General features: G+C 65.0%; 112 protein-coding genes, 1 tRNA gene and 4 pseudogenes (2 of these 117 running past the window's edge). 64 read left to right on the top strand and 53 right to left on the bottom strand.

Translation table 11 applies throughout. The annotated features are described in order from the left end of the window. Positions 1–584 carry the 5' portion of a hypothetical protein gene (locus LV476_RS01145; protein WP_250072456.1) on the bottom strand. 139 nt of this gene lie to the left of the window's left edge, so 584 of the gene's 723 nt are visible here — the first part of the coding sequence; the start codon lies at positions 582–584; its stop codon lies off the left edge, out of view. Between the two features lie 176 nt (positions 585–760). Between LV476_RS01145 and LV476_RS01140 the strand changes: the two genes are divergently transcribed. The 10 genes and pseudogenes from LV476_RS01140 to LV476_RS01095 all read left to right on the top strand — a co-directional run. Beyond that, a tRNA-Val gene (locus tag LV476_RS01140) sits at positions 761–837 on the top strand. A 143-nt stretch (positions 838–980) separates the two neighbouring features. After that, positions 981–1,412: a DUF3429 domain-containing protein gene (locus tag LV476_RS01135; RefSeq protein WP_250072455.1), complete on the top strand. Its 432-nt coding sequence runs from the start codon at positions 981–983 to the stop codon at positions 1,410–1,412. 202 nt (positions 1,413–1,614) lie between these two features. Then, complete coding sequence (gene thrS, locus LV476_RS01130) at positions 1,615–3,522, top strand: threonine--tRNA ligase (RefSeq protein ID WP_250072453.1); 1,908 nt, start codon at positions 1,615–1,617, stop codon at positions 3,520–3,522. A gap of 108 nt (positions 3,523–3,630) precedes the next feature. Continuing rightward, positions 3,631–4,194 (top strand): translation initiation factor IF-3, encoded by a 564-nt coding sequence (infC, locus tag LV476_RS01125; protein WP_250072451.1) that lies wholly within the window; start codon positions 3,631–3,633, stop codon positions 4,192–4,194. 219 nt (positions 4,195–4,413) lie between these two features. Beyond that, a complete protein-coding gene (rpmI, locus tag LV476_RS01120; protein WP_058575634.1) occupies positions 4,414–4,614 on the top strand; it encodes a 50S ribosomal protein L35 in 201 nt (66 codons plus the stop codon). An 11-nt stretch (positions 4,615–4,625) separates the two neighbouring features. Then, the gene (gene rplT, locus LV476_RS01115; protein ID WP_058575633.1) at positions 4,626–4,985 is read left to right on the top strand and encodes a 50S ribosomal protein L20; all 360 of its coding nucleotides are present in this window, start codon (positions 4,626–4,628) and stop codon (positions 4,983–4,985) included. A 215-nt stretch (positions 4,986–5,200) separates the two neighbouring features. Continuing rightward, on the top strand, positions 5,201–6,211 hold the full coding sequence (gene pheS / locus LV476_RS01110) for a phenylalanine--tRNA ligase subunit alpha (protein WP_250076191.1): 1,011 nt from the start codon (positions 5,201–5,203) through the stop codon (positions 6,209–6,211). A 109-nt stretch (positions 6,212–6,320) separates the two neighbouring features. Then, a complete protein-coding gene (gene pheT, locus LV476_RS01105) occupies positions 6,321–8,696 on the top strand; it encodes a phenylalanine--tRNA ligase subunit beta (RefSeq protein ID WP_250072449.1) in 2,376 nt (791 codons plus the stop codon). Positions 8,697–8,719: 23 nt separating this feature from the next. Next, complete coding sequence (locus LV476_RS01100; protein WP_058575631.1) at positions 8,720–9,022, top strand: integration host factor subunit alpha; 303 nt, start codon at positions 8,720–8,722, stop codon at positions 9,020–9,022. Then, positions 9,000–9,264 (top strand): annotated as a pseudogene (locus LV476_RS01095) (MerR family transcriptional regulator); the annotation flags it as partial. The gene LV476_RS01100 and the pseudogene LV476_RS01095, both read left to right, overlap by 23 nt. A 278-nt stretch (positions 9,265–9,542) precedes the next feature. Here LV476_RS01095 and LV476_RS01090 read toward each other — a convergent pair. Next, on the bottom strand, positions 9,543–10,343 hold the full coding sequence (locus tag LV476_RS01090) for a GNAT family N-acetyltransferase (RefSeq protein WP_250072447.1): 801 nt from the start codon (positions 10,341–10,343) through the stop codon (positions 9,543–9,545). 111 nt (positions 10,344–10,454) lie between these two features. Then, positions 10,455–12,467: a thioredoxin domain-containing protein gene (locus LV476_RS01085; RefSeq protein WP_250072445.1), complete on the bottom strand. Its 2,013-nt coding sequence runs from the start codon at positions 12,465–12,467 to the stop codon at positions 10,455–10,457. Positions 12,468–12,560: 93 nt separating this feature from the next. Between LV476_RS01085 and lgt the strand changes: the two genes are divergently transcribed. The 4 genes from lgt to LV476_RS01065 all read left to right on the top strand — a co-directional run bounded on the left by lgt (position 12,561) and on the right by LV476_RS01065 (position 15,348). Then, positions 12,561–13,382 carry a prolipoprotein diacylglyceryl transferase gene (gene lgt, locus LV476_RS01080; RefSeq protein ID WP_250072444.1) on the top strand — a complete coding sequence of 274 codons (822 nt, stop codon included), beginning with the start codon at positions 12,561–12,563 and terminating at the stop codon, positions 13,380–13,382. Beyond that, positions 13,379–14,173, top strand: coding sequence for a thymidylate synthase (locus LV476_RS01075; protein WP_250072442.1), 795 nt, complete (start codon positions 13,379–13,381; stop codon positions 14,171–14,173). The genes lgt and LV476_RS01075 overlap by 4 nt, the downstream gene beginning before the upstream one ends. 111 nt (positions 14,174–14,284) lie before the next feature. After that, a complete protein-coding gene (gene folA, locus LV476_RS01070) occupies positions 14,285–14,788 on the top strand; it encodes a type 3 dihydrofolate reductase (protein WP_250072440.1) in 504 nt (167 codons plus the stop codon). 101 nt (positions 14,789–14,889) lie between these two features. Then, positions 14,890–15,348, top strand: a complete 459-nt coding sequence (locus LV476_RS01065) for a hypothetical protein (protein WP_250072438.1) — start codon at positions 14,890–14,892, stop codon at positions 15,346–15,348. 106 nt (positions 15,349–15,454) lie between these two features. Here LV476_RS01065 and LV476_RS01060 read toward each other — a convergent pair whose 3' ends face one another. Next, positions 15,455–16,372, bottom strand: a complete 918-nt coding sequence (locus LV476_RS01060; protein ID WP_284047388.1) for a LysR family transcriptional regulator — start codon at positions 16,370–16,372, stop codon at positions 15,455–15,457. Between the two features lie 154 nt (positions 16,373–16,526). Here LV476_RS01060 and LV476_RS01055 point away from each other — a divergent pair, with 154 nt between their 5' ends. The 20 genes and pseudogenes from LV476_RS01055 to LV476_RS00955 all read left to right on the top strand — a co-directional run bounded on the left by LV476_RS01055 (position 16,527) and on the right by LV476_RS00955 (position 36,154). Continuing rightward, a complete protein-coding gene (locus LV476_RS01055) occupies positions 16,527–17,945 on the top strand; it encodes a form I ribulose bisphosphate carboxylase large subunit (RefSeq protein WP_250072436.1) in 1,419 nt (472 codons plus the stop codon). 41 nt (positions 17,946–17,986) lie between these two features. After that, entirely contained in the window at positions 17,987–18,319 is a 333-nt protein-coding gene (locus tag LV476_RS01050) for a ribulose bisphosphate carboxylase small subunit (RefSeq protein WP_250072434.1), read from the top strand. A 375-nt stretch (positions 18,320–18,694) separates the two neighbouring features. Next, entirely contained in the window at positions 18,695–21,157 is a 2,463-nt protein-coding gene (locus tag LV476_RS11155; RefSeq protein WP_284047387.1) for a CsoS2 family carboxysome shell protein, read from the top strand. A gap of 20 nt (positions 21,158–21,177) precedes the next feature. Next, a complete protein-coding gene (locus tag LV476_RS01035; protein WP_250072432.1) occupies positions 21,178–22,737 on the top strand; it encodes a carboxysome shell carbonic anhydrase in 1,560 nt (519 codons plus the stop codon). Further along, positions 22,734–22,985 carry a carboxysome peptide A gene (locus LV476_RS01030; RefSeq protein ID WP_058575620.1) on the top strand — a complete coding sequence of 84 codons (252 nt, stop codon included), beginning with the start codon at positions 22,734–22,736 and terminating at the stop codon, positions 22,983–22,985. Before LV476_RS01035 ends, LV476_RS01030 begins: the two co-directional genes overlap by 4 nt. A gap of 1 nt (position 22,986) precedes the next feature. After that, positions 22,987–23,226: pseudogene (locus tag LV476_RS01025) on the top strand (carboxysome peptide B); the annotation flags it as partial. Positions 23,227–23,280: 54 nt separating this feature from the next. Beyond that, complete coding sequence (locus LV476_RS01020) at positions 23,281–23,577, top strand: BMC domain-containing protein (protein WP_058575618.1); 297 nt, start codon at positions 23,281–23,283, stop codon at positions 23,575–23,577. A gap of 69 nt (positions 23,578–23,646) precedes the next feature. Continuing rightward, positions 23,647–23,943 (top strand): BMC domain-containing protein, encoded by a 297-nt coding sequence (locus tag LV476_RS01015; RefSeq protein WP_058575618.1) that lies wholly within the window; start codon positions 23,647–23,649, stop codon positions 23,941–23,943. A 137-nt stretch (positions 23,944–24,080) separates the two neighbouring features. Continuing rightward, entirely contained in the window at positions 24,081–24,410 is a 330-nt protein-coding gene (locus LV476_RS01010) for a BMC domain-containing protein (protein WP_250072430.1), read from the top strand. Positions 24,411–24,455: 45 nt separating this feature from the next. Then, positions 24,456–24,860: a ferritin-like domain-containing protein gene (locus LV476_RS01005; RefSeq protein WP_250072428.1), complete on the top strand. Its 405-nt coding sequence runs from the start codon at positions 24,456–24,458 to the stop codon at positions 24,858–24,860. A gap of 28 nt (positions 24,861–24,888) precedes the next feature. Continuing rightward, positions 24,889–25,167: a 4a-hydroxytetrahydrobiopterin dehydratase gene (locus tag LV476_RS01000; RefSeq protein WP_250072426.1), complete on the top strand. Its 279-nt coding sequence runs from the start codon at positions 24,889–24,891 to the stop codon at positions 25,165–25,167. Positions 25,168–25,174: 7 nt separating this feature from the next. Next, positions 25,175–25,813, top strand: coding sequence for a ParA family partition ATPase (gene parA, locus LV476_RS00995; RefSeq protein WP_284047386.1), 639 nt, complete (start codon positions 25,175–25,177; stop codon positions 25,811–25,813). Continuing rightward, entirely contained in the window at positions 25,810–26,133 is a 324-nt protein-coding gene (locus LV476_RS00990) for a hypothetical protein (RefSeq protein ID WP_250076347.1), read from the top strand. The genes parA and LV476_RS00990 overlap by 4 nt, the downstream gene beginning before the upstream one ends. A gap of 72 nt (positions 26,134–26,205) precedes the next feature. Continuing rightward, positions 26,206–28,557 (top strand): nitric oxide reductase activation protein NorD, encoded by a 2,352-nt coding sequence (locus tag LV476_RS00985; RefSeq protein WP_250072425.1) that lies wholly within the window; start codon positions 26,206–26,208, stop codon positions 28,555–28,557. A gap of 152 nt (positions 28,558–28,709) precedes the next feature. Continuing rightward, positions 28,710–30,392 (top strand): NADH-quinone oxidoreductase subunit 5 family protein, encoded by a 1,683-nt coding sequence (locus tag LV476_RS00980; RefSeq protein WP_250072423.1) that lies wholly within the window; start codon positions 28,710–28,712, stop codon positions 30,390–30,392. 1 nt (position 30,393) lies between these two features. After that, complete coding sequence (locus LV476_RS00975) at positions 30,394–31,140, top strand: hypothetical protein (RefSeq protein ID WP_250072421.1); 747 nt, start codon at positions 30,394–30,396, stop codon at positions 31,138–31,140. Positions 31,141–31,144: 4 nt separating this feature from the next. Beyond that, complete coding sequence (locus tag LV476_RS00970; RefSeq protein ID WP_250072419.1) at positions 31,145–34,288, top strand: DUF2309 domain-containing protein; 3,144 nt, start codon at positions 31,145–31,147, stop codon at positions 34,286–34,288. Further along, on the top strand, positions 34,285–34,611 hold the full coding sequence (locus tag LV476_RS00965; RefSeq protein WP_058575608.1) for a P-II family nitrogen regulator: 327 nt from the start codon (positions 34,285–34,287) through the stop codon (positions 34,609–34,611). Before LV476_RS00970 ends, LV476_RS00965 begins: the two co-directional genes overlap by 4 nt. A 78-nt stretch (positions 34,612–34,689) precedes the next feature. After that, positions 34,690–35,529, top strand: a complete 840-nt coding sequence (locus LV476_RS00960; RefSeq protein WP_250072417.1) for a CbbQ/NirQ/NorQ/GpvN family protein — start codon at positions 34,690–34,692, stop codon at positions 35,527–35,529. 259 nt (positions 35,530–35,788) lie between these two features. Beyond that, on the top strand, positions 35,789–36,154 hold the full coding sequence (locus LV476_RS00955; RefSeq protein WP_250072415.1) for a hypothetical protein: 366 nt from the start codon (positions 35,789–35,791) through the stop codon (positions 36,152–36,154). Positions 36,155–36,208: 54 nt separating this feature from the next. On the opposite strand, the gene LV476_RS00950 is transcribed toward LV476_RS00955, so the two are convergent. After that, positions 36,209–36,574: a GNAT family N-acetyltransferase gene (locus tag LV476_RS00950; RefSeq protein ID WP_250072413.1), complete on the bottom strand. Its 366-nt coding sequence runs from the start codon at positions 36,572–36,574 to the stop codon at positions 36,209–36,211. Next, on the bottom strand, positions 36,571–36,789 hold the full coding sequence (locus LV476_RS00945) for a hypothetical protein (protein WP_250072411.1): 219 nt from the start codon (positions 36,787–36,789) through the stop codon (positions 36,571–36,573). The genes LV476_RS00950 and LV476_RS00945 overlap by 4 nt, the downstream gene beginning before the upstream one ends. 125 nt (positions 36,790–36,914) lie before the next feature. Between LV476_RS00945 and LV476_RS00940 the strand changes: the two are divergent. After that, a pseudogene (locus LV476_RS00940) lies at positions 36,915–37,079 on the top strand (CbbQ/NirQ/NorQ domain-containing protein); the annotation flags it as partial. 78 nt (positions 37,080–37,157) lie between these two features. Here the strand turns inward: LV476_RS00940 and LV476_RS00935 are convergent. From LV476_RS00935 to LV476_RS00925, 4 genes and pseudogenes are all read right to left on the bottom strand, one after another. Then, complete coding sequence (locus tag LV476_RS00935) at positions 37,158–37,454, bottom strand: hypothetical protein (protein WP_250072409.1); 297 nt, start codon at positions 37,452–37,454, stop codon at positions 37,158–37,160. Positions 37,455–37,494: 40 nt separating this feature from the next. After that, positions 37,495–37,821 (bottom strand): annotated as a pseudogene (locus LV476_RS11290) (class I SAM-dependent methyltransferase); the annotation flags it as partial. Positions 37,822–37,845: 24 nt separating this feature from the next. Continuing rightward, complete coding sequence (locus LV476_RS00930) at positions 37,846–38,853, bottom strand: carbon-nitrogen hydrolase family protein (protein WP_250072407.1); 1,008 nt, start codon at positions 38,851–38,853, stop codon at positions 37,846–37,848. Positions 38,854–39,031: 178 nt separating this feature from the next. Beyond that, complete coding sequence (locus LV476_RS00925; protein ID WP_434062828.1) at positions 39,032–40,396, bottom strand: DEAD/DEAH box helicase; 1,365 nt, start codon at positions 40,394–40,396, stop codon at positions 39,032–39,034. Between the two features lie 294 nt (positions 40,397–40,690). Here LV476_RS00925 and LV476_RS00920 point away from each other — a divergent pair, with 294 nt between their 5' ends. Then, entirely contained in the window at positions 40,691–41,272 is a 582-nt protein-coding gene (locus tag LV476_RS00920) for a DUF2058 family protein (protein ID WP_250072397.1), read from the top strand. A 174-nt stretch (positions 41,273–41,446) separates the two neighbouring features. Next, positions 41,447–42,508 (top strand): DUF748 domain-containing protein, encoded by a 1,062-nt coding sequence (locus LV476_RS00915; protein ID WP_250072395.1) that lies wholly within the window; start codon positions 41,447–41,449, stop codon positions 42,506–42,508. 28 nt (positions 42,509–42,536) lie between these two features. Here LV476_RS00915 and rssA read toward each other — a convergent pair whose 3' ends face one another. Further along, positions 42,537–43,487 carry a patatin-like phospholipase RssA gene (gene rssA, locus LV476_RS00910; RefSeq protein WP_250072392.1) on the bottom strand — a complete coding sequence of 317 codons (951 nt, stop codon included), beginning with the start codon at positions 43,485–43,487 and terminating at the stop codon, positions 42,537–42,539. Positions 43,488–43,607: 120 nt separating this feature from the next. Then, on the bottom strand, positions 43,608–44,114 hold the full coding sequence (locus LV476_RS00905) for a DUF4174 domain-containing protein (protein WP_250072391.1): 507 nt from the start codon (positions 44,112–44,114) through the stop codon (positions 43,608–43,610). A 180-nt stretch (positions 44,115–44,294) separates the two neighbouring features. Between LV476_RS00905 and LV476_RS00900 the strand changes: the two genes are divergently transcribed. Together LV476_RS00900 and LV476_RS00895 are read left to right on the top strand one after the other, a co-directional pair. After that, complete coding sequence (locus tag LV476_RS00900) at positions 44,295–45,518, top strand: ATP-grasp domain-containing protein (protein ID WP_250072390.1); 1,224 nt, start codon at positions 44,295–44,297, stop codon at positions 45,516–45,518. Between the two features lie 303 nt (positions 45,519–45,821). Continuing rightward, positions 45,822–47,861 (top strand): hypothetical protein, encoded by a 2,040-nt coding sequence (locus LV476_RS00895; RefSeq protein WP_250072389.1) that lies wholly within the window; start codon positions 45,822–45,824, stop codon positions 47,859–47,861. Between the two features lie 31 nt (positions 47,862–47,892). On the opposite strand, the gene LV476_RS00890 is transcribed toward LV476_RS00895, so the two are convergent. The 3 genes from LV476_RS00890 to LV476_RS00880 form a co-directional block, all read right to left on the bottom strand. Next, positions 47,893–48,144, bottom strand: coding sequence for a DUF7218 family protein (locus tag LV476_RS00890; RefSeq protein WP_250072387.1), 252 nt, complete (start codon positions 48,142–48,144; stop codon positions 47,893–47,895). 87 nt (positions 48,145–48,231) lie between these two features. Further along, positions 48,232–49,170, bottom strand: coding sequence for a cation diffusion facilitator family transporter (locus tag LV476_RS00885; protein WP_250072385.1), 939 nt, complete (start codon positions 49,168–49,170; stop codon positions 48,232–48,234). Next, positions 49,167–49,973, bottom strand: coding sequence for a substrate-binding periplasmic protein (locus tag LV476_RS00880; protein ID WP_250072383.1), 807 nt, complete (start codon positions 49,971–49,973; stop codon positions 49,167–49,169). The genes LV476_RS00885 and LV476_RS00880 overlap by 4 nt, the downstream gene beginning before the upstream one ends. A 178-nt stretch (positions 49,974–50,151) precedes the next feature. On the opposite strand from LV476_RS00880, the gene LV476_RS00875 reads away from it, so the two are divergent. Further along, positions 50,152–50,595: a hemerythrin domain-containing protein gene (locus LV476_RS00875; RefSeq protein ID WP_250072380.1), complete on the top strand. Its 444-nt coding sequence runs from the start codon at positions 50,152–50,154 to the stop codon at positions 50,593–50,595. A 98-nt stretch (positions 50,596–50,693) separates the two neighbouring features. On the opposite strand, the gene LV476_RS00870 is transcribed toward LV476_RS00875, so the two are convergent. The 7 genes from LV476_RS00870 to LV476_RS00840 all read right to left on the bottom strand — a co-directional run bounded on the left by LV476_RS00870 (position 50,694) and on the right by LV476_RS00840 (position 58,831). Then, the gene (locus tag LV476_RS00870; RefSeq protein ID WP_250076187.1) at positions 50,694–51,863 is read right to left on the bottom strand and encodes a nucleotide sugar dehydrogenase; all 1,170 of its coding nucleotides are present in this window, start codon (positions 51,861–51,863) and stop codon (positions 50,694–50,696) included. Positions 51,864–51,889: 26 nt separating this feature from the next. Beyond that, entirely contained in the window at positions 51,890–52,999 is a 1,110-nt protein-coding gene (locus LV476_RS00865) for a glycosyl transferase family 90 (RefSeq protein WP_250072379.1), read from the bottom strand. Between the two features lie 832 nt (positions 53,000–53,831). After that, on the bottom strand, positions 53,832–54,626 hold the full coding sequence (locus LV476_RS00860) for a class I SAM-dependent methyltransferase (protein ID WP_250072377.1): 795 nt from the start codon (positions 54,624–54,626) through the stop codon (positions 53,832–53,834). A gap of 13 nt (positions 54,627–54,639) precedes the next feature. Continuing rightward, positions 54,640–55,986 carry an amino-acid N-acetyltransferase gene (gene argA, locus LV476_RS00855; RefSeq protein WP_250072376.1) on the bottom strand — a complete coding sequence of 449 codons (1,347 nt, stop codon included), beginning with the start codon at positions 55,984–55,986 and terminating at the stop codon, positions 54,640–54,642. Between the two features lie 124 nt (positions 55,987–56,110). Continuing rightward, positions 56,111–56,497, bottom strand: coding sequence for a cupin domain-containing protein (locus tag LV476_RS00850; RefSeq protein ID WP_250072368.1), 387 nt, complete (start codon positions 56,495–56,497; stop codon positions 56,111–56,113). 178 nt (positions 56,498–56,675) lie between these two features. Next, positions 56,676–57,599 (bottom strand): ornithine carbamoyltransferase, encoded by a 924-nt coding sequence (gene argF / locus LV476_RS00845; RefSeq protein WP_250072366.1) that lies wholly within the window; start codon positions 57,597–57,599, stop codon positions 56,676–56,678. Positions 57,600–57,652: 53 nt separating this feature from the next. Next, a complete protein-coding gene (locus tag LV476_RS00840; RefSeq protein WP_250072364.1) occupies positions 57,653–58,831 on the bottom strand; it encodes an aspartate aminotransferase family protein in 1,179 nt (392 codons plus the stop codon). A 267-nt stretch (positions 58,832–59,098) separates the two neighbouring features. Here LV476_RS00840 and LV476_RS00835 point away from each other — a divergent pair, with 267 nt between their 5' ends. From LV476_RS00835 to LV476_RS00820, 4 genes are all read left to right on the top strand, one after another. Beyond that, a complete protein-coding gene (locus LV476_RS00835; protein WP_250072362.1) occupies positions 59,099–60,448 on the top strand; it encodes a TRZ/ATZ family hydrolase in 1,350 nt (449 codons plus the stop codon). Positions 60,449–60,477: 29 nt separating this feature from the next. After that, on the top strand, positions 60,478–61,269 hold the full coding sequence (ubiG, locus tag LV476_RS00830) for a bifunctional 2-polyprenyl-6-hydroxyphenol methylase/3-demethylubiquinol 3-O-methyltransferase UbiG (RefSeq protein ID WP_250072360.1): 792 nt from the start codon (positions 60,478–60,480) through the stop codon (positions 61,267–61,269). A gap of 205 nt (positions 61,270–61,474) precedes the next feature. Next, positions 61,475–62,155: an HAD hydrolase-like protein gene (locus LV476_RS00825; protein WP_250072359.1), complete on the top strand. Its 681-nt coding sequence runs from the start codon at positions 61,475–61,477 to the stop codon at positions 62,153–62,155. A 1-nt stretch (position 62,156) separates the two neighbouring features. Continuing rightward, on the top strand, positions 62,157–62,738 hold the full coding sequence (locus LV476_RS00820) for a hypothetical protein (RefSeq protein WP_250072356.1): 582 nt from the start codon (positions 62,157–62,159) through the stop codon (positions 62,736–62,738). Between the two features lie 19 nt (positions 62,739–62,757). On the opposite strand, the gene LV476_RS00815 is transcribed toward LV476_RS00820, so the two are convergent. Then, positions 62,758–63,939 carry a methyl-accepting chemotaxis protein gene (locus LV476_RS00815; RefSeq protein WP_250072355.1) on the bottom strand — a complete coding sequence of 394 codons (1,182 nt, stop codon included), beginning with the start codon at positions 63,937–63,939 and terminating at the stop codon, positions 62,758–62,760. Between the two features lie 132 nt (positions 63,940–64,071). Here LV476_RS00815 and LV476_RS00810 point away from each other — a divergent pair, with 132 nt between their 5' ends. Next, entirely contained in the window at positions 64,072–64,947 is an 876-nt protein-coding gene (locus tag LV476_RS00810; protein ID WP_250072354.1) for a phytoene/squalene synthase family protein, read from the top strand. A gap of 25 nt (positions 64,948–64,972) precedes the next feature. Beyond that, the gene (locus LV476_RS00805; RefSeq protein ID WP_250072353.1) at positions 64,973–65,731 is read left to right on the top strand and encodes an SDR family NAD(P)-dependent oxidoreductase; all 759 of its coding nucleotides are present in this window, start codon (positions 64,973–64,975) and stop codon (positions 65,729–65,731) included. Here LV476_RS00805 and LV476_RS00800 read toward each other — a convergent pair. From LV476_RS00800 to epmB, 5 genes are all read right to left on the bottom strand, one after another. Further along, positions 65,728–66,909: a class I SAM-dependent methyltransferase gene (locus LV476_RS00800; RefSeq protein ID WP_250072352.1), complete on the bottom strand. Its 1,182-nt coding sequence runs from the start codon at positions 66,907–66,909 to the stop codon at positions 65,728–65,730. The two genes, LV476_RS00805 and LV476_RS00800, sit on opposite strands and share 4 nt — an antisense overlap. Beyond that, on the bottom strand, positions 66,906–67,328 hold the full coding sequence (gene folB, locus LV476_RS00795) for a dihydroneopterin aldolase (protein ID WP_250072351.1): 423 nt from the start codon (positions 67,326–67,328) through the stop codon (positions 66,906–66,908). The genes LV476_RS00800 and folB overlap by 4 nt, the downstream gene beginning before the upstream one ends. A 128-nt stretch (positions 67,329–67,456) precedes the next feature. Further along, complete coding sequence (locus LV476_RS00790; protein WP_250072342.1) at positions 67,457–69,547, bottom strand: EAL domain-containing response regulator; 2,091 nt, start codon at positions 69,545–69,547, stop codon at positions 67,457–67,459. After that, positions 69,544–71,172 (bottom strand): hypothetical protein, encoded by a 1,629-nt coding sequence (locus LV476_RS00785; protein ID WP_250072340.1) that lies wholly within the window; start codon positions 71,170–71,172, stop codon positions 69,544–69,546. Before LV476_RS00785 ends, LV476_RS00790 begins: the two co-directional genes overlap by 4 nt. Before the next feature lie 160 nt (positions 71,173–71,332). Then, positions 71,333–72,259: an EF-P beta-lysylation protein EpmB gene (gene epmB, locus LV476_RS00780; protein WP_250072338.1), complete on the bottom strand. Its 927-nt coding sequence runs from the start codon at positions 72,257–72,259 to the stop codon at positions 71,333–71,335. Positions 72,260–72,292: 33 nt separating this feature from the next. On the opposite strand from epmB, the gene efp reads away from it, so the two are divergent. Together efp and LV476_RS00770 are read left to right on the top strand one after the other, a co-directional pair. After that, on the top strand, positions 72,293–72,862 hold the full coding sequence (efp, locus tag LV476_RS00775; RefSeq protein ID WP_250072334.1) for an elongation factor P: 570 nt from the start codon (positions 72,293–72,295) through the stop codon (positions 72,860–72,862). Positions 72,863–72,898: 36 nt separating this feature from the next. Beyond that, positions 72,899–73,876, top strand: a complete 978-nt coding sequence (locus LV476_RS00770) for an amino acid--tRNA ligase-related protein (protein WP_349665989.1) — start codon at positions 72,899–72,901, stop codon at positions 73,874–73,876. A 22-nt stretch (positions 73,877–73,898) separates the two neighbouring features. Here the strand turns inward: LV476_RS00770 and asd are convergent, their stop codons facing one another. Further along, positions 73,899–74,789, bottom strand: coding sequence for an archaetidylserine decarboxylase (gene asd, locus LV476_RS00765; protein WP_250072327.1), 891 nt, complete (start codon positions 74,787–74,789; stop codon positions 73,899–73,901). 105 nt (positions 74,790–74,894) lie between these two features. On the opposite strand from asd, the gene prmB reads away from it, so the two are divergent. From prmB to LV476_RS00740, 5 genes are all read left to right on the top strand, one after another. After that, positions 74,895–75,857: a 50S ribosomal protein L3 N(5)-glutamine methyltransferase gene (prmB, locus tag LV476_RS00760; RefSeq protein WP_250072326.1), complete on the top strand. Its 963-nt coding sequence runs from the start codon at positions 74,895–74,897 to the stop codon at positions 75,855–75,857. 205 nt (positions 75,858–76,062) lie between these two features. Next, entirely contained in the window at positions 76,063–77,340 is a 1,278-nt protein-coding gene (locus tag LV476_RS00755; RefSeq protein WP_250072325.1) for an NAD(P)/FAD-dependent oxidoreductase, read from the top strand. 369 nt (positions 77,341–77,709) lie between these two features. Beyond that, on the top strand, positions 77,710–78,912 hold the full coding sequence (locus LV476_RS00750) for a cupin domain-containing protein (RefSeq protein WP_250072324.1): 1,203 nt from the start codon (positions 77,710–77,712) through the stop codon (positions 78,910–78,912). A gap of 10 nt (positions 78,913–78,922) precedes the next feature. Continuing rightward, positions 78,923–79,702 carry a 2-dehydropantoate 2-reductase gene (locus LV476_RS00745; RefSeq protein ID WP_250072322.1) on the top strand — a complete coding sequence of 260 codons (780 nt, stop codon included), beginning with the start codon at positions 78,923–78,925 and terminating at the stop codon, positions 79,700–79,702. Between the two features lie 318 nt (positions 79,703–80,020). Continuing rightward, positions 80,021–80,308, top strand: a complete 288-nt coding sequence (locus LV476_RS00740) for a GIY-YIG nuclease family protein (protein WP_250072320.1) — start codon at positions 80,021–80,023, stop codon at positions 80,306–80,308. A 278-nt stretch (positions 80,309–80,586) separates the two neighbouring features. On the opposite strand, the gene LV476_RS00735 is transcribed toward LV476_RS00740, so the two are convergent. Genes LV476_RS00735 through LV476_RS00715 form a run of 5 tightly spaced genes read right to left on the bottom strand, consistent with a single transcriptional unit; the run spans position 80,587 to position 84,776 of the window. Further along, positions 80,587–80,910 (bottom strand): flagellar protein FliT, encoded by a 324-nt coding sequence (locus LV476_RS00735; RefSeq protein ID WP_250072312.1) that lies wholly within the window; start codon positions 80,908–80,910, stop codon positions 80,587–80,589. Further along, on the bottom strand, positions 80,888–81,319 hold the full coding sequence (fliS, locus tag LV476_RS00730) for a flagellar export chaperone FliS (protein ID WP_250072310.1): 432 nt from the start codon (positions 81,317–81,319) through the stop codon (positions 80,888–80,890). Before fliS ends, LV476_RS00735 begins: the two co-directional genes overlap by 23 nt. Positions 81,320–81,350: 31 nt before the next feature. Further along, complete coding sequence (gene fliD / locus LV476_RS00725; RefSeq protein WP_250072302.1) at positions 81,351–82,772, bottom strand: flagellar filament capping protein FliD; 1,422 nt, start codon at positions 82,770–82,772, stop codon at positions 81,351–81,353. Between the two features lie 48 nt (positions 82,773–82,820). Continuing rightward, a complete protein-coding gene (locus tag LV476_RS00720) occupies positions 82,821–83,219 on the bottom strand; it encodes a flagellar protein FlaG (protein WP_250072301.1) in 399 nt (132 codons plus the stop codon). A gap of 60 nt (positions 83,220–83,279) precedes the next feature. After that, entirely contained in the window at positions 83,280–84,776 is a 1,497-nt protein-coding gene (locus LV476_RS00715; RefSeq protein WP_284047381.1) for a flagellin, read from the bottom strand. Between the two features lie 1,300 nt (positions 84,777–86,076). Here LV476_RS00715 and glgP point away from each other — a divergent pair. Next, on the top strand, positions 86,077–88,599 hold the full coding sequence (glgP, locus tag LV476_RS00710) for an alpha-glucan family phosphorylase (RefSeq protein ID WP_250072299.1): 2,523 nt from the start codon (positions 86,077–86,079) through the stop codon (positions 88,597–88,599). Positions 88,600–88,644: 45 nt separating this feature from the next. On the opposite strand, the gene LV476_RS00705 is transcribed toward glgP, so the two are convergent. After that, complete coding sequence (locus LV476_RS00705; RefSeq protein WP_434062827.1) at positions 88,645–89,265, bottom strand: endonuclease III domain-containing protein; 621 nt, start codon at positions 89,263–89,265, stop codon at positions 88,645–88,647. 235 nt (positions 89,266–89,500) lie between these two features. Here LV476_RS00705 and msrA point away from each other — a divergent pair, with 235 nt between their 5' ends. From msrA to LV476_RS00690, 3 genes are read left to right on the top strand one after another with little or no spacing between them, the layout of a single operon-like run. Further along, a complete protein-coding gene (msrA, locus tag LV476_RS00700; RefSeq protein WP_250072297.1) occupies positions 89,501–89,968 on the top strand; it encodes a peptide-methionine (S)-S-oxide reductase MsrA in 468 nt (155 codons plus the stop codon). A 41-nt stretch (positions 89,969–90,009) separates the two neighbouring features. Continuing rightward, a complete protein-coding gene (locus LV476_RS00695) occupies positions 90,010–90,192 on the top strand; it encodes a PLDc N-terminal domain-containing protein (protein ID WP_250072296.1) in 183 nt (60 codons plus the stop codon). 3 nt (positions 90,193–90,195) lie between these two features. Further along, a complete protein-coding gene (locus tag LV476_RS00690) occupies positions 90,196–90,555 on the top strand; it encodes a DUF488 domain-containing protein (RefSeq protein ID WP_250072295.1) in 360 nt (119 codons plus the stop codon). A gap of 226 nt (positions 90,556–90,781) precedes the next feature. Here the strand turns inward: LV476_RS00690 and LV476_RS00685 are convergent, their stop codons facing one another. The 3 genes from LV476_RS00685 to LV476_RS00675 form a co-directional block, all read right to left on the bottom strand. Next, on the bottom strand, positions 90,782–91,618 hold the full coding sequence (locus LV476_RS00685; RefSeq protein WP_284047380.1) for an ABC transporter permease: 837 nt from the start codon (positions 91,616–91,618) through the stop codon (positions 90,782–90,784). Next, positions 91,615–92,565, bottom strand: a complete 951-nt coding sequence (locus tag LV476_RS00680) for an ABC transporter ATP-binding protein (RefSeq protein WP_250072294.1) — start codon at positions 92,563–92,565, stop codon at positions 91,615–91,617. Before LV476_RS00680 ends, LV476_RS00685 begins: the two co-directional genes overlap by 4 nt. A 65-nt stretch (positions 92,566–92,630) precedes the next feature. Beyond that, entirely contained in the window at positions 92,631–93,239 is a 609-nt protein-coding gene (locus LV476_RS00675) for a trimeric intracellular cation channel family protein (RefSeq protein ID WP_250072293.1), read from the bottom strand. Positions 93,240–93,432: 193 nt separating this feature from the next. Between LV476_RS00675 and hemN the strand changes: the two genes are divergently transcribed. Further along, entirely contained in the window at positions 93,433–94,818 is a 1,386-nt protein-coding gene (gene hemN, locus LV476_RS00670; protein WP_250072292.1) for an oxygen-independent coproporphyrinogen III oxidase, read from the top strand. Between the two features lie 7 nt (positions 94,819–94,825). On the opposite strand, the gene LV476_RS00665 is transcribed toward hemN, so the two are convergent. Then, entirely contained in the window at positions 94,826–96,004 is a 1,179-nt protein-coding gene (locus LV476_RS00665; RefSeq protein WP_250072291.1) for an NnrS family protein, read from the bottom strand. Continuing rightward, positions 96,001–96,399, bottom strand: a complete 399-nt coding sequence (locus LV476_RS00660) for a hemerythrin domain-containing protein (RefSeq protein WP_250072289.1) — start codon at positions 96,397–96,399, stop codon at positions 96,001–96,003. The genes LV476_RS00665 and LV476_RS00660 overlap by 4 nt, the downstream gene beginning before the upstream one ends. A 99-nt stretch (positions 96,400–96,498) precedes the next feature. On the opposite strand from LV476_RS00660, the gene LV476_RS00655 reads away from it, so the two are divergent. The 4 genes from LV476_RS00655 to LV476_RS00640 all read left to right on the top strand — a co-directional run bounded on the left by LV476_RS00655 (position 96,499) and on the right by LV476_RS00640 (position 99,457). Next, positions 96,499–97,008 carry an RrF2 family transcriptional regulator gene (locus tag LV476_RS00655; RefSeq protein WP_250072288.1) on the top strand — a complete coding sequence of 170 codons (510 nt, stop codon included), beginning with the start codon at positions 96,499–96,501 and terminating at the stop codon, positions 97,006–97,008. A 138-nt stretch (positions 97,009–97,146) separates the two neighbouring features. Beyond that, positions 97,147–97,620: a diaminobutyrate acetyltransferase gene (ectA, locus tag LV476_RS00650; protein ID WP_250072287.1), complete on the top strand. Its 474-nt coding sequence runs from the start codon at positions 97,147–97,149 to the stop codon at positions 97,618–97,620. Between the two features lie 93 nt (positions 97,621–97,713). Further along, entirely contained in the window at positions 97,714–98,988 is a 1,275-nt protein-coding gene (gene ectB, locus LV476_RS00645) for a diaminobutyrate--2-oxoglutarate transaminase (RefSeq protein ID WP_250072286.1), read from the top strand. A 58-nt stretch (positions 98,989–99,046) separates the two neighbouring features. After that, the gene (locus tag LV476_RS00640) at positions 99,047–99,457 is read left to right on the top strand and encodes an ectoine synthase (protein ID WP_250072285.1); all 411 of its coding nucleotides are present in this window, start codon (positions 99,047–99,049) and stop codon (positions 99,455–99,457) included. Positions 99,458–99,543: 86 nt separating this feature from the next. Here LV476_RS00640 and LV476_RS00635 read toward each other — a convergent pair whose 3' ends face one another. The 3 genes from LV476_RS00635 to LV476_RS00625 form a co-directional block, all read right to left on the bottom strand. Continuing rightward, positions 99,544–99,885 (bottom strand): DUF2853 family protein, encoded by a 342-nt coding sequence (locus LV476_RS00635; RefSeq protein WP_250072284.1) that lies wholly within the window; start codon positions 99,883–99,885, stop codon positions 99,544–99,546. 90 nt (positions 99,886–99,975) lie between these two features. Further along, complete coding sequence (locus LV476_RS00630) at positions 99,976–100,422, bottom strand: hypothetical protein (protein ID WP_250072283.1); 447 nt, start codon at positions 100,420–100,422, stop codon at positions 99,976–99,978. 173 nt (positions 100,423–100,595) lie between these two features. Further along, positions 100,596–103,076, bottom strand: a complete 2,481-nt coding sequence (locus tag LV476_RS00625; protein WP_250072282.1) for a DNA internalization-related competence protein ComEC/Rec2 — start codon at positions 103,074–103,076, stop codon at positions 100,596–100,598. A 109-nt stretch (positions 103,077–103,185) separates the two neighbouring features. Between LV476_RS00625 and gloB the strand changes: the two genes are divergently transcribed. Beyond that, the gene (gene gloB, locus LV476_RS00620; RefSeq protein ID WP_250072281.1) at positions 103,186–103,983 is read left to right on the top strand and encodes a hydroxyacylglutathione hydrolase; all 798 of its coding nucleotides are present in this window, start codon (positions 103,186–103,188) and stop codon (positions 103,981–103,983) included. Positions 103,984–104,017: 34 nt separating this feature from the next. Next, entirely contained in the window at positions 104,018–105,559 is a 1,542-nt protein-coding gene (locus LV476_RS00615; protein WP_250072279.1) for a lytic transglycosylase, read from the top strand. A 63-nt stretch (positions 105,560–105,622) separates the two neighbouring features. On the opposite strand, the gene LV476_RS00610 is transcribed toward LV476_RS00615, so the two are convergent. The 10 genes from LV476_RS00610 to fabG all read right to left on the bottom strand — a co-directional run. Next, complete coding sequence (locus tag LV476_RS00610; RefSeq protein WP_250072277.1) at positions 105,623–106,441, bottom strand: TatD family hydrolase; 819 nt, start codon at positions 106,439–106,441, stop codon at positions 105,623–105,625. A gap of 56 nt (positions 106,442–106,497) precedes the next feature. After that, positions 106,498–106,851 carry a PilZ domain-containing protein gene (locus LV476_RS00605; RefSeq protein WP_250072275.1) on the bottom strand — a complete coding sequence of 118 codons (354 nt, stop codon included), beginning with the start codon at positions 106,849–106,851 and terminating at the stop codon, positions 106,498–106,500. Between the two features lie 116 nt (positions 106,852–106,967). Next, on the bottom strand, positions 106,968–108,020 hold the full coding sequence (locus LV476_RS00600; RefSeq protein WP_250072267.1) for a hypothetical protein: 1,053 nt from the start codon (positions 108,018–108,020) through the stop codon (positions 106,968–106,970). Next, on the bottom strand, positions 108,010–108,645 hold the full coding sequence (gene tmk / locus LV476_RS00595) for a dTMP kinase (RefSeq protein WP_250072266.1): 636 nt from the start codon (positions 108,643–108,645) through the stop codon (positions 108,010–108,012). Before tmk ends, LV476_RS00600 begins: the two co-directional genes overlap by 11 nt. Further along, complete coding sequence (gene mltG / locus LV476_RS00590) at positions 108,645–109,625, bottom strand: endolytic transglycosylase MltG (RefSeq protein WP_250072265.1); 981 nt, start codon at positions 109,623–109,625, stop codon at positions 108,645–108,647. Before mltG ends, tmk begins: the two co-directional genes overlap by 1 nt. Positions 109,626–109,725: 100 nt before the next feature. Further along, positions 109,726–110,601: an aminotransferase class IV gene (locus LV476_RS00585; protein ID WP_250072264.1), complete on the bottom strand. Its 876-nt coding sequence runs from the start codon at positions 110,599–110,601 to the stop codon at positions 109,726–109,728. Continuing rightward, on the bottom strand, positions 110,598–112,013 hold the full coding sequence (locus LV476_RS00580; protein WP_250072263.1) for a chorismate-binding protein: 1,416 nt from the start codon (positions 112,011–112,013) through the stop codon (positions 110,598–110,600). Before LV476_RS00580 ends, LV476_RS00585 begins: the two co-directional genes overlap by 4 nt. Before the next feature lie 53 nt (positions 112,014–112,066). Further along, on the bottom strand, positions 112,067–113,314 hold the full coding sequence (gene fabF, locus LV476_RS00575) for a beta-ketoacyl-ACP synthase II (protein WP_250072262.1): 1,248 nt from the start codon (positions 113,312–113,314) through the stop codon (positions 112,067–112,069). A 139-nt stretch (positions 113,315–113,453) separates the two neighbouring features. Continuing rightward, positions 113,454–113,693: an acyl carrier protein gene (gene acpP / locus LV476_RS00570; RefSeq protein WP_058575544.1), complete on the bottom strand. Its 240-nt coding sequence runs from the start codon at positions 113,691–113,693 to the stop codon at positions 113,454–113,456. A 162-nt stretch (positions 113,694–113,855) separates the two neighbouring features. Continuing rightward, positions 113,856–114,406, bottom strand: partial view of a 3-oxoacyl-ACP reductase FabG gene (fabG, locus tag LV476_RS00565; RefSeq protein WP_250072260.1) — the 3' portion only. Its footprint extends 208 nt past the window's final position; only the last 551 of its 759 coding nucleotides appear in the window; its start codon lies beyond the right edge, outside the window — the gene reads right to left on this strand; it ends in the stop codon at positions 113,856–113,858.

Here is a 114,406-nt window from a genome sequence, read left to right as displayed (position 1 = left end):
GCTGTATGCAGGGTGCCCTGCCACGCCGGTTGCGACTCGGAGTAGCTCGCACACGAGTTGTTGATGCAGACGATCTGATAGTCGGTGTTGGAAAAGCAGGGAACGCGGGTGGTATACGGGCGCAACAACTCATAACCGGGCTTGAACATGGGGTTGTATTCGGCCACGAACTCCTTGGGTGAGATGCCCAGATCAAACGCGCATTTGGCGTAGTCAGCGATCTCCAGCTCGGAATCGATTTCCGAAGGCTCGTAGCCGAGCATCAGCAAGGACTCATCCGGCCCGCCATCGAGATGCGGCCGTGTTGTTTCCTGTTGATCGAAGCGTGCGGCCGAACGATATGCCAGCGTGTTGCCGGTGGCGGATTCGTGAATCGCGGCCATTTCGCGCTTGAGGTCCACCATCAATTGTCGAAACGCAACGGAATCGACCTCGTGGCCAACATTGACTACACAGAAGCCCGGCTCGTCGAAATTGACGCGACACGTGCGGCGATAGATCTCAGCAGCGATCGACCTGACGTCCAACGACACCGAACGCATGCAAATCGAAGAGCGTGGCCAGGTTCTTGGTTCATTGTTCATACCTTGTGTCGATCTGAACTTTCCTTTGGCGAGGGACATGACGCGCGAGCGTAGCGCAGACACCCAGGCCCTTCAGACAGCACACTTCTGAACCGGCAACTAGGTGCACGCGGAGAACACCAAATCGCGCTTGACAGCCCGCCGCGACCCGGTAGAATGCGCATCCGTTCGACGACAGGCGCGTAGCTCAGTTGGTTAGAGCACCACCTTGACATGGTGGGGGTCGTTGGTTCGAATCCAATCGCGCCTACCAACACTGAAAGCCCGGCAGCATTAGGCTCGCCGGGCTTTTTCGTGCCCGGGTTCGGGCATGCATTTCTACGCCTTGCTCGACGCAGCTGCCACTGGCACGGTCTAGGCTTCAGTGGCGTATTACGGATGCTTCGAGGAGGCGCCATGGTCCGATCCCGTGAACAGACCGCTGCTTTCCACGCCCGTCTGGCCGGTTACGCCGGACTGGCTCCCCTCGTTGTCCCGCTACTGGTGATGTGGTGGCAGCCGAGCGCGGCCGAGCCGGCCATCACGGTTCAGCACACCTACGCGGCACTGATCCTGAGCTTTCTCGGCGGGATCTACTGGGGTATTGCACTGGCGAAGCAGACCGGTGCCTGGATCTGGCTGAGCGCGCTGCCGTCGCTGTGGGCCTGGCCGGCACTGCTCATGGGGCCGTTTTCCGCGACGTGGATGCTGATGATGGGCTTCGCGCTGATGCTCCTGCTGGACTGGGAAGCCCGCCAACGCGGCTGGATCCGTCGGTGGTTCTACCAGCTGCGCCTGACCCTGAGTGCCGTGGCGATCGTCTCCCTGCTGCTTGGCCTGGTCGGTTGAGCCCATCCGAAGGCACCATCTGAAACCGGCTGGCGGCCCTCCCCGGCCGTGTATCGCTCTGGTATGATTCCGGCCCTCAAATACCGTTAGCCGGGTGCGTCTCGACGGTCGATGCTGTCCGCACCCTTCTATCCACGCGGATGCAAACGCGGGCTTTGGTAGGGCCCGCCACTGGCATCCCAAGTGCTTCTCAGGAGGGCACATGCCGACTATCACGCTACCCGACGACAGTCAGCGCACGTTCGACCACCCGGTCTCGCTCGCGGAGATCGCCTCCGACATCGGCCCGGGCCTGGCCAAGGCGGCCGTGGCCGGCAAGATCGACGGCAAGCTGGTCGATCTGTCGCGCACCGTCGAGGACGACGCCGAGATCGCGATCGTCACGGCGAAGGACCAGGAGGGCGTCGAGATCATCCGCCACTCCACTGCGCACCTGATGGCGCAGGCGGTCAAGCAGCTGTTCCCCGAGGCACAGGTCACCATCGGCCCGGTCATCGACCAGGGCTTCTACTACGACTTCGCCTTCAATCGTCCCTTCAACGACGAGGACCTGGAGAAGATCGAGACCCGCATGCGCGAGCTGGCCAGCGAGGGCGACGAGCTCGAGCGCCGCGTGATCGAGCGCGACGACGCGGTGCGCTTCTTCAAGGACCTGGGCGAGGACTACAAGGTCGAGATCATCAAGGACATCCCGGGCGAGGAGCAGCTGACGCTCTACACCCAGGGTGACTTCACCGATCTCTGCCGCGGCCCGCACGTGCCGCACACCAACAAGCTCAAGGCCTTCAAGCTCCTCAAGGTGGCCGGTGCCTACTGGCGCGGCGACTCGGATAACGAGATGCTCACCCGCGTCTACGGCACCGCGTTCGCCAGCGAGAAGGAGCTCAAGCGCTACCTGAAGCAGCGCGAGGAGGCCGAGAAGCGCGATCACCGTCGTCTCGGCAAGCAGCTCGATCTGTTCCACTTCCAGGACGAGGCGCCGGGTCTGGTGTTCTGGCACCCGCGCGGCTGGGCGATCTGGCAGGTGGTCGAGTCGTACATGCGCGACATGTACCGCCGCTCGGGCTACGCGGAGATCAAGTGCCCGCAGATCCTGGACGTGTCCCTGTGGAAGAAGTCCGGCCACTGGGACAACTACCAGGAGAACATGTTCTTCACCGAGTCGGAGAAGCGGACCTACGCGGTCAAGCCGATGAACTGCCCGGGCCACGTCCAGGTGTTCAACCACGGCCTGCACTCGTACCGTGACCTGCCGATCCGCTACGGCGAGTTCGGCTCCTGCCACCGCAACGAGCCGTCGGGCGCACTGCACGGCATCCTGCGCGTGCGCGGCTTCACCCAGGACGACGGTCACATCTTCTGCACCGAGAAGCAGATCGAGTCCGAGGTGCGCGCCTTCCACGGTCAGGCACTCGAGGTCTACGACACCTTCGGTTTCTCGGACGTGCAGGTGAAGATCGCCACCCGTCCGGACAAGCGCATGGGCGCGGACGAGGTCTGGGACGAGGCCGAGGAAGCGCTGCGCGGTGCCCTGCGGGCGGCGAACGTCGAGTGGGAGGAGCTGCCGGGCGAAGGTGCCTTCTACGGACCGAAGATCGAGTACCACCTGAGTGACGCCATCGGCCGGACCTGGCAGCTGGGCACCATCCAGGTCGACTTCATGATGCCCGAGCGCCTGGGCGCGACCTACGTCGACGAGCACAGCGAGCGCAAGCACCCGGTCATGCTGCACCGGGCGATTGTCGGCTCGATGGAGCGCTTCATCGGCATCCTGATCGAGCACCACGCCGGCCAGATGCCGCTGTGGCTCGCCCCGGTCCAGGCCGTGACCATGGGCATCACCGACAAGCACGCCGAGTACGTCGGCCAGGTCGCCGAGCGCCTCAAGGCCGCCGGCCTGCGCGCGGAAGCCGACCTGCGTAACGAGAAGGTCGGCTTCAAGATCCGCGAGCACACCCTCGAGCGCGTGCCGTACCTGCTGGTCGCCGGTGATCGCGAGATCGACGCCGACTCGGTGTCCGTCCGTACTCGTTCGGGCGAGGACCTCGGCTCGATCAAGGTCGACGAGTTGATCGAACGGCTCAAGGGCGAGATTGCCGAGCACAAGTAAGCCCGGCCAAGCGGGTCGCGGTTGGCAACCACCGCGGCTTATATGCTAATTTTCCGCCAAACCTCCCCGAGCAGACCGCTCTGGGGTACTATTCCCGTTCAAACCTGATTGGAGGGTACGAACATCGCTCAACAACGCGGAAAGGGTCCAGCCAAAAGTGACGACCCTAGGATCAACGACCAGATCACTATTCGGGAAGTCCGGCTCGTCGACGAAAACGGCGAGCAGGTAGGAATCGTCGACACCGACGAGGCGAAGGATCGCGCTGCCAATGCCGGCATGGACCTCGTCGAGGTCTCGCCGACGGCCAAGCCGCCGGTCTGCAAGATCATGGACTTCGGCAAGTTCAAGTATCAGCAGAGCAAGAAGGCGGCCGAGGCACGCAAGAAGCAGAAGCAGATCGAGGTCAAGGAAGTGAAATTCCGTCCGGGGACGGAAGATCACGACTACCAGGTCAAGCTGCGCAATGCCCAGCGCTTCCTGAAAGCCGGCGACAAGGTGAAGGTCACCCTGCGCTTCCGCGGTCGAGAGATGGCCCACCGGGATCTGGGTGCCGAACTGCTCGAACGCATTTCGGAGGATCTGGACGAACTGGCCACCGTGGAGCAGCGCCCGCGCATGGAAGGCCGTCAGGCCACCATGGTGATGGCGCCACGCCCCGCCAAGACCTGATTCCCGGCCTTGTGCCGGCAGCCAGACATGACCCGCCCTAGCCGGCGGGTCTTTTCGTTGCCAGGCGAGAGCAGATCCGGTATCCTTATGCGCCGTTTTGCCGCCCCGGCATTCCCGCTCGCGGGAAGACCAAGGCAGGCAACGGAGAAGTCGCCCGCGCACGTTAAACACTCCGACGTGGCCGGGTATTCAAAAAACTAGCCAGAACTGGAGTCGATCATGCCCAAGATCAAGACCAATCGCGGGGCTGCCAAGCGGTTCAAGATCACCGCCGGTGGCGTCAAGCGTCGTCAGTCGCACCTGCGTCACATCCTCACCAAGAAGTCGTCCAAGCGGAAGCGTCAGCTGGGTTCGCCGGCCTACGTCCACGAAGCGGACGTTCAGCTCGTCGATCGCATGATGCCCTACGGCAAGAAGTGAGGAGATAGAACATGGCACGAGTCAAGCGTGGCGTAACCGCCCATGCCAAGCACAAGAAGGTCCTTAACAAGGCCAAGGGTTACTACGGTGCCCGTTCGCGTACCTACCGCTCCGCCAAGCAGGCGGTCATCAAGGCGGGTCAGTACGCCTACCGTGACCGTCGCGCGAAGAAGCGCGTCTTCCGCGGCCTGTGGATCGCCCGTATCAACGCCGAAGCGCGCAACAACGGCCTGTCCTACAGCCGGATGATCGACGGCCTGAACAAGGCCAACGTCGAGGTCGACCGCAAGGTCCTCGCCGACATCGCGGTGCACGACAAGCCGGGCTTTGCCGCCCTGGCCGAGAAGGCGAAGGCCGCCCTGGCCGGCTGATTTCGATCAGTCCCGGAACGGGGCGGTCGAGCGCCGCCCTCTTCCCAGCTCTTCTCGAAGGCGCCCCATGGCGCCTTTTTTCGTTGAAGGCATTGATTTTATTGGGTTTTACGCCACAATAACGCTCTTTGCCGGGCGCCCGTTCACACACGGATTCCCGGCAAAGGGTCAACGGTACCGAACGGATAAGGAGCACGTAGGCGGTGAGCAACTCCCTGGACGCCCTGGAGCACGACGCACTCGCTCGCATCGAGGCGGCCGACAGCCTCGACGCGCTGGAAGCCCTGCGGGTGGAATACACCGGCAAGAAGGGCTCGATCACGGCCCAGATGAAGACCCTCGGCCAGCTCGACCCCGAGGAGCGCAAGACGCAGGGTGCGGCCATCAACGCGGTCAAGGACCGGGTGATCGGCGCGCTCAAGGGCCGTCGCGAAACGCTGCAGGCCGAGGCACTCAAGGCCAAGCTCAAGGCCGAGACCATCGACGTCACCCTGCCCGGCCGTCGTCGCCCGCCCGGTGCCAAGCACCCGGTGACCCAGATCACAGAGCGCGTCTCCGCCATCTTCCAGGCGATGGGCTTCCGCGTCGCCGAAGGCCCGGAGATCGAGGACGACTGGCACAACTTCACCGCCCTGAACATCCCCGAGAGCCACCCGGCCCGGGCGATGCACGACACCTTCTATTTCGATGCCAACCACCTGCTGCGCACCCACACCTCGCCGGTGCAGATCCGCGCCATGCAGGAGACCAAGCCGCCGCTGAAGGTAATCGCTCCCGGCCGCGTCTACCGCTGCGACTCGGATATGACGCACTCGCCGATGTTCCACCAGATCGAGGTGCTCTACCTCGACGAGAACGTCCGCTTCACCGACCTGCGCGCCACGCTGGAAACCTTCCTCGCCGCCCTGTTCGAGCGTGAGGACCTGCCGATCCGCCTGCGCCCGTCGTTCTTCCCCTTCACCGAGCCGTCCGCCGAGGTCGACATCCAGTGCGTTCATTGCGGTGGCGACGGCTGCCGCGTGTGCAAGAAGACCGGCTGGATCGAGGTACTGGGCGCCGGGATGGTCCACCCCAACGTGCTGCGCTCGGTGGGCCACGACCCGGCCGAGGTGAGCGGTTTTGCCATCGGCATGGGCGTCGAGCGCCTGGCGATGCTGCGCTACGGGGTCGACGACCTGCGTGCGTTCTTCGAGAACGACCTGCGCTTCCTGCAGCAGTTCCAGTAACCCGATTCCCGTTCGGCCGCCCGCGGGGCGACCGAACACGAAATGATTTGTGTGCCCGGCCGCCAGCAAGGACGGCCGACCGGACCAAGGCCCGAGGACCTGACACGCGATGCTTTTTTCCGAGAACTGGCTGAGAACCTGGATTGACCCGCAGGCCGACACCGAGGAACTGGCCCACCGCCTGACCATGGCCGGCCTCGAGGTCGACGCCATCGAGCCGGCCGCCCCGGCCTTCGACAACGTGGTCGTCGGTGAGGTGAAGACCGTGCGCCCGCACCCGGACGCCGACAAGCTGCGCGTCACCGAGGTCTTCGACGGCGAGACCACCTGGCAGGTCGTCTGCGGCGCGCCCAACGTCCGCGAGGGCCTCAAGGCGCCGCTCGCCCGCGTCGGCGCCACCCTGCCGAACGGCATGAAGATCAAGAAGGCCAAGCTGCGCGGCGAGCCTTCCCACGGCATGCTCTGCGGCGGGGACGAGATCGGTCTCGCCAGCGTTCGTGACGGGCTGCTGGAACTGCCGGACGATGCGCCGGTGGGCCGTGACCTGCGCGAGTGGCTGGACCTCGACGACGCCGTGATCGAGCTCGGCATCACCCCCAACCGCGGCGACGTGCTTTCGATCGCGGGCCTGGCGCAGGAATGCAGCGCACTGTTCGACGCCTCGCTGGCCGCCCCCGAGACCCGTGCCCCGGCAGCTTCGATCGACACCACTCGCACGGCGGCGATCGAAGCCACCGACGCCTGCCCGACCTACCTCACCCAGGTGATCGAGGACGTCCCGGCCCGCGGCGACACCGACATGCTGATCGCCGAGCGCCTACGCCGCGCCGGCGTTTCCACCGTCGAGCCGATCGTCGACCTGTTGAACTACGTCATGCTCGAGACCGGCCAGCCGATGCACGCCTTCGACGCCGACCAGCTCGACGGCGACATCCGCGTGCGCTGGGCCAGGGCCGGCGAGAAAATGGTGGGTCTGAACGAGCAGGAACTGACGCTCAAGGACGACTGCCTGGTGGTCGCCGACGCCACCAACCCGATCGCGCTGGCCGGCATCATCGGCAGCCAGCCCTCGGGCGTTTCCGGCGAGACCCGCCGCATCGTGCTCGAGTCGGCCCACTTCACCCCCGAGGCCGTCGCCGGCCGTGCCCGCCGCTTCGGCCTGACCACCGATGCGGCCTTCCGCTTCGAGCGGGGCGTCGACCCGAGCCTGCCCCGGCAGGCGATCGACCGCGCCGCCCAACTGATCACCGAACTGCTCGGCGGCCAGGCCGGGCCGGTGGTCGAGGCGACCGGCGGCCGCGAGCTGCCCGCCCCGGCCGCGATCACCCTGGACATGGACTGGGCCGAGCGCCGCCTGGGTCTGCCGGTGGCCACCGACCGTGCCGCCGACCTGCTGACCCGACTGGGCTGCCAGGTGACCGCCGACGGTGACGTGCTCACCGTCGTGCCGCCGACGCGCCGCTTCGATCTCGCCATTCCCGAGGACCTGCTCGAGGAGCTGGCGCGCCTGATCGGTTACGACAACTTCCGCGCGCCGATCACCCGAATGACCCCGGAGATCGGCCTGCCGGCGGCCACCGAAAACACCACCACGCGCATTGGCGACCTGATGGCGGACCGTGGCTACTTCGAGGCGATCACCTACAGCTTCGTCGACCGCGATCTCGATGCCGTGATCACCCCCGACAGCCCGCCGATCAAGCTGGCCAACCCGATCGCCTCGCAGATGGCGGTCATGCGCCAGAGCCTGTGGCCGGGCCTGCTCGAGGCCGTCGCCCACAACCAGAAACGCCAGCAGCCGGCCATCCGCCTGTTCGAGACCGGCCACCGCTTCGCCGGGTCGACTGCCGACGCTGCACGCGAGACCGGCGAACTGGCCTTCGTCGTCGCCGGCCATGCCGCCCCCGAGCAATGGGGTCAGGCGACCCGCACGGTCGACTTCTACGACATCAAGGGCGATCTCGAGGACTTGATCGAAGGGCTCGGCCTGAGTGAGGCACTGGCCTTCCGGTCATGCGAGCATCCGGCACTGCACCCCGGTCAGTCCGCCGAGATCCTGATCAACGATGCCGCGGTCGGCGAGATCGGTGCACTGCACCCGGACACGCTCAAGGCCTTCGACCTCAAGGGCCCGGTATTCGCCGCACGCCTGTCGCTCGCCGGAATCGACGAGCGGCCGTTGCCGCAAAGCGCGCCGCTGTCGAAGTTCCCGCGCATTCGCCGGGACCTGGCACTGGTCACCCCGACCGCGCTGGCGTTCAGCGAGCTGGAGGCGGCCATCCGCTCAGCAGGCGGTAATTTCCTGCGCGACATTGAGCCGTTCGACCGCTATGTCGGCGAGGGCGTGGCCGAGGGCCATCAGTCGCTTGCGGTGAAGCTCGTGTTCCAAAATGACGAGCGGACGCTCACTGACGACGAAATTACCGATACAATCAACCACATACTCGAACACCTCCGCCAGCACGACGTCGAGCTGCGCGGTTGACTTGAACCCGGGAACCGATTTACATGGCTCTTACGAAAGCGGATCTGGTAGAAACGCTGCACAACGAACTTGGCCTCAACAAGCGCGAGGCCAAGGACTTCGTCGACCTGTTCTTCGAGGAAATGCGACAGGTGCTGGAATCGGGCGAGGACATCAAGCTCTCAGGCTTCGGCAACTTCCAGTTGCGGGACAAGAACGAGCGCCCCGGACGCAACCCGCGTACCGGGGAGATGATCCCGGTCACTGCCCGCCGGGTGGTGACCTTCCGCGCCGGCCAAAAACTCAAGTCGCTGGTGGAAGCCTATGAAGGCCCAGAGCAAGACTGAATTCACGTTCCCGCCCATCCCCAGCAAGCGGTATTTCACCATCGGGGAAGTGGGCCAGCTGTGTGACGTGAAGTCGCACGTGCTGCGCTACTGGGAGCAGGAATTCGAGTCGCTCAAGCCGATCAAGCGTCGTGGCAACCGTCGCTACTACCAGCGCCACGACATCGAGCTGATCCGTCTGATCCGCACGCTGCTCTACGAGCAGGGCTTCACGATCGCCGGCGCCCGCCAGCAGCTCGCCGCCCTGCCCAAGGCCTCCTCGCGCGAGTCCTCCAGTGCGCTCGAAGCGGTGCGCGACATGCGCGAGCGCATCAGCCAGAGCGGCGGCAACCTGCTGCAGCTCGACCCCCATGCCGAGGCCAAGGTCGAGGCTCATCCCGATGCCGAACCGGCCACGCCCTCCGACACGACCGTTCCGGCCGTGCACGAACTCGACCTGCGCGAGATTCGGCTCGGGCTCGAGACGCTGGCAAGCGAACTCGCCCCCTACTGCCGCGAGACCTCGCCCGAGGCCTAGCCCTCAGGCCGCGATATGGGCCCGACGCGGCTCCGCCTCGCGACGACGCTCGACGAAATGGCGTAGATAGCGCGACTGCAGATCCCCGCTTTCCAGCAGGATGAACAGATCCGCGCAACCAAAATCCGGATCCCAGCACGGTTCTCCACCGATCCTCGCCCCCAGCCGCATATACGCCTTCAACAACGGTGGCAAAGCGCCCGATCCGGCGTTGCCATCGTCCGGGACGGCCGGCAGGGGACAGCGCGGACGAACCCGCCGCTCGACCGGTGCCAGATGCCGCTGACGCAGTGCCTCGGTGATCGCCCGCGCGGCGACTCCGCCATCATCCATCGGGATCGACGCACAGCCGATCAGAAAGCCGAAGCGATTGTCGGCCATGAAACGCGCCAGTCCCGCCCACAGCGCGGCAATGGTGCCGCCGCGGCGCCAGGCCGGATCGACGCAGGTCCGACCGATCTCCATGACTCGCCCCGACAGACGTCGAATGGCCGCCAGATCGAATTCCTGCTCGGAATAGAAACCGCCAGTCAGGCGTGCCTGGGTATCGGTGAGCACCCGCGTGCAGGCGACCACCGCACCGGTGGCCCTGTCGCGGACCAGCATGTGGTGGCAGTGGGAATCGAATCGGTCGCGCTCCAGGCCACCGTGACCGGGCGGAATGCTCGCGCCCATTTCCTCGACGAACACCCGGTAGCGCAGGCGATAGCAGGCCTCGCGCTCGGCCGGCGTGGTCGCGACAACCACGTCGAGCCCACCCGTCTCCTTCGGCCGGCCGTGCCGGCGTGCCTCGTGTTGCTGCATGTCTCGTCTCTCCTGGCGTCCACTCTGAAGTGCCTGCTTTGCCGAGGAGACTAGGGAGACGAGTTGGCAGTCTTGTGACCGATGTGTGGCATTTCCGTGACGGGATGACAGTCAGTCGAACTGGGCGATCAGACGGGCGGGGTCCGATTCGGGGGGCAGGCAGGCCGTGCCGCGACAGATATAGGCCAGGCCGCCCTCGCCCTTCGGCAACGGCTTGTCGGCCGGCAGATCGTCGTTTCCCAGAGCCAGCACGGCAATGCCGCGACCGCGCAGGTCATCGATAGCCGCCTGCCATGAGCTCATGTCGTGCGCCTTGATCACGACCAGCGTCGCCGGCTGGTGGAAACGCCGCAGCGCGGCGAGCAGGCGCGGATGGACCTGAGGGGCGCGGTCGAGCGACCCGCCCGCCGCCTTGAATATGCCCTCGGCCATGTCGAGCCAGTCGGTGCGCCCCAGGGCATAACCCAGTCGGGCAAGCGTATCGGCGAGGATGGCGTTGCCTGACGGTTGGGCATCGTCGGTGAACACCACAAGACTGCCCACCGGCGCCCCGTGACCGTCGTGGCTCAAGCGGAAGGCACCGGTCTCGTCACCGAAGCGCTCCCGAACGACCTCGACAATCGCCTCGATCATATCCAGCCGTTCGGTATCCGGCGAGCGGAAGAAGGCCTCGCTCTGTGCCTCCAACACTGCGGCGTAGTCGTCCAGGAACGCCGGCACCGACTCGCGTTCGCCGAGCCGCCCGGTGGGCAAGTCCGCCACTGCCACATCAACCGGGATCAGACGGTCGAGCAGGTTCATCCCCATCGCGGCCCAGTCTTCCCGGCCCAGTCGGGCCCCGGCGCGCATCAGCCCCGTGGCGAGCAGCGCGTTGAGTCCCAGCAGTGACTTGTCATCGCGCTTGGGCTGCGCCCGGCGGGCGCGACGCTCGAGCAGCGCGGCACGAACCGCCTCGTCGATGGGCTGGATATCGGCTACCCGGTCGGCGCGCCGGACAGCGGCCAGGTGCCAGCGCCCCTCGAAGTTGGCCGGGCGGTCGAGGCCGTAATCGCTGGTGAAGGCATCGATCATCTCCGTATCGACACCCGCTTGTTCCAGAACGCCCCTCGCCTCGTCGGGCGTCCAGAGGTAGGTTGCGCCCTCCTCGCCCTGGGTGTCGGCATCGAGGCTCGCCGCAAAAGTGCCATCCGGCAGCTGCATTCGGTGCAGGAAATGAGTGATCGACCGATCAAGCAGCCGCTCGATCACGGCACGCCGGCCATCGTCGCGGCCCAGGGTGGCGAAGCGCGCCAGCGTCGCCGGCAGTTGGGCGTTGTCGACCAGCATCTTCTCGAAGTGCGGGATGGTCCAATCGGCATCAACGCAATAACGGAAGATGCCGCCGCCGAGGTGATCGAACAGTCCTCCGTCAAGCAACGCAGCAACGGCATGGTCCAACCGACCGCTGCCGTCCCCGCCATGCGAGGCCGCCTCGTCGAGCATAAAATCGAGCAGCGGCAGCTGCGGAAACTTCGGCGCGCCGCCCAACCCGCCATGCTCGTCATCCAGCGCTCCCTCGAGCCGTGCCCGTGCCGCGTCGGCGATCGAGACCGGTGGCACCGACTCGCTTCCCGGCGGCGCGGACGTGAGTGCTTGATGCACGGCCGCGCCCTGCTGCCGGGTCTGGTCGCCCTTCTCCCGGTAGGCGCTGTGGACCCGCCCGAGCAGGTCGGCAAACCCCGGCATGCCGAAGCGCGGCTCAGCCGGGAAATAGGTGCCGATGAAGAACGGGCTCAGGTCATCGGGGTTGAGGAAGGCGGTCAGCGGCCAGCCACCGCCACGCTGGTTCAAGAGCGCGTGGGCCGTCTGGAAGGTCTTGTCCAGATCCGGCCGCTCCTCGCGGTCGACCTTGATATTGACGAAGTAGCGGTTCATCACCGCGGCGATGTCGGGATCGGAGAAGCTCTCGCGCGCCATCACGTGGCACCAATGACAGGCGGCGTAGCCGATCGACAGCAGGATCGGGCGATCCTGCTCGCGGGCGAGCTCCAGCGTCTCCGGGCTCCACTCGCGCCACTCGACCGGGTTGTCGGCGTGCGCCTGGAGATAGGGACTGGTGGCGTTCTGCATGCGAGGGTTGGTCATCGAGACTCACTCCCGTGGGGGAATGGATGATCGGCGATCAGTCGCCCGATACTGGTAGACTCGGGTCCGTTTAACAACTGCGCGGACAACCCAATGGACTACCCCGCCATCGATCCCATCGCCCTGCAGATCGGCCCACTGGCCATCCACTGGTACGGCCTGATGTACCTGTTCGGATTCGCCGGCGCCTGGGCGCTGGCCCGCCTGCGAGCCCGCCGCCCCGACTGGCCGATCAGCCCGATACAGGTCGACGACCTGCTCTTCTACAGTGCCCTGGGCGTGATCCTGGGCGGGCGCATCGGCTACATGCTGTTCTACCAACCGGGCATGCTGATCGACTCGCCATTGAGCCTGTTCGCGATCTGGGACGGCGGCATGAGCTTCCATGGCGGGCTGCTCGGGGTGCTGGTATCGATGGCGCTGTACGCCCGCGCCCAGGGGCTGGCGTTCTTCACCGTCACCGACTTCATTGCCCCGCTGGTACCGATCGGTCTGTTCTTCGGCCGGATCGGCAACTTCATCAACGCCGAGCTGTGGGGCAGTCCCACCACCCTGCCCTGGGGCATGGTCTTCCCGGGCGCCGGTCCCGAACCGCGCCATCCCTCGATGCTCTACGAGGCGGCGCTCGAGGGACTGGTGCTGTTCATCCTCTTGTGGCTGTTCTCCATGAAGCCGCGCCCGCGCATGGCCGTCTCCGGGCTGTTCCTGCTCGGCTACGGCGTATTCCGCTTCGGCGTCGAATTCGTCCGCGAGCCGGATGCCCATATCGGCTACCTGGCCGGCGGCTGGGTCACCATGGGCCACGTCCTGTCCGCGCCCATGATCATCGCCGGGATCGCCCTGCTGGCATGGGCTTATCGCCGCGGTATCATGGACCGCCCCGCTCACAACCAACCGACCGCGAGTTCCGAATGAAGGCCTATCTCGACCTGATGCAGCGCGTCCTCGACCACGGCGTGGACCGCGACGATCGCACCGGCACCGGCACGCGCAGCGTCTTCGGCCACCAGATGCGTTTCGACCTCTCGGAGGGCTTCCCGGCACTGACCACCAAGAAGCTGCACCTGCGCTCGATCATCCACGAGTTGCTGTGGTTCATCAGCGGCGACACCAACGTGCGCTACCTGCAGGACAACGGCGTACGCATCTGGAACGAGTGGGCGGACGAGAACGGCGACCTCGGCCCGGTCTATGGCGCGCAGTGGCGTTCCTGGCCGACCCGCGACGGCGGCACCATCGATCAGCTGGGCCAGGTAATCGAGCAGATCAAGACGAACCCCCAGTCGCGCCGGCTGATCGTCACGGCCTGGAACCCGGCCGACGTGCCCGAGATGGCCCTGCCGCCCTGCCATCTCTTGTTCCAGTTCTACGTGGCCAACGGCAAGCTCTCCTGCCAGCTCTACCAGCGCAGCGCGGACATCTTCCTCGGCGTGCCGTTCAACATCGCGAGCTACGCCCTGCTGACCATGATGGTCGCGCAGGTCTGCGATCTCGAGCCCGGCGAGTTCGTCCACACGCTCGGTGACGCGCACCTCTACCACAACCACCTCGAGCAGGCTCAGCTGCAGCTGACCCGCGAACCGCGCGCCCTGCCGACGATGCGCATCAACCCCGAGCGGCGCACGATCGACGAGTTCGTTTTCGACGACTTCGAGCTGGTCGACTACGACCCGCACCCGCACATCAAAGCGAAGGTCGCGGTCTAACGACAACCGACCCGCCGAAGGGCGAAATCAGGTGAACCGGCACGGGGTTTCGGCTAGACTGCGGGGTTGATCCGAAGCCACTTTCAACCGTGCCGTCAGGCAGGAATCCCCATGCGCGTGAGTCTCATCGCCGCGATGGCCCGCAACCAGGTCATCGGTCGCAACAACCAGCTTCCCTGGCGACTGCCGGCCGATCTCAAGCACTTCAAGCAGCTGACGATGGGCAAGCCCCTGATCATGGGGCGCAAAACCTACGAGTCGATCGGCAAGCCGCTGCCGGGGCGGACCAACATCGTCGTGACCCGTGACGAAGGCTTTTCGGCCGAGGGCGTGATCGTGGTGCATTCGCTCAACGCCGCCCTGGCCGAGGCCGAATCACACCTCGACGAGAGCAACGAGGCGATGGTGATGGGTGGAGCGAACATCTATTACCAGTATCTGCCCCGTGCCGACCGCATGTACCTGACGCTGGTGGAAGTGGAAGTGGCCGGCGATGCGCACTTCCCGGTCTACGTGCCCGACGAGTGGGAGCTGACGGAAGTCACCCGCCACGAGCCGGACAACAAGAATCCCTACGGCTACCAGTTTCTCGTTTTCGACCGTATCCCGAACTGACGGGCCGGCCGGACTGCACTACCATCAGGGACGAAGGGTGGCGTGAATCGACAACGGTTCCGCCTGTCGCATCAGGCCGGCATAGAACCCAGGAGTCCGTGATGACCCAGCCGTCTCTCGACCTGCGTGACGAATTCGACTACCAGCCCGAGCTCATCGCCCGACTCGTGGACGTCTACGACATTGCCCTTCGCTTTCGCTGGCTGTACGCCAGCGGCATCGCCCTGGCGGGCGCCTTCTTCATGCTGCAGTGGTCCTTGCTGGCCAATACCGCGACCTATGGCCACCCCTGGGTCGGCGTGCCGCTAATCGCCATGGCGGTCTGGCTGGCACTCGCCCCGGCGGCAACGATTGCCAAGTGGGTCTCCCTGCCGGCGCACTTCAGTAACGACTACCTCTCCTTCCGCGACCTGCACTGGGTGCGGCTGATGACCGAACGCCATCCGGTGCTCGCCACCACCGCCGAGCCCTTCCTCAAGGCGCGCGAGCCGGTGCCGGTCGGCGCCTTGCGCCACTTCTGGGCGCCGCTGGTGCGAGAGGAGGAACGCCAGCAACGCTAGCACAGGCGCCCTCCGCACTCGCCAACAATGAAAGGCCCGCTGTTTCAGCGGGCTTTTTGCCGTTGGGACCGAAAAATATGCGGGCCCATCCTCGGACAATGATTAATCACTCCTCGGCCGGCTGACGCACCTGCTGTTTAGCCTGTTCGAGCACGTAGTCGTGGAAACTGCGCATGACCGGCGTATCCCGTTTGCCCTGACGCTGGACCATGTACCAGTGACGGATGATCGGTAGCCCCTCGACGTCGAGGACCACAAGACGGCCGGTCTCCAGCTCCAGCTCGAGCGTGTGCTGGGAGACGATACCGACACCTAGTCCGGCCTCGATCGCCTGCTTGATCGCCTCGTTCGAGCGCATCTCCAGGCCGGGTTTGACCGCGAGACCATGCTCCTCGAAAAAACGCTCGATCGCCGCACGCGTGCCGGATGCCGACTCCCGCTGCACGAAGCGGTGCTGCGCGAGCTCCTCGAGGGCAATCTCCTCGCGTTCGGCCAGCGGGTGATCCGGCGCGGCGATGGCCACCAGCGGGTTCTCGAGGAACGCCTCGGACACCAGGTCCGCGTCAGTCGGCGGCTCGCCCATGATCACGATGTCGGTCTCGTTGTCTGCCAGCTGGCGTAACAGCCGTTCGCGGTTGGTGACATCGAGACTGATCGACACACCCGGATAACGCTTGGAGAAGTCGGCAAGCAGGCGGGCAACGAAGTAGTTGGCGGTACTCGCCACGCTCACCCGCAGATGACCGCGGTGTACCCCCTTCATTCCCTCCAGCACCTCCTCGGCTTCGGTGATCACTTCGAGGATGCGTTGGGCGTAGCCATACAGCTCGCGGCCAGCATCCGTGAGGTACAGCTTGCGCCCCGTCTGTTCGAACAGCGGCAGATCGACATTGTCCTCGAGCTGACGAATCTGCATTGACACGGCAGGTTGAGTAAGATGCAGTTTCTCCGCTGCCTTGGTGTAGTTGAGAAGCTCGGCTGCGGCGCTGAACACGCGGAGCTGATGCAATGTGAATCGAATCATCGACTAATCCATAAGGCTTTCTTTATGGTGAACATCACTTATTTTGAATTGCTTTGATGGTCGGTGGACGTATAGTATCGGCCGAGACGAGACGGGGCCTAACCCCAGGTCGATTCCAAACCCAATGCCAACCTTACCCTTCCGGAGGATCGCTATGGCGAATAAATACAGCGCGGGCGTAAAAGATTACCGCGAAACCTATTGGATGCCGGAGTACACGCCGCTGGACACTGACCTGCTGGCGTGCTTCAAGATCACCCCGCAGCCGGGCATCGATCGCGAAGAGGCAGCCGCTGCCGTTGCAGCCGAGTCCTCCACCGGCACTTGGACCACGGTCTGGACTGACCTCCTCACCGACATGGACTTCTACAAGGGGCGCGCGTACCGCATCGAGGACGTGCCGGGCGACGACAGCGCGTTCTACGCGTTCATCGCTTACCCGATCGACCTGTTCGAGGAAGGCTCCGTTGTAAACGTCTTCACCTCGCTGGTCGGCAACGTGTTCGGCTTCAAGGCCATCCGTGGTCTGCGCCTGGAAGACGTTCGCTTCCCGCTGGCATACATCAAGACCTGTGGCGGTCCCCCGCACGGTATCCAGGTCGAGCGTGACAAGCTGTCCAAGTACGGCCGTCCGATGCTGGGCTGCACCATCAAGCCGAAGCTGGGTCTGTCCGCCAAGAACTACGGCCGTGCCGTTTACGAGTGCCTCCGTGGCGGTCTCGACTTCACCAAGGACGACGAGAACATCAACTCTCAGCCGTTCATGCGTTGGCGTGACCGCTTCCTGTTCGTCCAGGAGGCAACCGAGACCGCACAGGCTCAGACCGGCGAGCGCAAGGGTCACTACCTAAACGTTACCGCTCCGACCCCGGAAGAGATGTACAAGCGTGCCGAGTTCGCCAAGGAGATTGGCGCACCGATCATCATGCACGACTACATCACCGGCGGCTTCACCGCTAACACCGGTCTGGCCAAGTGGTGTCAGGAAAACGGCGTTCTGCTGCACATCCACCGCGCGATGCACGCAGTAATCGACCGTAGCCCGACTCACGGCATCCACTTCCGCGTACTGACCAAGATCCTGCGTCTGTCCGGCGGTGACCACCTGCACACCGGTACCGTCGTGGGCAAGCTGGAAGGCGACCGCGCCTCCACCCTCGGCTGGATCGACCTGCTGCGTGAATCCTTCATCCCGGAAGACCGCTCCCGCGGCATCTTCTTCGATCAGGACTGGGGCTCCATGCCGGGCGTCTTCGCCGTCGCATCCGGTGGTATCCACGTCTGGCACATGCCGGCACTCGTCAACATCTTTGGCGACGACTCCGTCCTGCAGTTCGGCGGTGGCACGCTGGGTCACCCGTGGGGCAACGCCGCTGGCGCCGCTGCCAACCGTGTCGCTCTGGAAGCCTGTGTCGAGGCCCGCAACCAGGGTCGTGACGTAGAGCGCGAAGGCAAGGAGATCCTGACTCAGGCCGCACAGCACAGCCCTGAGCTGAAGATCGCCATGGAAACCTGGAAAGAGATCAAGTTCGAGTTCGACACCGTCGACAAGCTCGACAACCAGAACCGCTAATCCAGGCCTTCTTAACCAGAACCAGACATAGGTAAGAAACCATGAATCAAATGCAGGACTACAAGACGACGGTCAAGTACGAGACTTTCTCCTACCTGCCGTCCATGACCCCGGACCAAATCCGCGCTCAGATCGAGTACGCGCTGTCGCAGGGCTGGGCCCCGAGCGTCGAGCACGTCGAGCCGGAAAACATGATGAACCACTACTGGTACATGTGGAAGCTGCCGTTCTTCGGTGAAGACAACGTCGAGAACGTTCTCACCGAGATCGAAGAGTGCCACCGCAAGTACCCGGGCCATCACGTCCGTCTGGTTGCCTACGACAACTTTACCCAGAGCCAGGGTACGGCCTTCGTGGTTTACCGCGCAGGCTAATAGTCGAGGCCCCGGCGCGTCTCCGGACGCGCCAGGCAATCCCATACACGAGGTACAACAGGCATGCCTGTACAATCTGGAAACAATGCAGCCAGAAATCGTGCAGCAGCTCGCGCCCGACAGGAAGCGGCTCGACGTGGCGACACGTCTGTCTCTTCCGCAGGGGGCAGCCTTGCCGGTCTGACCGGCAAGGAACTTGCCCGCGCACGTCGTGCGCAGTTGTCCGCACACGGCAAAAACGCCAGCACCTCGGCCTGGAAATCGTCGGCATCCGCCGCTCGTCAGAACCCCGCTGCATCGCGGTCCTCTGGCAGCAACGGTGCCGCCGGCTCGCAATCCCAAGCATCGGCGTCTTCCGACGAATCCGTTGACCAGATGTGCTCGCTCGCCGAGTCCGATCCGGGTCAGTTCGGTTCCGAGGCGGATCTGGTGCGTTCCGTCTGCCGTTCGCGTCGCCAGGCCATGGCGAAGTACGGCAAGTCGGCGCTCCCGCCGAAGCCCGCCTCTCAGGGCGGCCCGGGTCGTAACCAGATGCCGTTTGCTGACGAGGCTCGAGCCCAGCAGCAACCGGCGGAGGTTCGCAACGACGCCCAGGCCAGCACTGAGGACGAGGCTTCGTTCGAGTCGCTCTGCACGGTCGCCAAGAAGCGGCCGGCCCGTCTCGGCAAGCAGGCCAATTCCGTTCGCCAAATTTGTCAGGCCCGTCGTGAGGCCATGGCAAACAAAGGCAAGCGGGCCCTGCCGGCCAAGCCGGCGTCCCAGGGCGGCCCGGGGCGTGTGGGTTACCAGGTCCCTGGTTATCTGGACACGAGTGCCAGCGGACGCGAAGCGGCCATGCGCCATCGCGAAATGCTGTGCCACTACGGTCGGGGCAGCGCCCCTTCCTGCCGTCCCGTCGGACGTCGCAAGCCGAGCTCGACCGAAGAGGCGTCCGCGCCAAAAAAGGTGGAGACCGGTCACACGATTTCCGGCCATGAGGTGAAGGGCACCCAGGTGGAGCGCTCCAAGCGCGTTTCGGGTAACGAATCCGGCAGCTGCCGGGTGATCTCGGGCACCGAGTACATCGGCAACGAGCAATACGAGCAGTTCTGCTCCACCCGCCCGCAGCCGAACGAGCCGAAGGTTCGCACGACGACGACCGCCCGCGGTCATGGCGTCAGCGGCACCGCCGTAGGTCGAGCCGCCCAGGTAACCGGTGACGAGCGCGGGACTTGCGAGTCCGTGACCGGCACCGAGTACCTGAGCAGCGAAGACCTGCAGTCCTTCTGCGGCACGAAGGCCCGCCCGACCCACGCCAACAAGGTCGTGGAAGGTCGGACCGAGAAGCAGATGCGTGTGACCGGTAGCGACGAGTATCGTCCGGTTCGGGCCACTGGTGGCGAGGCGGGTGCAGCCCGTCCGATCACCGGCTCCGAGTATGCCGATGCCGGCGTGGCACGGATGACCATCAACGGCGCACCGAAAAAGGTTGCGGAGACGCACACCTACACCGGTCGCACCGTTTCCGGCACTGCCGTTGGTCGCTCCAGCCACGTCACGGGTGACGAGCCTGGCACCTGCCGCAATGTCTCCGGTACCCAGTACCTGAGCTTCGAGCAGTACGAATCGTTCTGCAACACGCGGCCCGAGCCGGGTTACGAGAAGGTCGGCGTTGACCAGTCGCGGCACGGTGAGCGGATCACGGGCAATCTCGTGGATCGCAGCGAGCGCGTGACTGGTAACGAGCCGGGTTCCTGCTCCCGTGTCACGGGTTCTCAGTACGGCGAACCGCGTCTTTGCGGTGGCGGCGTCGACAAGGTCCAGTCCATGCACACCCTCGGTGGGCACGGTCTGACCGGTCAGCGCGTCGACCATCACCCAAAGATGTCCGGTGACGAGCAAGGGGGGTGCATGCCCGTCACCGGTACCGAGTATTACGGCGCTGAACACTACGGCTCGTACTGCTCGGCTTCGCCCGCACCCCGTGCTGAGAAGGTCGAGGAGTCGCTGACTTGCGAGGGGCAGACCGTCGGCGGTACGCCGATGGACCGCACCCAGCACGTGACCGGTAACGAATACGGTTACGAGCACTACGTCAGCGGCACCCCGTATGCGAACGCGATGCACACCGGCTGTGCGGCACCGACCAGCCATCCGATGGCTGCGCCGACGCAACCGAGTGCACGCTACGTGCCCCAGGCGGCACCGGCACCGGCCCAGGAACCGATCACGGCTCCGCAGGGCTTCAGTGTCGAACCGCCGGCACGCGCCGCTCGCGGCCGCATCACGGGCAGCTCGTTCGACCAAGGTGGTCGTATCACCGGCCCGAGCAACATGGCCATGGGACTGATCACCGGTACGCCGGAGTTCCGTCACCCTGAGCCGAGCGCCGCGCATCCGCGGATGGGTTCGGTCATGCCGACGCCGACGCCTGCACAGGCACCGGCTCCGGCACCCGCACCTGCCCCGGTTCAACCGGCGCCGACTCAGAACGCCCCGGCAGAGCCGGTCGAGGCCGCCGAGCCGCAACCGGCGACCCCGGCTGCGTCTCCGGCCGAGGCCGAGCTGCAGTGCGCTCCCGAGCCGCAGGTAAGCGAGCGCATCACCGGCGAAGGTGGCGAGCGTTGCCGGATTACCGGTGACGACTGGTCGCGCAACGGCAAGGTCTCGGGTACCGAAGGCCAGTGGGCACAGTCCCGCAACCCGTCCCTCCGGGGGCAGGCTCGCGGCGCCGTGCGCAACGCCTGGGTCAACCGTGAAGTGCCGCGTCCGGACGTTCCGTCGTCCAAGATTACCGGCAGCAGCGGTAACGACATGAACGGCTCGACCATCACCTACTCCGGTGGTGCCAGGGGCTAAGTGGACGAATGAGTGGCGTGATGACACAGCAACCGTTTCGACGCAGCAGTCTGGGTGCGCCCCGTCTGGGTCAGCGTCGGGCCCCTTTCGGGCTCGGTGCACCCAAGGGTCGTCGCAGCCCGCTGGGTTCGCCCCAGGTGGCGCACCCAGCCTGCCCGTCGCTTCCGGAACGCGGCTGTCATCACCCGCTTACCGACCATGAAGGCAACCGGCAACTGGCGTACTGCGAGGACTCCGTCACGGAGCGGTTCGATCGCATCGTCCCGTTCCTGAAGGATGTCGCCGCCCTGCCCCGTGACGGGCAGCTGGGCGACCGCATCCAGGAGATGGCCCAAGACCGGCTCGGCCACGGCTTCGATCAAGCCCTGGTCACCGACAGCTGGATCAACGGGCCGGACCTGCGGGGTCTGTTCGCAAGTGCCACCTTTGAAGCGCTCAACGCGGCCGCAAGGCAGTTTGGGCGCAAACTGGAAGACCAAAAGAACGACGCGCTGTCCACGAGCAATTTCTTTCTCGACTGCGGTTTCCACGCGGTCGACATCAGTCCTTGCTCGGACGGGCGGCTCAAGGGCCTCATGCCGTTTATCATGCGGCTGCCGGCCTGGTCGTTCACCTATCGCAAGGCGTATGCCGGCGCACTGTTCGACGTGGAGGAAGACCTCCAGCTGTGGAGCGAAGTCGAACTCCGCCGGTTTCGCGAGGGCGTACCGAGTCGCGCTGACGAGGGTACCCGCTATCTCAAGATCGCGGTCTACCACGGCAGCTCCTCGGACCCCAATCATGAAGGCTGCGCCGCGCATGGCAGCGACGAGCGCAAGGCAGCCGAAGCCGCACTGGATCGGCTGCAGGCCTTCCGCCAGGCAGTGGAGAACACCTACTGCTGTGGCGCGAGTACCGACATCCTCCTGGTGGGTGTCGACACGGACACGGACGCCATTCGCGTCCACGTCCCGGATGCCAACGGCGACCTGAGCGTGCATCGCTACGTCGACAACGCCTACCTGTACCAGGAGACGTTGAATCTCGACCGGGAAGCCGCACGTCGGGCCGTGTACGATGCGATCCGCTCGGTGAACGAGACGGACGACTGGGGACGCAGCACCGGTGGCGAACCGCATGACGGCATGCGACGTTTCATCGCCACCCTGCTGGTCAACAACCTGTCACAGATCGATTACGTGACAGAGCGGCATCAGGGCCGCTACCCGGCCGAGAGCATCGGCCATGCCGAGCGCTATATCAGCGTCGGCGACGGCTTCGAGGAAGTGCAGATGCGCAACATCGCGTATTACGCGCACCTGCACACCGTCGAAGAGAACACGAACGACCTGGACGTCGGGATCAAGATTTTCCGCAAGCTCAACGTGAGCCACGGACTGCCGATCCCGATTGCCATCCACTTCCGTTACGACGGACGGGTTCCGGGTGGACGAGACCGGGCGGTTGCGCGGGCGCAGCGTGTCTGCAACGCGATCCGCGAGCGCCATCACGCGCTGGACGAGCAGAACATGCTGTTCTTCCAGCTGACCGTGCAGGACCGTCCGTCCGGCAGCGAAATTGAAGAGGTTTCACAAGCATGAAGATCATGCGGGTCGAAAAGACCTTGGTCTCCACCAACCGGATCGGTGAGCTGGGCCACCGCCCGCTGCTCGTGGTGACGGACAAGCCGGGCGGCACGCCGCAGGTCGCGGTCGACGCCATCGGCTGCATCCCGGGGGACTGGGTCATCTGCGTCGGCTCATCGGCGGCACGGGAAGCGGCGGGCAGCAAGTCCTACCCGTCCGACCTGACCATCGTGGGCATCATCGACCAATGGTCCGCTGAGTGACATGGAGATCATGCAGGTACGTTCCGATCTCGTGGCCACGCGCCGCGTGCCGGGACTGAAACACACATCCTTGAGGGTGCTCGTCGATCAGTCGGGCAAGCTCAATGTCGCCGCCGACCCTGTCGGGGCGCCAGAAGGGAAATGGGTCGTCACCGTCAGCGGTTCTGCCGCCCGGTTGGCGCTCCCGGATCCCACGATCCAGACCGATCTAACGATCATCGGGATCATTGATAACTGGGATCCAAACTGAAATTAGGGTTTCTGTTTTAACAAGTCGTTCGAGAGGAGAAACGAGATGGCTGATGTATCCGGTATCGCACTGGGAATGATTGAGACGCGCGGCCTGGTGCCGGCAATCGAGGCGGCTGACGCCATGACCAAGGCTGCCGAGGTTCGCCTGGTTGGTCGTCAGTTCGTCGGTGGCGGCTACGTGACCGTTCTGGTCCGTGGCGAGACCGGCGCTGTTAACGCTGCCGTTCGCGCTGGCGCCGACGCCTGTGAGCGTGTTGGTGACGGCCTGGTCGCTGCGCACATCATCGCGCGTGTCCATTCCGAAGTAGAAAACATCCTGCCGAAAGCCCCGGAAGCCTAAGGCGGATTCACGTAGCGTCGGCGACCTGACGTCGCCGGCCGATTCAACTACAGCTTGGGAGTAACTCAAATGGCTGATGTATCCGGTATCGCACTGGGAATGATTGAAACGCGCGGCCTCGTGCCGGCAATCGAAGCGGCTGACGCCATGACCAAGGCCGCCGAGGTTCGCCTGGTTGGTCGTCAGTTCGTCGGCGGTGGCTACGTGACCGTTCTGGTCCGTGGTGAGACCGGCGCTGTTAACGCTGCTGTTCGCGCTGGCGCTGACGCCTGTGAGCGCGTAGGCGACGGCCTGGTGGCTGCGCACATCATCGCGCGTGTCCACTCCGAGGTAGAGAACATTCTGCCGAAAGCCCCGGAAGCTTAATTCCGGGCACTTGCAAGCAGGACTGTCTGACCGTGTCCACGGGCACGGTCTGCCTGCTGCCCTATTCTTTTTCAGGAGCCGTTTAGACGTAAGTGCTGACGGCTCTTGTTGGATTGACTGACCTGAGGGTGCACGACATGGCTTCCACCACTGGTATCGCACTGGGTATGATCGAGACCCGCGGCCTCGTGCCGGCCATCGAGGCCGCCGACGCCATGACCAAGGCCTCCGAAGTGAGCCTGATCGGCCGCTCCTTCGTCGGCGGCGGCTACGTGACCGTGCTGGTCCGTGGCGAGACCGGCGCCGTCAACGCGGCAGTCCGCGCTGGCGCCGATGCCTGCGAGCGAGTCGGTGACGGCCTGGTCGCGGCGCACATCATTGCCCGCGTGCACGGTGAGGTCGAGTCGATCCTGCCGGAGGATCCGTCCCAAAGCGAATCCTCCTGGTGCGTCCCGTCTATCGGCTGACGCGAGGCTGATACCCGCTGAGAGGGATTGGCAATGAGCATGCGGATGAATTCGCGTGTGATCGGGCTGCTCGGACGCGCCCTGCAACTGGAAATGGAATCCGCCCAGCAGCACCTGACCCGGGCGAGTCTCGCCTCGCTCTGGGGTGACCAGGCACTGGCCGACCACCTCACCCGCCTGTCGGACGAGGAAATGGGACACGCCGACCTGCTGACCCGGCAGATGCTGCTCTTGGGCTACGCACCGCCGGGCCTGTCGCTCGCCCCGGTTCGACCCGGGCGCAACCCGGACGAGATCCTGGCACTGAGCCGGGCCAACGAATGGGAGACGGTGCGATTCTACGAGGAGTCCGCCAACTGGTTCCGGCGCTTCCAGCCGGACGAGACCGGCGCCCTCTTCGCCCACCTTCTCGAGCAGGAGCTGGGCCACGTCCGTCAGCTCGGCGGCTAGGCAACACGAGTTCTCAGGGAGAACGCACATGTCCGACACGACCGACATCAAGTTGGACGGCTGGCAGACACAGAAACGCCCGCCGATGCTCATTCGACGCTTCGAGTTCGAGGACTACGACCAGACGCGCGACTTCCTCGACCGCCTCGCCGAGGCATCCGAGGAAATGGGCTACCATCCCAGCCTGCAGTTCGACCGCACCACGGTGAGCGTGAACGTCTCGCCGCTGGAGGAAACGCTGGGAGACCTCGAGGTCAACTTCGCGCGCAAGGCCGACGAGTTGGCCGGTCAAACCCAGGAGGGGTAACGATCCAATGTCCGCACACGTCATCGCACTGGCCAATCTCAAGGGCGGCTGTGGCAAGACCACGCTTTCCATCAACCTTGCCTCGGGCCTGGCCAGGCGGGCGGAAGTCGGACTGATCGACGCCGATCCGCAGGGCGCCCTGCGGCACTGGTCCGGCTGGGGCGAGGCCAAATCCGGCCTGCCGCGCCTGTTCGATGACCACGACAATGCGCATCGGAATCTCGAGCACGCCCGGGAGCACTGCGACTACGTGATCGTGGACTGCCCGCCGTCGCTCGACATGAACGTGACGATCGAGCTCCTCGAGCACAGTCACCAGGTGCTGATCCCGGTTCTCCCCTCCCCGCTCGACCTGTGGGCGAGCGCCGACACCGTCGAGGCGGTGACCAAAGCGCGGGAGAAAGGCAACACCGAACTTTCGGCTTATCTGTTGCTCAATCAGACCGAACCACGCAGCGCCATGACCCGAGCCATGCAGAACGCCATCTCGGGGCTTGGCTTGCCCGTACTTCCCTCGGCCGTCCGTCGCCGTGCCGCGTTCCGCACAGCGGTGGTGGAGGGAGTGAGCGTCTACCAGCTCGGCGGCCGCGGCCGTGCGGCGGTAGACGAAATCGAGAACATCATTGACGAGGTTACGCCATCATGAGCAAGTTGGAAGACAAGCTGAGCGCCAGCGTGAAGTCCGAGTCCCAGCAGAAGCCGGCCGAAGCAAGCACGGAAAACAAGACCGCCGCCAAGCCGGCCGAGAGCAAGGCCTCGACCTCGGCGGCCAAGCCCGCGACCAAGCCGGCAGCCAAGTCCACGGCCAAGCGCAGCACCACCACTCGCCGCGCACCGGCCAAGAAGCCCGCCGCCAAGAAGCCGGCAGCCAAGCCGACCACCACGGCCAAGAAGCCGGCTCAGAAGACGGAAAACGCAGGTCTCGGCAAGCAGCCGCTGCACCCGCGCCGCGTCTGGCCGGACTGAGTGTCTCCCCGGGCCGGTCCCCCACCGGCCCTTTCCGCTTCCCATGTCACCCGCAGAACAGCGACCAACCCGATGAGCAGTGCACGGCTAGAAGACCAGGAACGCCTGGACGAGCTGGGTGAAAAGGCGCGTGAGATCCTCGAGATCAACTGGGTGGACGCCACCCGGGTGTTCTCGCCGCGCGCGCTGGACGCCTATCTCGAGGGCGCGATCAGCCTGCAATCGCTCGGCCGTGGCGAGGAGCTGGTGCTCGCCTACATCGAGGCCACACCGCAGGTGGCAAGGGAATTGGGGACCGATACCGCCTTCGAGCTGCTCTCGATGGCGATCAAGATGTTCTCCAAGACCAGTGGCGCGGTCCTCGTCCTGTTGTTCTCGACCGCCCCGGTGGCCGCGAACCGACTGGGTGAGGCCTCGCTGTTCCACCAGTACATCTCGTTGGTCAACTACATCCTGGCGCAGGCGCCCCGTGCCCTGCGCCCCATGCTCGGTCAACTCGACCACCTGCTCGAGGTGCTGACCCTCGGCGGCCTGCGCCGCTGGGCCACCTGGGGCATCAATGCACACCGCAACGACTTCGACGCACTGGAGGCCTACTTCAGCCTCTCCAGCCCCGAAGCCGAGGCCGTGTTGCAGAAAGAGCGCCGCGGCACCCTGTTCGTCGACGTGCAGCGCCGCCTGGTGATGTACCTGCGGGCATTATGGGCGCGCAACTTCCTGCTGCGTCCCACCTCCGGTGACTTCGAAAGCCGCGAGGGCTACCGGCCGTTCATCGAGGGCCCGTTCATCAACCTGCCCGATGCCTTCGACGACTACGTCGACCGCGACGATTCCTCCGTGGACGGCGTCAATCTCTACCGTGCCTCGGCCGCCCACGCCGCGGCGCACATGATCTACTCGGGTTTCGACGCCGAGTCGGAAGATGCCTCCAAGCTCCAGCAGAGCTTCATCGGCCTGATGGAAGACGCGCGCGTCGAAATCCTCGCCGGCCAGGACTTCCCCGGTCTCGAGCCGCTGTGGGCGCGCATCAGCCGGATCGCGGTGAACCGCCACGAGGAGACCGACCCCGACCGGGTCGGCCCGCTGCTCGACCGTATCGCGCTGGCCCTGCTCGATCCCGACTACGTCGATAACCATCCGCTGGTCGTCGAGGCCCGCGAGGCCCTGATGACGATTCAGGAAGACCTCGAGAACTACGAGCGCGTCCGCACCGCCGGCCTGGCACTCGCGGAGCGCGCCGAGGCACTGGGCCTGAGCTTCAGCCCCAGCCAGGACGTGCCGAGCATCCCCTACCGCGACGACAACCGCTTTCTGTTCGAGAAGCCGGAATCGGCGATGGAAATCCAGCGCGAGGGCAGCACCGACGACAAGCGTCGCTACGTCTCGCTGATGGAAATGCTCAACGAGCTCGACGTCGAATACATCTCGGCCGAAGACGCCGACGAGGTCTGGGTGCTGGGCACCGAGCTCTACGACAACCACGGCCGCAAGTACTCGGACATCTTCGCCGAGGACCGCACGCTCTCGCCGGTGCACTACCCCGAATGGGACTACATGACCCAGCTCGAGCGTCCGCTGTGGACCACGATCAACGAGAAGCGGCCCCAGGACGGCGATCCGGAGGAAATCGACGCGATTCTCGATCGGCACAAGCCGCTGGTGCGCCGCCTCAAGTACTTGATCGAGGGCATCCAGCCGCAGGGCGTGGTCCGCGAGAAGAAGGTCGAGGACGGCGACCAGATCGACCTCAACGCGGCGGTCAACGCGATGATCGACATCCGCATGGGCGAGACGCCGGACCCGCGCATCAACATCCGCACCCGGCTGCAGGTCCGCGACCTGTCAGTAATGCTGCTGATCGACCTGTCCGAGTCGACCAACGACATCATCGGCCGCGGCGACGAGGAGACCACGGTGCTCGACCTCTCGAGGGAGGCCGCTGCCCTGCTCGCCGACGCCATCCATCGCGTCGGCGACCCGTTCGCCATCCACGGCTTCGATTCCAACGGCCGGCACGATGTCGAGTACTACCGCTTCAAGGACTTCGGCGAACCGTACACGGACAAGGCCAAGGCGCGCCTCGCCGGCATGACCGGCCAGCTGTCGACCCGCATGGGTGCGGCACTGCGCCACGCCGGCTCGCAGCTATACCGCCGGCCCAGTCAGCGCAAGCTGGTACTGCTGCTGACCGACGGCGAGCCCTCGGACAACGACGTGCGCGATCCGCAGTACCTGCGCCACGACACCAAGAAGGCGGTCGAGGAGCTCCACCGCCAGGGCATCGAGACGTTCTGCGTCACGCTCGACCCGAATGCGGACCAGTACGTCTCGCGCGTGTTCGGTCCGAAGAACTACATGGTCCTCGACCACGTCTCACGGTTGCCGGAGAAGCTCCCGGCGCTGTATCTGTCGATGACGCGCTGATTCGGCGGGCGGGTCACACCGCCCCGCCGACGGGCGCAGCGTGGCAACTGCAGGAGGCCCGATAAGGCTCGCGCAGGCCCGATGATCGACAGGCGAAAACGAGATTTTTTTGCAGCGAGCTGGCCCCGGCCGGCGAAAGATGGAGTAAGGACATGGTCAAACTGCAATGGCTGATCCCGTTATTGCCGGTGATATCCGCCCTGCTGGTGCATTTGCTGGCCGGCCGGATCGGCAAGCGGGTCGCCCAGTTGAGCGTGGGCATGGGGGTCGTCACCTTCCTCGTTGCCCTCTGGCAGATCGTGGTCTATATCGCGAGCGACCAGGGCCCGAGCTGGTTGGGCATCGGCGCGAGCTGGGGCAGTGTCTACCTCGACCCGCTCAGCGCGATCATGGCGCTGGTGGTCGCGGGCTTCAGCCTGATCGTGCACATCTACTCCGTGCGCTACATGGCTGAAGAGCCGGGCTACGCGCGCTTCTTCATGCTGCTCGACCTGATGACGGCGTCGATCCTGCTGTTCGTCACGGCAGGCGACCTGATCACGCTGCTGATCGCCTGGCACCTCGTCAGCGTGATGATGTACTTCCTGCTCGGCCAGAACACCGAATCGCGGCCGGGCGAGCGCTACGCCTTCTGGACCTTCCTCACCTACCGCATCGGCGACCTGCCGCTGGTCCTGGCGGCCGTGCTGCTGTTCCAGGCCTATGGGGCACTGGACTTCCCGACGCTCTTTGATCGCCTGATGGCCGACCCCCACACTGAGGTACTCGGCATGCCGGCGGCGATCACGGCGGCCGGGCTGATCGCCGTCTCGGCCTTCGCCAAGTCCGCCCAGTTCCCGCTGCACACCTGGCTGCCCTACACCATGGACGGCCCGACGCCGGTCTCGGCACTGATGCACGCGGGCATCGTCAACGCCGGCGGCATCATCATCAACCGCTTCGCTCCGGCGTTCGTCAACGCCGACGGCGTGCTGCACCTGCTGTTCGTGGTCGGCCTGCTCACCGCGGTGATCGGCTCGGTGCTGATGCTCACCCAGAACGACATCAAGAAGTCACTCGGCTACTCCACCATGGGCCAGATGGGCTTCATGATCATGGAGTGCGGCGTAGGGGCTTTCTCGCTGGCCGTGTTCCACCTGATCGCCCACGGCATGTTCAAGGCGACCATGTTCCTCAGCTCGGGTGACCTGATCGGCGATGCGCGTCGTCACGACGACGTACCGCAGAACCCGCTGTACACCTTCCTGGTCGACCGCAAGACCGGCAAGCCGACGCGCCTACCGTGGCTGGCCATCGGGCTGGTCACCTTGATCGTGCCGCTGGTGATCCTGCTGCTGGCGCACTGGGCGGTCTCGCCGGACTTCTTCCAGAAACAGGGCGCGATCGTGCTGCTGTTCTTCGGCTGGATCACCGGCGTGCAGGTGCTGTTCGCCACCCACCGCCTGGATGCGACCAACCCGGTGCGCATGATGCTGATGATCCTGCTGTCGTTCGCCCTGATCGTGATCGGCTACAGCATCATCGGTCACACCTTCGAGACCTTCCTGTACCCGGATGCGGCCTTCCGCGAGGCGCTCTATCACGCCGCGGGCCTCGATGCGGTCACCTTCGACGGCCTAGTGATCCTGCTGGGGCTGATCGTGCTGGTCGGCTGGATCGGCAGCTATCTCGCCAGCCGCGAGGAATCGCTGTTCGGCAACCGCTTCACCGAACTGCGACTGACGCTCTACTCCCTGATCTCGCGCGAGCTGTACATCGCCGACCTGTACGAGCGTCTGAGCCAGGCCCTGCTCGAGGGCTCCAAGCGCATCAATGTCTGGATGAGGTGGCGCTGATATGAACACGCTGTTGCTGTTGCTGGCAGGCTTCTTCCTGCCCCTGTTCCCCCTGAGCATGGCCTTCAACTGGCTGCTCGGACGGTTCAGCCACCCCGTCATCCGCGTGGCGCTCATCCTCGTCTGGCCGCAGATCGGCGTGCTGCTGGTGCTGGCCGCCGGCGTGCCGCTGAGCGGGAGCGTCTTCCTCTGGTGGGGCCTGATTACCGCAGTCTTCTACGCCTGGCGACTGCTGACGGTGCGCGAGCTGGGCCAGTGGGCGGCCATGCTGGCCACCTCGGCCTTCGCGCTGACCTGGGTGATGGCCGCCAACGGCGCGTGGGTGGTTGACCTGCACGCCTCCGTGATCGGCTTCGCCGTGGCCCCGGCCCTGCTGGTCGTGGTCGCCATGCTGCTTGAACGTCGCCTGGGTGCCGCCTACTCCGGCTTGGTCACCGGCATGGCGCGCGACATCCCGCGGCTGGCTGGCCTGATCACGGTGGTGTTGCTGGCCGCGATGGCGCTGCCGATCTCCCCCGGCTTCTTCGTCATGCTCACCATGCTGTTCGGCAGCGACCCGGCGCCCGTGATCGTGGCGCTGCTGACCTGGCTCTTGTGGAGCTGGGCCGGTACCCGGCTGCTGCGGGACACGGTGTTCGGTCCGCGTAACGACAAGAACATCGCCGACCTGCCCGTCGCCCAGGCATGGGCCTTCGCCGGCGTGATCGTCGCCGCGGTCGTGTTGAACCTGATCTGGACAGGAGTCTGACGCCATGAGCCGACTGACGCTGGGCCACCGCCTAAAAATCCGTTCCATGGTTCACATGGCCGCCGAACCGATCCCGTTCTTCTGGCCGATGCGGACCTTCATCCACCACAATCCGCTGCATGGTCTCGAGCACATGCCGTTCGAGGAAGGCGTGCGCCAGGGCGAGCGGCTATTCCACGGCCGGGCGTTCCTGCCGCGCAAGGACTACCAGCGTTATCACGCCGAGGGCAAGGTCGACGACGCCACCCTCGGTGACGACATCCAGCGCTTCCTGGCCGAGCGCGAGGCCATCGGCGACCTCGATCTCCACGGCATGCTGCAGACGCTGCTGTGCAATACGCCGGAGACCGTCGGCGAGCGGCTCGACCTAGCGGATGCCGAAGACATCAAGTGCGCGATCGACGGCGAGGCGACGCCCTGCGGCGAGACGACCGCCGACATCGACGCGCTCCAGGAACGCCTCGCGGCACAGTTCCCGCCCGAGCGGCCGCTTTACGAGTCCATCGACCTGCTGTTCGGCACCGAGATCGGCACCACGCTCGACGAGCTGGTGATCAAGAGCTGCCTGGACTTCTTCGACGAAGGCCAGTCGACCCTGCAGATGCCGGGCCGGGAGCATGGTTTCTTCACTGCATGGAGCGCGCTGGCCAAGCGCAACCTCCGCCTGTTCCTGCGCGGCCTGCACATCAAGAAGATCCTCGCGCAGGACACCTCCGCCGAGGGCGTTATCGCCTACGTCCTCGGGGAACTGGGCATCGAGGAGTCCCACTGGGACGGCCTGATCACCCGCGAGCTGACCCGCCTGCACGGCTGGGCCGGCTTCATCCGCTGGCGCTCGTCGGCCAGTCGCTACCACTGGTCGCAGACCTACCCGGCCGACCTGATCGACTTCCTGGCCATCCGGCTGGTGCTGGGGCTGGCGCTGATCCGCGAGCACGCCCGTCGCAAGCGCCTGCCCGCCACCTACCCGGATCTGGCGGCCTATCTCGAGCAGCACACCGCCGAGTGCTACCTGCGCCAGGCCTACCACGGCGGCACCGTCCGGCCGGAGTGGGCCCATCGTGTCGACGACGCCCTGGCGCACAAGCACCCTGGCCACATCAACCGCCTGCTGCCCGAGTACCTGCACGACGAGCGGATCGCCGAGGCACGCCGGCAGGCCGACCGCCTGCTGTCGCTGGCCGAGGCCGCCGGGCAGACCGAGGCGCTCAAGGCGCTGGATGCCGACCAGATCGACACCCTGCTCGCCCTGCTCGACGAGTTCGAGGATGGCGAGGGCATGATGTGGCTGCGCGCCATGGAGGCGGTCTACCGCAAATCGGTCCTCAACGAGATCAAGCTGCTGCCGCCGGCCAAGCGCGAAAAGCGTCCGTTCGCCCAGGCGCTGTTCTGCATCGACGTGCGCTCCGAGCGCATCCGTCGCCAGCTCGAGCACGTCGGCGACTACCAGACCTTCGGCATTGCCGGCTTCTTCGGCGTGCCGGTCAGCTTCATCGGCCTGGGCAAGGGCACCGAGCTGGATCTCTGTCCGGTGCAGATCACACCCAAGAACGTGGTGCTGGAAGTCCCCACCGGCGCGACGCAGATCGAGACCGACTTCTACTCCTCGGCCAGCCACGTGCTGCACGACGTGAAGAGCTCGGTGCTCTCGCCGTACTTCACCGTCGAGGCGATCGGCCTGCTGTTCGGCTTCGACATGATCGGCAAGACCGTCGCGCCGCGCGTCTACGACCGCTGGCGCAACCGCATCGAGCCCAAGGGCGCCTCGACCCGTCTGCTGATCGACAAGCTCTCGCGCGAGCAGGCCGACTCGATCGTCCGCTCGCTGCAGCGGGTGACGATCGTGCAGGCCATCGGCCAGCAGCTCGGCATCGACCGAGACGCGATCACCGACTCGATGATCCGCGAGCTGCGCGAGATCGCGATGGGCAACAAGGAGGGCACCTCCGAGTTCGCCCGCCAGTTCGCCCTGAGCCCGGCGGCCGAGGCCGAGTTCATCGAGACGCTGCGCGACGAGTACCGCATCAACCCGTCGTTCGTCTCCATGCAGATGGAGCGGCTGGGCAAGATCGGCTTCTCCACCGACGAGCAGGTCTATTTCGTCGGCCAGGCGCTGCGGATGATGGGGATGAACGAGAACTTCTCGCGCTTCGTCATCCTCGCCGGTCACGCCAGCCAGTCGGACAACAACCCCTACGAGTCCGCACTCGACTGCGGTGCCTGCGGCGGCGGCCACGGGCTGGTCTCGGCGCGCGTGCTCGCGCAGATGGCGAACAAGTCCGAGGTGCGCCGCCGCCTCGCCGAACAGGACATCCACATCCCGGATGACACCTGGTTCGTCCCGGCGCAGCACAACACCACCTCGGACGAGATCGCCCTGCACGATCTGGATCTCCTGCCGACCAGCCACCTGGTCTACATGGAACGACTGCGCAACGGCCTGCGTGCCGCGAGCCGACTCTGTGCCGCCGAGCGCCTGCCGACGCTGGAGGAGAACGTCGACCCGGACCTCGACACCACCACCGCGTTCCGTCACATCCAGCGCAACACCAGCGACTGGACCCAGGTACGCCCCGAGTGGGGTCTGGCGCGCAACGCGGCGGTGGTCGTCGGTGGCCGCCATCTGACCGAGGACATGGACCTCGACGGCCGCAGCTTCCTGCTGTCGTACGACTACAAGCTCGACCCCAAGGGCCGCCTGCTCGATACCATCCTCTCCGGTCCGTTGATCATCGGCGAGTGGATCAACCTCGAGCACTACTTCTCCGCCGTCGACAACGAAGGCTTCGGCAGCGGTTCCAAGGCCTATCACAACGTCGCCGGGCGCTTCGGCGTGATGAGCGGCAACCTGTCCGACATCCGCACCGGGCTGCCCTCGCAGACGGTGCTCAAGGACGGTCGCCCCTACCACGAGCCGCTGCGCTTGCTGGTGATCGTCGAGGCGCCGGTACCGCACGTGCTCGCCGCCGCCGGGCGCGTGCCCAAGGCGCTGAGCCTGATCGTCAACGGCTGGGTCAACGTGGTGGTCGCCGACCCCGAATCCGGCCATCTGCATTACTTCGACCGCGGTGACTGGATCGATCTGGGGCCGGCGCCCCAGCGCGCCAAGCAACTGGAATCCAACGACGCAGAGGAGAGCCCTGCATGAGCAATCTCAAACTCAACCCGCTGAAGAAGCTCGAGATCATCATCGAGGGCGAGCACCAGGAATTCGCCACCGACCTCCTCGACCGTGCCGACGTCAAGGGTTACACCATCGTGGGTAACCTGTCCGGCAAGGGCAGCCAGGGCTTCCACGAAGGCCACCTGATGTTCAACGAGGACGAGGTGCTGATCATGATCATCGCCGCCGTCCCCGAAGAACTGGTCGAGCCGCTGCTCGAAGGTTTCGCCCCGTTCTTCGACAAACACAGCGGCGTGGTCTTCGTCTCCGACATCCAGGTCAGCCGTCTGGTTAAGTTCAAGGGCTGATCGCGGTAGGATTGCGTCCCAACGGAACATTGCAATCGGGGCGCCACCCGATACCCCCTACAGAATCGAGAGTGCAACATGTTGTTTGATCAGAGCCCCCAGCAAGGGACCAACAGTGCGGATGCGGACCAGTACCGCATCCAGACCGAGCCCTACTACCGCCCGGTCCACGACGAGGTCGACCTCTACGAGGCCGCCTACAAGGCCCGCATGCCGATGATGCTCAAGGGCCCCACCGGCTCGGGCAAGACCCGCTTCATCGAGTACATGGCCTGGAAGCTGCAGCGTCCGCTGATCAGCGTGGCCTGTAACGAGGACATGACCGCCTCGGATCTCGTCGGCCGCTACCTGCTCGACAAGGACGGTACGCGCTGGCAGGACGGCCCGCTGACCACCGCCGCCCGCATGGGCGCGATCTGCTACCTCGATGAAGTGGTCGAGGCGCGCCAGGACACCACGGTCGTCATCCACCCGCTGACCGACCACCGTCGCGTTCTGCCGCTGGAGAAGAAGGGCGAACTGGTCGAGGCACACCCCGACTTCCAGATCGTCATCTCCTACAACCCGGGCTACCAGAACCTGATGAAAGATCTGAAGCAGTCGACCAAGCAGCGTTTCGGCGCACTCGACTTCGACTATCCGGACCCGGATACCGAGACCGAGATCCTCGTCCACGAGACGGGCGTCGACCGCGACACGGCCGGCAAGCTGGTCGAGATCGCCCAGCGCGCGCGCAACCTCAAGGGCCACGGCCTCGACGAGGGCGTCTCCACCCGTCTGCTGGTCTACGCGGGCAACCTGATCTCGAAGGGCATCGACCCGCGCGCCGCCTGCTCCATGACCCTGGTCCGTCCGATCACCGACGACCCAGACATGCGCGACACCCTCGACTCGGCAGTCAGCGCGTTCTTCTCGTAACGAGAAACGCCAACCCGAACGACAAACGCCCAGCCAATTGGCTGGGCGTTTTGCTTTTGGGGCCGATGTTTACCGGCACCGGGTCGGCCTGTGCCGTCCGCTACCCGCTCTAGAGTCGTGAAAATCCCCGAGCGCACATCTACATTCCCATATGCGAGATGTGGATCTCGTGGCATAAAACCCGCCTGTCGGCCTGGAGGCTGCCATGGAGACTATCGAGTCTTTCGAAAGGGGGGTGGCCGTTCGTCGAGAACGCAGGTTGCTGGCTGCTGACATCTACAACAACGCACGGCTACTGTTCGCTCACGCGAACAGGAACTGTCTGTTCATACCCATCTGCCGGGCCCAGTATCTGGCAGTCATGGACGAAAACGAGATCATCTTTGTCGACGACCTCGGCGAACGACGTATCGAACTGGCCTGGCGCCAACTGCGCCCTCAGGCGCGCCATTCACTCTTCGATCCGGTCCCGTACATCCTCGAGATCTACCTACCTCGCGGTCTACGGACCGTCCAGTACCTGCAGAGCGACTTCGCCGCGGCCCTGTACCAACTCCAGCAGCGCAAGAAGCGCACCCAGGGTGCCGGCAAGGCCGAAGTCAGGACGCTGCGCCAGCGGCAGTAACGTACCGCGGCTCATGGCCGTTCCAGCACGACGTCGGCCGCAGCCGTAGCAGTATCAGCGGACCCGCTTCGTCAGCAGCACAATGTCACCGGTGTACGGGTGGCTCGGATGCGGAACCACGCGACGCCTCGCCTGCTCCGCATAACCAAGCCGGCGATAAAGACGCAGCGCGCCCTCGTTCTGCTCGAACACCTCGATGCTCGCGAGATAACAGCCGGCCTCGACCGCCCAACCATCGACGATGCCCATCAGATGCGTCCCCACGCCCATGCCACGGAAGTCCGGATAGGTCGCCAGCATGTTGATATAGAAGCTCGACGGCACGCACTGCTCGAGCTCGATCAGCGGGCGGATGAACTCGGGCATGTCATCAAGGCTCTCCGCGTGTTCGGCATCCGGCAGCCGGTAGGCGAGGATCATGCCGGCGACACGATCATCGATGATGGCAAGGCGCGGGCATTGCGGTAGGAGAAGTTCTCGGTCTCCGAGCAGGCATTGCGCGTACCCACCTCCAGGATCTCCTCCCCGGGGCTCACCGACTGCTGCCAGAAATACGCCGGTATGCCCTCGCCCGCCATCAGGGCGAGCTCGGCCACCGCCCGGCAATCAGCCCTAGTCGCGCTGCGTATCTTCATGGATGTCGCCCCCTCGGGCACCATCCGGCCCTGCTGCGACTATAGGCAACTCTGGACGCGTTTCCCGTCGTTGGCGCCATCGTCAACGTCACCCCGACGGGGTTCGATCAGGCACGTTTCGTTGACTCGACGACAACGTCTCCGCCGGTCTTCTGGTCTACGTTCGCAGCCCGATCGCCAAGGGCGTCGACCCGCGCGCCGCCTACTCCATGACCCTGCTCCGTCCGATCACCGACGACCCGGACATGCGCGACACCCTCGACTCGGCAGTCAGCGCGTTCTTCTCGTAACGAGAAAGGCCCGCCGGACCGACAAACGCCCAGCCAATCGGCTGGGCGTTTTGCTTTGTGCCGGGCAATAGCGTCAGCTCAGGCCGGGCGCTCGTACACCGCGAAGAAATGCGGCACCGGCGGGTCCTGGTGGTCGTCGTAGGCATCGAACTCGCGCTCGACCAGCCCCGCACGGCGATAGCCGTCGATCTCGTCGCGGTCCAGCGGAACCGGGAACGCCAGCGAATGGTCGTCCGGCTCCCGGCTGCGGCATGACACCAGCACCACGCCGCCCGGCGCGGCCAGCTCGGCGATCGCCTCGATCGACTGGCTGCGCTGAGGCTCGGCGAGGATCTGGGTGGTATTGCACTCGTACACCAGATCGAAGCCCCTCACCCAGGCAGGCTCCGGGTCGAAGAGATCCCCCCACCCGGTAATCCACCGGGCTGTCCGGGAAGCGCTGCCAACACATCTCGACGGCCGTGGGCGAGATATCGAATGCCGTGACGGCATAGCCGGCCTGTGCCAGCCGTTCCGCGTCGTCCCCGAGCCCGCAGCCCACCGTGACGGCCCGCTTGCCCGCCGCAGCGGCCTGCTCCTCCAGCCAGGCGACTAGCATCGGATTGGGCGCGAGGTCGTCCCAGTAGATGCCGTTAACGTCGCCCTCGGCCCCTCGATAGAACTCCTCGAACCAGCCGTTCGGGACGCCCTGCTCCGCGTAGGACTCGGACAGGCGGATGGTCTTGTCTTTGGTGAATTTCATTGCTCACGAATTCCTCGCCAAAGGTCAGCCACGCGCCTGCGTGGAATCGGCATGGCCGCCGGGTAGCACAACGCGTTCTTCGACACGCCCACTAATCGCCACGGCACGCGCTCTTCTTCGAGGATTCGTGGCATATGATTTCTCGCCCCATCTCTGGCTCATTGGCCAAGTAAAGGCATACCAGGGAACGGGTACACTCCAGATTTTTCCGTATTTCCTGGGGCGGAAACCCTTGGCCTGTCCGTTTTTTCCTCCGACAGAGACATCGGAGACGATAACGCCCTCTTCATCACCCAGCTCTTTTTTGACCGTCCCATCCGCGTCCACGATGCACGACAGGCCGGGGAAGCTGCTTCTCAGGTCAGGCAGGTGTCCTGGAAGCTCTGTTCTCAACAGCCCGACCTGGTCCGCCATTACCATCGGCACGCCAAGCGTTCGAGAATGGATGGAACGCATGTTCAGGAGCATCGCATCGAATCGCTTGATATCACCGGGGATAAAGGCTCTGGGCCGCAACGCGGCGAAAGGCGCCAACACCAGATCGATGTGCGCTTCCTGAAGGAATGAAATCCGATCGAACAACAGATTCTCGTAGCAGATCGCCACGCCGATCCGACCAATTGCCGTTTCAATGACGTGCCGGTCATTACCCGCCGTGTAAAAATACGACTCCACGGAAGCCGGTGGCTCCTTGCGTACGCGCCCCAACAACTCCCCCGCGGGGTTTGCAAGCACGAAAGCGTTGTAGAAGTCCTCTCCTTCCGCCTCCAGGAAACTGAAACCCAGATAAATCCCGAACCGCCGTGCAGTACGTAATAGCCAGCCGACCACCTCTCCGCTGATGGTTTCAGCCGTGTCCCAAATGGCTTCGACCAACATGTAACCGTTCGGCATCAGCTCCGGCAACAGGACAAGCGACGCCCCCTGATCCGCCGCCTGACGAACCAGTTCCTCGGCATGATCCAGGTTGTGATTAACCCTGCCGGGCAAACACTTCATCTGTATCGCACCAACTCTGATGGTCATCGGCATTACCAGGCGCCTCGGGTTTGCCACCAACCGAGAATAGACCCCCATACATCGTCCGAATCCCTGGGGCTGCACAGAGACGCTGTCTATGAACGACCATCGGCTGAAACGAAAAACGCCCGGCACATGGCCGGGCGTTCGTGTTTCTGGGTGCGATCAGCCGAAGCCGACGAACTAGGCTTTAGCGGTTACCGCTACGCCCACCGCCACCACGACGACCACCGTTGCCACGACCGCCACCCGGGCGACCACCGCCGCCGGGGCCGCGACCCTGACCGCCACCGCGTCCACCGCGGGGACCACCTCGTCCGCCACCGCCAGGACGGCCACCGCCGCCGCGACGGCCACCGCCATTGCGGCCGTTCGGGATCGGCTCGGGCTTGGCGTTCGGGTCCGGCTCGAAGCCGGGCATGACGTGGCGGGTGAGCTTCTGCTTGGTCAGGCGCTCGATGTCGGCCAGCAGCTTGTGCTCGTCGACGCAGACCAGGGATACCGCCTCGCCGGACTCGCCCGCGCGGCCGGTACGGCCGATGCGGTGGACGTAGTCCTCGGCGACATTGGGCAGCTCGAAGTTGACCACGTAGGGCAGCTGGGCGATGTCGATGCCGCGCGCGGCGATGTCGGTGGCCGCCAGCACGCGGATGGAACCGTTCTTGAACGATTCCAGCGCCTTGGTGCGGGCCGACTGGCTCTTGTTGCCGTGGATCGCCATCGCCGGGATGTCGCGCTTGGATAGGTACTCGGCCAGACGGTTGGCGCCGTGCTTGGTGCGGGTGAACACCAGTACCTGGTGCCAGTCCTCGGTGATCAGGAGCTCCGCCAGCAGCTCGCGCTTCTTGTCGCGGTCGACCTCGTAGACCGACTGGCTGACCGCCTCGACGGTGGTGTTGCGCGGCGTGACCGAGATCTCCTCCGGGTTGTCCAGCAGGCCTTGCGCAAGCTTGCGGATGTCGTCGGAGAAGGTGGCCGAGAACAGCAGGTTCTGGCGCTTCTCCGGGACGATCTTTAGCACCTTCTTGATGTCGTGGATGAAGCCCATGTCGAGCATGCGGTCGGCTTCGTCCAGTACCAGGATCTCGACCTGCGACAGGTCGACGGTGCCCTGGCCGTGGTGGTCGAGCAGGCGGCCCGGCGTGGCGACGAGGATGTCGACGCCACGCTTGAGCTTGTCGATCTGCGGGTTGATGCCCACTCCGCCGAACATGACCATCGATTTCAGCGGCAGGTGGTGGCCGTAGTCGAGCACGCTCTGCTCGACCTGGGCGGCCAGCTCGCGGGTCGGGGTGAGGATCAGCGCGCGTACCGGGCGCTTGCCACCCTTATGGCCGCCTTCCGGGTGCGTCGCCATCAGGCGCTCGAGCAGCGGCAGGGTAAAGCCGGCGGTCTTGCCGGTACCGGTCTGCGCGGCAGCGAGCAGGTCGCCGCCGGAGAGGACTGCCGGGATGGCCTTGGCCTGGATCGGGGTGGGCTTGGTGTAGCCGCGCTCTTCGATGGCGCGCTGGATGTCCGGGCGAAGGCCCAGTTCAGAGAACAACATAGAGATGATTTTCCTTGGGAGACGCTCGGCGCATGGAGGCCATGGCAATCATGGCGTCTCGAATGGCATGGCGTTTCCCGTCACACGGTCCCGGGGAGGGAACGCACGCCAGTCGGCAAGGAAAACGCGGGGTTTGAGGGCATGTCGTCGACACGCCGTCAGGACTTGGCTCGGCAGGACTGGTCTATCCGAGGCGCGCAGGATAGCACCTTTGCGCAATTGCCATCGGAAAATCTCCCGGTCGGGCCGGCCGGCCAAGCTGGTAGACTCGCCGATTCCCCATCCACACGAACATGGCGCACGATGAGCAAGGGATCTCTTCAGGATCAGCTTCTCCAGGCCGGCCTGGGCCAGAAGGGCAACAAGGGCGGCAAGAAAGGCGGAAAGAAAGGCGGAAAGAAAGGCAAGCAGAAGTCCGCCTGGGGCCGGGTGAGCCGGCACGATCAGGACGCGAACACCAAGCCGCCGAAAGAGATCGAGGCGGCCAAGAAGGCGGCTGCCGAGAAGCTCGAGCGCGAGCGCCAGCAGGCCCGCGAGGCCGGCGCTCGCAAGCGCGAGGACGAGCAGCGCCGCGCCCAGCGCGCCGAGATCCGCCAGTTGATCCTCGACCACGCCGAGAAGCTGCCGAGCCACGGCGAGCCGTTCCACTTCGCCGACGACGGCCGCGTGCGGAGCCTGCCGGTCAACCCGCGCCTGCGCCGGGGACTCGCCACCCGCAAGCTGCGCCTGGCGGTGTGGGAAAAGCGCTATCACATCGTCTCCGCGCAGACGGCCGAGAAGATCGGCCAGCGCGATCCCGCCTTCCTGGTCGCCCTGCCCTCCGGCGGCGAGATCCGCGACGAGGCCTACGCCGAGTTCGCGGTGCCGGACGACCTGGTCTGGTAATCCACTGCCCCGTTCGGGACACCGCTTCCTGCCAGCACGCGCCGGGCAGACTACTCTCCCGGTAGCGATCCGAACCTTCGCCCCGTCCCGCCTGTCCAAACCAGTCGGTCGACGGGGGCGGACGGTGCGCAGCCGACGACCGCCGTCTGGATCAGCGCTCTCGGGAGGACAGTCATGAAGGGCATCAGGATAGGCACCACAACACTGGCCGTGATCGCGGTCATCGTGGCCGCGCTGGTCGTCGCCCGCCTTTATCTGCCCTACTGGGTGAAGGATTACCTGAATAACGAGATCAACTCGCTGGAAGGCTATGGCGGCTCGATCCAGGACGTCGACATCCATCTGTGGCGCGGCGCCTATGCGGTTCACGGTCTGGAGATCCACAAGATCAAGGGCGGGTTGAAGAAGCCCTTCGTCGCCGCCGAGACGGTCGACCTGTCGGTGGAATGGAGTGCCCTGCTCGACGGTGCGGTGGTCGCCGAGTTCGACATCTACAACGCCGACCTGACGTTCTCCCGGACCCAGAGCGGCAAGGGCGCGAACTGGGAACGTCTGGTGGACGCCTGGTCGCCGTTCGACATCAACCGCGCGGATCTCCACGGCGGTCGGGTTTCATACATCGATTACAGCACCGACCCGAACATCCACCTGTTCATCGACGACATCGACGCCCATGTCACCAACCTGCGCAACGTCGACGAGCGCGACCCCGCCCTGCCCTCCGACCTGCGGGTGAGCGGCCGGTCGATCGGCGGCGGCCAGTTGAGCGTCGAAGGGAAGATGAACGTGATCCAGGACATGCCGGACTTCGATGTCGCGATCAAGCTGACGGACGCCTCCCTGACCGCCTTCAACGATTACGTCAACTCGCTGGCAGCCGTGGATTTCGAGAGCGGCAACGTCGGCATCTTCTCGGAGCTTGCCGCGGCCGACGGCCGGGTGACCGGTTACGTGAAGACGGTCGCCACGGGGGTGTCGGTGGTCGATCTGCGCGGCAACGACAAGAACCCGTTCAACGCCCTGTGGGAGTCGCTGGTCTCGGTGTTCATGGAGGTGTTCGAAAACCAGCCCGAGGACCAGTTCGCCTTCCGCATCCCGATCGAGGGCAACCTGAACGATCCGGATCAAGACGGATGGGCAGCCTTCCTGAGCATCTTCGAGAACGCCTTCGGGCAGGCATTCACGCGGGATACGGACGGCAACATCCGCTTCGAGGAACTACTCGAGAAAGAGTGACGCGCCGCCCTCGACGGGCCGGCCCCGATCACGGGCTCTGGGGGTGCCAGTCCTCCGGTACCAGGTCCGTGCCTTCCAGCGCCCGACAGGCTGCTTCATAACCGGCCTTGATGGCCTCGTCGGCACGCTCGAATTCCAGCAGGCCAACTCGCGCCAGTTTCGGCGAGATCAACAGTTCCGGCGGGTCGCCGGCCATGCGGCTGCGGGTGATCCGATCCTGCATGATGTTGATCGAGCCGGCCATGACATCGAGCATGCCCGGCGGGTCCTCGCCATGATCGCGCTCCTCGAGCCACTTGCCGACCCGCCCGTCGAGGAAGCGCTCGTCGACGCTGTCGAGCCACTTGCGCATGCCGCTCTCGTTGTGGGTGTCGTGCCGCGCCGCGCCGCGGACGTCACGAACGTGACGACCGACCAGATCACTGTTGAGATTGACCGCGATGACGATATCCGCGCCCAGTGCCCGGCACAACGAGACCGGCACCGGGTCGGTCAACCCGCCATCGACCAGCCAGCGGCCCTCGCTGCGCACCGGTGACATCAGGCCCGGCACCGCAATCGAGGCGCGTACCGCCTGCATCAGGCTACCCTCGCGCAACCAGACTTCCCGACCGGCCTCAAGATCGGTCGCCACGGCGGCGAACGGGATGTCGAGCGACTCGATATCCACCGGCTCGACCTGCTTTTGCAGCGATTTCATCAGGGTATCGCCCTCGATCAGCCCGCCGCCGAAGCGGATGTCGAGCAGCCGCATCACATCGAGCGAACGGATGCCTCGCACCCATTCCTCAAGCCTGTCCAACGAGCCACCGGCATAGCCCGACCCGACCAGGGCACCCATCGAGCAACCGGCGACCATGCCCGGCTCGATACCCGCTTCCTTCAGTGCGTGGATCACGCCGATGTGCGCCCAGCCGCGGGCCGCGCCGCTGCCCAGCGCCAGACCGATGGTGGGTTGATTACCGCTGTTGCCGCTCATCGTCTCTCCCTGTCACGGATCATCGAAAAACCCGCCTGCCTGGCGGGTTGGCCTGCGATTGCCGCCGGAATCAATCCTACACCGGCGCCAGCGTCTCACGATCGCTTTTCGCCGCGTTCGTCAGCCCGGCTGGCAGCGATCCGGATCGCGCTCGAGCTCGGCCTGCCGCATCGGCATGCGGTCGATCAACGACCAGATCGTGTCGAGCGATCGGGGATGACCGACAAACTTGCGCTCTCCGTCCAGCCCGAACAGCAGCAGGCGGGCCGATCCGTCCGGCTTGCGCAGAATCCGCTGGCGGACGCTCGTTTCGGCCGCTCCGTCCAACCGAGTTCTCTCGAACTGTGCCGTCTCGTCGCCGGCAAAACGGCGCCAGACGCCGCCCTCGCGCACCTCCAGCCAGTGGATGCGTCGCTCGACGAGCGCGCAGCGATTCGCCAGCAAACGCGTCTCCCAGCGGCTCCCCTGTTCCGATGCCCGTCTGCCGGTGCCGACCACCATCAGCAGTGGACGGTGCTGCCACGCGAGCGCCTCCCAATAGCCCTGACCTTCCGCAGGGCCCGCAGCAGCGGGGCCGCTTCCCGACAACAGGGCAAGAACAACAAGCAACGGACCGTGAGCTGACATGGGCGCCTCGAGAACGGTACGACTCCCTTCAAGACTAGACCGGATGATCGATATCGACCGGTTCCGCTGCCGATGCAAACGTGAAAAGCCGATTCATTTACTAGGGTTGGGTAAGTACGTGCCGCCATATATCGCGTGACGGCCCGAGCCCATTCACTCGAAATCCCCCAAAGGCTTCCCATGAAAATAAATCCGGACAAAGGATACGTTGCCCTGCTCGGCTGGTCGCTTAACGCCGTCGAGGCCGCCGAGACGTTTGATCGCCGCTATGTCGTGGTCGCGCCCGACTGGGCCGAGGAATACTGCCAGCAGCACGACATTCCCTACATCCCGTGGAATTTCGAGCGGCTCAACGACCGTTCGCTGGAGATCGCGGAGACCCTCAAGGAAAAAGGCGTGGATGTGGCCATCCCGCTGTTCGAGGAGACGGTGGAATGGGCCGGGGCGATCAACTCGGTGCTGCTGAACAAGCCCAAGCTGTTCGGCCAGGCGATGCTGCTGCGCGACAAGGCACTGATGAAGCGCCGCGCGCAGCTGGGTGGCATCCGCGTGGGCATCTTCGAGGAGGCCCACGACAAGGAGGACGTGGTCCGCTTTCTCAAGCGCGTCAACCAGACGCTACTCAAGCTCGACGGCGACCCGAACGACCCGATCCACCTCAAGGCGTTCGACAAGGCCGGCTGCCTGGGCCACCGGGTGATCCGCACGCCGGACGAGGTCGACACCATCCCCGAAGAGGAATTTCCGGTCCTGATGGAATCGCACCTCGATGGCTGGGAGTTCGCGGTCGAGGCCTGGGTCCACAACGGCAAGATCCGCTTTCTCAACATCTCCGAGTACGTAACGCTGGGCTACTCGGTCTTCGTGCCGGCCACACCGGAGCTGGAGAAATACCGGGCGCAGATCACCGCGCAGATCGAGAAGCTGATCAAGACCTTCGACATCGAGTTCGGCTTCGTCCACCCCGAGTACTTCGTCACCAACGATGGCGAGATGTACTTCGGCGAGGTCGCCTATCGCCCGCCGGGCTTCAAGGTGTTCGAGCTGCTCGAGCGCGCCTACGGCTTCAATGCCTACCAGGGCCTGATCCTCTCCTTCGACCCCAAGACCACCGAGGAGGAGATCACCGAGTTCTTCCCCAAGGAGGTGGTCGATGCGAAGGGCGTGGCCGGTTGCTTCGGCGTCTACCCGCGCCGCCGCGTGGTCAGCCACCTGGAAATGCCGGAAGAGACCGAAAACCACCCCTACTTCGAGTCGCATGAACTGACCGCGCCGCTGGAGGAGACGGTCACCAAGCGCACCGCCTTCGGCACGCACTGGGGGCTGGTGTACTTCTTCGGCGACGATCCGCACACGATGCGCGATCTGCTCAAGCACCAGGAGGACCTGGACTTCTATGTATAATTTGGCGCAATCCCCCGGGCGAGAGGAGCCCGAGGGAACCTCTGCGCGAAACGATGGTGCCTCTGGCTCGCGGGTTTGTTCGCAATCAAGGCGCCGGCTCGAAGACGGGCTCATTGCCCGTCGAGAGACGGTAACGCGGAGTGCGGGCAAACCCGCGAGCCCCTCCCGGGCGGGCCGCCAAGGGACCATCTGCGGCGTTGCGGCGCTTGCGAGTGGCGACGGCCATTCACGGTACACCGCGCCTTGCATCTGGACCCTTGGCAGTCCCGCAGAGACACTATCGATTCGTGTAGAGGTTCCCAAGTGACCAACGAAGCCGGCGACCAATCGGGCGGGGATCTCCTGCCCGGCCTCCTGCAACGATTCGACGATGCGCTCTCGGCCCTTGATGCCGCCCCGGAATTCTCCAAGCCGACGCGGTTGCGCCGGGTACTGGACGGTGCCAAGCGCGTCCTGCAGCAGCCGGGCGGCCCGGCGGCGATCGAGGAACGAGCCGAGGCGATCGAGGCGGCCGGCACCTTCAACGGCTCGGACTGGAATTACCCGGAGATCCTGATCCCGTCGCTGTCCGCCCATTCGCTGGGCAGCAGTGATGCAGACACGGTGGTCATCGAGGCGCTAAGCGACCTGCGCATCCTCGCCGTGGCCCGGGGCGCCTACCCACACCCCAGCCTCTCGGCGGAAAACGCGCACCATCACCTCACGCAGGTGCTGGCCATCAACCTGCAGCGCCTGTTCATGCCTCCCACCGAGGCCGAGCGTGAAACCCAGGGGCGGCTGGCCGATCTCGCGCGCGGTCTGCTGTCTCACCTGGCCGAGCGGATCGGCTACGAGCACATCGTCGACGAGCTGATCGACGAGATCTGGCGCATCCTGCAGCAACGCCCGATCCAGACGGAGCCGGTCAAGCAGATGATCACCCAGATCGCCATCTGCCAGACCGATCCGGCCATCGATCTCGGCGCCAGCGGCCAGGGGGCCGACCGGCTGGTCAGCAGCCTGTTCGGCCCGACCCAGGCCTGTCGCGAAGACCCGGGCGTGGCAATCTACCAGGAGCGTCTGGAGAGCATGGATGCCGGCGCGCTGCAGAACGAGGCAACCGGCTTTGCCCGCGCCATGCACGACACCGGGCTGGTCTCCCCCTACCACGCGACCCTGATACGGCACCTCGTCGCTCAAGGCGACCATCTCGTTGCCGAAGCAATGGGGTTATCGGCGACGGGACGGGACTGCCTGCTCTGCTACCGCGACCTGGTCCATGCGCTGATCGACCAGGCGGTGCTGCCTGAGACCGCGCAGGCGATCTACGGTCTCGCGTTGATGCTCGAGCGCGGCATCCTGTATCAGTCACCCGTCGCCCCGGCGCTTTGGCGTCAGCTGAGTCTGCCGCTGTCGGCGTGGTCGCGCGAGCGGCTGGCACTGGCCTTCGGCGAAACAATTCCGCCGCGCACGCGCCTGCTGGAAGGCGTGCTCTGCATGCTCGGCCAACCGCTGGGTGTCGGCCAGGGCAACAACCCGACCTGCCAGTCGGCGCGCGCCCTGTCGATGTGGGCCTACAACGATCCGGACTACCTGCTGCAGATGGTGGCCTGGGCGGCACGCGACGACGAGATCATCATGCACTTCGAGGGCCAGCCGATCTCGTCGATGGCCTCGTTGAGTGGTGTCGCGCAGAGCCTGCCGATCGACCTGGATGCCGTCTCGCTGCTGGTGGTGCCGCATCTGGACCGCATCTACGCCGAGATGGGCCGACGCTGCATCGGCCGCGAGGGCGACCCGCACCGCTGGATCAATCCGGAATTCCACGGCTGGTGGGCCGGGCGCGGCTTCCGCATCAACGTCGATGTCGCCACCGGCAAGCTCGATGCGCTGGAGGATTTCCTGCGCCACTTCTATGCGAGCTATCACCCCTACTACAACGGCAACCAGCCGCTGATCCACCCGCAACCGATCGGCATCGCGGCGACCGACAGCGCGGCACGGTTCATCGGCTGGCACGCGATCACGCTGCTGCGCGTCGCGCTCGACCCGCAGGAAGTGATGCGGGCGTACTTCTACAACCCCAACAACGACAGCGGGCAGAACTGGGGGGATGGCGTCGAGGTGAGCACGGCGGGTAGCGGGGAACGCTTCGGCGAATCCTCCCTGCCCTTCGAGGAGTTCGCCTCACGCCTGTACATCTTCCACTACGACCCGCTGGAATACGGCGAGCTGGCCGACGTGCCGCAGGAATCGCTCGATCGCGTGATCGACATGGTCCATCGCACCTGGGGTAGCGACCGCATTCCCGCCGAGCAGCTCGCCCTGAACGTGGACAACCCGGCGACGGGCACCGAGGCCTGATCCCGGCGCCCGCAGGCCGGCCTTCGGCCCGTCATCTCCTCAGGGCGCGAATCAGCTCGTCCTTGTCCATCTTTGACCGGCCTTCGATACCGACCTGGTCGGCCTTGTCATACAGCTCGTCCTTGGTCCAGTCCTCGTAGGGAGGGCTTTCGCCGCCGCGCTCGCCGGCCTCCGATCGATCGCTGTTAGCGATCCGAGCGGCCTTTTCCTTGCTCATGCCTTCGTCACGAAGGGCTTCGTACTGTTCGTCGTCCTTGATGCTGTTGCCGTGGTTCTTGGTCATGGTCTACCTCCGTCGTGACATGGTCATGCCGTTTCGTCCCGGCTGACCGGACAGGACAGGACGTTGCCCTCGATCACTGGGAAAAGATCACGGGCGCACGAGTTCCACCGTCAGATCGTGCATGCGCCAGTCGACCGCTCTGGCACATTCGATTGCTTCTGCCGTCCGCTCGGTCGGCAACCGGTCATCGACCGGCTCGACATACGCCTCACCGAAAAAGACCTGCCCGGCCTCGCGCATCCGGACGTCCACCCGGCTCACCCAGGGCAGTTCGGCGATGCGTTTCTCGACCTTTTCCGGCAGCTCGTGCGGTTCGCCTTCGACGGTTTCCGGTCGGCGATCCATCAAGTCGAACACGCTGGTTTTCAGGTGGGTCATGCCATCCTTCAGCACATCCAGGCCGATCACCAGGGCCGCCACGCTGTCCGCCCACCAGTAGCCGAACGCGATGCCCATAATCCCCACGGCGGCAGCGGCCGAGGTCATCCAGTCCGCCTTCTGCATCGTCGCATCGGCAACCATCGCCTTGTTGTGCAACGCCTTGGCCGGCCCCAGCTTCAGGTAGCCGAGGACGCTGGCAGGTAGCGCGCTGTATGCCAACGCCGGCAACATCAACCATCCCAACCAGACGGGATGACCGAAGAGTTGCAGCGTGCCGATGGTGGGGTGTTCGGCGGCAATGAGGCTCGTCGCGGAGTCGTACACCACGTAGAAACCGACAGCGCACAGCGCAAGAGAAGCAACCTGGAACGAAATACCCAAGGCCCGGTGAAAACCGTAGGGGTATGTCTCGTTAGGCGGACGGGTGCGCATGCGCAGGCCGACGAGCACCACGATGGCGGGGACGAGACTGATCAGATCTTCCAACCAGGCTGCCTTCATCGCCTGACTGGACCCCATCACCAGATACATCACCGTCACCACGCTCAATCCGTAAAGGACGGTAATGCCCTCAAGGATATAGGCGCGGCGCAGATCCTTTTCGAGGCGTTCGGGGACTTCGAAACGACTGGTGAGCGTGTTCATTGCGCGCCTCCTTCAACCCGGGACGACGCAGCCTGCGCTCCCGACGCTGTGCCTGAAAGCTGCGCCTGAATCATCGCCGGGACATCGTCTTGCCTTTCGAACAGGAAGCGCTGGACGGTGTGGAGCCAGCGGTTTTCGCCCGGTGGCAACGCGAACACGCGCTTGCGGGTTTCGAGAATCGGTTCGTGTGGGGTCAAACCTCGGGCACGGATCTGCCATTCGGGCGCGGCAAGCGGCAAACTCCCGTCGGCGTTCAAGGTCGCCGGCACGGCGCCACGATCCTTCAGCTTTTTCACCACCGAAGTGTGGGGCTTCACGGCAATCCGGATTCCGTCCAGATCCTGCTTTGCGTTCCGGTTCGGTGGCCATCCCACCATCACCCGAGAGACTAAGTACGGACGGCTCAACGCAACCTCCTTTCGCCACGGGGATGTGCGTTCAAGGCCGCCGATCACCAAATCAAGCTCGAACGCGGCCAACGCGCGAAACACCTCGGTATCCGAGCCCTCGACCCACTGTACGTCGGCCTTCAGTTGCCGGGCGAGGTCACGGACCAGCACGGCCTCGACGCCCTGTGGCTCACCGGAGGACCACCTCGCCCAAGGGGCAGCATCGTCGATCACCCCGACACGCAAGGTGCCCTCCCGCACCTGATCTTGCGTCCCCTCGATGTCCCGCGGCAGGTCGCACCCGGGCAACAGGAGAACCAACAGGGCAAACGCGAACGCCCTGACTACCCGATCACCAAAGCGGAGAAACCGAATCGAGAGCCAGGGGACGGTGTGACATTCGTACGGACGCATACCGCGTAGCTTCCAAAGTGAATGGCAAGGCTAACCGTAGATCACCTGATGGACTCTCGCCGGACTGAACGGCACTCGGGTTCGGGTTGGTTATCCAGGCATGCGACGACTATGGTCGAGGCGCGGTCCGATGTTGGGCCCGGCTCGGCAACCGACGCGAACAGAGAGGAGACACCCCGTGAACATATTCGAAGCGCTGCGTGAAGATCACGACGTCCAACGCGACCTCCTCGACCAGCTGACGCAAACCCACGGCGACAGCGAGCGGCGCGCGAAGCTCCTGCAAGCGACACGAGATGCGCTGGTCCACCACGAAAATGCCGAAGAGCAGTACTTCTACGTCCCGCTGATGCAGGCGGATCTCACCCAGGAACAGGCCCGGCACAGCATTGCCGAGCATCACGAGATCGACGAGATCCTCGAGACCCTGGAGCACACGGCACCCAGTTCGCCGGCATGGCTGACGCACGCCAAGACGCTCCGCGAAAAGGTGCTTCACCACCTCGAGGAAGAAGAGCACCAGGTGTTCCAGCAAGCCGGGAAGGTGCTCGACGACACGGAGAAACAGGAACTCGCCACCCGGTATCGGCGGGAGATGAGCGAACAGGCCGGCGCAGACTGACTGGCGCTCGGCCCGTCCCGTCACCGGACCTGAGCGGGTTCGGGCAATCCTCCTAGCGAGTCGTTCTCCGTGGAGCCACAAGCAGAGAGCACCGGGCGCTATGCGTCACTGTTGAACAAATCCCGCGTGTAGACCCTGTCAGCCACATCCTGGATTTCAGAGGTCAGGCGATTCGCAAGGATCAGATCGCTGCGCTGCTTGAACGCCTCGAGGTCGTTGACCACGTCGGAACCGAAGAACTCGGTCTCCTCCAGCACCGGCTCGTAGACGACGATCTCGATGCCCTTCGCCTTGATACGCTTCATCACGCCTTGCATGGCGCTGGCGCGGAAGTTATCCGAACCCGCCTTCATGATCAGGCGATAGATGCCAACGACCTTAGGCTCGCGCTTCAATACGGAGTCGGCAATAAAGTCCTTGCGCGTGCGGTTGGCATCGACGATTGCCCGGATCAGGTTGCTGGGAACGTCCTGATAATTGGCCAACAGCTGCTTGGTGTCCTTGGGCAGGCAATAGCCGCCATAACCGAAACTGGGGTTGTTGTAGTGCTTGCCGATGCGTGGGTCCAACCCAACACCCTCGATAACCTGACGAGTGTCCAGACCGTGTGTTTCGGCGTAGGAGTCGAGCTCGTTGAAGTACGCCACACGCATGGCGAGATACGTATTGGCAAACAGCTTGATGGCTTCCGCCTCGGTGCTGTCCGTAAACAGCGTGGGAATATCCGCCTTGAGTGCGCCTTCCTGCAGCAGACGGGCAAAGGTCTCTGCCCGCTCCGATCGCTCTCCGATGACAATCCGCGACGGATAGAGATTATCCTTTAGCGCCTGCCCTTCGCGTAGAAACTCCGGCGAGAAAATCAGGTTCTTAGTCCCAAAACGCTTGCAAGCGTCCTCCGTATAGCCCACCGGTACGGTCGACTTGATCACCATCACGGCGGCCGGATTGATCGACATCACCGACTGAGTGACTGCTTCCACGCTGCGCGTATCGAAGGTATTGGTTTCCGGGTCGTAGTCCGTCGGGGTGGCGATGATCACGAAGTCCGCATCCCGGTAGGCTGACTGCTGATCGAGCGTGGCCTTGAGGTTCAGTGACTTGTTGGCGAGAAAGTCGCTGATTTCCGCGTCTTCGATCGGCGATTGCCGGTCGTTAATGAGCGCTACCTTTTCCTCGAGCAGATCGACGGCCGTCACCTCGTTATGCTGAGCCAGCAAAACGGCATTCGACAGACCGACGTAACCCGTTCCGGCAATTGCAACCTTGATCATATATAAACTATTTACCGGAAAAGCTACGCAACTGACTTGTCATGTTCGAGTCCAACGATTTTCTTATACTCAGAATAAATCATCCGGAATATCTCTTTTTCATTTTCCTCGTCTAAGAACATCCGCATGTAGCGTTTGCCATTTTCAGCGATCTGCCGGCAATGGTCATCATTGTTCAGACACCATTCGTAAACCTCGTCCAGGTCGTCGAGGTCATCGCTAAGCGGGACATAGTGCACATAGGGAATCAGCTGCGACTCCAGCAGCCAGCTCTCGAACGTCGGTCGCGGCATGATTGGAACCGAGTTTGACGCCAGCACCCATTTCAGATTGGTTGCAACGTCATTCCCTTCCAGGCTCACGATGTACTTGCTCTTCAACTGCTCCTTCTTGGCGGTAAAACCCTTGACGTAAGGCTCGCAAACGCGAACGCCCTGCGGACCGAGCTTGGAAAAACCGACATCATGGTTTTTCGAATATCGCTTAACGAAATTCAACCTGACATTATCGTCCCAGGACAGGCTTCGATTCACATGCGTGCCGGTTGGCTGACCTCTCCAGACAACACCTGAGTCCTTTTCCCCCCACAGGAAATAATCGGACGGCGACAGGCCGCGCCAGTGGCGGAACTTGTTCAACTTCAAAACGACGCCATGGCCACCAATCGGCCGACTCTTCACAAAAACCGGGCCGAGCATCTTTTCGGCTTTATCCAGCGCCTTGTCTCCGAACTTGACCAGCACGCTGTCTTCATCCTTGGCACAGGCTTTCAGGAAATCGGTCATGTCCTCGACATAGCTGCCGACCGTGACCGCCTGATCCGACGTCTTCACAGAAAATGCGTTCACCTCGCTCCGCACGTAACCCTGGCGTGCCTTCAGCTTCTTCCCTTCGTGATGAAGCTTGCCCATCTCGCTCTTGCCGATATAGAGGCCGACACGGGTTCTATTGTCCATATAAAACGGTTCAGGTTTTTTCTCTTCATACTCGAAAATCTTTTGCTTAATCAAAGGTCCGTGCGGCCTGTGATCAGCGGCCAGCCTCATCAACCCATGAGAAACGTCAAGGGAAAACTCCTCGTTGTATATCGCAAGATCCCTGACAATATCTATTGCCCGCTCTTTGCTTGACATATAAAACCCACCAAAATTTATCAAACGTGGCAAAACACAGGGACGGGTCGACTAGATCTTTCGTATGGGAAGGCAATCGTCTGTTATCAACCCTTCCTGCTCTTCCGCCATGGCTGTCCTCAGCCTTCTCATTCATACGAGGAAACATCACACACGGGAGAACCGTCCCCCTCAACCCAGATAGGAAGTTTTTCTTCAATTAGAATTGCTCATCCGCAAACTCCTTTTAGAGTCAGGCGTACCTCTTTCCTTCCACGTCGCCCATTACATGACCGTGGATTGCCGCGCCCTCCCACGCACGAAATTCATCTCACTCCGTAAGACGAACAACACCGGCGTAGCCAAAGGCATATATATACGACATCAAATAGGTGCGGCTACCTAAGTCAGTGCGGTAGACCATATCCGTACTGGGTTGGTTCAATACACTGGGATATCGCGATACAAGATAATCAGACCGCAGCGATGAGGCATTACTTTATTAACATCACTACGCCTTCGATAACCGGAATCGGACAGCATCCTCTCTCCCGCCCCGAACAGAGACCATCCCGCCTCGTAGCAGCGAGGCCCGGCCCCCGTGGGTCCCCGGGCCGTTCTCGGAGAGATCGCCAGATGTCATCGGTTCCGGGCAGATGGAAGACCAGTCACCGGAACGATTCGGCTAGCGACAGCTGCTAAAGCGGTAGGGACGAAATGCGGGTTCATGGCGAGAGGCAGGGTAAGAAGGAGTGGCAGGAAAGCCACGAACCCAGCGGAAAGCGGGGTGGCTTTCGATGTTCAGGGGTGAGTTAAGCGCCCCTTGAACACCGGTATCGCCAACCGCCCTGGATCAGCCCAGGTACACGTCGAAGCGTAGTCGCCCGGAACGGTAATCGATGTCCGGAGCGGTCGCGTCGATCGTGGGTGCGCCGGGCGGACGCTTGACCACCCAGCGGGTGCCGGGCTGACGGCGCGCCCAAGCGAACAGAGCCACCGAGTCTGCATCCTCGCCCACCAGATGATGAAAGATCCGCATGGGCTTTTTCACCAAAGCGGACTTCTTGCGCTCGGGGAACATCGGGTCGAGGTACCAGACCGTCTCCGATGAGGCGGAGACGTCCGGTGGCTCCTCGGAAAGCACATCGCCAGCAACCAGGGTGATACGTGCAGCGACGTCTGCCAGCGCCGGATCGTCGGCCGCGCGGGCCAGTGCGTCCGCCAACAGGCAATGAACCACGGGGTGCCGCTCGACCGCGACTACCCGGCAGCCACCGGCAGCCAGCGCCCAGGCGTCCCGTCCCAGACCGGCGGTCAGATCGATCACCGGCGGGCGGAAGCCACCTTTCCAACCGGTCGCCCGTGCCAGGGCATCCTTACGGGTCAGCGGGCGGGCATAGGCCCGGTCGGCGAAATCGATCGCCAGCGGCACATGGCCAAGATCGGGGCGGGCGGCCGGTGGAAACAGCCCGACGCGGCCGGTCTCGGCGGCCAGCACGAACTGGTCGGGCGGCACCGCCTCACGGGATTCCACGCACACCAGCCCGTGATCGGCGGCAAAGGCCGCCAATCCGGCAGGGTCGTCCGGCGCGGCGACCACCATCACCGCTGAGGTGGCTCGCCCGGCCATTTCGTGCAAGCGTGTCACGGCGTGGCCGGGGTTACAGCCACTTGCGGAAGATGCGCGAGTTGCGCTTGAGGTTGTAGAGCGCGCGGCGCTGGGAAGGCAGGTTCTCGAGGCTCTCGTCGGCGAAGCCTTTCTCGCGGAAAAAGGCCATGGTCTGGGTCGAGAGCAGGAAGACGGATTTCAACCCGAGCGAGCGGGCACGGCTTTCCATGAAGGCCAGCAGCCGCGCGGCACGTCCGCCACCCTGGTAGGCCGGGTGGACCACCAGCGCGGCGAGCTCGGCGGTACCGTCCTCGGGGAAGGGATAGAGCGCCGCGCAGGCAATGATGTCGCCATCTCTGTCGATCACCACGAAACGGTCGGTTTCCAATTCCAGCTGCTCGCGCGAGCGGCGCACCAGCACGCCCGCCTGCTCCATCGGCTCGATCAGGGCGAGAATGCCGCCGATATCGTCGAGGGTTGCCGGACGGATGCGCTCGTAGGCCTCCGCGGTGATCAGCGTGCCGCAGCCATCGCGGGTGTAGAGCTCGACCAGCAGCGCGCCGTCGACCTCACGGTCGACCAGGTGGATGCGGTCGACCCCCTTGGAACAGGCGCGCACGGCACTGTGCAGGTGCAGCTGGAATTCGGTCGACAGCCGTTCGCCCTCGCGCTCCAACAGGCCCTCGACCTCGGCCAGGCTCATCGCCGTCGACAGATCGTCGAGCGGGTCAGTGAGGAAGATCAGCTTGTCGGCACCGAGTGCCACCGCCATGCTCTCGGCGACGTCCTCGGCACGCAGGTTGAACAGCTCGCCGGTGGGCGAGTAGCCGATGTTCGACTGGACCACGATCGAGCCGTCACCCAGCGCGTCGCGCACGCCCTCGACGTCCACGCGCCGCACCGCCCCGGTATGGCCGAGATCCACACCGTCGATCACGCCCATGGGGCGAGCGGTAACGAAATTGCCGGTCAGCACCCGCTGGGCCAGTCCCGACCCCGAGGCGAGACTCAGACGCGCTGAGAGCCAGGAGATCACGTCGAACTGCACCGCACCGACCGCCTCGGTCAGCGGGTCGATCATGGCCGGCTCGGTGACCCGCAAACCACCGTGGAAGCGCTCCTCGAAACCGGCCTCCTGGAAGCGGCGATTGATCTGCGGGCGAGCCCCGGGGACCAGCACCAGACGCACACCGAGATCAGCGATCAGGACGATATCGCGGATGAGGCGTTCGAAGCTCGCCGGTTCGTCGAGCGCCTCGCCGCCGAACGCAACCACGAAGACATGGTTCTCGTGCTCGCGGATGTAGGGCACGGCATCCCTGAGGCCGCGCACGAGCACCCGCGCTTCGCCGCTGGGCTGGCAGGTCGCGTTGAGGGCAGTATCCTTGCTGTCGCTCACGAATGTCTCCGAAGCCGCTTCCACGCGGGATTGACGATGAAAGCAGGATACCGGTCGCGGCGGCGAACATGAAGTGGCCCGCCCGGCGACCGCTCTCCACCGGCCGGGCCCGTCGATGATGGCCTCAGGCGCCAACCTGTCTGGCGACGTGGTCGATCACCTGCCCGTGTTCCTTCTGCGGACTGAACATCACGATGTCGGTCGCTTCCTCCGCGCGGACACTGTGCCCGGGCGGCCAGTAAAACAGATCGCCGGTGCGCGATGTCTCTTCCTCGCCATCCCCGTAGAGCGCAGTGATGGCTCCATTGACCACGTAGCCCCAGTGCGGGCTCTGGCAGAGATCCCCTTCCAGACCGTGCAGCAGCTCGGTGATGTCGGTGCCGGCACCGAAGGAAAAATACTCCGCCCCCATCGTTCCGTAGCCGCTGACGTCGCCGAAGTTCGTCTGCTGGCGCACCGTGGCCCCAGGGACATCGATCCGAACAGGGACGTCCGCTTTCGCAATATGCATGACCCTACCCTCCCCTTGTGATCGCCAGCCGTGCGGCTGGCCACTGCCCGCAAACCGGGCCCCACCCCCACTGCCCGGTCGCGCGAACAAGGGGTACAGGCAGAGAATAGTCCGAAAAAAAGACCGGTCCCCTGCGGGAAACCGGTCTCTGTCTCGATGCGGGCTGACGCCCTGTGGATCAGGAAGCGTCCGGGAATTCGCCCAGGATCAGGAACTCGACCAACGCCTGCTGGGTGAACATGCGCGCCTCGGCCTCGTCCCAGACCACGCTCTGCGAGCCGTCGATGACGTCGGCGGTGACTTCCTCACCGCGGTGGGCCGGCAGGCAGTGCATGAACAGCGCATCGTCGTTGGCGCGCGCCATCAGCTCGGCATTGATCTGGTAGTCGTGGAAGTCGCGCAGGCGGCGCAGACGCTCCTCTTCCTGGCCCATCGAGGCCCAGACGTCGGTGACCACCAGATCGGCGTTCTCGACTGCCTGCGCGGCACTGTCGACCAGCGTGACGCGGTCACCCGCCGGCCCGACCACATCCGGATCCGGCTCGTAGCCTTTCGGTGCGGCAACCACCAGGTCGAAGTCGAAGGTGCGCGCGGCGTTGATGTAGGAGTGGCACATGTTGAAGCCGTCACCCACCCAGGCGACGCGCTTGCCGGCAATCGAGCCACGGTGGCGCTGGTAGGTGTAGATATCCGCCAGCAGCTGGCAGGGGTGGCTGCGATCGGTGAGCGCATTGATCACCGGCACGCGGCTGTTCGCGGCGAAGGTCTCGACCATGGCGTGGTCGTTGGCGCGGATCATGATCGCATCGACCATGCGCGACATCACGCGCGCGGAATCCTCGACCGGCTCGCCACGACCCAGCTGGGTGTCGCGCGGCGAGAGAAAGATCGCCGAACCGCCCAGCTGGGCCATGCCCGACTCGAATGACAGCCGCGTACGGGTCGAGGCCTTCTCGAAGATCATGCCCAGCACGCGACGGGCCAGGGTGTCGGGACGCTCGCCGCGTTCGCGGGCGGCCTGCAGCTGCCCCGCGCGCTCGAACAGGGCGCGGTACTCCTCGGCGGTGAGATCGAACAGACTCAGGAAGTGACGTGTGGACATAGCGTTTCGATTCATTCGGTTGGGGAGCCGCCCCAGCGGGCCGCCCCGGAATATCAGTTGGCCGCGTACCAGTCGCGGATCACGCCGACGACGCGATCGGCGATCAGGTCGGCCTGCGCGGCACTCAGGATCATCGGCGGCAACAGGCGGACCACCGAGCCAGCGGTGACGTTGATCAGCAGACCCTGCTCGAGCGCACGCCCCACGAGCTCTCCGGCCGGACGATCCAGCTCGATGCCGATCATCAGACCGCGGCCTCGTACCTCGCGGCAGGAAGACAGTTCCGACAAGCCCTCGCGGATGCGGTTCATAATCTTTTCCCCGAGCTGCTCGGCACGAGTGACCAGGCCGTCCCGCTCGACCACGTCGAGCACCGTGGCGGCGGCACGGCAGACCAGCGGGTTCCCGCCGAAGGTCGAGCCGTGGCTGCCCGGGGCGAACAGGTCGGTGGCCCGCCCCGCGGTCAGGCAGGCGCCGATCGGCACGCCATTGCCCAGCCCCTTGGCGAGACTCATCACGTCCGGCAACACGCCCGCCTCGTGCTGGAAGCCGAACCAGCGGCCGGTGCGCGCGATGCCGGTCTGGACCTCGTCGACCATCATCAGCCAGTCCTGTGCGTCGCACAGCTCGCGCACCGCGGCGAGATAGCCCTCGGGTGCGGGACGAACGCCGCCCTCGCCCTGCACCGGCTCGAGCAACACCGCGGCGATCGTCGGGTCATCCGCCAGTCGCTCGAGCGCGTCGATGTCGCCATAGGGCACGCGAACGAAACCCTCGACCAGCGGCTCGAAGCCCTGCTGGATCGCCGTGTTGCCGGTGGCCGACAGCGCGGCCAGCGTGCGGCCGTGAAAGCTGTGCTCCATGACCGCGATCTTCGGTGCCTCGATCTCGCGCCGACGCCCGTGCAGACGGGCGAGCTTGATGGCCGCCTCGTTCGCCTCGGAGCCGGAATTGCCGAAGAAGACCTTCTGCATGCCCGACAGAGCCGCCAGCCGTTCGCCGAGGGTCTCCTGCCAGGGAATGCCGTAGAGGTTGGAGGTGTGGATCAGCGTCTTGGCCTGATCGCACATTGCCTCGGCCAGATCCGGATGCGCGTGGCCCAGACCGGTCACGGCAATGCCGCTGACCGCATCCAGGTACTGCACGCCCCGCTCGTCCCAGAGGTACGGCCCCTCGCCACGGGCGAAACGGACGGGCTGGCGGTTGTAGGTGGGCAGCAGAAAGTCGCTCACGATATTCCTCAATCAGCACCCCCGGCCTTTCCCGGCGGCACAAAACCAAAAAAGCGCTCCCCGAGACGACGAGCGCATTGAATCTGTTGCGTTTAGTAAGACCCGACTCGGACGAACGCAGGCGCGTGAGCGCGGTTCGGAGGGGCAAGCTCCCGAGCATACCACGATTCGCATTTATTTCGACAACGACCGCCCCGCCCCGGCATGCTAGGCTTTGGCGGCACATCGTGCCACCCATTCCCCGCTACCGGCATGCACCGTTCCGACATGGCAAACGACCACCCCGCTACCCAGATCCTCGCTCCCCGCTGGCTGATCCCCGTCGCCCCGCACGACGAAGTGCTCGAATCCCACGCCGTATGGGTAAGTGACGGGCGCATCGAGGCAATCCTTCCCCGCGAGGAGGCCGAACGCCGTCAACAGGCAAGCGCCCATCCCGTCGACTGGATCGATTTGCCCGAGCATGCCCTGATACCAGGCCTGGTCAACGGCCACACCCACGCGGCGATGAGCCTGATGCGCGGACTGGCCGACGACCTGCCGCTGATGACCTGGCTCGAGGAGCACATCTGGCCAGTCGAGGGGCAGATGCTCGGCCACGACTTCGTCCACGATGGCACCATGCTCGCCGCACTGGAGATGATCCGCGGCGGCACCACGACGCTCTCGGACATGTACTTCTTCCCCGAGGCGGCGATCGAGGCGGTGCAGGCCGCCGGCCTGCGCGGCGTGTTCGGCATCGTGGTGATCGACGCGGCCAATCCGTGGTCCGCCGATCCCGAGGAGGCACTGGCCAAGGGGGTCGACCTGGTCAACGACTGGCGCCGCCATCCGCGGGTCGAGTTCACGCTCGCACCGCATGCCCCCTACACCGTTGGCGACGCGGCACTCGAACGGGTGCGCACCATGAGCGACCAGCTCGATCTGCCGGTGCACATGCACGTCCACGAGACAGCACACGAGATCGAGACCGCCATTGCCGCCTATGGCGAACGACCGCTGGCACGACTCGACCGGCTGGGACTCCTGAACGAACGCGTCGTCGCGGTCCACATGACCCAGCTGACCGACGAGGAAATCGCCCGGCTTGCGGTCACCGGTACCCACGTGCTGCACTCGCCACAGTCCAATCTCAAGCTCGCCTCGGGCTTTTGCCCGGTTGCCAGACTGCTCGAGGCCGGCGTCAACGTCGGGCTGGGCACCGACGGCGCGGCCAGCAACAACGACCTCGACATGCTCGACGAGATGCGCACCGCTGCTCTGATCGCCAAGCCGATCGCGAATGACGCCGCGGCGGTGAGCGCCCATCAGGCCCTGCACATGGCGACCCTCGGCGGGGCACGGGCCTACGGCCTGGATGACCGAATCGGCTCCATCGAGCCGGGCAAGCGGGCGGATCTGGTGGCGGTCAATCTCGACGAACCGGAGACCCAGCCGGTGTTCGACCCGGTCTCGACGCTGGTCTATAGCGCCTCGCGGCGGCAGGTGAGCGACGTCTGGGTGGACGGCCACGCCCTGCTGCGGGGCGGCCGGTTGCGCCAGCTCGACTCCCGGGCGATCATCGATCGGGCCAATGCCTGGCGCGAGCCGATCCGGCAGGCCAAGCCCGCCGGCTGACTCCACGTTTCCCCTCGGCGGACTCCATCATGACCTCGACCACCGACACCATTGACACCTCGTCCAGCGCCACCCCCGACGAACTGGCGCATTTCAACCGCCTGGCAAAGCAGTGGTGGGACAGCGACGGCCCGTTCGCCTCGCTGCACGCGATCAACCCGCTGCGCATGGCGTTCGTCGAAACCCATAGCGACGCCGGCGACAGCCGCGTGCTCGACGTCGGCTGCGGCGGCGGCATCCTGGCGGAGGCGCTCGCGCGCAGCGGCGCAACGGTCACCGCGCTCGACCTGGCCGAGGACGTGATCGCCGTGGCCCGCGACCACGCCCCGGATTACCTCGAGATCGACTACCGCATCGCCGACGTCACCCGTTTCGCCCCCGAGCATGCCGGCGAGTATGACGTGGTCACCTGCATGGAGATGCTCGAGCACGTCGAGGAGCCGGCGCGCATCATCGAGGCGCTGGCCGAGGCGGTTCGCCCCGGTGGCCACGTCTTCCTGTCGACGCTCAACCGCAACGCCAAGTCGTGGCTGCTCGGCATCGTCGCGGCGGAATACCTGCTCAACATGGTGCCGCGCGGCACGCATGACCATCGCCAGTTCATCCGTCCGGGCGAGCTGGCACGGATGGGCCGGGCGGTGGGCCTCCGGCCTATCGCCTCGACCGGGATTGTCTACAACCCGCTCACCCGCGAGTTCTCGCTCAACGACCGCGACCTGGACGTCAACTACCTGATGGCGTTCGTAAAGGAAACTCTGCACGATTCGATGACGTCTCTGCGGGACTCCAAGGGTCCAGATGCAAGGCGCAGTCCGCTGTGAAGGGCCGTCGCCCTTTGCAAGGACGGGAACGCCACAGATGGGCCCTTGGAGGCCCGCCCGAACGGGGCTCGCGGGTTTGCCCGCACTCGTCGTTACCGTCCCTCGACGGGCAACGAGCCCGTCTTCGGTCCGGCGCCTCGATTGCGAACAAACCCGCGAGCCAGAGATGCCATCGAATCGTGCAAAGTTTCCTAAAGGAGTCCTGATGCTGCCCATCCCGAAAGCGATCCTGTTCGACCTCGACGGCACCCTGCTCGATACCGCCCCCGACATGGCCGCCGCCCTCAACCGGCTACGCGCCGAACAGGGACTCGAGCCGATGCCGTTCGACCAGATCCGACCGCACGTCTCGAACGGCGCGCGCGGACTGCTCGGCATCGGACTCAAAATCACGCCAGAGGCAGCGGACTACCCCCGCCTGCGGGAACGCTTCCTGACCCTCTACGCCGAGGACCTGGCCGTGCACACCTGCCTGTTCCCGGGACTGGAGGCGCTAGTCGAATCGCTTGAGGGGCGTGATCTGCCCTGGGGGGTGGTGACCAACAAGCCGGGCGGGCTGACGCACCAGCTGCTCGAAGCCCTGTCGCTCGAACCGGCGGTAGTGGTCTGCGGCGACGAGCTCGAACGGGCCAAGCCCCACCCCGATCCGCTGCTGTTTGCCGCCGGCAAGCTGCGGCTGGCCCCGGTGGACATCTGGTACATCGGCGATCACGAACGCGACATCATCGCCGGCAACGCGGCCCACATGCCGACCATTGCCGGGCGCTGGGGATACCTGGACGGCGAGCGTCCGATCGAGGACTGGGGGGCCAGCGTCGTGATCGACACCCCCGAGGAAATTGCCGGCCTGCTCGAGACGAACAACCCGCACGAGGCGAGCGCCTGAGATGATCCCGCGCGTCACCGCCCTGCTCGCCTGGCCCCTGGAGGTGAAGCTGCGACAGGCTCCGCTGGTGCCGGTGACCGAGCCGGCCAATCTCGGCGACCTGATCGCGCACTACCGCGCCCGGTTGCCGGCCTTTCGCCCCCCGTGGTTCGACCAACTGGATACGACCGATCAGGCCCGTGTCGACGGGCTGATCACGGCGGTGCTCCTGCTGGACGGCTGGATGGATGCCCACGCCGATCAGGCCGCCGAGCACGCCATACGCCTGCCGGCCGACACGCTTGCCGAGATGAAGGTCACCGAAGCGCACTGGCAGGACAAGCGGGTCGACTTCGCCTTCCGCCGCTTCAACGAGCATTTCGCCGGCCAGATCCGGCGCGTGCTTCAGGGGGCGGCGGCGCTGGGCCAACCCTGGCTGGGTGGCTGGCGCTATCGCCTGACCATCGCGCGGGTCGAGCAGATCCTGCGAGAACGTCAGGTCGACCCGTCACTCTGGTTCGACGACCGTGCGGGTCGCCACGGGCTGGCGAAACTGATGGCCGGCGCGCGCATCGGCTGGCGGGTGGTGACGGGCCGCGGCTGAGCGGCCTCTCGAAAACGGGTCAGAGCTGGAAGCGCGACACCTGGTCGGCCAGCCGACCCGCCTCGCTATTGACCGACTCGACCGCAGCGCTCGCCGACTGCATCGCCTCGGCATTGCGCTCCACGACTTCCAGCAACGCGTTGAGATCCGCGGTGAGCCGCTCGATGGATGCGTGATGCTGATGACCGTGCCCGGCCGCCCCCTCGGTGAGGGCCACGGTCTGCGCCACCGACTCGAGCATATGGGACAGGCCGCCCGAGGCCGTCTGCAACGAGCGCTCGGCATCCGACGAGTACCGACTCGCCTCCTGCATTTTCTCGTCGGCGGCGGTCACGTCGCGGCCCAGCGTCTCCATCACCAGACCGATCTCGCGTGCCGCATCGGCGCTGCGCCCCGCCAGCTTGCGCACCTCGTCGGCCACCACCGCGAAACCGCGGCCGTGCTCGCCGGCACGGGCCGACTCGATCGCGGCGTTCAGCGCCAGCAGGTTGGTCTGTTCGGCCACCGCATCGATAGTGGCCGTCATGCCGCTGATGCGGTCACGGGCGGCGACCAGCGAGGTGATGATGGTGGCCGTTTCCCGGACACGCTCCTGTGAGCGGGTGATTGACGTGACGCTTTCCCCCACCTCGTCCCGCGTCTGCTCCGCGCGCGACTGCATTTCGCTCGCCTGTTGGCCGGCCTCGACGATCGCGTCGACCAATCGGTCGCCGCCGTCGGCCACCTCGCGAGCCTCCCCGAGGGTGCGCTCCCGCTGCGACTGAACCCGCCCCTGGGCGTCCATGACGCTCGAGACACTGTCGTCGAGGCTACCGGCGGCATCGGAAAGCGAGTCACTACTCCGGTTCAGGTCGCCGATCTGGCCGTGCAACTGGTCGATCATCGCGTTGATGCTCGCGACGATGTCGCCGAGCGAGTCATTGCTCTTGATGCTGCACTTCTGGGTGAGATTGCCCTCGCGCACCGCGCCGGCAATCCGCGCCAGGGCCCCCATGCGGCGCAGCAGGATCAGATGGGCCAACCCGTAGTTGACGAAACCGACGGTCAGGCCCGCGCCCAGGCACCCGGCAACGAACCACCCCAGCATGCCGTCACGAAACTCGACGAAGAACGAGGCAAACACGGGGAAGATGGCTCCCATGACGACGCCCATGCCGACAAACGACCATTTCAGGCGGCGCAGAATGCTGGGTTGATTCATCGTTCGGGGCACCTTGCTCGATCAAACGGCGTGGAATGGACACTCGGTATTCGCTTTATCGACCCCGGCGGCGGTTTCTTGAGCGGCAGGCGTCACCGGGCACGTGCGGGCGAACTGGTATGATCCGCGACCATGAACCGCGAAGTCCCCAGCCCGAGCGTCGATCCGCAACTGGCCCACGCCGAATGCGAGCGACTGGCGCGCCCGGTCGGCAGCCCGTTCCGTCTGGCCAGCCTCAAGCTGCCGGCCGACCGGCAGCAGGCGATCACTGCCCTGCGGGCGCTGGACGTCTCGCTGGCCGAAATCCCCGAGACGGTCAGCGAACCGCAGGTCGCGATGGCAAAGCTGGACTGGTGGCGCGAAGCGCTGCTGGGCATGACGCAGGATCGCGCCGAGCACCCGGTGATCCAGTCACTGCTGACAAGCCTGGATGCGCTCGGTCTCGGCGAGGAAGCGCGCAGCGAGGACTCGCCCTTGGTAGCCCGCCTCGAGGAACGGCTCGGCGGCGCGCGTATCGAGCTCGAATACGAGGGGTTTGCCGCCGAGGCGGATCTGGAGGCCTATCTCGATGCCCGCTATGCGAGCCTGTTCGCCCTCTATGCTCGCCTGCTGGAGGCGACGGACGATGAGGTCGACGCGGCGGCACGACTGGGTCGCTGGCACGGGCGGCTGGACCGGGCGCGTCTGCTGGGCCGCCATGCGCGCAGCGGTCGCGTCTACCTGCCGCAGGAAACCCTGAACCGCCACGGGCTCGACGAGGCCGACCTTTATCGAGATGCCGGGCCGGACAGCCGCGAAGCGCTGTTCCGCGAGGAGCTCGAGCGCATCGGCACCGGTCTCGGCGACTGGCAGGCAAGCGGCCGGCCGCCGCGCCTGTTCCGCATCCTGCGGGCCATCGACCGCGAACACCTGCGGCTGATGCGATCTGCCCCCGAGGAACTGACGGCCGGCCGGGTGGAAATCAGCCCGCTGCGCTGTTGGTGGCTCGCCTGGCGCGCCGCCTGGTAACTCCGTCACACACCAAGGATTCCCGATGACCGACTCGTCCGCCCCCGATACCTCGTTCGCCGGCCAGGTGGTCCTGATCAACGGCGCCAGCGGAGCGCTCGGCACGGCCACCGCGCAGACACTCGCGGCACGCGGTGCGACCCTGATCCTGCTGGGGCGAAAGCTCGACCAGCTCGAACGGCTGGCCGACGATATCGTCGATCGCGTACTCCCCGACGTGCCCGACGAGGCACGCGGCGAGCCGCCGCTGATCCAGCCGGTCGATTTCTCCGGCGCCGCGCCCGAGGACTACGAACAACTGATCACGGGGATCGAACAGGCCTTCGGCCGGCTCGACCTGCTGGTGCACGCCATGGGCACCGCGGGGGAGCTGGCCCCACTGGCCCACGCCGAGCTGATGAAGTTCCAGGAAAGCCTGCACGTCAATCTGACCGCACCGTTCGCACTGACGCGCGCCTGCTGGCCACTGCTGGAGCGGTCCAAGCAACCGCGCGTGCTGTTCTTCACCGACCGGGGCACCGAGGCCTTCGGCAGTGCGCACGATATCGCCCACGCGGGGCTGGAACGGATGATCCACCAGTGGGCGGCGGAGGCGCCGCAGGTGTGGATCACGGGATTCGACCCGGGCGCGGTCAACAGCCGCCTGCGCCATGCCCGTTTCCCGGGCGAACTTGCCGAAGATCGCCAGCCGCCCTGTGCGGTCATGCCCGCCCTGCTCGACTGGCTGGAGCATGGAGAGAGTGGCGCCATCCAGCGCCTCGCAGACTCGAGCGCGTCTGACTAACCGCCTAGTCGCAGCCGCATGACACGAAAGCGCTCGCCCATCTCGGTGGGCATGACCAGCTCGCGGAATTCCTGAGCCAGCTGCGCCTGGTCGGCCAAAGAGTCGCGCGCCTGCAATGCCCGCTCGACCGCCTGCGGAACGTCGGTGCCCAGCAGCCATTGGGCCTGGCTGCGCTCGCCGTCGATGGCGAACCCAGCGGCTTCGGCTGCCTGCTCGACTGCCTGGAAATCCACCCAGGCGGTGATGTCCTGCAACCCGGGATAGACGAACGGGTCTTCGTGCGCGAGGTGGCGGTAATGGCACTTGAGGGTGCCCTCGTCGCGATCCGCCCGGTAGATATCGGCGGTGTGGCTGCCGTAATCGAACAGGTAGATCCAACTCTCGCCGCCCGCACCGAGCGCGGCGACCATCTCGGCCAGCCAGGGTTCTAGTTCCGGATTGTATTCCGCCAGCACGGTCTCGCGCGGCGGCACGATCGGCCGCTCGATGCGGGCAGCGATCGCCTCGACCGCCGCCCGCAAGGCGTCATCCGCCGGCCGGGCTTCCCAAACGAAGCGCTGGCCGTCGAAGCCCACCTGCATGCGCTCGGCGGTCTCCGGCTTGCCCGGCCACCAGCGAAAGCGCTCGACCGGCATGGCGTCGAGAACCTCGTTGGCGATCACGATCCCGCCCGACCAATCAAGTGCCGACCAGGCGTCGATCCAATGCACGCGCTCGACCAGCTCAGGCGGCAGCGATGCGCGCAGATTGTCCGCCTGGCGGGCCGCCAGCGCCGGAGAGATCTCGAGGATGGTGTAGCGCTCGGGGAGCGCGTCGTCGGCGGCAAGGTGCTCGAGCAGGTCGATTGCCAGCCTGCCCGAGCCGGCGCCGACCTCGAGGATCTCGGCCTCGAGGCCCGCTGCTCGAGCCTGATGCCATTCGTAGGCCAGCCCCGCCGTGAAGAAGCGGGAACGCTCGGGGGCGGTGATGAAGTCACCGCCCGGACCGAAGGCAACCTGGCCGCTGCCGTAATAGCCCAGCGTGGGGTGATAGAGGGCTGTGGCCATGTAGTCGGCGAACGGAATAGGCCCGTCGCGCATTCGATCGACCAGTTGCTCGATCAGCTCGAGGCTCTTGGCCTGATCAGCCGAGCTCGGCGCCGGCAGCTCGAACCCTTCCTGACGGGAACTGGGGCTCATGCGCCCTCCCCGGCAGGCGCCTCCCGCGTGATTTCCACGCCCACACCGGCGGCCTCGGCAAGGGCATGCGGCTTCATCGCCCGCAACGTCACGCGCCGAATCGGGAACTCCGCCAACAGGGCCTCGCAGGTCGTCTCGGCCAGAGTCTCGACCAGCTGAAAACGCCCCTCGCGGGCGATCTCGGTGACGCGCCGCGATACCGCGGCGTAGTCGACCGTCCGGTCGATCCGTTCGCTGGCCGCCGCATCGCGAAACGAGTCCACCTCGAGCACCAGGTCGACACGCAGCGGCTGCGGGGTCTCCCGTTCATGCGGCAGGATGCCGATGATGGTCTCGAATTCGAGCCCCTGGACCAGGATGCGGTCGGTGGACCGGCTGGTCTTCAGGGGCGGGGCTAGGGGTCGGTCGGCGTCGGTCACGGCGTCGGTTCTCGAGAGTGGGCGAAGTGGCCCGGCGGGCGCCGGGCGGCGCTCATCTTAGGAGACGTCCACGGGAATTGGAAACCCCGCGGATTCGCGGGGTCGTTGGCTTTCCCGAACGGCGACCATCAGAACTGGGCGAAATCGAACTCGAGCGATTCCTGGGGGGCCTGGATGAAGTCGCCCTGGACGAAATCGACGCCCAGCGGCCACAGCACCTGCAGGCTGGCCGCATTCTCGACGTTGGGCACGATCACGGCCATGTCCGCCTGCTTGGCGTGCTGCACCACCTCGCCGACCCGATCCTGGTTGGCGCTTTCCTGCGCGAAGTTCTCCAGGAGACGGCGGGCGATCTTGATGGTCGAGACCGGCAGGTGGTCGAGGATGCGGAAACCATCTTCTCCTGAACCGAAGCCATCGAGGATCAGTTCGCCACCCAGCGGACGCATCGCCTCCTGCATGTCGGCTAGGTGACGCAGGGCGTGACCCGCCTTGTTGACGGAGACCTGGATCGCGAGGAGCGTGTCCGGCAGGCGGGTCATCTGCAAGCGCTGGACGAGCCACTTGGAGAATTCGGGGTCGTGCAGCGACGCGTCGCTGATCCGGATGTAGAGCTTGGGCTTTTCGCCCGCCTTCACGCCGTTGTGGATCTGCTTGATCGCGGAGAGGACCACCCAGCGGTCGATCGACTGGATCAGGTCGCCGCGCTCGGCCTGGGAGAGGAATTCCGCCGGCGAGATCAGGGTGCCGTCCTCGTCGACCATGCGCACGAAGACCTCGTAGCGGCTGATCTCCCTGTCGCCGGTCAGGGAAACGATCGGCTGGAACACCATCGAGAAGCGGCTCTCGCGCAGCGCGGCCTTGATCTTCCGCGCCCAGGCCTCGTCCTGTTCGCGTTCGGAGGCGGTCTTGATGTCCGGCTCGTACAGCCGTGCCTGGTATTCGCCCTCCTGCGCGGCCCGGTTGGAGGCCCTCTCGACGCGATCGACCAGCTCGGCCGCGTTCGGCGGCGAATTCTCGTCGAGCACGAGATAGCCCGCCGAGGTGATCACCGTGACGGACGTGGTCCCCTGGGTGAAGACGTACTCGCGCGCCAGCTCGTTGAGGGCGTGGGCGAGCTCGGCCGTGTGGTCGCGATCCAGCCGGCCCAGCAGCGTCAGGAAGGAAAAGGCGCCGTGACGAGCGACCAGCCCCTGACCACCGACGCGCTCCTCGATCTTCTTGCCGAACTCCGTCAGGACATTGTCCATGCCGGTGGTGCCGATGTGCCGCTTGATTTCCTCGTGGTTGAGGATCTCCAGCAGCAACAGGGCGCCGCTGCCCTCTTCCTCGGCCTCGATCTCCGCACGCCGGGCCTCGATCTGCTCGAAGAGGTAGTTGCGGTTGTACAGGCCCGTGAGCAGGTCGCGCCGGGCAAAATATTCCAGCTGCTCGGAGATGTCGCCGACGTCTTCCTTCACCTGATTGGCGAAGATCTGCAGGCAGGGCTCGCCATCGAACGACGCGGCGGTGCTGTTCACCCTCACGTCGATCTCGTGGCCGCCGTTGGTGCGGAAGGTAAAGGTGTCCTCGGCGTCCTCCGTCTTGAGAAACGCCTTGAGCCGCTGTGCCGAATCGCCCGCGGCCAGATCGAGGATCGGCTCCTCGAGCAGGTCGTCGATGCTGTCGAACCCCAGCAGATCAAGGTAGGCCCGGTTGGCGTAGATGTGCAGGCCGTCCTGGATATACGCCACCGCCTCGGCGGAGCCGTCGATCAGCTTCTGGCAGCGCAGCTCGGACTTGGCCAGCTGAATGACCTTGTTTTCACGATCCTTGTGCAGCAGGCCCGTGGCCACGGCGCGCATCAGCAGCGGCTCGACCAGGGCTTCGTGCTCGATCACGACGAACGCCCCGGCCTCGAGAAAGCCCTCGACCTGCTCGGCATCAGCCGTGTCGTCGTAGACCACAATCGGCACCCCTTTGAGTGCCGGCTCTCGGTCTGCCAGCTCATTGAGTGCCGTCAGCATCTGCTCGGCGCTGTTCTCGAATTCGACGTAGATCACGTCGACGGGGTTCTTCGCAATTTCCTGGCGCGCGGCATCGAAATCGGGAGCGTTGTGCACGCCGGCCTGCAGCCCCGCGTTGCGCAACTCGCCTCTCAGGGCGATCGAGTCATTGACCGACCCCGTGATGTGCAGGATGGAAAACGGTGTGTTTTCGATGGATTCGACAAGGGTCACGCGTTGCTAGCCTCCATGACCACCAGATGCGAACCGACCATCACGATTCGCTCCAGGTTGAGATGTATGTCTGTGCCCTGCTCCCGGATCACGGTCACCTGACTGCCGTGATCGGCGAGATCCGGCGGCAGGATCAGCTGATCGATCCGGTTGCCATCCACACGGGCGAGTACCGGCCACGTGGCAGATGTCTGCGACGAGGCGCCGCTCGGACGGGCGAAATAGGCCATCCAGTCGCCATCGAGCCGTTCGGCGCCCATGTCGATGGTGCGGTTCCCCTCATCGAGGTGACGCACCCAGCGAATCACGCCGAGCCCGACTACCGCCTCCAGTCCGCCCGCCTCATCGTCCGGGTCCCGCTCGATGAGAATCAACTCGTCCACCGCCGCCCGGCTGTTATCGGCCAGCCGCCAGTGAAGGCGCAGGCCTCGTTCGGACAGATTGACCACGTCCCAGGTGGACGGGCGGTTCAACCGCGGGCCGACCCGCCTGCGCTCGGCATCCGGCATGGCCTCCCAGTCGATGTCGCCCTTGGCGCCGCCATCGAGCTCGAGCTTGAAGTCGTGGATGCTCGGCGCCTTCTTGACCTGCCCGTGCACCGGCCGCTCCAGCCCTTCCCAGTCAAGCCCCGAGATAGTGAGATGCTGCGAAGCGCGCACGCTGTAAAGCATCTCATCCAGCAGCCGATGATGCACGCTGTGAAAGCCGATGGTGATCAGCGAACGCTCGCCGAGCGCCGAATCGTGATGTTCCTGCCGGCGCGTTTCCCGCGAGGTGAGGAAGAACTGCAGCCGGCGCAGGAAGCCACGCAGCGCCACCCGGCACTCCTGGCCCAGTCGCTGGGCGGTCTCCGGGCGATAGAGCCGCTCCACGCCGACGTAGACCGCCCCGTCAACGGTCGCCTTGCCGCCCCGTACCGCGATGTGAGGTGCCAGCCGGCCGGTCATGTCGACGAATCGCGAGGACCCCGTCGGCCGTCCGGTGGTGATCTCGACCTCGGCGGCGACTTCGCGCAGGCAGGGATAGAGAATCGCCATCTCCTCGACGGTCAGGGCATAGGGATTGACCATGCCTAGCAGCAGGATCGCGACATAGACGTCCCGGACGCCATCCCAGGCCGCCGGTCGGCTGGCGTCGAGATCCCGGCAGGCGGCGCGCGCGAACTGGTGCAAGTCGGCAAACAGCGGCTGCGGGACGCCGACATACAGCTGATAGCAATCGAGGATCAGCCGCGCGGCCCACTCCACCCGATTCCGATGTGCGCTGGCCTCGGCCAGCATCGCCTCCGGGCTATCGCCGGCCTTGGCAAGACCGAGTTGCAGGTTGGCCAGCGACTGGGCGGCGCGATAGAGCGTGAACAGCGCCGAGAGCTGTTCATGGGCCGTATCCGTGATCGGCAGTGAACTCTGCCGCAGGCCTCGTCGCAATGCGGTCGCTGTCCGAGCGATCTGGGGTTCGAGTACCGCGATCAGATCGGCCAGGTCCTCGTCGCTGATTTCCTCGAGATCGGCGCGTCCGAGAAACCCGGCCAGCAGACTGGCGGCCCGGGTCGGCTCGGCGACCGCGATTCGATCCAAGAGTGCCTGCAGATCATCTGCGGCATTCGTCTGTAGTGTTTCCGGCATTGACGAAGCTCCCTTTCCCGTCCCTGCCGGGACGCGCCTACCGTAATTCCGTTATTCTCGCCGCCATCCGGACGGGCCGTTGATCATACTGTATTCAATGCGCACGCTGGAATCTACGCACCCGCGTCGCCAAGGGCATGATCGCGCGGTTGTGCTCCGATCAAAGCGGCGTCTTGCTCGGCTCGCCGGCCTGCTCGACCACGAACGTCGGCACAAGGTATCCCGGCAGCCTTGATCGCAGGGTATCCACCAGTGCGCGACCGGCATCGGCACCCACGGCAAAGTGCGCCGCCCCGGCCACCGGGTCGAGATGATGCAGATAGTAGGGCAGCACCCCCTGGTCGAAGAGTGATTCGGACAGCGAGGCCAGCACCTCGGCGTCGTCGTTCACCCCATGGAGCAGCACCGACTGGTTGAGAAGCGTGACGCCGGCGCGCTGCAGCCGATCGAATGCCTCCCCGCTGGCCTGAGCGAGCTCGCGAGGGTGATTGACGTGGGCGACCAGCACTACCGGCACCGGAAAGGCCGCCAGCGCCTCGCAAAGGCGCTCGTCGACGCGCTCGGGGGACACCGTGGGAATGCGGCTGTGGATGCGCAACCGACGCAGATGCGGCAGCGCGGCCAGTCGTTCGAGAATCCCGGCCAGGCGGCGCGAACTGAGCACCAGCGGATCGCCGCCGGAGAGGATCACCTCGGTCATGTCCGGATCGTCGGCGAGGTAGTCCAGCGCGCGGTCGAGCGCCGCCTCGTCGAGACGCTGGTCGCCGTAGGGGAAATGGCGGCGGAAGCAGTAGCGGCAGTGCACCGCGCAGGCGCCGGTCAGCACCAGCAGCGCCCGGCCATGGTACTTGTGCAGCACGCCGGGCACGGCATTGGCGGCAAGATCACCGACCGGGTCCGCATCGAACCCGGGCACCTCGAGTGACTCGCGCGGGTCGATACGAAACTGGCGGGCAACGGGGTCGTCGGGGTCGCCGGCGTCGATCTGCGACTCGACCAGCGGAGTGGTCAGCTCGACGAATGCTTCGTCGGCACGATCGGCGCGGTGCTGGGATGTAGAGGGGTTATCGGGTATGATCGCGGCCATTTCCAACGACTTTCGATTGACTGACAGGTTTCCATGGCTACTTACAGCACCAACGAATTCCGCTCCGGCCTCAAGGTCATGCTCGACGGCGACCCGGCCAACATCGTCGAGAACGAGTTCGTCAAGCCCGGCAAGGGCCAGGCATTCAGCCGGGTCAAGCTGAAGAACCTCAAGACGGGCAAGACCATCGAGCGCACGTTCAAGTCGGGCGAATCGATCGAGGCGGCCGACGTGCTCGAGCTGGAGATGCAGTATCTCTTCTCCGACGGCGAGGAGTGGCACTTTATGGACCCCGAGTCCTTCGAGCAAGTCGTGGCCACCAAGGAAGCCGTCGGCGATTCGGCGCAGTGGCTCAAGGAACAGGACATGTGCCAGATCACGCTGTTCAACGGCAACCCGATCCAGGTGCTGCCGCCGAACCACGTCGAGCTCAAGGTCGTCGAGACCGACCCGGGCATCCGCGGCGACACCGCCACCGGCGGCACCAAGCCGGCCACGCTGGAAACCGGCGCCGTGGTCAAGGTGCCGCTGTTCATCGAGGAAGGCGAGGTGCTGCGCTGCGACACCCGCACCGGCGAATATCTCTCGCGCGTCAAGAACTGACGCGCCCGAAGCATCGGTTCACCCTCCTCCCCTGACGTGGACTGGCGCCCCGGCGCGAGCCGCGACATGCTCGTCCGGCGGGCACGCCTCAAGCGCTGCCTGCGCGAGACCCTCGACGAGCGTGGCTGGCTGGAGATCGACGCCCCCAGCCTGATCGACAGCCCGGACTTCGAGCCCAACATCGCGCTGTTCCGCGTCACGCTCGCCGACGGCACTCCGGCCGGCAGCCTGCACAGCTCGCCCGAGCTGTCGATGAAGCGCATCCTTTCCGCCTATCCGGACCTGCCCGGTCTCTACTACCTGGGGCCGGTGTTCCGGGCCGGCGAGCGCGGCACGCGCCACAACCCCGAATTCACCATGCTCGAGTGGTACGAGACCGGTGCCGACCTGGCGACCGGTATCGAGACCAGCCTGTCGCTGATCCACGCCGCCGGCGAGGTGCTCGGCCAACCCGCCAGCGCAGTGGAACGACGCGAATACGGACCACTATTCCGAGAACACTGCGGGCTCGATCCGTACATTGCCGATACGGAAAGCCTGCGAATGGCAGCCAGTGAGGCCGGCATCACCCTGAACGACTCATCAGGCATGCGACGTGACGATTGGCTGGATCTGCTGATGAGCACGGTAATCGAACCTACCTTCCCGGCCGGACGGCTGACGGTGGTGACCGGCTACCCGTCCAGTCAGGCAGCCATGGCCCGACTGGAAACACGGGAATTCGAGGGGCGACAAACGACGATCGCCAGCCGGTTCGAGATCTACGGTGGCACACTGGAACTCGCCAACGGCTACGACGAGCTGACCGACCCTGCCGAGCAGGCGCGCCGACTTGGCGTTGATGGACAGATAGCAGAGGCAGCCGGCACCCAGCGGCGCTTTCTCGACGCCCTGGAACACGACGGCCTGCCCGCCTGCACCGGCGTGGCGCTGGGCGTCGACCGGCTGCTGATGTGGCTGACCGGCAGCGATGACATCGATCAGGTGATCCCGTTCAGCAACGCCCGGGCGTGACCCGGCCCATCACCGCTCGACGTCAGTCCTGCGCGCTGGTGGCCTGAAGCCGCTCGCCCAACTTGATGGGCATCTCGGTCTGCCAGCGCGGATCGAAATCGACCCCGGGCGCGGTGAGCAGAATCACGGTCGAGCCCATATTGAAGCGCCCCATCTCGGCTCCCCGCTTCAACCGAATCGACAGGCCATCCTCATCCCGATACGCCCAGCGCCCCACCTGGCGCTGCGGGCTCGGGGTGACCAACCCCGCCCAGACTGTTTCGATCGCCGAGACGTTGATCGCGCCGACCAGCACCATTGCCATCGGCCCATCAGCCGTGTCGAACAGGCAGACCAGGCGCTCGTTGCGGGCAAACAGGCGCGGCACCTCGGCTACCGTGCCGGTCGAGACGGAGAACAGCCGCCCCGGCACGTGAATCATCTCGCGCAGCGTCCCGTCGACCGGCATGTGGATGCGGTGGTAATCCGACGGCGAGAGATAGAGCGTGGCGAACGAGCCGTCCTTGAACTGCTCGGCCAGCTCGGCATCCCCTCCCAGCAGGTCGGTGGCGGTATAGGCATGCCCCTTGGCCTGGAAGATATTGCCCGACTGGATATGGCCGATCTGGCTGATCCCGCCATCGACCGGGCTGACCCAATCGCCAGCCTCGCCCTCGATCGGCCGTGCCCCATCGGCCAGTGGGCGCGTGAAAAAGGCGTTGAAGGTCTCGTAGGCGGTCGGGTCGGGCTGTGCCGCCTCGTCGAGATTGACGCCAAAAGCGCGCACGAAACGACGGATCAGCCAGGTGGTCCAGGGCGCCCGCCAGCGGGTGACGCGGAACACCACGCCCGAAATCAGGTGATGAGGCAGGACGTACTGCAGACGCGCCCAGAGACGCGATTGCCATTTCACGGTGTTCGTTGCGGATGCCATGGTGCCTCGCTTGGCGAAAGAGTGCGGATGGGAAGGTAGTATTGTGCCAGAGTCATATCCAGCCGCCCCGGTATTCACACGCGCACACGCGACGGTCTCCACGCCATGATCCCAACCGAAGCACACGACCCGAGACCCGACACGCTCGGCAATCACGACCACCTCGAGACCATCCTCGACTTCGTCCGTTGGGCCGCCAGCCGCATGGACGAGCACGGCGTATTCCTCGGCCATGGCACGATGACCTATCTGGACGAAGCCGCCTGGCTCGTGCTGGAGGGATTGCGCCTGCCCCCGGATCTCGACCGCAGCTGGTGGGACGCCCGGCTGACCGGCGAGGAACGTTCGCAGCTAGCCGAACTGCTCCGCCGGCGATGCCTCGACCACATTCCGACGGCCTACCTGCTCAACCGGGCATGGTTCCTCGGCCAGCCCTACTACGTCGACGAGCGCGTGCTCATCCCGCGTTCACCCTTCGGCGACCTGATCCGCGACGATTTCAAGGGCGTGCTGCATCACGGCCGACGCATCAAGCGCGCTCTGGACATCGGCACCGGGTCCGGGTGCATCGCGATCGCCCTGGCCGAACATTTCCCGCAAGCATTGGTCATCGGCAGCGACATCGACTTTGGCGCACTGGCGGTCGCGTCCCACAACGTCGCCGACTACCACCTCGAGGACCGCGTCGAGCTGGTGCAGTCCGACGGGTTCGACCAGCTACGCGACGACAACGACACCCCACTGGTTTTCGACCTGATCGTCAGCAACCCGCCCTACGTGCACCCCGACGAAGCCGAGGACCTACCGGCGGAGTACGGCCACGAGCCTGCCGGCGCCCTGTTCGCGCCCGACCAAGGGCTGGCACTGGTCGAACGCCTGCTCGATCAGGCCCCCGCCCACCTCGAACCGGGCGGCTGGATCTTTATCGAGATGGGCAATGGCCGCCACTGGTTCGACGAACGCTGGCCCAATCATCGCGGCCTGTGGGTGGACCTCTCCCCGGCACCGTCCTCGATCATCGGCTTCCCCCGCGAACACCTGGCCGACTGGCGTGGCAAGACGACCTGACTGCCGCGCGTTAATTGTTTACTAATATACTTGGCCTTGAATTCTGTTGCGTAAATTCAACAGCTTGCCAAGCTACCTCGACGAGAAATTGATTTTCTCAATGACATAGCTTGATTTTCCCCGACCCCTGGGTGAACAATCGACCCCGAGGATTCTTCGCGGGCGAAAGGCGCCCGAGGGTCACCATCAACAGGGAGAGCATGTCATGGCACATATCGTCATTCTGGGTGCCGGTATCGGTGGGTTGCCCGCCGCCTACGAGGCCCGAGAAGCCCTAGGCGACGAACACCAGATCACGGTGATCAACGCCGAGCCCTACTTCCAGTTCGTCCCCTCCAACCCATGGGTCGCCGTCGGCTGGCGCAACCGCGACGACATCACCTTCCCGATCGAGCCCTACCTCAATCGCAAGAAGATCGACTTCATTGCACAACGGGTCGACCGCATCGACGCCGAGGGCAACCGCCTCGACCTGGCCGATGGCCAAGTGGTCGACTACGACTACCTGATCATCACCACCGGCGCGAAGCTGATGTTCGACGAGGTGGAAGGCGCCGGCCCGCACGGCGGCCACACCGAGTCGGTCTGCACCATCGATCATGCCGAGCAGGCCTACGACGACTTCAAGAAGCTGGTGGAAAACCCGGGGCCGGTGATCGTCGGCGCCATGCCGGGGGCGAGCTGCTACGGCCCGGCCTACGAGTACGCCTTCATCCTGGACTCGGCCCTGCGCAAGAAGAAGATCCGCAACAAGGTGCCGATCACCTTCGTCACCGCCGAACCGTACATCGGCCACCTGGGCCTGGGCGGCGTGGGCGACTCCAAGGGCATGCTCGAGTCCGAGATGCGCTCGCATGACATCAAGTGGATCACCAACGCGAAGACCACCAAGGTCGAAGAAGGCATGATGCACGTCGAGGAGCTCGACAGTGACGGCAAGGTGAAGCAGACCCACGAACTCCCCTTCAACCATTCGATGATGCTGCCGGCCTTCAAGGGCGTCGATTGCGTCGCCAACGTCGAGGAGCTGTGCAACCCGCGCGGTTTCGTCAAGGTCGACGACTACCAGCGCAACCCGACCTACAAGAACATCTTCGCTGCCGGGGTGGCCATCGCCATCCCGCCGGTCGAGAAGACGCCGGTACCCACCGGCGCGCCCAAGACCGGCTACATGATCGAGTCGATGGTCACCGCCATCGTGCACAACATCCAGGCCGAGCTGACCGGCGAGGGCGAGCCGAATTCCAAGGGCACCTGGCAAGCCATCTGCCTGGCCGACTTCGGCGACCGCGGCGCGGCCTTCATTGCCATGCCGCAGATCCCGCCGCGCAACGTCAACTGGTTCGCCGCCGGGCGCTGGGTGCACCTGGCCAAGATCGCCTTCGAGAAATACTTCATCCGCAAGATGAAGAAGGGCACCTCCGAGCCGCTGTACGAGAAGTACATCATGCGTGCGATCGGTCTGAACCGCCTGGAGAAATAGACCTATCGCCCGAGGCGAAACCCCACGACGGCGCGCCCACCAGCGCGCCGTTTTTCGTTTGCGGCAGTTCACAACCTAGCATGCGCCAATTTACGGCGAGACACACCCGCACCCAACAGGCGTCATTCCCGCGAACGCGGGAATCCAGAAATCGAAGCCGCAGAATGGACGAAGGACCCCTTCCTCCAAAGTCACCGCCAGGGCCTGGCTCGACGGGTAGCCCGGACCACGTGCCCGTGGATTCCCGCATTCGCGGGAATGACGAGTGGGGTGGCCACCTGACCATGTTTGCTCCCGCCCGACCACTCTACCCCGCTCCGCCTTATCCGTTAGACTTCCCCTCACCTATCCAAACGCAGGGAAACGGCCATGCCCGGTTCGACGCACACCACCATCGACCATGTGCTCGGAGAACTCTCCGTCGAGACCTTTCTCCGCGACTACTGGCAGAAAAAACCGGTCCTGATCCGAGGGGCCATCCCGGGCTTCGAGAGCCCGCTCGCCCCCGAGGAACTGGCCGGGCTTGCCTGCGAGGCTGATGCCCCGTCGCGCCTGATCCTCGAGCACGGCGAGGAGCGCGACTGGCAACTGAAAATGGGGCCGTTCAGCGAAGACGACTTCCGCGCCCTGCCCGAGGACGGCTACTCGCTGCTGGTCACCGACTGCGAAAAGCTGATCCCCGAGCTGATGGAGATCGTCGAGCGCTTCCGTTTCGTGCCCGACTGGCGCATCGACGACCTGATGATCTCCTACGCCCCGCCGGGCGGCTCGGTCGGCGCGCACATCGACGACTACGACGTCTTCCTGCTCCAGGCCCACGGTCGGCGCCGCTGGCAGATCGAGAACCCGCCGGTGCACACGGCCTATCGCGAAGGGCTGGACGTGCGCATCCTCACCGACTTCACCCCGACGGACGAGTGGGTGCTCGAGCCGGGCGACATGCTCTACCTGCCGCCGGGCATCCCGCACCACGGTGTGGCGCTGGACGACTGCATGACCTATTCGGTCGGCTTCCGCGCCCCCACCCAGGCGGATCTCGTCGGCGGCGTCTGCGACCGGCTCGCCACGGTGGCCACGGAAGACCGCTACCGTGACCCCGACCTGACACCGGCCGAGAATCCGGGTGAGCTGCCCGTAGCGACCCGCGAACGGTTGCGCCAGTGGGTGCTCGAGGCGATGGCTACGGACGACAGTCTCGTCGACCGTCTGATCGCCGAGACCCTGACCGAGCGCCCGGTCGACCATGCTGCGCTCTACCCGCGCTATCACGAGGAAGAGATCGCGGGCATCCTCGACCACCTGAACGAGGTCGCCGAACTGCAGCGTACCCCGGCCTCGCGCTGGCTGCTGCTGGAACCGGCCGGCGACGACCCGGGGCGGCTGTGCATCGACGGCCAGAGCCACGAACTGGATGCCGAAAGCCTGCCGCTGGCGCGCTTCCTCAGCCAGCACATCGTTGTGGAGGGCGAGGCGCTGGCCGAGCGGGCCAGCAATGCCAGCGCGCGCATCCTGCTGGAGAAGATCCTGACCGCGGGGCAGCTGCTGATCCCCGACGAAGACGAACAAGACTGAGGAGAGATTCATGACCCAGCCGTTTGCCACCGAATGGGGCGTGATCGGCGCCGGCGAGATCGGCGGCGTGCTCGCCCATGGCCTGTTGAAGACTGGCCACCCGGTCTTCCCGATCGGCCGCGAGACCGACATCGCGACCGCCCTGGCGGCAAAACCCGATCTCGACGGCCTGTTGGTCGCCGTCGGTGAGAAGGACCTCGACCCGGTGCTCGAACAGATCCCGAGCGTCTGGTTCAACCGCCTGGTCCTGATACAGAACGAGCTGCTGCCCGGCGACTGGCGCAAGCACGGCATCGAGACCCCGACCGTCGCTTCGATCTGGTTCGAAAAGAAACCGGGCAAGCCGGTCAAGCCGCTCGTTTCCTCGCCGGTGCACGGCCCGAAGGCCGAGGCGCTCGTTCAGGCGATGCAGTCGCTCGATATCCCGGCCCACCGCGTCGACGATGCCGACGAGATGCTCGAAGAGCTGGCTATCAAGAACGTCTACATCCTGACCACCAACATCGCCGGGCTCGAGACCGGCGGCGACGTGGAGCACCTCTGGTCCAACCACCAGCAGCTGGCGCGTGATACCGCCGCTGACGTCATCAGGCTGCAGGAAGCGAAAGTCGGGCGGTCATTGGACCACCAGCGACTGATCGACGGCATGGTGCGCGGCTTCGACGGCGACCCGCAACACCAGTGCATGGGACGTTCAGCACCACAGCGGATGGCGCGGGCGTTGGCTCAGGCAGGAGAACTGGGCGTAGATATGCCGGCGATCAAGGCGATTGCTGACAAACACCGCTGAGCGCCCAAGGTTGAGACTGCCATGCGGCCGTACTGTTATTTAGGGTCGAACGATGATCGGTCAGCGACGGCTTCCTGGATTCCCGCGTCCGCGGGAATGACGGTTTCTTGAGGTTGGACACAGCACTTCGAAGGGGCGGGCTCCGATTAAAGAGAGCGTATCGGTCTGCCGTTTACGCCGTGCTCGATCATGCCCCCTGATCGTCATTCCCGCGAAAGCGGGAATCCAGAAAACGAAGCTACCGGAGCAACCCAGTAATCTCAGGGGAGCACGGAAAGCTCCCGCTCCCTATTCAACCCGACCAGGAGTTTCAAAGGAATGAAACAACCCTGCGTCTACCTCCTCGCCAGCCGACGCAACGGCACGCTTTATGTGGGCGTGACCAGCAACCTCCCACAACGCGTCTGGCAGCACCAGAACGATCTGGTAGAAGGCTTCACCAGCCGCTATGGCGTGCACACCCTCGTTTGGTACGAAACCCACCCGACCATGGAAGGCGCCATTGCCCGGGAGAAGGCAATCAAGAAGTGGCGGCGGGTATGGAAGATCGAATTGATCGAGGCCTTCAATCCCGACTGGCGGGATTTGCATGACTCCGTCGTTTGATGCGACCTTCAGCCTTTGTTGCCAACCGAAGGCCGGGCTGGATTCCCGCTTGCGCGGGAATGACGGTCAGGTGGTAGCGCCGACGTCAATATGGCGCGCCACCTCGTTCCTGATCAGATTGATCGGAGCCGCTGGTTTGACGGTTTGGTTGAAACGTAAAAGGTCGTCATTCCCGCACAAGCGGGAATCCAGTGAACGGAGCCACCGCCTCCCCGGGAACGCAGGAACAACAAAGGGGCCCAATGGCCCCTTTCTCAATTACGAACAATCGGCAAGCATCACCGCTCCGGGTCGTAGGCCTTCACGGCCTTGCTGCCGGTCTGCACCTCACTGATCTCGCTACGAATCTGTGCCTTGCGCTCCTCGCCCAGCTCGACCACGCGGTCGTTGAGGGTCTGCAGCTCCTCGAGCAGTTCACGCATCCAGTCAGCCGGTGGCGCATCGTTGGGCGCACCCTGGGCGACGACCTCGTCGATCATCGGGCGGCGGATTTCCTCCGCCTCGATCACCGCTTCCCAGTCATCCGCCTTGGCCGAGGCCAGCATGCCTTGGCTGACGGCCAACAGGTTCTGCGCCTTCTCAGGCAGATTGGCGAACGTCATCGGACTCGGCCTTGTTGCTGACCTGTTCCGGGGCGATGCCGTCCCAGGCTTCCTTGATGTCGCGCAGCAGGCCGGAGACTTCCTCGACCTTCTCGATGCTGGATTCGATGTTCGCTTCCAGCAGGCGACGCTGCATGTAGGCGTACAAGTTTTCAAGGTTCGCGGAGAGCTCGCCGGCCTCCGGGTCAAGGGACTCGCGCAGCCCACCGATAATACCGATAGCCTTGCCGAGCTGTTCGCCCTTGGCGGCGCGGTCCTCGCGCTGCATGGCACCCTTGGCGGTGGCAAGGCGCTGCAGGCCGCCTTCGAACAGCATCTGGATCAGGCGGTGCGGCGAGGCATCCTCGATGCCGGAGCGCACCCCGACGTTGGCGTATTGCTGGGCACCGAATGCGGCATTGGCGTACATGGCGTTTCCCCTCTTTTCAGGTCAGGCCGAGTTATTTCTTGTTGCCGCCTGCCAGGTTATTGAACGGCAGGTTGCTCAACTGCTGGGAGAGGTAGCTTCCGGTCGAGTTCAGCTGCCCGACGATCTGGTCCATCGCGTTGAATTCCGCCAACAGGCGGGATTCAAGACTCGACAGCCGGCGACTCAAATCCTCGCGCTGGTCATTGATGTCATCAATGCGGTTGTTCAGGCTCTGCGTCCGGCTGTCCAGAATCCCGTTGAACCCCACATAGTTGTCGACCAATGCGTCCAGTCGCGTGGCGTAGCCGTCATCGGAGGCGAACATCTGGCCGATGGCATCGAAGTCCGCTTCCATCGCCTCGTCGAGTTGTGCGCCGTCGAGCTTGAGCGTGCCGTCACGCTGCGTCTCGACACCGATGGTGGCCAGGTTGTCGAAGACACCATTGATGCCGTCGACCGTGTCACTCATCTCCCGTCGGATCTGGCTGCTGACCGTCCGCAGGGTTGAATCCCCTTGGAGCGCACCGGCCCGCCCCGTTTCCGGGTCGTAGGAGGAGAGCTGGTTGGTCGTCTGCGCCAGGCCGTTATAGGCCTTGATGAAGCTTTCCACCTTGCTCTTCACCGCGCCGGTGTTCAGCGCCACATCCAAGGTATTTGTCGACCCGAGATCGGATTTCTTTAGCTCCAATGTCACGCCGTCGATGGCATCGTTGATGCTGTTGCTCGAACGGGTCACGTTCTGCCCGTCGATGCGGATGATCGCGTCCTGGGCTTGCTCCAGCAGATCCAGCTCGCCGGAGGCGGTGGAGAGTTGCGACAGGCCCGCCGCATCGGCGTTCGTGCCGTCGTCGTCGGTCGCGGAAACTGTGACGGCATTGGCTTCGCCGGGCTTATCGGCGGTCAGAATCAACCGGCTGACCGTACTCCCCGGATTGTTCGGGTCATCGACATTGACAGTCGTCGCCGTCACACCGGTGTTGTCCGGCGAAGCGTTGATCGCATCGCGGATGCCGGCCAGCGTGTTGTTGGACGCATCGACGGTGATATCGAAGCTATTGCCACCGACATCGAACGTGAGCGTGCCGGTGCCGACCGTCGCATCCGCCGAGGCAAAGTAACCGCTCGCCTGTTTCTGACCCTGTGCGAGTTGCGCCACCTCGATCTGGTAGCTGCCGGCACTGGCGGTCTCGTCCGCCGTGGCGGTGAAGATCGACGAATCGCCGCTAGTCGCCTTGCGGGCCTGGAACGAGTCCAAGTCCTTGAGGGCGCCCAGCGCGCTCTGGAACTCATTGAGGGCACTTTTGAGCCCCCCCAACGCGGAAATGGTTGCCTGGGTCTGCGCTTCGCGCCGATCCAGGCGATTGCGGGCAGGCTGGCCTTCCGCGGCAACCAATTGGCTGACGATGCCGCCTACATCAATGCCGGAACCAATGCCGGTACTGGTGATCGCCATGTCGTGTTACCTCAATTACCGTGTAATGCCAGCTTGTGGGGATACTGCTCAAGCCTCGAGCTCGAGCATGCCCCCCTCCCCGTTCTCGATCCGCCGGGCGATCGACAGGATCTCCTCGGACGGAATCTGGCGCACGACCTCGTCGGTCCGCGCGTTGATTACCTTGACGACCGTGCGACCCGTGTCGTCATCGACCGAAAAGGACAGGTCGCGCTGGCGCGACTGGACCAGCTCTTCGAGCTCGGCCAGCTTGGCCTCCAGCGCTTCCCGGTCCAGACCATTCGCCTCATTAGACTCGTTGCGGGGCCGAATGCCCTGCAAATTGCTTGCCGAAACGGATGGCCCGGACACAGAAGAGCGCTCGCCGGCCGAAGCCGCGCGAGCGCTGGGATAAAGGCTTGGCATCTTGCCAAGGGCATCTGAGATGGTGGATTCAGAGCTCATCATGCCACCTCCTTTACTCAGGCGATGACGCCCGTTCCCTGGGCGTCATCGGGTGGGCCCGGATTAGCCGAGCAGGCTCAGTACGTTCTGCTGAGCAGCGTTGGCCTGCGACAGCATTGCGGTGCCAGCCTGCTGAAGGATCTGGGAGCGGCTCAGGTTGGAGGTCTCCTTCGCAAAGTCCGCGTCCTGGATCTGGGAACGGGCGGCGCTGACGTTCTCCGACACATTCTGCAGGTTGCTGATGGTCGATTCGAGGCGGTTCTGGACGGCACCCAACGATGCGCGCTCCTCGGAAATAAAACTCAGGGCCTTGTCGATCACAGAGATCGCATCATTAGAGCCGCTTCGGCTCGAAATATCCACCTGAGCAACCGAGGACAGCGAGCCAGCGATAGTGGTTGCTCCACCCGTGGCGGTCAGTACATTCTCTGTCCCCGCAGCAACGGCCGATGCCACACTGAAGCTACCACTTGACTCAAATTCAACTTGACCACCCACTACAACGCTATCGCCTGCAGGGGAAGCCGCCACGGTGCCACCTGAAGGCCCGGTCAAAGATACCGAACCAACGTCTAGGGTCTCACCGTTGTCACCACTATGGACGAAGTTTTCAATGTTGATGTCCTCGCCCTTGTCATTGGCGAGTTCGATACTTGCTTTATCGGCGCTCAGCGTCGCGGTAATCCCAGTTTGCGCGGTACGGTCATTGATAGCCGAAGCCAGGTTGGACAGATCGCTTGTGTCTGCAATGCCCGTTGAGATCGTTACTGCGGACTCACCGTTGGAGGAAGACAGGTCGAAGGTCACAGTGCCGGCCGCTGAGAGCGAACCAACAGTCACCTCAGTGGATGCAGTCGCACTGACACCTGTAGAACCGGTCAAACCATTAACACCCTCTGCGATGGTTTTCGCAGATACGCCGTCACCCACGGTATAGGTGCCTGTGCCACTGGCGCCATTGATCGTCAGGTCACCGCCGGCCACACCATTACCACCCGAGATATCCTGGGCTACCGCAAGGCCACCAATGTTGGTTTGCGTGCCTTGCTGGTAAGCACCCATGTCAAGTGCTGAGGTGCTACCAATCGACACATTGATAGTTTCGTTCGCATTCGAACCTACCTGGAACTTGGATGACGTAAAGGAGCCGTCCAGGATGTTTTTCCCGTTGAACGTGGTGGTCTCAGAAATTCGATTCAGCTCCTGCTGAAGCTGAGACACCTCTTTCTGCAAGTTGGCTCGGTCGGTATCAGAGTTGGAATCGTTCGCCGACTGAATGGCCAGTTCCCGCATGCGCTGAAGAATGTTGGACGATTCCTGCATCGCCCCTTCGGCAGTCTGAGAAAGCGAGATGCCATCGTTGGCATTGCGCACCGCTTGGTTCAAACCACGGATTTGAGACGTCATGCGGTCAGCGATTGCCAGACCTGCAGCGTCATCAGCAGCGCTGTTGATACGCAGACCGGAGGACAGACGCTCCATGGCGGTCTGCATCTCATTTTGCGTAGAGCCCAGTTGACGCTGCGCGTTCAGGGCCATGATGTTCGTGTTTACACCCATTACCATGATGTCGTCTCCTCTTCGGACGGTGCCCCGGAAATGGGGCGATTTGCTCTTGGCTACGGTTCCGTTATCGGCGGTATTTGCCGGAGCTTTAGTTTTTGGGTGAAAAATTTTTTGTTTTATGCCCGGGTGGCACAGTGATGCGGGTTTGAGGTGGGCAGAACGCCTTGGTCAGGGGTTGCATAGGCAACATTCGTGTTCCCCGATATCGTCATTCCCGCGAACGCGGGGATCCATGGAAGGGCTGACGAGGCCGGTTCTGTTGACTCTGTAGGCAGGCACGTCGGGACGGGGCGGGTTCGTTCACTGGTTTCCCGCTTGCGCGGGAATGACGGGTAACGGGGGGATCCATGGAGGGGCTCACAAGGCCGCTCCTGTTGGTTCTTTAGGCGGGCACTTCGGGACATCTCCTGCGTTATTGCCGGCCGGGCGTGAGGCGGGTTCGTTCACTGGATCCCCGCCTACGCGGGAATGACGGGGGACGGGGATGGCTTCGATCCCTGGATTCCCGTCCCCCGTTTTCATGGGGACATGCTTTTGCGGGGCGACAGGCTGGGGTGGCTTCGGTTGCGGGTTCGCCCTCCTATCGCGGGCGGGGGTGACGGTGCTGGGATGGCTTCGATCGTTGGGTTCCCGCGTGCGCGGGAACGACGGGAGATGGTTACTCCTGGTTCATCTTTCCGATCCGTTGGCTTCCTCTTTCCCGCCCGTGTTTGATCGGGGCTTTCATGACGAGCGACGGAGCACCACCAACGCTACTTGTCCTCACCGTCCAAAAGGGCCGTCATTCCCGCGGATGCGGGGATCCATGGAAGGTCTGGGCAGCCTCTGCGGCTGATTATCCGAGTGGGCACTTTCGGACGTGTTCTGCCTTGGTGCCAACCGAGTGTGGTGCGACTTCGTTTTCTGGATTCCCGCTTACGCGGGAATGACGGGGGTGGATGGCTTCGTTGTCTAGATTCCCGCCTGCGCGGGAATGACGACAGTGGGTGATCTTGCGGCTGGAATGACGACAGTAGGTGACCTTGCCGCTGGAATGACGGCAGTGGCTGGACTTGCCCCTGCCATGACAGAACCAGTCGTGAGCAGGAATGGCAGATGCGTGCACGGGGATGACGGGGCTTTCCGTGCGCCGGGGATGATAGGGGGGCTGGGGCTTTGGTAGCTGGATTCTGCGCGGACAGGTCCAGGTGAATGACGGCCAGCTGGCGGGAGGGGGCATACCGTCATATCGTTGTCACCCGGCATATGATTGCCGGCGATACACTCGGTGACATCTCTTTCTCGGAAGCCGACCATGCCGACATCCCGTCATCTTGAAATCCGCCCCAGACTGCCCGCCCGTCTCGAGGTGCTGTCCGCCCTGGCGGGCAATCTCTACTACAGCTGGTCGCGACCGGTGCGGGACCTGTTCGACTCAATCGACAGCGAGGTTTGGCTCGCCTGCGAGGAAAATCCGGTCCGATTCCTGCAGACCGTGCCGCAGGCGCAGTTGGACGCAAAGACGGAGGATGCGGCGTTTCTCGCCAAGCTCGACGCGGTCATGCGCGACTTCGAGGCTTACCTCGGACAGGTGCCCGACACCAAGACCGAAGACGGGGCAATCGCCTACCTGTGCGCGGAGTTCGGCTTCCACGAGTCGCTGCCAATCTACTCGGGCGGCCTGGGCATCCTCGCCGGCGATCACTGCAAGGCGGCATCCGACCTCAATCTGCCGCTGGTAGGCATCGGGCTGCTCTACCGTCAGGGCTACTTCCAACAGTGCATCGACGCCACCGGTCATCAGGTGCCCCGCTTCGAGGATCTCGACTTCTCGCGCCTCCCGATTCATCGGGTCGACGGGGATGGTCAGCCGTTGACCGTCGCGGTCGACCTACCGGGGCGGCAGGTATGGCTGCAGGTCTGGGCGGTGCATGTGGGACGCGTAACCGTCTACCTGCTGGATGCCGATGTGGCCGCCAACAGCGCGGCGGATCGAGAGATCACCCACCGCCTCTACGACAGTGATCGCCGCCGGCGGCTGGAACAGGAGATGCTGCTGGGCGTCGGCGGGGTCCGTGCCCTGCGCGCCCTCGGGATCGCCCCCGCCGCGTGGCACATCAACGAAGGCCACGCCGCCTTCTCCACCCTCGAACGGATCGCCGAACTCACCGCCAGTGGTCTGCCATTCGACGCCGCCCGGCAGGCGGTGGCCGCCGCGACCGTGTTCACGACTCACACGCCGGTGCCAGCCGGCCACGACACGTTCGCCCCGGAGCTGGTAGCCGGGTACTGGGAGGATCGCCTGGCAACGCTGGGCATCGACCGCCCTACTCTGCTGCAACTCGGCCATGACCCGACCCATGACGGGCAGCACTTCAACATGACCGCGCTCGCGATCCGCGGCTCCCGTCAGTGCAATGGCGTCTCGCGCATTCACGGTGGCGTGGCTGCTGGCATGGCGGCGGCTTTCTGGCCAGAGGTGCCCGCCGAGGAAAACCCCGTGACGCACGTGACCAACGGCGTGCATGTGGAAACGTTCCTCAACCGGGATCTCGCGCGGCTCTTCGACGCCACCCGACTTGACTGGCGCGATCACCTGCACGAAACCGGGATCGGCGCACTGATCGAGACCACCGAACCGGAACGCCTGTGGTCGATGCACCTCTCCACCAAGCAGCACTTGGTGGCCGAACTGAAGGAGCGCCTCGCCCGCCAGGCCGAGCGCTGGGGCGAGGGTCACGTGCGGCTCGCACAACGAAGCCGGCTGCTCGATCTGCCGCCGGAGCAGTTCCTGCTGGTGGGTTTCGCAAGGCGCTTCGCCACCTACAAGCGCGCCACCCTGCTGTTCGAGGATCGCGACCGGCTCGCGCGCCTGATCGAATCCAGCCCGTACCCGCTGGTGTTCGTCTTCGCCGGCAAGGCACACCCGTCCGATGAGCCGGGGCAGGCTCTGCTACGCGAGATCCACGAGTTGAGCCGTGACCCGCGCTTCATCGGCCACGTCCTGCTGGTCGAGGGCTACGACATGGGGCTTGCGCGGCGATTGGTGGCCGGCTGCGATGTCTGGCTCAACACGCCGGAATACCCCTTGGAGGCCTCGGGCACCTCCGGGCAGAAGGCGGGGCTCAACGGCGTGCTCAATCTGTCGATCGCCGATGGCTGGTGGGCCGAAGGCCACGACCGCGACGGTCACGTGGCGAATGGCTGGTCGATCCCGCCGCACCTCGAGTCGGCCGCGCGACGCCGCGCCGAGGCGGACGACCTGCTCACCGTTCTCGAGACCGAGGTCGTCCCGCTGTTCACGCGACGCGATGCCCAAGGCCTGCCGGGCGAATGGATCGAGTGGCAGCGGCACGTGATCGCGACCGTGCTGCCACGCTTCAATGCCTCACGGATGGTGAGCGACTATCACGAGACGCACTATCGCCCGGCGGTGGCAGCCGGGAGGCAGATGGCAAAAGACGATTTCCGAGCGGCGCGGGAACGCAGCCGATTCGAGCAGGAACTGGCGACTCACTGGGACAAAGTCGACGCCCATGTCACGGCAGCGCCGGGTGCGGTGATCGACAGTGGCGAACCGGCGATCATCGAGATCGAGACAATCAGCCCGGGCCTGTCGCCCGAGGCGCTGCGCTGCGAGGCGGTGCTGGATACCGGCAGGGCACAGCGAGTCATCGCCGGGGAACGGATCGGGCAGGTGACCGAGCAGTCGCTGGGGCGCCACCGGGTCACCCTCCCCGCGGACCTGTCCGGCGAGCACGATTACCGGCTGCGGCTGGTGCCCACTCACGAGACGCTGCTGCACCCCTACGAGTTGGGGCGGATGAGGTGGCTCTAGCCCCCGAACGCCGGTGGCCCGTTTGTTTCGGGTAACGCCCTTTCGTCAGCCAAGCGCGAACGCGCAGCGCTCCCTGAGCGGACAATCGCCACAGGCCGGTCTCACCCGGCAATGGGCCTTGGCATGCTCTACGACCAGGCCGTGCCACTGTGCCAGTCGTTCGGCATCCGGGGCCGGGGTGGCCTCCAGCAGGTCGGCGGCCAGTTCGTCGTAGGGCGACTCGGCCAACGCCGGAAAGCCAAGCCGGGCGAACAGCCGACGGGTATAGCTGTCGATCACCCAGACCGGGCGCTGGAACCCGTACAGCAAGATGTCGTCGGCGGTCTCCCGACCGATGCCGTGGATGCCGAGCAACCAGCCCCGTAGCGCGGGCGTCTCCATACGCTCAAGACACTCGTATCCACCGGCCGTCAGCCACGCCTCGGTAAATGCCCGCAACCGCCGGGTCTTGACCCGATAGAAGCCCGACGGGCGGATCAGCTCGGCGAGCGCCTCGTCCGCCAGCGCGTCGACCGCTGCGGGACCGAGGGCATCGGCGCCGTCCAGGTTGGCCAGTGCCCGCTCGACGTTCTTCCAGTTGGTGTTCTGGGTGAGCACAGCGCCGACGGCGATCTCGAACACCCGCTCGGCCCGCTGCCGCGCGTATCCCGCCGGCCACCACGGCATGTCCTCCGGGTGGGTCTCGTCGAGACGATGGGCATGCGACGCCAGGAGGCGCGACTCGGCCCACTCGAGGCAATCGTGCAGGGAGGTGAACGACCCATCCGGCCGTCTCGGGGCAGTAGCGGAATCTGTCATCGTTTGCGGAGTCCCAACATCGGCACATCTGAACTATGGTCATGCACGGGCCCGACGTGCTCGGCCCGCTTCGACCATCCAACCGACCGGGGACAAGGAAAGCATGAGCCAAGCCACCATTGCCACCTTCGCCGCCGGCTGTTTCTGGGGAGTGGAGGATCGCTTCCGGCAATTTCCCGGCGTCATCGACGTGACGTCCGGCTACACCGGCGGTCACGTCGACCATCCCGACTATCGCCAGGTCTGCACCGGCACCACCGGTCATGCCGAGGCCGTCGAGGTACAGTTCGACCCGACCCGGATCGGGTACGACGAGCTGGTGCGCGCGTTCTTCGCCATGCACGACCCGACCACCCCGAACCGTCAGGGGCCCGACGTCGGCACCCAGTACCGCTCGGCCATCTTCGTCCACGACGAAACCCAGCGCGAAACGGCCGAACGGATCAAGGCCGAGATTCAGCCGCAACTGCCCGCGCCGATCGTCACCGAGATCACCGACGCCGGTCCTTTCTGGCCGGCCGAGGACTACCATCAGCGCTATCTCGAGAAACGCCGCGCCGGCGTGCGCTGACACCACCGATACCGAAACCAAGCTGACGCAAGGAGACCACGATGCTCGAACTTCCGTTTGGCGGCCTGCTGGGCCTGATCATCCTCATCCTCGACATCTACGCGATCGTCAAGATCGCCCAAAGCACAGCCACCACCGGGATGAAGGTGCTCTGGATCGTACTGGTCGTACTGTTGCCGGTACTCGGCCTGATCATCTGGGCGCTGTTCGGACCCAAGGGATGACCCATGCGCATGGTGCGCACCAAGCGGGTCCATGACCCGGTCGAGCACGAGGACGGCTACCGCGTGCTCGTCGACCGGCTCTGGCCACGGGGCGTCAGGAAACAGGATCTGGTCCACGACGAGTGGATGAAGAAGATCGCACCGTCGGGTGCCCTGCGCCGCTGGTTCGGGCACGCCCCGGAGCGCTTCGAGGCGTTCGCGGAACGCTACCGGCGCGAACTCGAAGGCAACGAGGAATTCGACCATCTGGCCGAGATCGCCACCGAACGTCCCGTCACCCTGCTCTATGCTGCGAAGGACCGCGAGCACAACCACGCGGTCGTGCTGGCCGAGTCGCTCGAGAAGCGTCTGCGGGCCGACTGAAACCCACTTTGACGGGATGACAGTCTCACCCTGCCCCCCCACCGTCATTCCCGCGCAGGCGGGAATCCACAAAAGCCCCCAACGAAGCCAATAAGGCCGCACCTACCCGCAAGCACCTCGGGCTTCTCTCGAGTGTCGGCTAACCAAGCACGACATGGCTCCGATCCCTGGATTCCCGCTTTCGCGGGAATGACGGCTTTGTTGGGAAGCCTGACGCCCCTACACGTCAGCCGCGCAGGCCTATCCCCTTGCGGAACAGGCGCAGCGCGTACAGGTAGGCTGCCAGGATGCCGACGGCGAGGATCGCGTAGGTGCTCCACACGGGCACGTCCGTGATCCCCAGCATCGCGTAGCGAAAGCCGTTGATGATGTAGAGCACCGGGTTGTAGAGCGAGGCCTGCTGCCAGAACTCCGACAGCATGTTGATCGAGTAGAACACCCCGCCCAGGTACGTCAGCGGCATCAGCACGAAGGTCGGTACGATCGAGATGTGGTCGAAATGGGTCGCGTAGACACCGTTGATCAGCCCGAGCAGGGCGAACAGGGTCGACGTCATCAGCGCCACCCCGAACAGGTTCAGCACGCTGTAGACCGACAACTCGGCGAACAGCAGGGCGACGATGGTGACCGCCCCGCCGACGGTCAGTCCGCGCGCCACCCCGCCGGCCACGTAGCCGATGATGATCAGCCAGTTGGGCATCGGCGAGACCAGCAACTCCTCGACGTGACGGGCGAATTTGGCACCGAAGAACGACGAGACCGAGTTGGCGTAGCTCTGCGTGATCACCGACATCAGGATCAGCCCCGGCACCAGGTACTGGATGTAGGGCACGCCGTCGATCACGCCGATGCGCGGACCGATCAGGTGACCGAAGACCACGAAGTACAGCGCGGTCATGATCATCGGCGGCAGCACGGTCTGCACCCAGATCCGGCCGAAGCGCAGGATCTCGCGGGTCAGCAGCATGACAAAGGCGTTCCAGGCCCCGCGCGCGGTCAGGCCGGTGGCCTTCTCTCCCGGACCCTGGTGGTCGAATGCGTCGGTTTCCGAACGGATGCTCATGCGCGCTCCCCGGTCTGTCGATTGGCCGCCGCGTCGTCATCCTGCACCAAGCGCAGGAACAGTTCCTCGAGGCGGTTGGTCTTGTTCTTCATGCGTTCGATCACGATGCCGTGCCCACGCAGCACGTCGAACACGCCGGTCAGTTCCTGGCCACGGCTCAGGTCGACCTCGATGGTCTCCTCGTCGATCAGCCGGGAACCGACCACCGGCATCTCCGGCAGCGACTCGACCGGCTCGCGGGCGTAGAGCACGAAGGTCTCCTGCGACAGCTTGGCGAGCAGGTTGCGCATCGAACTGTGCTCGACGATCCGTCCCTCGTTGATGATCGCGATGTTGCGGCACAGGGCCTCGGCTTCCTCGAGGTAGTGCGTGGTCAGGATGATCGTGGTGCCCTGGCGGTTGATCTCGGTGAGGAAATCCCACATCCCACGGCGCAGCTCGATGTCCACGCCGGCGGTCGGCTCGTCGAGGATCAGCATGCGCGGGCTGTGCACCAGGGCACGGGCAATCATCAGGCGGCGTTTCATTCCGCCCGACAGCGCGCGGGCCATGCCCTCGCGCTTGTCGAACAGACCCAGCTGCTTCAACAGCTCGTGGGCACGCTTCTTCGCCGCCCGGCGGGTCATGCCGTAGAAGCCGCCCTGGTTGATGACGACTTCCTCGACCGGCTCGAACTGGTTGAAGTTGAATTCCTGCGGCACCACACCGATCTGCGACTTCACCCACGCGCGGTCGCGATCGAGATCATGGTCGAACACCCGCACGGTGCCGTGGCTCTTGTTCACCAGCGAACAGAGGATGCCGATGGTGGTCGATTTTCCCGCCCCGTTGGGCCCCAGCAGGGCGAAGAAGTCGCCCTCGGCGATGGACAGCTCGATGCCCTTGAGGGCACGGGTGCCCCCCTCGTAGGTCTTCTCGAGCTCATAGATCTCGACGGCGTTGCTCATGGCGTTGCTCATTGAATGGGCTCGCGACTCCGTGAAAACGAATGCGCAGTAAAACGAATGGGCCGTCAGCCGTTGGCCGACGGCAGGTGCCAGTGATAACGGATGCCCAAACCGCGCACGGCCAGCGTGACGGCGAAGCCGAAGATCACCGCGGCAATCGGCCAGGCCAGCCAATGGGCGAATACAACATAGACGATCCCGCCCACCAGCGCGGCCGAGGCGTAGATCTCGCGGTGCAGCAGCAATGGTGGCTCACCGGCCAGCACGTCGCGGATCAGCCCGCCGAAGGTCGCCGTCATGATGCCCATCATCACCGCGATCATCGGGTTGGCGTCGAGCGACAGCGCGATCTGCGCGCCGATCACGCAGAAGGCGGCCAGCCCGATCGCATCGGCCCATGGCAGCCAGTTGGCCCGCTGGTGAAACGGCCTACTGGCGTAGAAGAAGACGATCGCCATCACCGCGGTGATCACCAGGTACTCCCACTGGGTCAGCCAGAAGACCGGTCGGTCGAGCAAAAGATCCCGCAACGTGCCCCCGCCGATGCCGGTGACGGTGGCAAGAATGAGGAAACCCATCAGGTCCATGCGCTTGCGATCGGCCACCAGGGCGCCCGTGACGGCGAAGACCGCCGTCCCGAAATAGTCCAGCCACTGCAGCAACTCGCCGATCATGCCCGCCTCCCCTGACTAATCTGCCCCCGAATCGGCCCCGGCTCGAGGGAGCGTGGAGGATAGCCATTCAGCCACGCCGGGAAAAGACCGCCCGCCCCATGGAATTCCCCAGCATTCTACTCGGACGACGAGATCGGCGGGAGGCGCTAGACTCCTGCGACCGTCCAACCATTCCGACGACCGACTGCCGCCCATGAGCCAGACCGAGATTCCGTTCGACGCCGATCTGATCCGCCGTTACGACACCAGCGGGCCGCGATACACGTCCTACCCGACCGCCGTGCAGTTCCACGACGGCTTCACCGAGGACGACTACCGGTCGGCCGCGGCACGCTCGAACGCCACCGGCGGCCCGCTGTCGCTGTACGTGCACATCCCCTTTTGCGACACGGTCTGCTACTACTGCGCCTGCAACAAGGTGGTCACCAAGGATCGCGCCAAGGCCCGCCCCTATCTCGAGGACGTCTACCGCGAGATGGCGCTGCAGTCGGCGTTGTTCGACGACGGACGTCCGGTCGACCAGCTTCACTGGGGCGGCGGCACGCCCACCTTCCTCTCGCACGACGAGATGCGCGAGCTGATGGCGAAGACCGGCGAGCATTTCGCGCTCAAGACCGACGACTCCGGCGAATACTCGATCGAGATCGACCCGCGCGAGGCGGATGCCGCCACCATCCGCGTGCTGCGCGAGATTGGCTTCAACCGCATCAGCCTCGGGGTGCAGGACTTCGATCCCGATGTGCAGAAGGCCGTCAACCGGATCCAGAGCTTCGAGGAGACCCGCGAGGTGGTCGAGACCGCCCGCGAGCAGAACTTCCACGGCGTGAGCATCGACCTGATCTACGGGCTGCCGCACCAGTCGCGCGACCGGTTCATGAAGACGCTCGACCAAGTGATCGAGCTCGACCCCGACCGGCTGTCGATCTTCAACTACGCCCACCTGCCGCAGCGCTTCAAGCCGCAGCGGCGCATCGCAGGCGACGATCTGCCCAGCCCGGCGGAAAAGCTCGACATCCTCGGCTCGACCATCCGCTACCTGCAGCAGGCCGGCTACGTGCTGATCGGCATGGACCACTTCGCCAAGCCGGACGACCCGCTAGCCATCGCCCAGCGCGAAGGCACCCTGCAGCGCAACTTCCAGGGCTATTCCACCCATGCCGAGTGCGACATGGTGGCGATGGGCGCCTCGTCGATCAGCCAGGTTGGCGGCGCGTTCAGCCAGAACGTCAAGGACCTGACCGCCTACCACGAAGCACTTGTGGCCGGTCATCTGCCGATCGAGAAGGGGGTGGCGATCACCGAGGAAGACGTGCTGCGCCGGCACGTGATCACCGAACTGATCTGTCATTTCCGCCTGCCGATCCCCGACGTGGAGGCGCGCTTCGGCATCGACTTCGCCGAGCACTTCGCCGACGCGCTGGCCGAGCTTTCCGACATGGCTCGCGACGAACTGGTCACCATCACCCCTAACGAGATCGTGGTCCAGCCGCGCGGCCGCCTGCTGATCCGCAACGTCTGCATGGCCTTCGACGAGTACCACGGCACCCATAACGGCCAGCGCTTCTCGAAGGTGATCTGAATCGCGCCTAGCGTCGAACGGCCGGATGGGCATCGGCGCGCTCGGCGATCAGCCACGGGCCGATGACCATCAGCATCGCGAGATAGACCAGCGAGAGACCTCCGGCCGTGAGCGCCAGCCACGAAGGCTGAAGCCCCGGCCAGACAGGCAGTATGAGCCGAAGCACCACCGCGCCCAGCAGGATCACCAGCACCGGGCGAAACGCCCTGGGCAAGGCGATCGGGCGACCGGTGTGCCCGGCACTGACACGCGTCATCATCCCCAGCGCCATGACCGCCAATGCCCCGAGGCCCAGGGCATGCACCGGCCCATCGCGGCCGTTCACCGGCAAACCGACCAACTCCAGAGCCAGCCAGGCAAGCCCCAGCGACACGGTCAGCACGCCAACGAAGAGAAGCCACAGCATCGGCTCACGCAAGACGGCCGGATGCCACCAGCGCAACAGGGCGTAGCCGGCCGCGAGGGCGATGCCAGCTGATATCAGGGCGCGAAGCCCGTCGGGCACGGGCAAGGCGAACAGAACGAGAAGCACCAGCGGGCCGCCACCGAGAATCACCGCCACGGTTCGGCCGGTCCGTCGAGGCGCGATGCCGAGACGGTTCGCGGAAAACGGCGGCACGACCCGCTGGGCGATGAACAACAGCATCGAGACGATCGGCAACAGACCCGCCCAGCCGACCCAGCCGGCCAGCGAGGCGGAATCACGCTGTGCCGCGAATGCCACGTCCAGCAGGACCATCAGTAGCAGGGCCAGCACGAACAGCAGGTTGTGCCACTGGCGGGCGAGCAGTATCAGGCGAGCGACCACCACCAGCAGGAGCAGTTCGGTGGCGACGGACAGCAGGTACGGAGCGATCGATTCCGCCCCGACGATCACGAAAGTCACCCGCGCCGCCAGCCACAGACCGAGCGCCAGCAACAGGACGGCTGGCGACCAGGCACGCCGGCCGGTCCAGTTCTGCGCGGCCGTGGTCAGAAACCCCGCCACCAGCGCCGTGCCGACGCCGAACACCATCTCGTGCGCGTGCCAACGCCAATCGAGAACGCCTTGCAGCGCCCCGCCCCAACCGGCCGTGAGCCACACGCCAGCCCAGGCAGCCATGGCGAAACTCGCGAAGGCCAGCATCAACAGGAACCAGGGCCTGAACCCGACGGACAGCACCGGCCAGCCCTGCCACGAGCTCATGCCTCGCCGGCCTCACCGCCCAGGCAGCCAGCCTGCAGTCGATTGAACAACTCACGCTCCTCGAAGCGCACGTGCGCCACCAGGCACTCACCCAACCGGTGCAGCGTGGACCGCGCGAACGCCTCCAGCGCCCGCGCCAGCAGTTGCTCGATCTCGCGGTGCTCTTGACGCATGCGCTCGATCTGCTCGGCAAGCGTCGTATCACGAGGACAGGCAGCCAGGGCGCGATCGGCGATCGCCTCCTCGGTGGCGAAGTGGTCGGCCAATTCCGTCCGATGAGCGACCAACTCCGATCGCAGCGCCTCGTCCGGCTCGCCCCACTGGAGCCGTCGCGCGAGCTTGAGGGTGTGGTGGTGCTCTCGGGACAGCGGCTGGAGGCGTTCGTCACGCTTCATGGCAATTCTCCGGTGGCGGGAAGGTGTCGCCGGATCGGCTGGCAACGCGATGCCAATATATGCATACTGCATACATATTACAAACGGAGCAGGGACACCGTGCAGCTCAACCAACAAACGGACTTCGCCTTCCGCATCCTGATCTATCTGGCTGACCACGCTGCGGCGAACAGGGTGAGCGGGGACCATCTCGGCCGCCCCAAGATCCGCGAGATCGCGGCCTTCTATGGCGTCTCCTACAACCACCTGATGAAGGTTGCCAACGCCCTGGCCACGCATGGTTACGTGCGTTCCCGACGGGGCAAGAGCGGCGGGCTTGCCCTCGCCCGCGCCCCGGAAGCAATTTCGCTCGGCGACGTGGCCCGGGATATCGAGGCGCACTGGGAAGTGGTTGAGTGCTTCGGCGCCACCACCGACTGCCCCCTCGCCCACGGTTGCCGACTCGCGCCGATCCTAGCCGAGGCGTTGAACGCGTTCTGGGCCGTCCTCGACAAATACACCCTGGCGGACATCGCTTTTCGCCCCACCGCGGAGTCACCCATCGACTTTCATCCTCGCCCGGAATCTCCCGCCAGCGGCCGGGAAAACAGATCACCCAAACCCGCATGACAGCGCCGTTACAGGGCCGTTCCCCCCACCGTTTCCAACCGGATCGAGGTTGAGCTTTCAGCCTCATGCCTTATAATGACGGCTCACTTATACGGACCTGATCGCGGCTGGAAAGCTAACGCGAGCAGGCAGACAAGCATGACGATTCGTTTTCGTGAACCGCGCCTCGAGGATGGGGGTCGGATTCACCAGCTGATCCAGCGAGCGGGCACGCTCGACCTGAACTCGGCTTACCTCTACTTCCTTCTGGCGGATCACTTCCGCTCGACCTGCGCCATCGCGGAAAAAGGTGACGACCTCGTCGGTTTCGTCACCGCCTACCGCCTGCCGGACAACCCGGACACCTTGTTCGTGTGGCAGATTGGCGTCGACTCCTCGGCCCGCGGTCAGGGCGTGGCCTCCCGCCTGCTCAACACGCTGCAAGAGCGCGACTGGTTCGGTGACATCAAGCGCATCGAACTGACCATCGCCCCGGACAACCCGGCCTCCCAGACCCTGTTCACCCGCTGGGCGGAAAAGCTGGGTCGCTCGATCCGGAACGAGCCCTACCTCTCCAGCGAGCTTCTCGGCGATGGCCACCAGCCGGAAGATCTCTACGTCATCGATCTCTGATCACCGACATCGCCGGCCGGCTCCGAAAGAGCCGGCCGCGCAGCTTTTGTTTCGCACCCGATTCCCCTTTCACGTTTCAAACGAGGACCTGTGATGAACATCGATCTGTTCGAGAAATACGAGTCCAACGTCCGCGGTTACATCCGCTCGTTCCCGACCATCTTCGTCAAATCCAAGAACGCCACGATGTGGGACAACGAGGGCAAGGCCTACATCGACTTCTTCGGTGGCGCCGGCTCCCTCAACTACGGCCACAACGACCCGGCGATCAAGCGCGCCATCATCGACTTCATCGAGCGTGACGGCGTCACCAACGCGCTCGACAAGGCGACCGATGCCAAGTACCTGTTCATCAAGAAGCTGCAGGAGACCATCCTTCAGCCGCGCGGCCTGGACTACAAGATCCAGTTCGTCGGCCCGACCGGCACCAACGCCGTCGAGACGGCCCTGAAGCTCGCGCGCAAGGTCAAGGAGCGCTCCAAGATCGTCTCCTTCACCAACGCCTACCACGGCCACACCCTGGGCGCACTGGCGGTCACCGGCAACGAGTTCTACCACGACGACTTCTACGGCGTGCCGCTGAACGTCACCAAGATGCCGTACGACAACTACTTCGACCCGACCGGCGAAGGCCAGATGGACAGCATCGACATGATGCGCCAGTACTACGAGGACGCCAGTTCGGGCTACGAGCTCCCGGCCGGCATCGTGGTCGAGACCATCCAGGGCGAAGGCGGCATCAACGTCGCCTCGATTGAGTGGCTCCAGAAGCTCGACAAGATGTGCAAGGACCTCGACATCCTGCTGATCGTCGACGACATTCAGGTCGGCAACGGCCGTACCGGCAACTTCTTCAGCTTCGAGCGTGCCGGCATCAAGCCGGACATCGTCACTATCTCCAAGTCGATCGGTACCGGCTTGCCGATGGCGATCGTGCTGATGCGTCCGGACATCGACCAGTGGTCCCCGGGCGAGCACACCGGCACCTTCCGCGGCAACTCGCTGGCCTTCATCGCCGGCGCGACCGCACTGGAGCGCTGGGACAACGACGACTTCTCCAAGGAAGTCGTCGAGAAGGGCAAGAAGGTCGAGGCACGCTTCAAGGCAATCGCCGAGCGTCACCCGGGCCTGATTTCCGACGTGCGCGGTCTGGGCATGATCTGGGGCCTGCAGTCCGACGAGGAAGACTTCTGCAACGACGTCTCCGCCGAAGCGTTCAAGCGCGGCCTGCTGGCAGAGACCGCCGGTGCCGACGACCAGGTGATCAAGTTCCTCGCCCCGCTGACCATCAGCGAAGACGAGCTGAACAAGGGCCTGGACCTGCTCGACGAGTCCGTCGACGCCGCGGCAGCCGCTCGCAAGGGCTGATCAACGAACGAAACGGTCCCGCCGCGCGGGGCCGTCCTTCACAGCTACGGAGACAATCATGCTCGTACGTTATCTCGACCGGGACATCCAGGGCACCGAACGCGAAGTCGAAGCCGAGAACGGCAACTGGGTCAGCCGTCGTCTGATCCTGGCCGACGACCGGGTCGGCTTCTCGTTCAACGACACCATCATCCGTGCCGGCACGGAGACCTTCATCCACTACCAGAACCACATCGAAGCGGTTTACTGCGTGGCGGGCAACGGGGAGATCCACGACATCAACAACGATGTCACCTACCCGATCCGCGACGGGATGATGTATCTCCTCAACGACCCGGATGCCGACAAGCACTACCTGCGTGGTGGCAGCGAGGACATGCGCCTGATCTGCGTGTTCAACCCGCCGCTGACCGGCCGCGAAGTGCACGACGAGAACGGTGTCTACCCGGCCCTGAGCATCGACGACTAATCAGTTGCCATCTCGGCAGACAGAAAAAAACCCGGCCTCCGCAAGGAGCGCCGGGTTTTCTTTTTGCACCACTGTCCCGATCCGGGTCAGGGATAGGCGGCATCCCGGCCGAAATGCCGGGTCAGCAGGTAGTAGATCACCGCCCGGTACTTGTGTCGGTTGTCCCGGCCGTACTGCTCGATCGCCTTGTCGATGGCGGCATCCAGGTCAGGGCCATCGCTCAGACCGAGCTTGTCGATCAGAAAATGCGTCTTGATGTAGTCGACCTCGCGCGGGTCATCGCCGGCGACCATCGAGGCGTCGCGGTTGTAGACCGCCGGCCCCAGACCGATGACCACGCGGGTCAGCAGATCCCGGTCGGGCGTCACGCCGCACTTCTCGCTCAACTCGCTCGCGTACTTGTCGATCAACTCGTCTCGATGGCTCATGCTGCCCTCCCTTCCGCTGGTCAGGTGACGTTACCTGCGCCCATGCCGTTTTTCGTTGCTCGGACCATCAACCGGGACCAAGCCGTTTGCTCAGCCAGGGTCGGGGTATTCGCCCGGATCGAACTTCCGCTGGCGATTGATCTGCATGATCAGGACCAGCGCCTGCTGCGGATCGTCGCCTCGTTTCGCCTCGCCCGTCTTGGTCACCAGCCCCTCGAGGATCTGGCGGATACCGAGGCTCTCGTCGGAAAAACGCCGCATGAGTACCAGGCGATAACCGGGATGGGTCCAGCCCAGCGGCAGCTGGTCGGTGTAACGCGGCACGATCAGGGCCAGACGGTCCTTGGCGAAGAAATCCAGCCGCGCGTCATGGAGCACGCGAATGCCGCGTTCCTCCGGGTTTAGTACACGCACCTTTTCCGGACGGGTGGAACTCCCGTGACGGCTGTCGAGAGTCAGGTCATCCGCCCCGACTTCCTTCAGGTACTGCTCCGCGGCACGCATCTGCTCGTCGGAATATAGGCTACTGGACTTCATTCAGGCTGGCCGTCCTGTCTGTCGGCTGGCGCCTCCCTGCCCATTTACCGTCCATCCGTGACTCTTCGCGGCCCATAGTCGAACCCGGGCCACGACGTGCATCGTCTTCCCGAGGCCTCTTTCCTGCCCTCGGGGCTCACGGCACGTTAGCAGACAATCCCGTAAAAGCCCTATCACGGCTCCGAGGCGGCCAACCGCCAGGCGAATGGCCACGACGAACCCCGACTCGCCCCGACCTCGCCACTCACGATGCGCAAGGCGCCATGGCGATCGGTACGCCACACGGTTGCCCCGGCGGCCCGCCAGCGAGCGACCACCTCCGGCGACGGATGCCCCCAGCGGTTGAGAAATCCGGCGCTCACCAGTGCGTGGCGGGCGCCCGTCGCCTCGATGAATGCGGCGGTCGACGAGGTGGACGAGCCATGGTGCCCTGCCAGCACCACATCCGCGCGCAGATCGAATTGACGGCGAAGCCAGCTCTCCCCGGCAGACTCGGTGTCACCGGTCAACAGCAACGACGTCGTTCGACCCACCACCCGCAGCACACAGGAACGGTCGTTGGCCGAACCGAATGGAGGGCGGGCCAGTTCGAACCGCACTCCATCCCAGGTCCAGCCATCACCGTGACGACAGGGTGAACCAACCCCGGCCTCAAGCCCCTGTGCCGGACCGACCAGGCCGACCACCGCCGCCTCCGAAAACGTCGATCGCACCGCGGCCAGCCCACCGGCATGATCGCGGGCGTCGTGACTAATCACCACGCGATCCAGCTCGCCGATCCCCAGCGACCGCATCGCGGGCAAGACAATCGCTTCCCCGGTATCGAAGCGCCCGAAGCGGGGGCCGGCGTCATAGACAAGGGCATGGTTGGCCGTCCACACCAGCACGGCAAGCCCCTGGCCCACGTCAAGGACCGTTGCCTCGAACCGGCCAGCCTCAGGTCTAGACGGTCCAACTGCCACGGCCGGGACCAACAGCACCAGGGCCCACGCCCGGCCCGGGAAACGGCGCGGCAGCATCAACCAGACAAGGCCGATTGCCAGAAAGAACAGAGCCAATCCGTTCGGCGGCGCCCGGCTCGACTCGGGAAACACCGCCACCAGCCAGTCGAGCATCGCGAACAGCCCCGCCCCCAGCCAACCGATCAACCAGGCGATGCCTCCGCCCAGGGACAACGCGGCCGGCAACCCCGGCAGCGTTGCCAGCAGCGAGACCATCAGATCGGCGAGCGCCAGCGGGGTGATCAGCATGGACACGAGTGGCACCGCCACCAGGTTCGCCGGCAACGAGGCGAAGGCGATCCGGTCGAACAGCGCCCAGGTCAGCGGCAGGAGCCCCAGCGTCAGAAGCCACTGCAGGCGAAGCAGCTCCAGAGGACGCCACAGCGCCTCGCGACCGCGCACGAACACGATGATCAGCAACACCGCGGCAAACGATAGCCAGAACCCCATGTCCAGCGGCGCGAGCGGATCGATCGCGAGCACCAGCGCGAACGCCAAAAGCCAGAGGTCGCCCAGACGCCAACGCCGCTGCAGGAGCACCCCCAGCAGGAGCACAGTCAGCATCAGTGCCGCGCGCAGGGTGGGAATGGAAAGCCCGGCGATCAACGCATAGGCCCAGCCGGCCATAACGGCGGCCAGGGCCGCGACCCGCTGCGCCGGGACGCCGCCACTTACGGCCAGGCGCCCCCAGAGAGAGCGCACCAGCAGTGCCACCAGCGCGGCGATCATGCCGACATGCAGGCCGGAGATCGCCAGGAGGTGGTTGGTTCCCGACGCGAGCAACATCTCCCATTGCCGCTCCGTGAGTTCGCCCCGGTCGCCGAGCGCGAGTCCGTGGGCCAGCGCCGCACCGGCCGCCCGTGCCTGGCTTGCGAGACCGAACTCGTCGGCCTGACGGACGCTGGCGGCGAGACGCTCGCGGGCGAGGCTGCGCAATCGATCCATGCCGGCCTGCCACCCCGGGGCGGGCCCGAGCCCTACCGGCGGTTCGCGCAGGTAGCCGGTCGCGATGATCTGATGACGGAACAGCCACCGGCGATAATCGAACCCGCCGGGATTGACGTGACCGTGCAACGGCTTGAGTCGGGCGACCAGCCGATATTCGTGACCGGCAGCCAGCAGCCGGCGGGATGTCCCACGTTGGTAGTCGCTCAGCCGTAACCGACCCCCGACAAGCCTCTTCCCGCATACCTGCCGGGCCTGCGGATCGTGGCCATCCAGCGCGACCGCTCGAGTTACCGTCAGTCGAAAGCGTCGCCGATCGGGCGCCACGTCGACCAGCCCGACCACGCGCCCCTCGATCCGGCAGTCGACACGCTGATCGAAGACCGGTGTCTGCACGACCAGCGTTGCCGCGGCGCCCAGGCTGTGCGCCAGGCCGGCAACGACGGCCATCACGATGGCAATCCGCGAATGGCCAACCCGCCAGGCGGCCAGGGAGAGCAACGCGAGCACCAGAGGTAGGATCGGCGTGCCCGCCGCGAGCCATGCGGCCCCTAACGGCCCGATGCCGATCGATTCCGGCGATGATCGCCACGGCACGAACCACGCCATCAGGGTCGCCACCGCCCAGGCGAGCAGCAGCCAGCGCAGCGCCAGCGGCCGACGACCGCCCGTCGGCCGAGCGGGGCGGGGAGAAGAATGAATTTGCATGCAGCCGCGTCCTTGCAGCAGGGGTGATCCTCACGGCGGAGCGGGCTTGGTGACCCTCACGCAATCACGGGCATTCCTTGCCTCGGACCGACTGCGTTACCATGCCGCCATGAGCACTGTAACCGCCCCGACCATCCATTGCATTCCGATCCTCTCGGACAACTACGTCTGGCTGATCGAGGGTCTCGACGGCGCCACGGTGATCGTCGATGCCGGCGAGGCCACGCCGGTGATCGAAGCGATCGAGTCCCGCGGACTCCGCCCCGTGGCCACCCTGATCACCCACCATCACGGCGACCACGTCCAGGGGCTCTCCCGCCTTGTCGAGCAGTACTCGATACCGGCATACGGGCCGGACAGTTGCCGCCGGGCAGGAGTCGATCACGTCGTCGGCGAAGGCGATGCCTTCGAGATCACCGGCGTGGGCGAATTCGCCGCCATGGCAACGCCGGGGCACACGCAGGATCATCTCTCCTATGTCCTCGGCGAGCATGTCTTCTGCGGGGATACCCTGTTCACGGCGGGTTGCGGCCGACTGTTCGAGGGTACGGCCGCGCAGATGCTCCATTCGCTCGACCGCCTCGCGGCCCTGGGCGATGAGATGACCATCCACTGCGGGCACGAATACACCACCGACAGCCTGCGGTTCGCCGCCCATGCCGAACCGCAGAACGCGGACATCGCGGCCCGGGTGAAGGACGTGGAGGCCAAGCGTGCGGCCGGCGAGCCGACCGCGAGTGCCTCGATGGTGCTGGAAAAGAAAACCAACCCGTTCCTGCGGGTGCGCGAGCCGGTCCTGCGGCACGCGATCGAGGATTATGTCGGCGAACGCATCGAGGACGACATCGAGGCCTTTGCCCAACTTCGTCATTGGAAAGACGATTTCGACGGACTCGCCCGGTTGTAAACCCGACTGTCAACGCCAAGGAAGCCAGCCACTGATGCACCACCTGTTCCGTTCGCTCCACACCACCCTGCCGCGGCCCAGCCGGCCGGGCTGGACGCGGGGCCTTGCCCTGTCGCTGGCGGTCCTGTTGCTACACGGCTGTTCGTCCCTGGTGCCGCCGGACTCCCGCACCGCCGGCCAGGACCGCACCACACAGCCGGACTACTCCCCTCTGCCCGCCATCAGTCGGCCGGAGAGCGATAGCCATCTGGCCGCCGATCACGAGCATGATCTCTGGCGCGCCGTGGCGACGCGCTTCACGCTGCCGGTGCCGGACAACGCCCGGGTTGACGCCGAGCTGCGGCGCTATGCCCGGCACCCGGACTACCTGCGCAAGGTCAGCGAGCGGGCGGAACCCTATCTCTACATGATCGTCGAGAAGCTCGAAGCGGCGAACCTGCCGCTCGAGCTGACGCTCCTGCCGATCGTCGAAAGCGCCTATTTGCCGCAGGCCCTGTCATCGAGTTCCGCGGCTGGCATCTGGCAGTTCATTCCCTCGACCGGCACCTACTTCGGTCTGGAGCGCGACACGTTCTACGACGGTCGGCGCGACATCGAGGCATCGACCGACGCGGCAGTGACCTACTTCAGCCAGCTGCGCGGCATGTTCGATGACGACTGGCCGACCGTCATCGCCGCCTACAACGGCGGTCAGGGCACCCTGCTCAACGCCATCCGCGAGAACCAGCGCCGTGGGCGGTCGACCGACTTCTGGAGCCTCAAGCAGCTGCGCAAGGAAACGCGGGACTACCCGGCGCGATTCTTTGCCCTGGTGAAGATCTTCTCCAACCCCAAAAAATACGGTTTCAACCCCCATCCGATCGAGAATCGCCCTGCCCTGGCGCAGATCGAACTGGACAAGTCGGTCAACCTGGTCGAGCTGGCCAACCTCACCGGGATGGACCACAAGGCGCTCTACCGGCTCAACCCCGGCTTCGGGCGCTCGATCACCGGCGACAAGCCGCGGCAGCTGTTGGTCCCGCACGAGGCCCGCGGCCGATTCGACGTGGAAACGCTGACTTCCGCAGCCAGTGCCGCGGAGGACTGGCAGCGCTATACCTTCGAACGGGGCGACAGCTTCTACCGCGTCGCCCGGCGCTATGGTAGCTCTGTCGACGAGCTGCTCGCCATCAACCGTCGCCAGTCGGCCCTCGCTCGTCCCGGCGAGGTGATCCTGGTGCCCGCCGGCCGCGTCGACCAGGCCATTGCATCCGGCAACGCCCAAACCTACACGGTCCGGCCGGGTGATTCCCTCTGGGCCATCTCCCGCAAGCACGACATCAAGCTCGCCGAGCTGCGCCGCATGAACCACTACGGCGACAATCCGGTGTTGAGACCGGGCGACAAGGTGGTCGTCGGCGTGAAGAGCAAGACCGCGCCGGACGGTGGCTCGAAGTACGTGGTCCAGCCCGGCGACACCCTCTGGCAGCTGGCGCGCCGCTTCTCGATGACGGTCGACGAGTTGACCAACCTGAACCAGATCGGGCGGAACGCCACCCTCAAGCCCGGCCAGGAGCTGGTCGTCGCCAGCAACTGACCACAAAAAACGGGGCCGATTGGCCCCGTTTTCGATGCTGCCCTCCGCTTGACCGCCGGGCGATCAGATACCCAGCCAGCGAGCGGCATTTTCCTGTGTACGCGCTGCCATCTCCGGCAGGCTCTCACCGCGCACGTCGGCCAGCACCTCGGCAACATGGCGCACGCGGATCGGATTGTTCGGCTTGCCTCGGTACGGCACGGGCGAAAGATAGGGCGAGTCGGTCTCGATCAGCAGGCGATCGCCGGGCACTTTCTGCGCCACCTCGCGCAGGGAGGCGGCGTTCTTGAAGGTCACGATCCCGGAGAAGGAGATATAGAAGCCCAGATCGAGCGCCCGACGGGCCGTATCCCAGTCCTCGGCGAAGCAGTGCATCACCCCGCCGCACTCCTCGGCATGCTCGCGCTCGAGCACGTCCATGGTGTCGTTGGGCGCCCCGCGGGTATGGATGATCACCGGTTTGCCGACCGCCTTCGCCGCCTCGATGTGCTCGACAAAACGGTCATGCTGCCAGCGCTCGCCCTCCTCGCAGTGAAAATAGTCGAGCCCCGTCTCACCCACCGCGACGATCGAATCGGCATATCGATCCTCGCGGATGGCTCGCACCAGCTCCTCGGCCGGAATCACCGCGCCGGCATCGTCGGTCGGGTGCAGCCCGTAGGAAAGAAACACCTCCGGGCGCTCCGCGCCTCGGTCGGGGTTGCTGGCGAGATACGGCGAGACCAGGTCGGTCATCGACGGCCAGGTCGAGGGCTTGATGGAGACGCAGAGCATCCTGGTGACCGACTCCAGCCAGGCGGTGTGCATGAAGCGGTCGAAATCGTTGTCGAAGGCGTCGAGTTCCACCCGATCGAGGTGGCAGTGCGAATCGAACAGTTGCATGTCGCTCCGGAGTTTGGGGAAAGGCGCGCCGCCGCCACGTGCAGCCCGCCTGGTATTTACATGGTGTAGGTGGGAGTTTCCTTCTCCAGCGCCCCGGCAAGGTAGGTCTCGATCTGCTGACGCGTGCGTCCCTGATCCATGCGACCGAACTGCACGCCGATGCCGGCGATCTTGCCGCTCTGCGCCCCCTGCGGCGTGATCCAGACAACCTTGGAGGCAACCGCCAGTCGCTCGGCGCTACCCATCAGCGTCAGGGTCAGGAAGATTTCCTTGCCCATGGGGATGTGCGTGTGTCCCGGGATGAACAGGCCACCGTTTTTCACGAACGGCATATAGGACTTGTAGAGCGTGTCCTTGTCCGGGATGTTGTGGTGGATCATGCCTCCACCCAGGCCGCCTCCTGCTGCCATGGCACGCTACCTCGTAACGGTTTGCCGAAGAAGATTCCGACCGCCCCCTGGATGCGAGGCCGCCGGATAAGCGCCTAGTCTAACGGCATTGTCGGCCGCGTCGAAGCGCGGAACGTTCAGCCGGCCGGATCGAGACGTCGCGGCAGGCGCGGATCGACGAGATCCAGCGCCAGCTGTTCGATCGACAACTCCGGATGGAGAGGGTGACCGGCCTCCCGGGCAAACCGGATCAGGCGGGTCTGGACTGCCAGCCAGTGCTCAGCGGTATGTGCGGCGGCCAAACGGGCGATGGGAGCCTCGAGCGCACCCGGCAGGGCCTCCTCGCCCAGCCCCGCCTGTCGTCGGGCGACTGCCGGCCACAGCCGTAGGAGCCAGCGGGCCAGCACCGGCCGGGGCGTGGCCAGCCACGGGGCCAGCGGAGCAAGCGGCGTCCCACGCTCCTCGGCAAGACTCACCCAGGCCTCGGTCACCGCCTGCCAGTCGAAGGTCGGCTGGTTGCCGTCGACCAAAGTCGGATCGTCGATAAAGGCCAGCATCTCGGCCCGCTCGGAATCGCACCCGGCTGTCTGCTGCCACCACCGCGCCTGTTCCTCCGGCCGCGGCTCGCGCAGGCGCAGGCGCTGCAGACGTGAACGAATCGTGGGCAGCAGACGGTCCACCTGCTCGACCGTGCAGAGGAACTGCATTGAGTCGGGCGGTTCCTCCAGGAGCTTCAGCAAAGCGTTGCCCGAGGCGCGGTTGAGCCGTTCGATCCGCTCGATCAGCACCAGGCGCATGCGACCGTAACGCGTGAGGAACGCGCCATCGATCAACCCACGGATCGCATCCACGGGAATATCGCGGTGCTCGGCATCATCGGCCAGCCGCTGGACGTCCGGGAAACTGCCCTGCTCGGCCTGTCGACAGGCCGGGCACTGACCGCAGGGCCAGCCCTGGTCGGGGGCATGGCAGATCAGGCGCCGGGCGAGTGTCTCCAGCAGCGCGGTCATCGGTGCCCCGAGTCGACCGTGCAGCAAGAGACCGTGGGGCAGCCGCCCTCCCTCGATCATCCGGTCCAGACGTCCCCAGGCCTCGTTCAGCCAGCCCGCTTGCCGGATGGTGGCCGGGTCACTGCCCAGCCGCTGCTCGGCCAGCCCCGCGATCGCCTGATCCTGCGTGTCACCCGCCATGACAGGCCTCCAGTGCCGATTCGACCGCCGCCTGCACCTCGGCCAGCGGCCGGGTGGCGTCGATGCGCTGCACACGCTCCGATTCGTGCTGAGCAAGCGCCTCGAAACCGCCACGCACCCGCTCGAAGAAGTCGAGCGCCTCCTGCTCGAAGCGGTCGGCGGCCTCGCGCGCCGCGGCCCGCTCCAGCCCCAGCGCCACCGGCACGTCGAGCCACAGGGTCAGGCCGGGATTGCAGTCGGGATGGGCGATATCCGCGAGTTGCTCGATCATATCCATGGACACCCCCCGACCCGCGCCCTGGTAGGCACGGGTCGAATCGGTGAAGCGATCGCAGATCACCACCTTGCCCTCGGCCAGCGCCGGGCGGATGACGCGCTCGACGTGCTGGGCACGGGCAGCGAACATCAACAATAGCTCGGTGGACGGGGCGACGGGCTCGTCGCGTACCGCCTTGAGCACGCTGCGCAGTTCCTCGGCCAACGGGGTGCCGCCCGGCTCGCGGGTGCAGACCACGTCCTGCCCTCGGGCCTCGAACCAGTCACGGGCGAAGGCCATCGCGGTCGACTTGCCGGCCCCCTCGAGCCCTTCCAGGGTAATGAATCGCGCATTCGTGGCTGCGGGCATCAGTTCGCCTCCGCCTCGCGCTTGTGGTCACGCCAGCGCGAGACCGCGCGGTTGTGTTCCTTCAATGTCCGCGAGAACGTATGCCCGCCGGTGCCGTCGGCAACGAAGTACAGCGCCTTGGTCTCCTCCGGCCGGGTCGCCGCCCGCAGTGAGGCGGCCGATGGCAGTGCGATCGGCGTAGGCGGCAGACCATCACGAGTGTAGGTGTTGTAGGGCGTGTCCTCGCGGAGGTGGCGGGTATAGAGACGCCCCTCGTAGGCATCACCCATGCCGTAGATCACGGTCGGGTCGGTCTGCAGACGCATGCCGCGTTCGAGCCGATTGACGAATACCCCCGCGATCTGACCACGCTCGTCGGGAACGGCGGTTTCCTTCTCGATCAGGGAAGCCAGAATCAGGGCCTCGTAGGGCGAGTCGATCGGCAGATCGTCGGCCCGACCGGCCCAAGCGGCATCCAGCTCCTCGCGCATGTGGCGATACGCGCGCCGCAGCAGCGCCACATCGGTGGTCCCTGACGGATAGTGATAGGTGGTGGGGAACAGCCACCCCTCGAGATGGTCGACCGGCAGGTCCAGCGCCTCGATCACTGCTTTGGGGGTCATCGAATCGAGGGTCCGGCGCACCTTCGGCGCCTTGGCCAGCTGGGCGAGAAACTCGCTCGCCCTCACCCCTTCCGGCACGGTAAAGCGGTACTCGATGACGTCGCCGGCAACCATCCGGTCAAGCAGTGAGGGCAGGCGTTCACCAGCACGGATTTCGTATTCACCGGCCTGGATCTGGCGGGCCTGACCGCGAAAGCGGGCGGTCCAGTAGATCACCCGAGCGGGCAGGGCCGGCCGCGTTTCGTGGAGAGTGGCCGCGACATCGCGCATCGACTCGCCCGGCTCGATCTGCACGGTCGTGTCTTGCTCTGCCAGGGGTATCTGCCAGTAGTGATAAGCCAGGGCCGCCACCGCGAGGACCACGGCCGCCCATCCCATACTCAACATCCAGATCAGGAAAACTCCGACCGCTCGCCGCATCCGCCACTCCAAGAGATTGTGGAATCTATGATTAAACCCGATCGTTCGTCTGAGCCCGTCATAGGCTGCCCGAAACCCCTTCGCGCCGAGCCGTTCGCCCCCAGCAGGTAGTGTTCAAGGCATCGGTCAGGGAGTCGGGCCAAGGGCGTTCCGCCTCCGTGCTCGCCGGTTGCCAGAAACCGTCGACTGCTGTCAGCGACGCGTCCGGCACATCCGCGCTCCCGAGCGTGCGACCCAGCAGCCTTTCGATAGGCCGCCAGGCCGACAGGGCGTTGCTGAGAAACGCCGCATCGGCCAGCGCCAGTCGTCCGACAGCGCAGGGGGTAATGCGCGCATCCAGCGCCTCGATCAGCCAAGCACGCCGCGTGCCCGCTATCGCCCCATCCACCAGCGGCGGGGTGTGCCAGCGACCGCCCTCACGCCAGAACAGGTTGCTCATGGTACCGGAAACCACCCGCCCCTCGTCGTCAGTCATCAGCGCCTCGCGGCGCTCGTCGGGCAGTGCCTCCTGCGCCAGTACCTGAACGAGGCGATTGAGGTGTTTCAGACCACGCAGCCGGCCCGACCCGGCCATTACCACCGGTGAGAGATCTACCGCCAACGTGCCGGGCGGCTCGGGTGGCAGCGAGCCGAAGCTCGCGAGAATTCTCGGTTCCGGGTGCCTGGGGCGACGGTAGCCACGTGGCCCCGCCCCTGCAGTGACCACGAGCTTGCAGACACCCGTGGCCTCCCCCTCCCCGACGGCCTCGTCGATTGCCGCCATGATCGAGTCGAACTCCGGCTCGGGCAACCCCAGCCGTGCCAGGCCAACACGCAAGCGAGTCATGTGCTCCGCCAGCGCCACCGGTCGGCCATGACGAACGAACAGCGTCTCGAACAGGCCGTCACCAAAGGCGAGCCCGCGATCGAGTCCGGAGACGACGCCTGCGCTCATTCGATGGGCACCCCGGCCGCGAGTGCCGATTCCCCGCCAAGCGCGTCGAGCACACCGCGGGCCTTCTGGTAGGTCTCGTCCAGTTCGCGCGCGGGGTCGGAGTCGGCGACAATGCCGCCGCCGGTGCGGAACTGACCGCGACCGTCCGGCGCGAGGAACACGCTACGAATGAGGATGTTGCTGTCCATCGGGCCATGATTGCTCAGATACCCGAGGCTGCCGGTGTAGGGGCCGCGTCCGGTCTCTTCGAGCTCGGCGAGTATCTCCATGCAACGGACCTTGGGGCAGCCCGTGATGGTCCCGCCGGGAAAGCATGCGGCCAGGGCGGCAAGCGGCGAGGTGCTCGCCGGCAGCCGACCCCCGATATTCGAAACCAGATGATGCACGTGGGCGTAGGACTCGACCACCATCAGCTCGTCGACCGACACCGAGCCCGGCTCGCAGACCCGACCGAGATCGTTGCGCTCCAGATCGATCAGCATGACGTGCTCGGCGCGCTCCTTGGGATGCCCCTGCAATTGCTCGACCAGCTCGCGGTCGCGCGTCGGGTCGGCATCACGCCGTCGGGTGCCCGCGATCGGGCGCGTCTCCGCCCGTCCGCCGGCCACCCGCAACAGGCGTTCGGGCGAGGAACTCAGGATCTCGCCCTCCGGTTGCCGGTACCAGGCGGCGAAGGGGGCCGGGTTGCGCCGACAGAGCGACTGATAGACGGCACTCGAAGGTACGTCGTCGGCCAGCCGGAAGTCCCAGGCATGCGAGAGGTTGGCCTGGAAGATGTCACCGGCGAACAGGTAGTCGCGGACGCGCTGGACCCGTTCGCGGTGCGGCATTCCTTCGGGGGCACGCAGTTCGGCCAGTTCGACGGCCCGAGGGGGCGACGCGGCTGCCGATTCTCGGGCGGTCAGCAGATGCCGGGCCAACCGCACGCCCGCCTCAGACCGATCGTGCACCACCACGTCCTCGCCCCGCTCGTGATCTCGGATCAGCGCCGCCGGGTGGTATTCGGCCACCGCCTGCGGGAAGCCGCTCTCCTGGCCGAGCGCGAAGGCCGGGAGGTCGAGCGTCGGCTCGATCTCGCCGGCCATCTCGTAAGCAAGGAAGAAGCTCCAGCCGCCGACAAACGGGAAGTCGGTCGGCAGATCATGCTCGGCCAGCCGTCGCATCCAGTCATTTCGATCGTCGGGACGTCGGGAGACGGCCTCCTGCCAGCGCGGCAGGAAGGGGGTGTCATCGTCGGCCGACTTGACCAGCCGTTCGGTGGGCGCGGCGAACAGGATCGACCAGCGGCTTAGCGGGCCGCCCGCCGTGACACTCTCGAACAGGTGGCTGCCGGCCGAGCCGGCAGCCAGAAGCAGCTCGGCCAGCTCCGGCCCGGCACCCGACAGTCGGGTGATGGCAGGAAGGTCACTCACCGAAGCTCAGGCCGGAGCAAGAGGCCGGCATGTCGAGCGCGGCCCGGTGACCATCAGTCGACCGAGCGACCGAAGAGTAGCGTGCCGTTCGTGCCGCCGAAGCCGAAGGAATTGGACATGGCCACCTCGAAGCCCTCGACGCGGCGCGCCTCGTGGGGCACGAAATCGAGGTCGCAATCCTCGGAGGGATTGTCGAGGTTGATGGTTGGCGGCAGCACCTGGTCACGCAGCGCAAGCACCGAGAATACGGCCTCGATGCCACCGGCAGCGCCCAGCAGGTGACCGGTCATCGACTTGGTCGAACTGACCGGGCATTTGACCGGCTCGTTACCGAACAACGCCTTGATCGCATGCACCTCGGTGCCGTCGCCGGCCGGGGTCGAGGTGCCATGAGCGTTGATGTAGTCGATCTCGGTCGGCTTGAGGTCGGCGTCCTTGAGAGCCGCTTCCATGCAACGGCGCGCGCCGTTACCGTCGGTAGCCGGCAGGGTCATGTGATAGGCGTCCGAGCTCATGCCGAAGCCCTTGATCTCGCCGTAGATATGGGCACCGCGGGCCTGTGCATGCTCGAGTGATTCGAGCACCATCACGCCGGCACCCTCCCCCAGGACGAAACCGTCCCGATCACGATCCCAGGGACGCGACGCCCGCTCGGGATCGTCGTTGCGAGTGGACAGGGCTCGAGCCGAGGCGAACCCGGCCACACCCAGCGGCGAGATCGCGCCCTCGGTACCACCGGCAACCATCACGTCGGCATCGCCGTAGGCGATCAAACGGGCGGCCTGGCCGATGCTGTGCGTGCCCGACGTACAGGCAGTCACCGTGGCGAGGTTCGGACCACGGAAGCCATAACGGATCGACAGCTGGCCGGAGGCCATGTTGATGATCGCGCCGGGGACGAAGAACGGCGAGACGCGTCGCGGCCCTTGGTTCTCCAAGGCGAGTGCATTGCGCTCGATGCCGCCCAGCCCGCCGATGCCGGAACCGATGAAGGTACCCACCCGGTCGAGGTCGAGCGAGTCGCTCATCAACTGCGCATCCTCGATCGCCTCGATGGAGGCACTCAGCGCGTAGTGGATGAACGGCTCCATCTTCTTGACGTCCTTGGCGGGCAGGAACGTCGTCGGATCGAAGTCCTTGACGGTGGCGGCGAACTTGACCGCCATCTTGTCAGTGTCGAAACGGTCGATGGGCGCAGCGCCCGACCGGCCAGCCAGGATGCCGTCCCAGGAATCCTTGACGTTGTTCCCCAGCGGGGTCACCAGCCCGAGGCCGGTGATCACGACGCGTCGTTTGCTCATGATGCTCTTTCCAGTTCGGTTGGTGACGACCACCAAGTAAAAAACCGCGATCGACCTTCCATCCAGAAGGCCGAAACACGGTTTTCAGTTCGCAAGCCCGGACATCAGTTCGGGGCCTGCGAAGCGCACAAGGGCCGAATCAGGCGTCCTTGTGGTTGTTGACGTAGTCGATGGCCTGCTGAACGGTGGTGATCTTCTCGGCTTCCTCGTCCGGGATCTCGCACTCGAACTCTTCTTCCAGCGCCATGACCAGCTCCACGGTATCGAGGGAATCCGCGCCGAGGTCGTCAACGAATGAAGCTTCATTGGTGACTTCTTCTTCCTTGACGCCCAACTGCTCAACAACAATCTTCTTGACGCGTTCTTCAACGGTGCTCATTCGTATCGAACCTCTTCTGGTACAAACACTGTTCAATTAAACGTTTTGGCCCGGCTAGTCCGGGCCAACACTGACCGGCATTCTATTGAAAACCGCCCGGCAGGCCAAATAAAAATGCCCTGCCACTTATCGCCCGCCCAAAGGCGCTCCGGCCGGGGTTCGTTAGCCCATGTACATGCCGCCGTTGACGTGAATCGTCTGGCCGTTGATGTAACCGGCCTCCGGGGCAGCGAGGAAACGCACCGCCGAGGCGATTTCCTCAGGCTGACCGAGGCGGCCGTTGGGGATGTTGCCCAGCAGCGCTTCCTTCTGTTTCTCCGGCAGGTCGCGGGTCATATCAGTTTCGATAAAGCCCGGGGCGACCACGTTGACGGTCACACCACGTGGACCGATCTCGCGGGCCAGCGACTTGGAGAAGCCCATGATGCCGGCCTTCGCTGCCGCGTAGTTGGTCTGCCCGGCATTGCCCATCGCGCCGACTACCGAGGCGATCGAGATGATGCGACCCCACCGCGCCTTGGCCATCGAGCGCATCACCTTCTGCGACAGGCGGAACACGGAGGTCAGGTTGGTCTGGATGATCGCGTCCCAGTCGTCTTCCTTCATCCGCATCAGCAGCGTGTCGCGGGTAATGCCGGCGTTGTTGACCAGCACGGCGATCGGACCGAAGCGCGACTCGATCTCCTTGATCACCGCGTCAACCTGATCGCCCT

Source organism: Guyparkeria hydrothermalis (assembly GCF_023555385.1).
In the GTDB taxonomy this organism is placed as follows: domain Bacteria; phylum Pseudomonadota; class Gammaproteobacteria; order Halothiobacillales; family Halothiobacillaceae; genus Guyparkeria; species Guyparkeria hydrothermalis_A.
The sequence above is the reverse complement of the archived record's forward strand: the minus strand, read 5'-3'. Positions and strand labels throughout refer to the sequence as shown.

Coding starts and splice junctions, on each gene's coding strand:
- LV476_RS01135 (WP_250072455.1), top strand. CDS start 981: ATGGTCCGATCCCGTGAACAGACCGCTGCTTTCCACGCCCGTCTGGCC.
- thrS (WP_250072453.1), top strand. CDS start 1,615: ATGCCGACTATCACGCTACCCGACGACAGTCAGCGCACGTTCGACCAC.
- rpmI (WP_058575634.1), top strand. CDS start 4,414: ATGCCCAAGATCAAGACCAATCGCGGGGCTGCCAAGCGGTTCAAGATC.
- rplT (WP_058575633.1), top strand. CDS start 4,626: ATGGCACGAGTCAAGCGTGGCGTAACCGCCCATGCCAAGCACAAGAAG.
- pheT (WP_250072449.1), top strand. CDS start 6,321: ATGCTTTTTTCCGAGAACTGGCTGAGAACCTGGATTGACCCGCAGGCC.
- LV476_RS01100 (WP_058575631.1), top strand. CDS start 8,720: ATGGCTCTTACGAAAGCGGATCTGGTAGAAACGCTGCACAACGAACTT.
- LV476_RS01090 (WP_250072447.1), bottom strand. CDS start 10,343: ATGCAGCAACACGAGGCACGCCGGCACGGCCGGCCGAAGGAGACGGGT.
- LV476_RS01085 (WP_250072445.1), bottom strand. CDS start 12,467: ATGACCAACCCTCGCATGCAGAACGCCACCAGTCCCTATCTCCAGGCG.
- lgt (WP_250072444.1), top strand. CDS start 12,561: ATGGACTACCCCGCCATCGATCCCATCGCCCTGCAGATCGGCCCACTG.
- LV476_RS01075 (WP_250072442.1), top strand. CDS start 13,379: ATGAAGGCCTATCTCGACCTGATGCAGCGCGTCCTCGACCACGGCGTG.
- folA (WP_250072440.1), top strand. CDS start 14,285: ATGCGCGTGAGTCTCATCGCCGCGATGGCCCGCAACCAGGTCATCGGT.
- LV476_RS01065 (WP_250072438.1), top strand. CDS start 14,890: ATGACCCAGCCGTCTCTCGACCTGCGTGACGAATTCGACTACCAGCCC.
- LV476_RS01060 (WP_284047388.1), bottom strand. CDS start 16,372: ATGATTCGATTCACATTGCATCAGCTCCGCGTGTTCAGCGCCGCAGCC.
- LV476_RS01055 (WP_250072436.1), top strand. CDS start 16,527: ATGGCGAATAAATACAGCGCGGGCGTAAAAGATTACCGCGAAACCTAT.
- LV476_RS01050 (WP_250072434.1), top strand. CDS start 17,987: ATGAATCAAATGCAGGACTACAAGACGACGGTCAAGTACGAGACTTTC.
- LV476_RS11155 (WP_284047387.1), top strand. CDS start 18,695: ATGTGCTCGCTCGCCGAGTCCGATCCGGGTCAGTTCGGTTCCGAGGCG.
- LV476_RS01035 (WP_250072432.1), top strand. CDS start 21,178: ATGACACAGCAACCGTTTCGACGCAGCAGTCTGGGTGCGCCCCGTCTG.
- LV476_RS01030 (WP_058575620.1), top strand. CDS start 22,734: ATGAAGATCATGCGGGTCGAAAAGACCTTGGTCTCCACCAACCGGATC.
- LV476_RS01020 (WP_058575618.1), top strand. CDS start 23,281: ATGGCTGATGTATCCGGTATCGCACTGGGAATGATTGAGACGCGCGGC.
- LV476_RS01015 (WP_058575618.1), top strand. CDS start 23,647: ATGGCTGATGTATCCGGTATCGCACTGGGAATGATTGAAACGCGCGGC.
- LV476_RS01010 (WP_250072430.1), top strand. CDS start 24,081: ATGGCTTCCACCACTGGTATCGCACTGGGTATGATCGAGACCCGCGGC.
- LV476_RS01005 (WP_250072428.1), top strand. CDS start 24,456: ATGAATTCGCGTGTGATCGGGCTGCTCGGACGCGCCCTGCAACTGGAA.
- LV476_RS01000 (WP_250072426.1), top strand. CDS start 24,889: ATGTCCGACACGACCGACATCAAGTTGGACGGCTGGCAGACACAGAAA.
- parA (WP_284047386.1), top strand. CDS start 25,175: ATGTCCGCACACGTCATCGCACTGGCCAATCTCAAGGGCGGCTGTGGC.
- LV476_RS00990 (WP_250076347.1), top strand. CDS start 25,810: ATGAGCAAGTTGGAAGACAAGCTGAGCGCCAGCGTGAAGTCCGAGTCC.
- LV476_RS00985 (WP_250072425.1), top strand. CDS start 26,206: ATGAGCAGTGCACGGCTAGAAGACCAGGAACGCCTGGACGAGCTGGGT.
- LV476_RS00980 (WP_250072423.1), top strand. CDS start 28,710: ATGGTCAAACTGCAATGGCTGATCCCGTTATTGCCGGTGATATCCGCC.
- LV476_RS00975 (WP_250072421.1), top strand. CDS start 30,394: ATGAACACGCTGTTGCTGTTGCTGGCAGGCTTCTTCCTGCCCCTGTTC.
- LV476_RS00970 (WP_250072419.1), top strand. CDS start 31,145: ATGAGCCGACTGACGCTGGGCCACCGCCTAAAAATCCGTTCCATGGTT.
- LV476_RS00965 (WP_058575608.1), top strand. CDS start 34,285: ATGAGCAATCTCAAACTCAACCCGCTGAAGAAGCTCGAGATCATCATC.
- LV476_RS00960 (WP_250072417.1), top strand. CDS start 34,690: ATGTTGTTTGATCAGAGCCCCCAGCAAGGGACCAACAGTGCGGATGCG.
- LV476_RS00950 (WP_250072413.1), bottom strand. CDS start 36,574: ATGATCCTCGCCTACCGGCTGCCGGATGCCGAACACGCGGAGAGCCTT.
- LV476_RS00945 (WP_250072411.1), bottom strand. CDS start 36,789: ATGAAGATACGCAGCGCGACTAGGGCTGATTGCCGGGCGGTGGCCGAG.
- LV476_RS00930 (WP_250072407.1), bottom strand. CDS start 38,853: ATGCCGATGACCATCAGAGTTGGTGCGATACAGATGAAGTGTTTGCCC.
- LV476_RS00920 (WP_250072397.1), top strand. CDS start 40,691: ATGAGCAAGGGATCTCTTCAGGATCAGCTTCTCCAGGCCGGCCTGGGC.
- LV476_RS00915 (WP_250072395.1), top strand. CDS start 41,447: ATGAAGGGCATCAGGATAGGCACCACAACACTGGCCGTGATCGCGGTC.
- rssA (WP_250072392.1), bottom strand. CDS start 43,487: ATGAGCGGCAACAGCGGTAATCAACCCACCATCGGTCTGGCGCTGGGC.
- LV476_RS00905 (WP_250072391.1), bottom strand. CDS start 44,114: ATGTCAGCTCACGGTCCGTTGCTTGTTGTTCTTGCCCTGTTGTCGGGA.
- LV476_RS00900 (WP_250072390.1), top strand. CDS start 44,295: ATGAAAATAAATCCGGACAAAGGATACGTTGCCCTGCTCGGCTGGTCG.
- LV476_RS00890 (WP_250072387.1), bottom strand. CDS start 48,144: ATGACCAAGAACCACGGCAACAGCATCAAGGACGACGAACAGTACGAA.
- LV476_RS00885 (WP_250072385.1), bottom strand. CDS start 49,170: ATGAACACGCTCACCAGTCGTTTCGAAGTCCCCGAACGCCTCGAAAAG.
- LV476_RS00880 (WP_250072383.1), bottom strand. CDS start 49,973: ATGCGTCCGTACGAATGTCACACCGTCCCCTGGCTCTCGATTCGGTTT.
- LV476_RS00865 (WP_250072379.1), bottom strand. CDS start 52,999: ATGTCAAGCAAAGAGCGGGCAATAGATATTGTCAGGGATCTTGCGATA.
- LV476_RS00850 (WP_250072368.1), bottom strand. CDS start 56,497: ATGCATATTGCGAAAGCGGACGTCCCTGTTCGGATCGATGTCCCTGGG.
- argF (WP_250072366.1), bottom strand. CDS start 57,599: ATGTCCACACGTCACTTCCTGAGTCTGTTCGATCTCACCGCCGAGGAG.
- LV476_RS00835 (WP_250072362.1), top strand. CDS start 59,099: ATGGCAAACGACCACCCCGCTACCCAGATCCTCGCTCCCCGCTGGCTG.
- ubiG (WP_250072360.1), top strand. CDS start 60,478: ATGACCTCGACCACCGACACCATTGACACCTCGTCCAGCGCCACCCCC.
- LV476_RS00825 (WP_250072359.1), top strand. CDS start 61,475: ATGCTGCCCATCCCGAAAGCGATCCTGTTCGACCTCGACGGCACCCTG.
- LV476_RS00820 (WP_250072356.1), top strand. CDS start 62,157: ATGATCCCGCGCGTCACCGCCCTGCTCGCCTGGCCCCTGGAGGTGAAG.
- LV476_RS00815 (WP_250072355.1), bottom strand. CDS start 63,939: ATGAATCAACCCAGCATTCTGCGCCGCCTGAAATGGTCGTTTGTCGGC.
- LV476_RS00810 (WP_250072354.1), top strand. CDS start 64,072: ATGAACCGCGAAGTCCCCAGCCCGAGCGTCGATCCGCAACTGGCCCAC.
- LV476_RS00805 (WP_250072353.1), top strand. CDS start 64,973: ATGACCGACTCGTCCGCCCCCGATACCTCGTTCGCCGGCCAGGTGGTC.
- LV476_RS00800 (WP_250072352.1), bottom strand. CDS start 66,909: ATGAGCCCCAGTTCCCGTCAGGAAGGGTTCGAGCTGCCGGCGCCGAGC.
- LV476_RS00785 (WP_250072340.1), bottom strand. CDS start 71,172: ATGCCGGAAACACTACAGACGAATGCCGCAGATGATCTGCAGGCACTC.
- epmB (WP_250072338.1), bottom strand. CDS start 72,259: ATGGCCGCGATCATACCCGATAACCCCTCTACATCCCAGCACCGCGCC.
- efp (WP_250072334.1), top strand. CDS start 72,293: ATGGCTACTTACAGCACCAACGAATTCCGCTCCGGCCTCAAGGTCATG.
- asd (WP_250072327.1), bottom strand. CDS start 74,789: ATGGCATCCGCAACGAACACCGTGAAATGGCAATCGCGTCTCTGGGCG.
- prmB (WP_250072326.1), top strand. CDS start 74,895: ATGATCCCAACCGAAGCACACGACCCGAGACCCGACACGCTCGGCAAT.
- LV476_RS00755 (WP_250072325.1), top strand. CDS start 76,063: ATGGCACATATCGTCATTCTGGGTGCCGGTATCGGTGGGTTGCCCGCC.
- LV476_RS00750 (WP_250072324.1), top strand. CDS start 77,710: ATGCCCGGTTCGACGCACACCACCATCGACCATGTGCTCGGAGAACTC.
- LV476_RS00745 (WP_250072322.1), top strand. CDS start 78,923: ATGACCCAGCCGTTTGCCACCGAATGGGGCGTGATCGGCGCCGGCGAG.
- LV476_RS00740 (WP_250072320.1), top strand. CDS start 80,021: ATGAAACAACCCTGCGTCTACCTCCTCGCCAGCCGACGCAACGGCACG.
- LV476_RS00735 (WP_250072312.1), bottom strand. CDS start 80,910: ATGACGTTCGCCAATCTGCCTGAGAAGGCGCAGAACCTGTTGGCCGTC.
- fliS (WP_250072310.1), bottom strand. CDS start 81,319: ATGTACGCCAATGCCGCATTCGGTGCCCAGCAATACGCCAACGTCGGG.
- fliD (WP_250072302.1), bottom strand. CDS start 82,772: ATGGCGATCACCAGTACCGGCATTGGTTCCGGCATTGATGTAGGCGGC.
- LV476_RS00720 (WP_250072301.1), bottom strand. CDS start 83,219: ATGATGAGCTCTGAATCCACCATCTCAGATGCCCTTGGCAAGATGCCA.
- LV476_RS00715 (WP_284047381.1), bottom strand. CDS start 84,776: ATGGGTGTAAACACGAACATCATGGCCCTGAACGCGCAGCGTCAACTG.
- glgP (WP_250072299.1), top strand. CDS start 86,077: ATGCCGACATCCCGTCATCTTGAAATCCGCCCCAGACTGCCCGCCCGT.
- LV476_RS00705 (WP_434062827.1), bottom strand. CDS start 89,265: ATGCCGTGGTGGCCGGCGGGATACGCGCGGCAGCGGGCCGAGCGGGTG.
- msrA (WP_250072297.1), top strand. CDS start 89,501: ATGAGCCAAGCCACCATTGCCACCTTCGCCGCCGGCTGTTTCTGGGGA.
- LV476_RS00695 (WP_250072296.1), top strand. CDS start 90,010: ATGCTCGAACTTCCGTTTGGCGGCCTGCTGGGCCTGATCATCCTCATC.
- LV476_RS00690 (WP_250072295.1), top strand. CDS start 90,196: ATGCGCATGGTGCGCACCAAGCGGGTCCATGACCCGGTCGAGCACGAG.
- LV476_RS00685 (WP_284047380.1), bottom strand. CDS start 91,618: ATGAGCATCCGTTCGGAAACCGACGCATTCGACCACCAGGGTCCGGGA.
- LV476_RS00680 (WP_250072294.1), bottom strand. CDS start 92,565: ATGAGCAACGCCGTCGAGATCTATGAGCTCGAGAAGACCTACGAGGGG.
- LV476_RS00675 (WP_250072293.1), bottom strand. CDS start 93,239: ATGATCGGCGAGTTGCTGCAGTGGCTGGACTATTTCGGGACGGCGGTC.
- hemN (WP_250072292.1), top strand. CDS start 93,433: ATGAGCCAGACCGAGATTCCGTTCGACGCCGATCTGATCCGCCGTTAC.
- LV476_RS00665 (WP_250072291.1), bottom strand. CDS start 96,004: ATGAGCTCGTGGCAGGGCTGGCCGGTGCTGTCCGTCGGGTTCAGGCCC.
- LV476_RS00660 (WP_250072289.1), bottom strand. CDS start 96,399: ATGAAGCGTGACGAACGCCTCCAGCCGCTGTCCCGAGAGCACCACCAC.
- ectA (WP_250072287.1), top strand. CDS start 97,147: ATGACGATTCGTTTTCGTGAACCGCGCCTCGAGGATGGGGGTCGGATT.
- ectB (WP_250072286.1), top strand. CDS start 97,714: ATGAACATCGATCTGTTCGAGAAATACGAGTCCAACGTCCGCGGTTAC.
- LV476_RS00640 (WP_250072285.1), top strand. CDS start 99,047: ATGCTCGTACGTTATCTCGACCGGGACATCCAGGGCACCGAACGCGAA.
- LV476_RS00635 (WP_250072284.1), bottom strand. CDS start 99,885: ATGAGCCATCGAGACGAGTTGATCGACAAGTACGCGAGCGAGTTGAGC.
- LV476_RS00630 (WP_250072283.1), bottom strand. CDS start 100,422: ATGAAGTCCAGTAGCCTATATTCCGACGAGCAGATGCGTGCCGCGGAG.
- LV476_RS00625 (WP_250072282.1), bottom strand. CDS start 103,076: ATGCAAATTCATTCTTCTCCCCGCCCCGCTCGGCCGACGGGCGGTCGT.
- gloB (WP_250072281.1), top strand. CDS start 103,186: ATGAGCACTGTAACCGCCCCGACCATCCATTGCATTCCGATCCTCTCG.
- LV476_RS00615 (WP_250072279.1), top strand. CDS start 104,018: ATGCACCACCTGTTCCGTTCGCTCCACACCACCCTGCCGCGGCCCAGC.
- LV476_RS00610 (WP_250072277.1), bottom strand. CDS start 106,441: ATGCAACTGTTCGATTCGCACTGCCACCTCGATCGGGTGGAACTCGAC.
- LV476_RS00605 (WP_250072275.1), bottom strand. CDS start 106,851: ATGGCAGCAGGAGGCGGCCTGGGTGGAGGCATGATCCACCACAACATC.
- LV476_RS00600 (WP_250072267.1), bottom strand. CDS start 108,020: ATGGCGGGTGACACGCAGGATCAGGCGATCGCGGGGCTGGCCGAGCAG.
- tmk (WP_250072266.1), bottom strand. CDS start 108,645: ATGCCCGCAGCCACGAATGCGCGATTCATTACCCTGGAAGGGCTCGAG.
- mltG (WP_250072265.1), bottom strand. CDS start 109,625: ATGGGATGGGCGGCCGTGGTCCTCGCGGTGGCGGCCCTGGCTTATCAC.
- LV476_RS00585 (WP_250072264.1), bottom strand. CDS start 110,601: ATGAGCGCAGGCGTCGTCTCCGGACTCGATCGCGGGCTCGCCTTTGGT.
- fabF (WP_250072262.1), bottom strand. CDS start 113,314: ATGAGCAAACGACGCGTCGTGATCACCGGCCTCGGGCTGGTGACCCCG.
- acpP (WP_058575544.1), bottom strand. CDS start 113,693: ATGAGCACCGTTGAAGAACGCGTCAAGAAGATTGTTGTTGAGCAGTTG.